Origin of the sequence: Flavobacterium tiangeerense, from assembly GCF_007830355.1 — a bacterium.
Taxonomy (GTDB): Bacteria; Bacteroidota; Bacteroidia; order Flavobacteriales; family Flavobacteriaceae; genus Flavobacterium; species Flavobacterium tiangeerense.
The window spans coordinates 115,343-230,685 of the sequence record NZ_VLKO01000004.1; the positions used below are offsets into that span (position 1 = coordinate 115,343).

Here is a 115,343-nt window from a genome sequence, read left to right on the forward strand (position 1 = left end):
TTGGGCAACTCAACCAATACACGGGAGACAATTCCGCTACCGCACCTATTACCATTAATTCCAATAAGAAAAGTGAAATTAAAAAAGGATTAATTGGTTCGATGTTGAATATTTTAGGAACAAAATATACACGGCAATACCAAGAATTAGCCATGCAATCCCGATTGAAAATCCCTTTACTTTTTGGTCAAGATGTGATTCATGGATACAAAACAACTTTTCCAATTCCGCTGGCCGAAGCGGCAAGTTGGGATTTAACTGCAATAGAACTTTCAGCCAGAATAGCGGCAACCGAAGCTGCTGCCTCAGGAATTCACTGGACATTTACGCCAATGGTGGATATTTCCCGTGACCCGCGCTGGGGCAGAGTGATGGAAGGTGCCGGTGAAGACACCTATTTGGGTTCAAAAATTGCCTATGCCAGAGTCAAAGGATTTCAAGGCAACTTGGGCGATGTGAATTCGGTTATGGCTTGTGTCAAACATTTTGCGGCCTATGGAGCAGCCATTGGCGGACGCGATTACAACTCGGTTGACATGAGCAACAGAATGCTTTGGGAAACCTATTTACCGCCTTTCAAAGCAGCTCTGGATGCGGGCGCTGCCACTTTCATGAATTCGTTTAATGACCTTAACGGAATACCGGCGAGTGGAAATACCTATCTGCTTAGGGATATCTTGAAAGGAAAATGGAATTTCCAAGGTTTTGTGGTTTCTGATTGGGGTTCGATAGGCGAAATGGTGAATCACGGTTACGTAAAAGACAACAAAGAAGCAGCTCTAGCCTCAATAACTGCCGGAAGCGATATGGATATGGAAAGTAATGCCTACCGTTATCATTTGGAACAATTGGTAAAAGAAAATAAAGTTTCTGTAGCTTTAATTGACGATGCTGTAAAAAGAATTTTGCGCAAGAAATTTGAATTGGGACTTTTTGATGATCCCTATAAATTTTGTAATCCAGAAAGGGAACAAAGAGAACTAAATAATCCGGAACATACCAAAGCGGCTAGAGAAATAGCTGCCAAAAGTATTGTTCTCTTGAAAAATGAAAGAGATATTTTGCCATTATCCAAAGGATTAAAAACGATCGCTTTTATTGGACCAATGGTAAAATCCAAAAGAGACAATCACGGATTTTGGGCTGTTGATTTAAAAGAGGTGGATTCGACTTATATCGTTTCACAATGGGAAGGCTTGGAGAATAAAGTAGGTAAAAGAACCAAAATTTTATATGCCAAAGGTTGCGGAGTAGAAAGCAAAAGCAAAGAAGGTTTTGCAGATGCTTTATTAGTTGCCAGCCAAGCCGAGGTGATTATTTTGAGTATTGGAGAAAATTTCAATAAAAGCGGGGAAGCCAAAAGCAAAAGCAACCTGCAATTACCCGGAGTTCAGGAAGATTTAATCAAAGAACTCCAAAAAACGGGGAAGCCAATAGTGATTTTGATAAATGCGGGAAGACCACTGGTTTTTGATTGGATTGCCGATAATATGCCGACAATGGTCTATACCTGGTGGCTAGGTTCTGAGGCAGGAAATGCCATTGCCGATGTTCTTTTTGGAGATTATAACCCTTCTGGAAAATTACCAATGTCATTCCCAAGAACCGAAGGACAAATTCCGATTTATTACAATCATTTCAATACTGGACGACCTTCTATTAATGAAGATAAAGTGTATAAATCGGCTTATATTGATTTGCCCAATTCCCCAAAATTCCCATTTGGATTCGGATTGAGTTATACGACTTTTGAATATTCGGATTTGAAATTGTCTAAAAAAACAATGAAGAATAGTGAATTCATTTCGGTTTCGGTAAACATAAAAAATGTGGGAAGCGTGAAAGGGGAAGAGGTGGTTCAGTTGTATTTGAGAGACAAAGTGGGTTCGGTAGTGCGCCCAATTATCGAGCTGAAAGATTTTCAAAAAATCAGTTTGAATCGAGGGGAAACCAAAACCATTCAGTTTACGATAGACAATCAAAAACTGTCTTTTTATAACAATGCATTGGAATTCGGTTCAGAACCGGGTGATTTCGATCTGATGATTGGGTCGTCTTCGGCAGATATCCGTTTGAGAGACAGTTTTGAATTGGTAAAATAATTTAAATAATTTATATGAAATATATTTTAATGTTTTTTCTAGTGCCTTATTTGCTTTTGGCACAAACCAAAAAAGATACCATCAGAGTATTTTATTTGGGAGGTCAGTCGAACATGCAAGGGTATGGGTATGTAAAAGAGCTACCCGATTCTTTAAATAAAAAAAATAAAAATGTTTTTATTTACCAAGGAAATCCTGTCGGAGATAATGATGCAACTGGAGGTTTAGGAAAGTGGGATGTGCTTCAGCCAGGGAACGGAACTGGTTTTGCTTCGGATGGAAAAAACAATACACTTTCGGATCGATTTGGTGTTGAGCTTTCGTTTGCAAAAAAACTACAAGAATTATATCCAAACCAAAAACTTGCGATTATAAAATATGCCAGAAATGGATCATCGATTGATAGTAGCGGGACTGCCTATTTTGGTGCTTGGGAGCCTGATTTTAGAGGAGGAAAAGGAATCAATCAATACGATTATTTTCTAAAAACAGTCAACAATGCTATGGCTGTACAAGACATAAATGGTGATGGAATTGAAGATGTTTTGATTCCAAGCGGTATTATTTGGATGCAAGGAGAAAGTGATGCCGATAAAACAGAACTGGTAGCCAATCAATATTATGCAAATTTGAAAAGGTTGATGGAACTTATGCGAGCGACTTTTAGAAACAATGATTTACCAATAGTCATTGGAAAAATATCCGATTCCGGTAATGATGTGGATGGAAAAGTTTGGGGTTTTGGAGAATTGGTGCAATATGGTCAAGAAAAATTTGCAGCAACTGAACCCAATGTAGCAATTGTAAGGAGTACTAGCGATTATAAATATTCAGATAAATACCATTATAAAAGTGACGGTTATATTGATTTGGGAAAAGAATTTGCAAAGGCAGTTTTTCTTCTGAATAAAAAGAAATCCCAATAAAACCAAAGGAGAATATTTGAATTGACGGCGTATCAAAAACATTAGATTTTAATTTTTAGAAAACATGCTTTAAGTTCTAAAAAAAGTAAAAATTAGGATTAACTGTTCGTTTGCAGTCCCTAATAATTCATAATTTTAAAAAATTAACTAGTACAAGCCGATAAATTTAAAAATTTATTGGCTTTTTCATTTTGGATAATTTGTAAAGCATTCATCGATAGCTACAAGCACGGGCAAGACACAACTTCGCTGAGCTTGAAAAATAGTATCAAAATCACTTCTTGTCTTAGTTTACTCTAAATACTAACGATTTAGTTAAAATATTAACCAATTAGTTTTGCTACTAATTAATTAGTAGTTATATTTGTTGAAATATTTTTATACTATGATAAAATTAGCTAAACGCGAGGAACAGATTATGCAAGTCTTTTGGGATTTGAAAAAAGGCTTTATTAGAGATATAATTCCATTGCTGCCAGACCCGAAACCGCATTACAATAGTGTAGCAACAATTGTCAAGATTCTCAAAGAAAAAGGATTTTTGAATCATGAAACAACAGGGAATATGCATTGTTTTTTTCCGATTATCAGCAGGGAAGCATATCAGCAGTTTGCACTTAAGGATGTTGTTAGCCAATATTTTGATAATTCGTATCCTAGAATGCTCGCTTTTTTTGCCAAAGAGCAAAAGCTTACTGAAAAGGAACTGGATGACATTGTAAACATCATTAAAAAAGACAACGTATGATACCATATATTTTGTACACAGCCCTAATTCTTTGTGCTTGCCTTTTGTTTTATAAATTGCTTTTACAGAAAGAAACTTTTTTTCAATTGAACAGATTTGTCTTGCTTGCTTGTATGGTTTTGGCTTTTATTGTGCCATTGCTTCCTATTCCGCAGCAATTATCCTTGCGAAAAGTTGCAGTACAAGCACACGTTCCTCTGGCGAAAGCGGCTGGTGACAAAAGTCAAATTATTGGGCTAAAAGGACCGGCAGTGAAGGAGGTTATTGTCGAACAAGCCAGACAGACTTTTGATGTAGGCTCATTGCTACAATGGCTGGTGTATTTGTATTGGTTTGGTGTACTGCTATTTGGTCTTAACTTTTTAATGCAGGCTTGTGTGTTGCTGTACAGAGCGTATTCTTCATCTTCAATTCAGGACGGGAAATTCCGAATTGTTGAAATCACTGGTGACAATGCACCTTGTTCGTTTGCCAATACTATTTTTATCAATCCCGAAAAGTACGAGTGGGAAACGTACAATCAGATTTTGCTACATGAAAAAATTCATATTGAGCAAAAACATACTATTGATTTATTACTTGCTGAAGCCGTTATTATTTTTCAGTGGTTTAATCCTTTTGCCTGGCAATGGCGAAAAGCATTAGAAAGTAATCTTGAATTTTTGACTGATAATAAAATGCTACAACAGGAAACTGTTGAAAAAGAGAGCTATCAGTTTAGCCTGCTTAAAGTGGCGGCGCCCCATTTTCCGTTGAGTCTTACAACTAACTATAATCAATCATTAATCAAAAAACGAATCATTATGATGAATTCAAAAAAATCAAACGTACACACAACTTGGAAATATTTTTTCCTCTTGCCTTTATTGGTTTTGTTTGCCTGCCTTTTTAATCAGCCTGTAGCGCAGGGTCAAACAACAAATTTAAATGAAATAACTAAAGTGCAATCAAACATTCAAAACGGGATGGATACCGAGGGCAGCTGGTTTGCCGTTATCAAAGGGAATACTGTAAATATTCAGTTTAGGAATGATGGTGGAGATACTTCTTCAAGTACTTTCCAGTTGAGCGAATTAACAGGACTTACAAAGGACATGAAAGGCGAGTTTACAATAACACGCGAGGCAGGAACCATGAAATTTGAAGGGAAATTTGAAGGTAACAATGGAATGGGAAGCTATAACTTTATAGCCAATAAAAATTTCAATACCGTAATCGCACAAGAGGGAGTTGCAGTTGCAGATGAAAGTGACCTCATGGCTTTTTTTATGGTAAACGTGAAAATTTCATATGTAAAAATGCTGAAGAAAAATGGATACAAGAACGTTGACAAAGATCAATTGATTCCGTTGGCTGCATTAGGTGCAAATGAGGAATATATCACCTCTATTAAACAGGCCGATATTCCTGATTTTGATTTAGAAGACTTAATTCCTTTTAAATCAATGGGGATTGATAAAGCGTTCATCGACGAAATTCGTCAGGCTGGCTATAAAAATATTTCTGCTGATAATATTATTGCTTTAAAATCTCAAGGTATTAATGGCAAATTCATTAGTGATTTTCATGCTTCAACTAACGGTAATGACGATGATGAAACTGGGGATGACGTTATTGCATTTAAATCAATGAATATCGATGCGGCATTTGTGGATTCTTTTAAAGCTGTTGGATATACTAATCTTTCTAACAATGACCTTATGGCTTTGAAATCTTTAAATATTACCCCAAATTACATCAGTGAGTTTGAAAAATTGGGTTACAAAAATATCAAAATAGATGATCTATTTGCTTTGAAATCACTTAATGTTACCTCAAAATACATCAGTGATTTTGGAAAAGCGGGTTTCAATAACATTAAGATAGACGATTTAGTTGCCATGAAATCACAAAATATAACTTCTGATTTAATCAAGGAATACAAAAATATAGGGTTCAACAACTTGAATATAGATGATGTTATTGGTGCTAAAGCTATGGGAGTTTCGCCATCTTTTATAAAATCGATGAAAGAAAAGGGACATAATTTTAAAACTCTTGAAAAATATATAGAATTTAAAGCTGTTGTTGGTGTCAATTAAATCTATTAAACAAGAGTTTCTTTGCTGCAACGGACTGGATATAAAAAATTAAGACAGCATTTTTAAGTTGTAAGACTACATTCAACTAGACCCAAACCGAAAGGAATGGGTCTTTTTTTTGTTTAGGTAATATTTTGAATATTTTATATGAGCAAACAAAATATCAAAGAAATGCCAATCTAAAACTTTACAGCTTATTTTTAAATAACTAAAGATTTGTCTACTATTGGAAAAATATTTAAATAATTTGGGAATCAGTTACAATACTCAATACATTTGAAGCATGAATAAGAAAAAGTGCTTACAAAATGCTTAATTATCGCTAGAGAATTCTGCTTGGTAAAGCATTATTCAATTCAGAAATAGTTTAATTGTAGACTCTAAATTAACCTAATAGAAACGGAGCCTTTCTTGTCATGGAAGGTTTTTTATATTGAAAAAACAAAAAATGATGCTTAAAAAATATGCTAGAAATGGATCATCGATTGATAGTAGCGGGACTGCCTATTTTGGTGCTTGGGAGCCTGATTTTAGAGCAGGAAAGGGAATCAATCAATACGATTATTTTCTGAAAACGGTCAACAATGCCATGGCTGTACAAGACATAAACGGAGATGGAGTTGAAGATGTTTTGATTCCAAGTGGTATTATTTGGATGCAAGGAGAGAGTGATGCCGATAAAACAGAACTGGTAGCCAATCAATATTATGCAAATTTGAAAAGGTTGATGGAACTTATGCGAGCGACTTTTAGAAACAATGATTTACCAATAGTCATTGGGAAAATATCAGATTCCGGTGATGATGTCGATGGAAAAGTTTGGGATTTTGGAGAATTGGTGCAGTATGGGCAAGAAAAATTTGCAGCAACCGAATCCAATGTAGCAATTGTAAGGAGTACTAACGGTTATAAATATTCAGATAAATACCATTATAAAAGTGACGGTTATATTGATTTGGGAAAAGAATTTGCAAAGGCAGTTTTTCTTTTGAATAAAAAGAAATCACAATAAAACTAGAGGCGAATCTTTTAATAGAATGTTTGATTATAGTCCCTGACATTTCAAAAGATAAACTCCATTAGAAATAATGGAGTTTTTTTATTTTTCATTTGGTTTTTTTTTAATTCCAATAAACTATAAAAATAGAAAGTCCTCACTGTACTAAAAAAACAAATCTATTTATCTGTTCAAACATCTTCCTCTTGGTTCATCACCCTCATGAAGCACAATTTCGGAATGCAAAAACTGCGCTGCAGCTGCAGAGTCATTTACTTTTGTAGCACTACGTTCTAACATTTCTAATTCAAACTCGGTTAATATACTTTCCCTTATTCCAACTTTTCTCCATTGCGATAATGGCCTGCATCCTCTTTTTATTACGCGAGCCAAATAAACTGCATCAAGCAAAGCTTGATTCGCACCTTGACCTTTAAATGGACTCATAGGATGAGCTGCATCTCCAATTAAGGTTACTGGTCCGGCTTTCGCCAAAAATTCCGACTTAAGTAATTCTCGGTCATAAACAGGATAGCCAGAAATCTGAGATTCTAGTGTTGCTAGTAAAATTTGAGGAATAGGATTATGCCACAGCGTTCTACGACACGCTTCTTCCTTTAATGCTTGAGCTCCTTGAGCACTCAAAGCCTTAGCTTCTTCTTCGGGAATTGGGAAACTCAATTGCCACATTACCGAGTCTGAATCATAAGGCATAACATAGATTCGTTCTTTGCCATTGGCAGTTTGAAATACAGTAGCCGAATCAAGTAGAGGACTATCGAGACCTTCAAGTGCTTTTAAAGGACAAATGCCTAAAATAACAATACAACCGAGATAGCGTAAAGTACTACTATCATCACCAATAAGTAACCTTCGTACCGAACTACGAATGCCATCGGCCCCAACGACAAGATCTGCTTTGTAGCTTTTTATCTTTCCATCCACTTGAAAGTTTAAATCAACACTTTCATCATTACATATTTTAAAATCTGTTAATTGGTGATCCCAATGTATTGCATCATTCCCGCCTAACTGCTCCAGAAGTGCTAAGCGCAAAGATTGCCGTGCAATATGAATGTTGGTGCGTTTTTGAAAAGTTTTAGCATCCGATTGTATCCATTTTCTAATTCCCCATTCGCCAATAACTGTTCCATCAATCGTGTGAACTACATGTCTTGTTGAAACTACTCCTTCATTCAATGAAATGATTCCCAAGCCTTCAATAGCTTTGCTGGCTTGTTGCAAAGTAAGCCCGTAACCTTGAGATCTTGCTTCAAAGTTGTTATCGCGTTCAAATATTGTAAAAGGAATTCCACGATGTAAACAAGCAACAGCAAGAGCAACTCCACCAATACCACCGCCAATAATAGCAACATGTGGGTAATTTTTTTTGTCTGCTTTTGGTGGATGTAACGTTTTAACTAAGCCAGATCCACTGCAGTGTGAGCAAGCATACAAGTGTCCTTTGGGTGGTGTTGGAGCTGGTTTAACTTGATTGTTTTTGTTAAAAACCTCTAGTTTAAGTAAATATTTATTTCGGACTTTCTTACTTAGCCCTTTACTTTTTTTACCACGTCCTTTACATTCGAGACAAAGAGTCCAATAAGTTTTTGTATTTTCCACTATTGTCGTTACTTTTTTTACTGAAACAAATTACACTTTTGATTTGACTAATTTTAAAGAATTACCAAAAAGATGTTCGTTTAATCTAATGTCAAAGCCCCTAGAATCTCCTCAGACATGAATGGGCCGCCAGGATATTTAGCTGTATAATCTAGGTTTAACCAAATTTGTCCGCGTTCATCAACATGATAATGTAATTTTTGATCTGTACTTTCCTTGGGGAAAAGAATATTTTTGATTAAAAAATTCACTTGCTCTAAGTCAGTTGCAGTACCTATTAAAATCTCAGGATAAATATGCCCGGTAGTATGAATCAATCTTGGGGTACCACCTATAGATTTGATACTGGCCGCCATTAAAATAGAGTGATCATCGCAATCCCCAGACAAATATAGCAAAGACTCTGAGGCTGAAGCAATATAATCTCGTGCTTTGGGATCACTTACGTAATTCCAACGGCTGTTGATTTCTTTAAAAACGGCAAAGCATTGAATGATTGTTCTATAATCCGAATAACCTTTTAATCCTTTAAAATGCTTATTCGTGGCCATTAAGGCAAAATTTCTAATTTTTGGATTTTGATATTCTATTGCGTTGACAATTTTTGATTTGTTTGGAAACGGAAGCAACTTAGCAATAATAATGTCTTGGGGATACGGATTGTCAGACATAGTGTACATCATGGAGTTGTAGTCTTCAAAAACGTTATTAAATCCATAATTTCCAATGGTTGATCCATAAATTAAAACAAGTACATATATAAAAATGCAAAGTATAATTATTGTTCTTAAAAGCCGCAATACAAGTTGTATCAGGACAATCATTACAATAAAAATAATCACTCTGTCAATATTCAAAAACCAATTGGGATTAATTAAGTTTTGATGTAAAATGATAAAAAGTGGAATAGCAATTAATACATTCAGTACAAAAATAATAACATCGTCCCAAGGTTTTTTGACCTGAAAACGATGCTTAATTCCCTGAAAATTAATTTCTTTTTTTTGTATCATAGTTACAATAAAAACAGTTTCCTATACTGTTTTTACAATGTCCTCAAAAGTACCTTTTTTATCAATAATTCCGAGTTCAAAAAGTTGATTTTGAACTTTGTTTAACATTTCAGGTTCTAATCCTTTTTGAGACCAACGCGTTAATCGTAACCACTCTTGAATATCTTCTATTTTTTGATAGTAGGCTTGAGCCAATGTTTTGTCAATGCTTGGTATATCTTTGAATTCTTGAGTGGTTTGATTGATGATCTCTAATACTTTCGCAACAGTTTCGGGTTGTTCTAGCAGTATTTCGTCGCGAACTGCAATTACAAAACATGGCCAAGGAGTAGGGCAATCTGTAACTCGTCTGAAAATGCCTTTGTCTACTAATGGTTTGGTCATAAAACGTTCCCACATAAAATAATCTGCGGTTCCTTTTGTTAAGGCTTCAACAGCTCCGTCGATGGTATTTACAATTTCAAATTGTAAATTAGTTGTATCCCAATTTTGATTATTTGCGTTTACGTAAGCCATCAATTGCGAACCAGAACCCAATCGGGAAATTGCAACTTTAGCGTTTTCTAAATCTACTAAGGTTTTAAAACGAGACTCCGCAGCCACGTGAATACCCCAAATTAAGGGACTTTCAACATATACTTGCACTATTTTACTGGGATTGCCAGCCGTGATGTCTTTAACAATTCCTTCTGTAAGGATAACTGCAATATCAGTTTCACCATCCCGAAGCATTTGACACATTTTTCCAGTTCCCTCAGGAACATCAGTCCATTGCAAATCGATATTTGCATTTTCAAAATCGCCGTTTTCAATGGCTAAATGCCAAGGCAAATTAAAGTGTTCTGGAACTCCTGCTATTTTTATAGTTTTCATTATAGATTGGGATTTTTTAATTCGTACCAATTCCAGGAAACGCCGTCTTCTAAATAGGTTTCTGTCATTTTCAGTCCGATTTTTTGCAATATTCTGTTTGAAGCGATATTATCGGAATGTGCAGCTGCTTCCATAACCGGAATTTTCATAGTTTTAAAACCATAGTCCAACCACGCAAAACTAGCTTCACTGGCGTACCCTTTACCCCAAAATTTTTCATCTAAGCGATACCCAATGTCGTAAAAATTGATTTTGTTATTGACCATTTCCGTATTGAATTTGAGTCCAGCCCAACCAATAAGTTCTTGACTCTCTTTTAAAATAATCACAAAGCGTCCGATATTATTCTGGATGTACTGCTTTTTAACAGATTCAATAGTTGCGTGTACTTCGCTAATATCTTTTACAGGTTTGTTCCAAAGGTATTGATGCACATTAGGATTTCGATCCATTTCGAACAACGCTTCAGCATCTGAAAGTTTCATTTCTCGCAAAACTAATCGGTCAGTTTCTAGAATTAAGTCCATGGTAAATTAATTTTAAATCTTTAGCACTGTTTGCCTTAGCCCTGATAGAAGCGGCATCCTCTTGTGGTAGCGCTAGCGAACACAAGAGATATAGCGGATAGCAGGAAACAGCTCCTTATTATTATAAAATTATTGTTTTGCTAGTTTATCAAGCGTGTAAGCAATTAGTTCATCTACAGCCTTATAAGGATCTTCACTAAAAGTTCCAGATGCACGATTGGCAATGATAGCGTTTAAAGACAATGCATTGTGTCCTAAAAGTGCCGAAAGGCCATAAATTGCAGCGGTTTCCATTTCTAAATTGGTAATTTGGTTGTCTCCATATTTAAAATTATCCATCTTTGAGTTCAGTGCTTCATCTTGAATGTTCAAACGTAGAACTCGCCCTTGCGGTCCGTAAAAACCTCCAGCAGTTGCTGTGATTCCTTTGTGCATTTTGTCACTTTCAATCACTTTTTCCAATTTTTCGGAACAAGCAATCACGTATGGTTTTCCTTTTTTTAAATCCCAGTTGGTGTGTTTCACAAAAGCATCTTCCATCTCCAGATTTGAAACTTCGTCAATTAAGTAGGAGCGGAGCATGTTGTCTAATCCCAAGCCAAATTTAGATAGCACAAAACTATCCACGGGAATATCAGCTTGCAAAGAACCTGAGGTTCCGATGCGAATGATGTTTAAGGAAGTTAAATTTTCTTTTGGCTTACGCGTTTCAAGATCGATGTTAACCAAAGCGTCAAGCTCGTTGATTACAATGTCAATATTATCCGGTCCAATACCGGTAGACATCACGGTAATACGCTTGCCTTTAAAAATTCCGGTTTGGGTTTTGAATTCTCTTTTTTGAGTTGAAAATTCAATACTATCGAAAAATTGAGTGATTTTCTCTACACGATTTTGATCTCCTACAAAGATGATATCGTGCGCAATATTTTCAGGTTTTAAATTCAAATGGTAAACGCTACCGTCCGGATTTAATATTAATTCTGATGATTGTATCATTATTTTTTTGTTTAAGGTTTAAGGTTTCAAGTTGCTCAACTGAATATTAAAATTGAGACTGTATACTGAGACTGCAAACTGCTCATTATCATCCGCCAACACGTTTTACTTTGAATCCTTTTAGTTTTAATATTTCCATTATTTTATCTCGGTAATCCCCTTGAATGATAATCGAATCGTCTTTGAAAGTACCGCCAACACTCAGTTTAGTTTTAATTTCTTTGGCTAAGATTTTAAAATCTTCATCCGTTCCTTCGTAACCTTCAATGATGGTGGTTGCTTTTCCTTTACGTTTTTCAAATTTACAGATCATCGGCTCTTTTTGAACGTATAATTCATGTGCTACAGCCTCCGTTTGCTCATCTGGCAAAGGTTCATGGTCAGGGAATAGGTTTTTTAATTGGTCTTGTAAGTCCATAACTTTATAATTATTGATTATTTAACTATTAAGAAATTTAAGTTTTACAGCTCCTAATTTCTTACTACTTAAAAACAAAAAGACATCAAGCGAACTCGATGTCTTTCTTGAACTGTATTAAGATATTTATTTTTTAATTAAACCTAAGTCTACCAAACGCTCGTATAAATAATCGCCAGCTGTAATGTCATCGAATTTTTTAGGATTTTCAGCATCAATACAATTTTCTAAACAATTTAGTGGCATATCGCTCACAGGGTGCATAAAGAATGGAACAGAATATCTTGAAGTTCCCCATAACTCTCGCGGTGGATTTACCACTTGGTGAATGGTTGATTTCAATTTATTATTTGTGTGACGTGATAACATATCACCCACATTAATAACTAATTCATCTGGTTCAGCAATTGCATCAATCCAATCTCCATTGTGGTTTTGCACTTGTAAGCCTTTTCCTTGAGCACCCATTAACAAGGTAATCAAGTTGATGTCACCATGAGCAGCAGCTCTGATAGCGTTTTCAGGCTCTGATGTAATTGGAGGGTAATGAATAGGTCTTAAGATAGAATTTCCATCTTTGGCATAATTGTCAAAATAAAATTCATCTAATCCTAATCGTAGAGCCAAAGCTCTTAACACAAAAACACCTGTTTTTTCTAACATTTGGTAGGCTTCTTTTCCTACTATATTAAAACGGGGTAATTCTTTTACTTCAACATTTTCAGGATATTCTGCAGCGTACTTTGAATTTGCAGACACATACTGTCCAAAATGCCAAAATTCTTTTAAATCTCCTTCTTTTCTGCCTTTGGCATGTTCTGTTCCAAAAGAAACATACCCTCTTTGTCCGCCAATTCCAGGGATTTCATAACCGCGCTTTGTTTCTAAGGGTAAAGTGAAAAAATTTCTAATTTCACCATACAATTCATCAACCAATTGGTCGTTTAAAAAATGCCCTTTGAGTGCTACGAAGCCAATATCTTCAAATGCACTTCCGATTTCATTTACAAATTTTTGTTTACGTGCCGGGTCATCCGACAGGAAATCACGCAAGTCAACACTAGGAATGTTTTGCATACTTTTAAATATTTTTTGATATTTTGCAAGATCAAAATCTTGCAGTTACAAATGTAAAGAATAATTTTATATTTGAATTTTAAATTTTAGAAACAACATGAAAAAATATAACAAAATAATACAAAACTGTTATATTTTTTTATCTTTGAACCATACATTAAAACCGCAACCATGATCTTCGACAGAAAAAATCTTACTGACACTCAATTATTAGATTTATATAAACGAATACTAAAACCACGACTAATAGAGGAAAAAATGTTAATCCTTATCCGTCAAGGTAAAGTCTCAAAATGGTTCTCAGGAATTGGTCAAGAGGCAATTTCTGTAGGGGTTACTGCAGTTTTAGATTCAGATGAATACATTTTGCCAATGCATAGAAATTTGGGAGTATTTACTGGAAGAGATATTCCGTTGTACCGCCTTTTTTCGCAATGGCAAGGTAAAGCCAATGGTTTTACAAAAGGTCGCGATCGTAGTTTTCATTTTGGAACGCAACAGTACAAAATTATTGGTATGATTTCACATTTGGGACCGCAATTGGGTGTGGCTGACGGAATTGCTTTGGCCAATAAACTCAAGAAAAATGGTAAAGTTACCGCTGTTTTTACTGGAGAAGGAGCAACAAGTGAAGGAGACTTTCATGAAGCCTTGAATATTGCTTCGGTATGGGAATTACCTGTTTTATTTGTAATTGAAAATAATGGATATGGACTTTCTACACCAACAAATGAGCAATATCGCTGTGAAAATTTAGCTGACAAAGGCATTGGTTACGGAATGGAAAGTCATGTTGTAGACGGAAATAATATATTGGAAGTATTTAATTTATTATCTGAATTAAAGGCTTCAATGAAAGATAATCCAAGACCTGTTTTATTGGAATTTAAAACCTTCCGAATGCGCGGGCACGAAGAGGCGAGTGGAACAAAATACGTTCCGCAGGAATTAATGGATATGTGGGCGATAAAAGACCCTGTTGAAAATTATCGTAATTTCTTAAGTGAAAATGGAATACTCACGGCTGAATTTGATACTTCTTTACGAACTGAAATTAAGAAAGAAATTGACGAAAGTTTGGCTCTAGCCAATGCAGAACCTGAAATAGAGGCTTCCTTAACCGAAGAACTAAATGATGTGTACAAACCATTTGTATATGAAGAAGTTAAACCTTCAACAGAAAAAGAAAACATCCGCTTTATAGATGCTATCTCTGCCAGTTTAAGACAATCAATGGAACGTCATGAGAACTCAGTTATCATGGGGCAAGACATTGCTGAGTACGGTGGAGCATTCAAAATTACAGATGGATTTGTAGCGCAATTTGGCAAAGAGCGCGTGATTAATACACCCATTTGCGAAAGTGCAGTAGTTTCAGCAGGAATGGGATTATCTATTAATGGTTACAAAGCGATTGTAGAAATGCAATTTGCCGATTTTGTTTCGACAGGATTTAATCCGATAGTTAATTTATTAGCGAAATCGCATTACCGTTGGTTAGAAAAAGCAGATGTTGTGGTGCGAATGCCATGCGGTGGCGGGACACAAGCTGGACCTTTTCATTCACAAACTAATGAGGCTTGGTTTACCAAAACACCCGGTTTAAAAGTAGTATATCCAGCCTTTCCGTATGATGCAAAAGGTTTGTTGAACGAATCTATAAACGATCCTAATCCAGTGTTGTTTTTTGAACATAAACAATTATACCGAAGCGTGTATCAGGATGTACCAAAAGATTATTATACTTTACCATTAGGGAAAGCAGCGCTGTTGAAAGAAGGAAATGATGTTACGATAATATCATTTGGTGCTGCGGTTCATTGGGCTTTAGAAACTCTATCAAAAAATCCTGATATTTCAGCAGATTTAATAGATTTAAGAACGCTTCAACCTTTAGACACCGAAGCTATTTTTGCTTCTGTAAAGAAAACGGGGAGAGCTATTATTTATCAGGAAGATTCCATGTTTGGCGGAATTGCTAGTGATTTATCAGCAATGATTATGGAGAATTGTTTCCAATATCTTGATGCACCAGTTCAGCGTGTTGCAAGTTTAGACACCCCAATTCCCTTTACTAAAGCATTAGAGGATCAATATTTACCTAAAGGCAGGTTTGAAAATGCACTTAATGCCTTGTTGGCGTATTAATATGGAAGTTATTTTAGGTTGTTTTTAGTATTTTAATTCTAAAAATAACCTAAAATCCAATAGATAATTATAAAAATTAGAATGGTGCCAAAGCAACCTCCACCTAGTTTTTTAGCTCCGTAGCCCGCTAGTATTGTTTTAAAGAATCCGTTCATAATTTTTTTAATAAAAGTAACCATTAGTTTTTACATTACAATCTATTTATAATTATCTATTTTTTTTTGAAAATAATTCATTTGTATTTGTAGCAACAAAATGATGTTTCTATTTTTGAAAAAAAATTAAAAAGTACTCATGAAGCCGCTTAACGAAAAATTATTAGTCAAAGATGCCACTATAAATAAAGTACAATTTGACAGAGAATGGTTTTACAAATTAGATGATATGGCTTTTTATTTGAAAGAAGATCTTTCAGAAGTTGAATTTATATTTTTGCCCATGCAAATTGATGGTGAACAAGAGTTTGTAAAATGTTCCAGTTTTGAAGATATAATGCGTGGTCGCAAAGAAATTGAATAGAAAAGGAGGCTTTAGCCTCCTTTTTGTTTTTTACCGATTGTTTAGTTTTGCTTTTTCCTTTATAATGATGCTAATCTTGCGATTTTCTATTTTACTTTCTAACCAGGAAATAATATCTAGATATAAAAAAGCACGCTTTTCATAGGTGTTTTGTTCTAATTCGACAAAACGAGTTCGCATTTTGATAAACTCTTTCTTGATATCTGTCGGATAAATAGAGTTTAAATTTTTCAGGAATTTGATAATTTCTTTTTGTACTTCATGCAAGTCGTTCATTTTGAGTAAAAACTTGTACGTATTTTTGAGTTGATTTTCTAAGTAGTAATCTTTCCCTAATTCGTAATGTGCAATCAAGCACAGCAAGCGCGCAAAACACATTAAATCCTCACGCATGGAAAGGTTTTTATTGTTGATGATTTTCTCTAAATAAAAAATACTTTCAGCATATTTTTCGTTACCAAAATAAATAGAAGCAAATTTGTAGTAAAACAACATCTCGTGATGCTCGTCAAGGTGATCCGTATGCATTTTTAATTTATGCAATACTTCAGGAATTAAATATTCACTTTCTGCAAAAGTACCTTCTAAAATATGTAAATTAAGTTTGTTGTTATACACATATAAAAAGGACAAACTCGCAATATTATCATTCACTGGAAAGCGGGAATCTTTTATGGTTTCTTCTAATAAATCTAAGTATTTTTTGAACTTGGTTTTGTACTTCAACATGTACAATGACTCCAGTAAGTAATGATTCCCTTTTAAGAAAAATACAGGATTCAAGTAAATCATATTGGGATTATCATAAAAAAGGGTCACCCATTTTAAAGCATATTTATAACATGATAAAAAATCCTGAACTAAAAAACTGCGCCACAAATTGGCATTATAAAACCAATATTTTTCTCGAAAACCAAACTTTTTTTCGTCGAATTTGGAGATATGTTTTTTAAAATAGTCATCAATATAAGTAAACTCTGCATCGGTTTTTACATAACCGGTTTTGAGCATGATACCATATAGCTGTAGTGATAAGTTAGATAATTTACTAGAAATGGTATTGCGGTAATTCAACTCTTTAGCTTGTACTACCAATTCATCTGCACGACCTTGAATACTGCGGGTTATGTATTGGGATTCAATGAGTTTCTCAAATTCTACAATTTCATAGGCCATTAATTTTTCATCATTTTCTAAGGCCAGTATTTTGGTTTTATCCAAGAGTTTTAAACTTTGCTTATACAAGCCTTTATTGTATAGAATTGCAGCAAAATCAATTTGTTCTCTAAGTTGATAACGCATGTTTTGACTCGGAATGTTCAATCGGATACTCACCAAAATTTGCTTGTACAAATACGATTTGAGGTTAGACAATTGCACTTTTTTGATACTGCCACTTTTCAAAATTAGCTTTTCATCATATGCATCTGATTTATCAAGTATGTTAAAGAGTTCAATAAATTTTGTATTGGAACTAGTCTCTAATCTACTTGCAAAAATTTTAAATTGTCTTTTCTCAGATTTAGAAAGGGACTTTATTAATACAAATAAAAAATCTTTTTGATGGTTAGCCATTGTAGAATAGTGTAACTTAATGTTTTGTTAATCAGTATTTTATAAAGTTTAAATACCCCTTATGAGCAGTATATTTCAGGAAATTGTGTTTTCTATCCAACTAATGAAAGATATTTTTGTTACAAGTTGTGCAAATTACATTAAATAAATTAAAATGAATAGAGAGAAAGTTCAAATTTTTGATACCACCTTACGTGATGGAGAGCAAGTCCCAGGATGTAAGTTAGACACCAACCAAAAATTAGTGATTGCAAATCGATTGGATGAAATGGGTGTAGACATTATTGAAGCTGGTTTCCCTGTTTCTAGTCCAGGTGATTTTTTATCTGTTTCAGAAATAAGTAAGGTTGTTAAAAATGCAGTAGTTTGCGGATTAACTCGCGCTGTAAAAAATGATATTGATGTAGCCGCACAAGCGCTTCAATATGCCAAAAGATCTAGAATTCATACGGGCATCGGAACTTCTGATTCGCATATTTTCCATAAATTAAATACTACAAAAGAAGATGTTATTTTACGTGCCAAAGCGGCCGTAGCTCACGCCAAATCCTACGTAGAAGATGTAGAGTTTTACGCTGAAGATGCAGGAAGGACCGATAATGAATTCTTAGCACGAGTCTGCGAAGAAGTTATTAAATCAGGAGCTACCGTATTGAATATTCCAGATACAACTGGGTATTGTTTGCCAGATGAATACGGTGCAAAAATTAAATATTTAAAGGAAAATGTTAAAGGGATTGATAACGTCATTTTGTCTTGTCATTGCCATAATGATTTAGGAATGGCAACTGCAAACTCAATTGCAGGGGCTATAAATGGAGCTAGACAAATAGAATGTACAATCAACGGAATAGGAGAGCGAGCAGGAAATACGGCACTTGAAGAAGTGGTAATGGTATTTAAACAGCATCCGTATTTAAATTTAGATACCAATATTAACACTCGTCAGCTTAATGAAATGAGTCGATTGGTTAGCGAAAGTATGGGAATGATTGTACAGCCCAACAAAGCAATTGTAGGGGCAAATGCCTTTGCCCATAGCTCAGGAATTCATCAAGATGGTGTTATAAAAAATAGAGCTACTTATGAAATCATGGATCCGCTTGAAGTGGGTGTAAATGAATCTTCGATTGTATTGACCGCCCGAAGTGGTAGAGCAGCATTGGCTTACAGAGCAAAAAAAGTAGGTTATGAATTGACTAAAATACAACTTGATGTGGTTTATATTGAATTCTTAAAATTTGCTGATATTAAAAAAGAAGTAGTAGATCAAGACATTCATCAAATAATTGAAGCTTGTAAAATCAATAAGGAGTTGGTTTTAAATTAAACAAAGCCCCTAAACTAAAATCAAATATTATGAACTTAAAAATAGCAGCACTTGCAGGAGATGGAATAGGACCAGAAGTAATTTTACAAGCCAAGAAAGCTTTGTATGCTATTGGTGTCGTTTTCGATCATGAATTTGTTTTCGAAGATGCCTTAATTGGGTCGATTGCAATAGAAAAGACAGGAAATCCATTACCGGAACAAACTTTAAATCTTTGTTTAAATACGGATGCCGTGCTATTTGGAGCCGTAGACGATACTGTTTCAAGTACTAAATTACGTCCTATTCAAGGTTTATTGAATCTGCGTCAAGCTCTCGGTTTATATGCAAACATTAGACCAGTAAAGCCTTATGCCGACTTACTTGATTTGTCTCCATTAAAAAGAAAAATAATTGAAAATACTGATTTCATCATCTTTAGAGAAATATCAGGAGGATCGTATTTCAGTGAGAAAAAAAGCAACGAAACAGGCACTTTTGCTTCAGACCTTTGCGAGTATTCCGAAGAAGAAATTATCCGTATCAGTCATTTAGCTTTTCGAACTGCTCAAAAAAGAAACAAAAAATTAACCTTAGTTGATAAAGCAAATATTTTAGAAACCTCACGTTTGTGGCGTAAGGTTGTTACTGAATTAGCTGAAGGCTACCCAGACGTTATCTTAGAATTTTTATTGGCAGATGCTGCAGCGATGCAAATTATAATCAATCCAAAACAATTTGATGTGATTCTAACAGAAAATTTATTTGGAGATATTTTATCTGATGAAGCCAGCGTGATTACAGGCGCAATTGGATTGTTACCATCTGCGTCATTAGGGAGTTCATCGGCACTTTTTGAACCAGTTCACGGTTCTTTTCCAGAAGGAAAAAATAAAAATATTGCCAATCCTATTGCTTCTATACTTTCTGCGGCCATGCTGTTGGAACATTTTGGTCTACATGCCGAATCCTTAAAAGTATTCGAAGCTGTGCAAAAAGCAATTGAACTAAATGTCGTAACCGCTGATTTGAATCCGTATTCAAAATTTGGAACTAATGAAGTGGGCGATTTTATAGCCAACTATATTTTAAGCAAAGACGATCTTTATTTTAAAAGTGATAATGTATACATCGGACAGTCTACAATTGTTTAATTATCAATACAATATTTCAACTATAACATAAAAAAATGGAATTAAATAAATACAGCAAAACGATTACACAAGATGAAACACAACCTGCAGCGCAAGCCATGTTGTACGGAATTGGTTTAACCGAAGCTGATTTGAATAAAGCTCAAGTAGGCATTGTAAGCATGGGTTACGAAGGAAATCCTTGTAACATGCATTTAAATGATTTAGCTAAAGACATTAAAACAGGGGTTTGGCAAGAAGATTTAGTGGGATTGATTTTTAATACAATCGGAGTAAGTGACGGAATGTCAAACGGTACGGATGGAATGCGATTTTCATTGGTATCACGAGATGTTATTGCTGATTCTATTGAAACAGTTGTTGGCGCACAATGGTACGATGCAGTAATTGCAATTCCAGGCTGTGATAAAAACATGCCAGGTTCTGTTATGGCAATGGGACGCCTTAATCGCCCTTCGATCATGGTCTATGGTGGTAGCATCCATTCTGGAAAATGGAAAGGAGAATCGCTAAATATTGTATCGGCTTTTGAAGCCCTTGGAAAAAAGTTTAACAATACGATTTCACCCGAAGATTTCAAAGGTGTGATTCAAAACTCTTGTCCTGGAGCAGGTGCGTGTGGTGGAATGTATACAGCAAACACCATGTCATCAGCCATCGAAGCTTTGGGGATGAGTTTACCCTACAGTTCTTCAAATCCAGCTTTAAGCCCAGAAAAAAAGCAAGAATGCCTTGATGCCGGAAAAGCCATCAAAATATTATTGGAAAAAGATATCAAACCTAAAGATATCATGACACGCGAAGCCTTTGAAAATGCCATTACGATGGTAGCAGTTTTAGGAGGATCAACCAATGCTGTCATGCACTTGATAGCGATGGCGCACTCGGTTGATATTGAAATAACTTTGAATGATTTTCAAAGAATTAGTGACAAAACGCCTTTGCTAGCCGACTTAAAACCAAGTGGGAAATACCTGATGGAGGATCTTCATGCTGTGGGCGGAGTTCCTGCAGTTATGAAATATTTATTAAAAGAAGGTCTATTACACGGAAATAGTTTGACGGTCACAGGTAAAACTTTGGCCGAAAACTTAGCTTCTGTACCAAACTTAAATGACGGTCAAGATGTAATTCATGAAATTCAAAAAGCATTAAAAAGTACAGGAAATATTCAAATTTTATACGGCAATTTGGCTTCTGAAGGCTGTGTCGCAAAAATAAGTGGTAACGAAGGCGAGTATTTTGAAGGAGATGCCATTGTATACGAAAATGAACATGATGTTATAAAAGGAGTCCGAAACGGCGAGGTTAAACCTGGAAATGTAGTCGTCATTAGGTATTGTGGACCTAAAGGTGGGCCAGGAATGCCTGAAATGCTAAAACCAACCTCTGCAATCATGGGTGCTGGTTTGGGCAAAAGTGTCGCTTTGATTACTGATGGTAGATTTTCTGGTGGTTCACATGGTTTCGTAGTTGGGCATGTTACTCCAGAGGCTTATGATGGTGGCGGTATCGCATTAGTTCAAAATGGCGATATCATAACGATTGATGCCATAAAAAACACCATCGATCTTAAAATTTCTGATGAAGAATTTGCAAGTCGAAAATCGAAATGGGTCCAACCAGAAACGCCAATAAAAAAAGGAGTGTTACTTAAATACATACGATCAGTTTCGAGCGCTTCTACAGGCTGCGTAACTGATAAATAAAAACCACTAGGAATTTCAAAAGGCAATATCAATAGCAAAAAAAAATTTGATTGTTATTACACCGAATTTTGAAATTGATATTGAAAGTGCTGTTGCCAAGGAATTTTAAAAAGGCAGTGGCTTAATAAAAATAAAAAATGGGAAATACAAAAATATCTGGCGCAGAAGCCGTTATCAAATGTTTATTAGAAGAAGGTGTGGATATCATTTACGGGTATCCGGGTGGTGCCATTATGCCAGTCTATGATGAACTTTACAAATTTAAAGACGAATTACACCACGTATTAGTGCGTCATGAGCAAGGAGCTACACATGCTGCGCAAGGATATGCCCGTGCAACCGGTAAAGTAGGAGTAGCAATAGCAACTTCAGGACCTGGAGCAACTAATTTAGTTACTGGAATTGCTGATGCTCAAATTGATTCAACACCAATGGTTTGTATCACAGGGCAGGTAGGAAAACATTTATTGGGTTCAGATGCTTTTCAAGAAACCGACATTATTGGAATTTCGACTCCGGTTACCAAATGGAATTACCAAATTACGGAAGCTTCTGAAATCCCAGAAATAATAGCGAAAGCATTTTACATCGCCAAATCGGGTCGTCCAGGGCCAGTTTTAATTGATATTACAAAAAATGCGCAATTTGATGAAATGGAGTTCAGTTACAAAAAATGTACAAGTATTCGAAGTTATCATCCAAAACCAATCCTTAATATCAATAAAGTACAATCAGCAGCAGCCTTAATTAACAATGCAAAGAAACCATTTATTATTTGGGGTCAAGGCGTAATTTTAAGTCAAGCTGAAGCCGAATTAAAAGAACTTATAGAAAAATCAGGTATTCCCGCAGCTTGGACTATTTTGGGTTTATCAGCATTACCAACTTCCCATCCACTTAACGTAGGAATGGTAGGAATGCATGGTAATTACGGACCCAATGTACTCACAAATGAATGTGATGTATTGATTGCTCTAGGAATGCGTTTTGATGACCGCGTAACTGGAAACCTTGCCACATATGCCAAACAAGCTAAAATAATACATTTTGAAATTGATCCAGCTGAAGTGGATAAAAACGTAAAAACAGATGTAGCCGTTTTAGCAGATTTGAAAGAATCTTTAACAGCCTTGCTAGCGCTTATTGAAAACAGCACACATGAATCTTGGCACAATGAATTTAAGGCTAAATATGAAATTGAATTAGAGGCCGTCATAAATGAGGAGTTACAACCTAAAAAAGAAGGAATTTCAATGGGTGAAACTATCGAAATGATTAACAAACACTCTAAAGGAGACGCTATTTTAGTTTCGGATGTGGGGCAACACCAGATGTTTGCTTGCCGTTACGGGAAATTCAATACTACCAAAAGTAATGTCACATCAGGTGGATTAGGAACTATGGGGTTTGCTTTGCCAGCAGCAATTGGAGCTAAAATGGGAATGCCAAATCGCGAAGTAGTAGCTATAATTGGTGATGGTGGTTTTCAAATGACAATTCAAGAATTAGGAACTATTTTCCAGACCAAAGTTCCAGTTAAAATTGTTGTTTTAAACAATGAATTTTTAGGAATGGTGCGTCAGTGGCAACAATTGTTTTTTGACAAAAGATACGCTTCTACCGAAATGATCAATCCAAATTTTATTGCTATTGCGGAAGGCTATTACATCAAAGCGAAAAAAGTAATAAAAAGGGAAGATTTAGATAGCGCAGTTGCAGAAATGTTAGCTTCTAAGGATTCTTATTTCCTAGAAGTGATGGTCGAAAAAGAAAATAATGTATTCCCAATGATCCCAACAGGAGCATCGGTATCGGACATTCGTTTGTCATAAAAACAGTTTAAAGTTTAAGGTATAAAGTTTTGGAACCTCAAAAGAATTTTATTCAACTTTTATACCTTAAACATAAAACTTTAAACATAAAAAAATGGAAAATAAAACATTTACCATCTCAGTATATTCAGAGAACAACGTGGGTTTATTGAATAGAATATCAGGTATATTCTTAAAACGCCACATCAATATTTTAAGTTTGAACGTATCCGAATCAGAAATTGAAAACGTTTCTCGATTTATAATTGTGGTGAATACCACAGAAAAATGGGTGCAAAATATCGTAGGACAAATCGAAAAACAAATCGAAGTGATTAAGGCGTTCTACCATGTAGACGAAGAAACGATTTTTCTAGAAAATGCTTTGTTTAAAATTGAATCGAGCTTACTCTTTGACGAAAAACAAATTCAAAACATCATCAAAGAAAGTCACTCTGAAATTGTTACTGTGGCAAGAGATTTCTTTGTGATCTCAAAATCAGGACGACGTGCAGAAATTCAAGAATTATACGAGAAATTAAGACCTTTTGGAATCATGCAATTCGTTCGATCCGGCCGAATTTCGGTATCAAAAGAAAAAATGCAAATTTCTGCGATGCTGGAGCAACTGTAGCAATAAACTAAAAAAAACGAACTAAAAACTAAATAATACCTTCCTTAAAAAATACAAAATGGCAAATTATTTCAACTCATTACCACTTCGATTACAATTAGAACAATTAGGCGTTTGCGAATTCATGGACCAATCTGAATTTTCAGAAGGCATTAGTGCATTGGCTGGTAAAAAGGTTGTAATTGTGGGTTGTGGAGCCCAAGGTTTAAACCAAGGATTGAACATGAGAGATTCAGGTTTAGACATATCGTATGCTCTAAGAGCGGAAGCAATTGCAGAGAAAAGAGCTTCTTTTAACAACGCTTTCGATCATGGTTTCACAATAGGAACGTACGAAGAATTAATTCCAACTGCTGATTTAGTTTGCAATCTTACCCCAGATAAACAACATACTGCTGTGGTAACAGCCATTATGCCTTTAATGAAAACTGGTGCTACATTAGCATATTCACACGGTTTTAATATTGTTGAGGAAGGCATGCAAATCCGTGAGGATATCACTGTTATTATGTGTGCTCCAAAATGCCCCGGATCAGAGGTTCGTGAAGAGTATAAACGTGGTTTTGGAGTTCCAACTCTAATTGCAGTTCATCCCGAAAATGATCCAAATAATGTAGGTTTGGCCCAAGCCAAAGCCTATGCAGTAGCTACCGGCGGTCATAGAGCAGGTGTGCTAAACTCGTCTTTTGTTGCCGAAGTAAAATCAGATTTAATGGGAGAACAAACCATCTTGTGTGGCATGTTACAAACGGGATCTATTTTGTGTTTTGATAAAATGGTTGAAGAAGGAATTGAACCAGCATATGCTTCAAAATTGATTCAATACGGTTGGGAAACTATTACTGAAGCTTTAAAACACGGTGGAATAACGAACATGATGGATCGCCTTTCGAATCCTGCTAAAATTGAAGCTTTTCGTTTGGCGGATGAATTAAAAGAAATTATGCGTCCGTTGTTTCAAAAACACATGGATGATATTCTTTCGGGCGAGTTTTCTAAAAATATGATGATTGATTGGGCTAACGACGATATCAATTTATTGACTTGGAGAGCAGCAACAGCTCAAACTAATTTTGAAAAAACAGCACCAACTACAGCTCCTATTTCTGAGCAAGAATATTTTGATCATGGAGTTTTATTAATAGCAATGGTGAAAGCGGGAGTTGAACTAGCGTTTGAAACCATGACCCAATCTGGAATTATAGAAGAATCAGCGTATTATGAATCTTTACATGAATTGCCTTTGATTGCTAATACTGTCGCTCGAAAAAAATTATACGAGATGAATCGCATTATTTCGGATACTGCTGAATACGGATGTTATTTATTTGATCATGCATGTAAACCTTTATTGGTTGATTTTATGAAAACGGTACAAACAAATGTAATTGGGAAACCATTTTCAACCTCAAACGGAGTAGAAAATAGCGTTTTGATTGCAGTTAACAAAACCATAAGACAACATCCTATTGAGGAAGTTGGAGAATGGCTGCGTGCTTCGATGACAGCGATGAAAAAATTAGATTAAAAATAAAATAAATTTCCACATACGAGAATGTGGCGGGATTGGCACTATATCATTTGATTTCATAATGTCTTGAGTTAGTTAAAAAGTGTTACAATGATCGACAGATATGGTTGCTTTTACATTCACTTAGCTTTGTTGATTACAAAGTTAAGTGAATTAATCCCATGCTGTTTTTACGTGACGAACGCTATTTTAGTCAAGTTTTAAAAAAGTAAAAATTCTAATTTTAAAATGGTCAATCCTGCCACGAGGATTAAAAATATTGTCCTTGAAAATGATTTTTAAAAGAATTATTTTAATTGTTTTTATATATTTTTGTTTGCAACAAAGGCGCAAAGAGACTCTCTTTAACGCCTTTTTGTATTTTACAGTTTTGCCGTAAAAACAATTAAAACTACTGTATTTGTAATAAAATCAATCAAAATTTTTTAGTTTAGCTTTTTTTTGGCAGTATTTATGGTTTAAATAATTTTCTCAATAGCTCTAGATTTAATACTTTTATAAAAAATTAAACTATGAGTTACTACAAAATTGATAATCTAGAACAATACTTCAAACATTACAATAAATCAGTACGCGAACCTAGAAAATTTTGGGGCAAAATAGCAGAAGAGAATTTTACTTGGTACCAGCAATGGGATAAGGTGGTCGAATTTAATATGGCCGAAGCCGATATTAAATGGTTTACCGAGGCTAAAGTGAATATTGTTAAAAATTGTATCGACAGACATTTGGCTAAAAGAGGGGACAAAACGGCTATAATTTTTGAACCAAACGATCCATCCGAGGAGGCTCTACATATTTCATATACCGAATTACACCAAAGAGTTTGTAAAATGGCAAATGTGTTGCGTGAACAAGGAATTAAAAAAGGGGATCGAGTTTGCATTTATTTACCCATGATTCCAGAATTAGCAGTTTCTGTATTGGCATGCGCCAGAATAGGAGCCATACATTCAGTTGTTTTTGCTGGATTTTCAGCATCGGCAGTAGCCAGTCGTATTAATGATAGTTCTTGCAAAATGGTGATTACGGCTGACGGTGGTTTTAGAGGAAACAAAACAATTGACTTGAAAAGTATTATTGATGAAGCACTAGAGAAGTGTACATCTGTCGAAAAAGTTTTAGTAGCCAAAAGAATTCACACTGAAATCAGCATGCAAGAGGGCCGTGACCAATGGTTACAACCTCTTTTAGATGAAGCTTCGGATAATAATGTTGCAGAAATAATGGATGCCGAAGATCCTTTATTCATTTTATACACATCGGGTTCTACGGGTAAGCCAAAAGGAATGGTGCATACCACAGCGGGTTATATGGTGTATACGGCATACACCTTTAAAAATGTTTTTAATTATGAAGAAAGTGATGTTTTTTGGTGCACGGCTGATATCGGTTGGATCACGGGTCATTCCTATATACTTTACGGACCATTATTGAACGGTGCAACGACCGTTATTTTTGAAGGAGTTCCGTCGTATCCAGATTTTAGTCGTTTTTGGGATGTCATCGAAAAACATAAAATTACACAGTTTTACACGGCGCCAACTGCAATTCGTGCTTTAGCAAAGGAAAAAATTGAATTTGTTCAAAAATATCCTTTAAAGTCCTTGAAGGTAATTGGATCTGTCGGAGAACCTATTAATGAAGAAGCTTGGCACTGGTACAACGATCATGTTGGCGACAAAAGATGTCCAGTTGTAGATACTTGGTGGCAAACAGAAACAGGAGGAATTATGATTGCTCCAATAGCTTTTGTTACTCCTACAAAACCAACCTACGCAACCTTGCCGCTACCAGGAGTGCAAGCGGTTTTGATGGATGACAAGCGCAACGAAATTGAAGGCAATCAAGTCGTAGGTAGTTTGTGTATCAAATTTCCTTGGCCAGGAATTGCCAGAACAATTTGGGGCGATCATCAAAGATATAAAGACACCTATTTCTCCGCATTTCCAGGTAAATTTTTTACAGGTGATGGTGCTTTACGAGATGAAGTTGGGTACTATCGAATTACAGGTCGCGTAGACGATGTAGTTATTGTTTCGGGTCATAATTTAGGAACAGCTCCTATTGAAGATGCTATCAATGAACATCCAGCTGTTGCTGAATCAGCTATTGTAGGGTTTCCTCATGATATCAAAGGGAATGCTTTGTACGGTTTTGTTATCCTAAAGGAAACAGGTGAAACCCGTAATAAGGAGAACTTAACTAAGGAAATCAACCAACATATTTCAGATCATATTGGACCTATTGCTAAGTTGGATAAAATTCAATTTGTTTCTGGTTTGCCAAAAACGCGTTCCGGAAAAATTATGAGGCGAATTTTAAGAAAAATTGCCGAAGGAGATTATTCTAACTTTGGTGATATTACAACCTTATTAAATCCTGAAATTGTTGAAGAAATTAAAGAAGGAAAAGTTTAAATATAAGAATAGCCGTTTTATTTTAAAGCGGCTTTTTTTTTTGCTCTATTTTTTTAGACCATAATTATGTAAGTTTTTTTAAGTTTTATATAGCAAATGGTATTAAACTTATCCATAAATTTACTTCAAGATGAAAGACAAAGAAGTACTTATTGTTGGTGGTGGTTTAGCAGGTTTGACTGCTGCAATTCATTTGTCTAAAATTGGACTTCAAGTAACGGTTATTGAAAAAAATAGTTTCCCAAAACATAAAGTTTGTGGAGAATACATTTCTAACGAAGTTTTACCTTATTTAAACTGGCTTGATGTAGACATATCTCATTTAAATCCTACACACATTACTCATCTTGAATTTTCAACATCAAGTGGAAAAACTATAGAAAGTAAGCTACCACTTGGAGGTTTTGGCATTAGTCGTTTTGCTTTGGATCATTATTTGTATCAAATAGCAATCAAAAATGGCTGTATCTTTTTACAAGATACTGTAGCAGAAATTGTCTTTGCAGACAATGAATTTAACGTTACCACAGCAAAAAATAGTATTTTAAAATCTGAAATTGTTATTGGTGCTTTTGGCAAACGTTCGAATATTGACCAAAAAATGAACCGGGATTTCATCACTAAAAAGTCTCATTGGCTAGCAGTTAAGGCTCATTACATGGGAGATTTTCCTAATGATTTAGTAGGGCTTCATAATTTCAAAGGTGGATATTGTGGCGTTTCTAAAGTGGAAAACGATAGTATTAATATTTGCTATCTAGCAGATTATGAAACATTTAAAAAATATAAAAATATTGAAGAGTTTCAAAGTAATGTTCTAGAGCAAAACCCTCATTTGAACGAAATTTTCAATAAAACGAAAATGCTTTATGAAAAACCTTTAACAATAAGCCAAGTATCGTTTGAAAAAAAACAAGCTGTTGAGAATCATATTTTAATGATTGGAGATACTGCGGGACTTATTCATCCTTTGTGCGGCAACGGAATGGCAATGGCAATTCATAGCGCTAAAATTATTTCAGAATTAGTTGATAAATACTATACCAGTGAAATTAAATCTCGAGAAAAATTAGAAGAAAAATACATAAAAGAATGGAATTTTAACTTTAAAGAAAGACTTAAAATGGGTCGGTTTTTATCAAATATTTTACAAAACCAAAAACTTTCGGGGATATTAATGCGTTTATTAAGTATATTTCCTTTTTTATTACCTAAAATTATTAAAAAAACACACGGAAAACCAATCCTTTTACAATCTTAAATGGCATTAAATACTAAGTACAGAACTGATAAACCAGAAATAATGGACGATTTTGCCTTAGAGGGCGAAATTTTACGAGATGCTTTAGACAAAATAGCAAAAATCAATCAGCTATTAGGTGGAAATCAGTTGACCTTAAGAGGAGTGCAAGAACTTATTCAACAATCTAAAAAAGAAGAAATTGTAATTGTTGACGTAGGCTGTGGCAATGGAGATATGCTACGAACTTTAGCTGATTTTGGTATCAATAATAAACTAAATTTTAAGTTAATAGGGATTGATGCTAATAATTTTACAATTTCTCATGCAATACAATTATCAGAAAAATATACGAATATCAGTTATCGGTGTGAAGATATTTTTAAGGATTCTTTTAAGGAATTAAAATACGGTATTGTCTTGTGTACATTAACATTACATCATTTCAAAAACCATGAAATTGAAGATTTATTAAAAGTTTTCCATACGAATTCATCGATAGGAATAGTAATTAATGATTTACATCGAAGTACAATTGCTTACCGCTTATTTCAAGCATTGTGTTTTGTATTTCAATTGAATGATATGTCTAGAGAGGATGGCCTGACCTCAATTTTAAGAGGTTTTAAAAAAGAAGAACTGATTCATTTTTCTAAAAAATTAAATTTTATAAACTATAAAATTCATTGGAAATGGGCTTTTCGCTACCAATGGATAATTTCGAAAATATGAGTGTAAAAATTAAAACAGTTGCTAAACAACTACCTAAATATTCCAGATCAACGGCTGAAATAATTCCTTTTTTAGACACTTGGTTGACAGGACAAGATGATCGATTTATCAGGAAAGTAAAGAAAATTTTTGAGGGAGCTGCTGTTGATAAGCGATACTCTATCATGGATCCAATTGAAGTGTTTACCAAAACTTCTTTTGAAGAAAGAAATGACATCTATGTACGTGAAGTGATTGATTTAGGCGAAAAAGTATTAGAAAAAGCGTTAGAGAAAGCCAATTGGAACCCTAAAAATTTAGATTACATTATCACAGTAAGTTGCACTGGAATTATGATTCCATCTCTAGATGCATATTTAATCAACAAGTTACAATTGCGTCAAGATATTGTGCGGCTTCCCGTTACAGAGATGGGTTGTGCTGCAGGAATTTCAGGAATTATTTATGCAAAAAACTTTTTGCAGGCCAATCCTGGAAAACGTGCTGCTGTAATTGCAGTTGAAAGTCCAACAGCCACATTTCAATTGGATGATTTTTCTATGGCCAATATTGTGAGTGCCGCCATTTTTGGTGACGGAGCAGCTTGCGTTTTATTATCTTCTCATGAAGACGATGAGGGACCGGAAATTCTAGCTGAAGAGATGTATCATTTTTATGACAACATACACATGATGGGCTTTAAATTGACGAATTCTGGATTACAAATGGTTTTGGATATTGAAGTTCCCGAAACGATTGCTTCGCATTTTCCTGATATTATTCATCCCTTTTTAGAAAAAAATAATTTTAAAATGGAAGATATCGATCATTTGATTTTTCATCCGGGAGGAAAGAAAATAGTACAAACGGTAGAAAGTTTGTTTTCAAGTTTGGGTAAAAATATAGACGATACCAAAGAGGTTTTACGATTGTACGGAAACATGTCTAGTGCAACGGTTTTATATGTTTTAGAACGAATAATGGACAATCAACCTAAAAAAGGAGAGAAGGGTTTAATGTTGAGTTTTGGTCCAGGATTTTCCGCCCAAAGAGTTTTGTTACAATTTTAATTCACGTTTAAAAGCAATGACAAACCAAGATATCCTATACAAATTACCGTATTCTAAACCGTTTCTCTTTGTCGATGAAATAATTTCAATTGATGAAAATGGAGTAGAAGGAACCTATACTTTTGATGAAAATCTTGACTTTTATAGCGGACATTTTAAAGACAATCCAGTGACACCAGGAGTAATCTTGACAGAGGTGATGTCACAAATTGGTCTAGTATGTTTAGGTATATTACTATTAAATGAAAGCTTAAATAAAAATATTGCAATTGCTTTAACATCAACAGATATTGAATTTTTAAAACCTGTTTTTCCTAAAGAAAAAGTGACCGTTTTTTCCGAGAAAATTTATTTTAGATTCGGAAAATTAAAATGTAAAGTCATCATGAAAAATGAAAAAGGTGAAGAGGTTTGTACAGGAATAATTGCAGGAATGATAATTTCTAAATAAATGAAAAAAAGAGTTGTTATTACGGGTCTAGGTGTTGTTGCTCCAAATGGGGTTGGACTTGAAGCGTTTACTCATGCCATCAAAAACGGAATTTCAGGAATCAAACATGATCCAGAATTGGAACGATTGCAGTTTTCATGTCAAATAGCTGGGAAACCTGAAGTTTCAACAGAATTAGCACTAAATTATTTTTCAGAACTAGAATTAAGAAATTTCAATTCTACTGGGATATTGTATGGCGTAATTGCAGGAATTGATGCTTGGAAAGATGCGGGATTATCTTTAGCTATCAATGAAAATCCAGATTGGGATAGCGGAACTATTTTTGGGACAGGAACCTCTGGAATTGATAAATTTCGTGAAAGCATCTATAAAATTGACGATTTTCAAACCAGAAGATTGGGTAGTACTGCCGTAGCGCAAACTATGAATAGTGGTGTAAGCGCATATTTAGGAGGTAAGTTAGGTTTGGGTAACCAAGTCACTACAAATTCTTCGGCCTGCACAACGGGTACAGAAAGCGTTTTGATGGCATATGACCGCATAAAATCAGGTCAAGCCAAACGTATTTTAGCAGGAAGTACTAGTGATTCAGGTCCGTATATATGGGGTGGTTTTGATGCTATGAAAGTGTGTACTTTTAAGCACAATCAAGATCCACAACACGGCTCAAGGCCAATGTCAGAAAGTGCTTCAGGATTTGTCCCTGGAAGTGGAGCAGGGGCTTTAGTTTTGGAGGATTTAGAAACGGCCATAGCTCGTGGCGCAACCATTTACGCCGAAGTTTTAGGTGGCCATGTTAATTCCGGCGGTCAGCGCGGACTTGGTACAATGACAGCACCCAATCCTGTTGCAGTACAAAAATGTATTACTACAGCATTAAAAAATGCCGAAATCACAGCAAAAGACATAGATGCAATCAACGGACATTTAACAGCTACATCAAAAGATAGTTTAGAAATTCAGAATTGGAGTGAAGCTTTAGATCGAAATGGTATAGATTTCCCATATATCAACTCCTTAAAATCTATGGTAGGTCATTGTTTATCAGGTGCCGGAAGCATCGAAAGTGTAGCATCCATCTTACAATTACATCACGGATTTATTTTTCCGAATACTAATTGTCCCGATTTACATCCAGAAATCAAAGCATTAATTGACCAAACAAGGATACCACAACAAGCTATTGAGATGGAATTAAATATAATTGCAAAAGCTAGTTTTGGTTTTGGAGATGTTAATGGATGTGTGATTTTCAAAAGATACAAACAGAACTAATTGCAGCAAAACAAAAAATCATTACATTTATTAAAATATTACTTATGAATAAAGAACAAACCATTGCAGAATTAAAGAATATCGTTAAACCATATATCGCAAATCAAGAAGCATTTGACACACTTACCGAAGACACCGATTTTATAAATGATTTAAAAATCAACTCCGCTAATTTAGTAGATGTTATTTTGGACATTGAAGAAAAATATGACATCATTATTGATAATGAAGCTATGGAACGCATGATCAACGTAAAAGCAGCTTTAGAAATTATTGAAACTAAATTATCTGAAAAGATGTAATCCGACCTCCAAAATGATAGGGAACGATATCGTCGATTTAGATTTGGCTTCAAAAGAAAGCAATTGGAAGCGAAAAGGTTTTTTAAAAAAAATATTTACAATAAACGAACAAAAATTAATAGCATCAACTGAATTTCCAGACGTAATGGTCTGGAATTTATGGTCTAGAAAAGAGGCAGCCTATAAAATTTATAATAGGGAAACAGGAATAAGAGGATTTTTTCCTTCACAACTAGAATGTGTTTACCAAAACGCCATTTTAGGAAGTGTTTTAATAAAGGGGCGATGCTATTTTACCCAAAGCACAATTAAAAATAATACAATTTACACTATTGCTGTTGCAAATAAGGAGCATTTTAGAAGGATCAAAAGTATTAATCCTAGTATTGAAATTTTAAAAAAGAATGGTATTCCCTTCATAATAGATTCTAATTCAATGCTAGAAAAACCCATTTCTATAACGCATCATGGTAAATATTGGAAAGGAATACAGTTAATTGACTAAAACTATTTAATTCCCAATCTAGATTTTAATTTTAAAAACAACAGCGCCGTTTTATAAGCATCGTTTGCTGCTGAATTACGGTCACTTATTGGAATTTTATAAAACTCACAAAGTTCATCCAACGCACTTTCTTTATCTGTAATATCTTGAAGCTTTCTATGCATGACATCAATATCTAATGCTTCATTTTTCAACCTTCCACAATCCATTCGTTCAAGGGATTCATTAATAATATCAACATCAAAATCAACATGATGTCCTACTAATACTGAGTTACCTATGTATTCCAAAAAAGACTTTAAAGCTTCGGGTTCACTTATTTTTTTTAATTTACTTTCAACCAAAAACTCATTTGTTAAACCATTGTCATGAAAGTATTTATACTGCGTTAATACAGCTTCAAAATTATCACCTATTACAATGGAATTATTAACTACAGAAAAAGAACCAATGGACAAAATCACATCGTTTTTAGGATTTAAACCCGTTGTTTCAGTAGAAAAAACTACAAATCTGGAGGACTTTTTCTCAAACTTAGCTGTATAAGCTTTCCAAAAATCAGGATATTCTTTATTTATATTTTTTAACCAATCTAACATACTATGAAAATTGTGTAAGTTGAAATTTACTTTTAATTAACTCTTCTAAATCTCGCATCGGAGCTAGAGCATTCTTTAATTTCTCTTTGTCATTTTTTGATAATTCCTCAAGATTAATATATTGACCATCATTATCGTTTTTCAGCCCTTCTAAAGTTCTAAATTTTGATAATGTAAGGAAAGCTTCTGCACAGTTTAAATAGATTTCAGCATGTTTAGGATCTGTAATAGATAATTGCTTGAATCTTTGAAAAGTATTATTAATGCCCTTTACTTCAAAGGACAAACAAAACAATCTGGCTCCATCAATTAATGGCATAAGAGCACGTATTTTAATATCAAATTTATCTTTATGTTCACCTTCTTCTTCAACATGAAATTTTTTAAAGAACGTTAATGGTGAATTATTCCTCAGTGCATCATTACCTAAGAAATCAAAGAAAAGTGTACTCTTCATAACATTTTTAAAAATGACATCGGTAATTGCATCCTCTATTTTTTGCTCGCCAAAAATGATTTCATAATCAAAAAATATACTACTTAAGTCTGAACTGTTTTCACCTGGAGTATTCATCCAGTTGTCGTATTGTTTAATCCAATCAGTCAATGACTTACACCATTGCATATTACTTCCCATATGACCATTAGGACAGGATGAAAATCCTATTTTTTCAAGTGTAGCAGTTGTCTTTTTTCCTAATTTCAAAAAATAATCTTTTACATCACGATACTTTTCTGCAGCAACATCTTCAAATATTAAAATACTGTCTTGATCTGTAAATAATAATTGTTCTTTTCTACCTTGACTACCTATGCTTAACCAGGCGAAACGAGCAGGAGGGGAGCCTAAATCTAATATTGACAATTCAACAGTGCGTTTTAATAATGCCAAATTAATTTCGCTTGTAATATTAAAAACATGAGATAAAGGAACGTTTTTAGAAATGGATGTTTGTATCAAATCTGCGACTCTATCTCTAATTTGTTTGAGTTCTTTTGCAGTTTGGCTGCGTTTAATTTCTTTAACAAGTACTCCAGGGCTATTGGCTTGTGCAACAATCAAGTCGTACTCACTTATAATTCCTTTAACTAGTGATTTATCCGTTCCATCTAATGTTACACATAGGTGCGTTACATTGTTTTTAAGCATTAATAATTGCGCCTCGGCTAATGAAACATTTTCAAGAACAGTAACTACGGGTGAGGACATGATTTTATCAACAGTTACTGTAATGGGAAATCTTCCAGTAGCAATCTTTGTTCTCATATCAGTATCAGTAACAATACCGACTGGAAAATCATTTTCACAAATTAATATATTGTTTGTTAAAGAAGCAGTCATTTGCTGTGCTACATCTTGAACACTAGAATACAATGTTGTCTTTAAGGGATTTAAATTATAGGTTAAGGACTGAAAATACTGCATCTCAGACTGCTGATCAGAATAAAAAACATTGTCAGATATTAACTTTCCTATTAAATTTTCCTTGTCTTTTGGATTTCTAGTATTTACTGCAAAACTTTCCAATAAAAAATTCAATACATCCGGATTGTTAGCTACAAAAGGCCTAAACGAAGCAATAGGAATAGCATAAACAATAGTTTCTTCTCGAGACTTAGCCGTCATCATATAATTATTCTTGGCAAAAAAAGGTCTTAAACCAAAAATATCACCTGCAGCACATTTGTTCAATAAAGTCTCCTCAGAATCAGAGATCACAGACAAATTAATTATACCTGATGATACTACATAAAAACTGTCATGAAGGACATCATTTATTTGAAATAAAGTTTGATTTTTTTCTAAAACAACAACTTTTACATCACTAGCTATTTGTGAAAGTTCTTCAAACGCTAAATAATTAAAAGGCGCGTAATCACTCAAAAAGTCTGCAATTTGCTCAGCAATAGAATTCATAATATTTGTTTTTCTAGTGTAAAAATAGCAAATAATAGACAGATACAATAGCTTTGTAAATGGTTTACCATTAAATTATACATTCCTTAATTTTTTCATAAAATAAGACTTTATTTATATGTTTGTTGCACAGTTTATTTAATTTTATACAGTAACTAATAAATAAAAATTATGAAATCAATTATCAAGACCGGTTTTGCAATAATTGCATTACTGCTAGTAAATGTTATGGGAGCTCAAAGTAAGCCTACGAGTAGTAAAGAAACAATCACGGGTAAAATTAAAGACGCCACAATAACTGTTGACTACGGAAGTCCATCTGTTAATGGAAGAAAAATATGGGGCGAATTGGTACCATTTGACAAAATTTGGCGCGCTGGTGCAAATGATGCCACCACATTTGAAACAGATAAAGATCTTACTGTAGAAGGATCTAAATTACCAGCCGGAAAATATTCTTTTTTTATTATTCCAAATGGCAATGAGTGTACAATCATATTTAATAAAGTAGCCAAACAATGGGGAGCTTATAAATACAAGCAAGAAGATGATCAATTGAGAGTTGTTGTAAAACCAGAAGTACTTAGATCTGCATATGAAAAATTGACTTATGAAATTAACTCAAATACATTTAGTTTAAAATGGGATAATTGGTCAATTCCAGTTCAAATTAAATAAACATAAATCATACTTAATAGATTTAAACTTTAAAAAGCTAATTAAAAAAACATTGCAAAGAGCAATGTTTTTTTAATTCTATATTTTCTATTTTACATAATATAAATTATAGGTCAAATATAAATACATATAATTGTTTTGAAAATTGGTTAATTAAAGATCTTCTTTAAGATTGGATAAAATTAAATGTGTAGTTGGCTCACCGTAAACCAATAATCGATCAATATATTTTTGTAAATGCAACTGATTATTTAAAATCACTTTCATAAAAATATTATGCGTTCCTGTAATTCTGTGAATTTCAAAAATCTCTGGAAATTGATCTAAATTTTCACAAAAAACATTCAATTTGCCACTGTACAATTTAAACATGATGAAAACTTCAAGTCCGAATCCTAGTTTTGTATTGTCTAATCTTACTCGATATCCTTTAATAACCTCCAAATCTTCTAGTTTTTGGATTCGCTCTCTAACTGCAGATGGCGAAAGTTCTACTTGCTTGCCAATTTCTACAAATGAATATCGTGCATTTTCTTTTAGACATTCAATAATTTTTAAATCCAATGCGTCAACCATAAAAAAGTTTTTAAATGACAAAATTACGATTTAAAAATGTGTTTTTTAACTTTTTTACCATTGAAAACATTTTTTATACTGTTATTCATCCTTTAATTTTGCAAAATGGATACAATGATGATTTTACTTTCACTTGGGATTTTTACAGGCTTTTTTGTTCAAACAATTACTGGATTTGCTGGCGCTCTAATTGCATTGCCTTTTTTATTATTTGCCATGCCATTGCCAGACGCTGTGGGATATTTATCTATTTTTTACATGATTTCTACTCCAATTCATGTTTATAAAGAGTGGCACAACATTAATTTAGATTTATTAAAAAAATTAGCTGTTTCCTCTTTTTTTGGTTTGCTTGTAGGCATTATTGTTTTAGCCTACGGACAACCGATAATATTAAAAAAAGCTTTAGGAATTTTCATTATTTTGTTTGTCTTAAATAGTTTGCGTAGTGCTAAAGAAATCAAATTGTTTTCTAAAATGAAGTTTCTCTTTGGCTTTTTAGGAGGTTTTTTTTCAGGACTTTTCTCAACTGGTGGGCCATTATACTTGATCATTGTTAAAAATGAAACTTCGGATGTGAAGATTATGAGAGCAACAATGTTTGGGGTTCTTGGTTTAATTACGTTATTTAGAATTCCTGTTCTTGCTTTTGAAGGAATATTAACGTGGCAACAACTGTATAACTCTCTTTATGTATTGCCTTTTTTCATTTTGGCTTTAGTATTGGGAAAAAAGGTATATCTTTTTTTGAATGATACTATGTTAAAAAAAATCATGCTTTCGCTCTTATTTGTATCTGGATTTGTTTTGCTTTTAAAAAAATAAACAACCGTAGCATCCCATTTATATTGGCTACTTTTGCAAAAAATAAAATATGAAGGTACAAAATGTAATGTCACGTTCACAATACATCAAATTAATACTTATTCTAGGATCTCTAACTGCCCTTGGTCCTTTTTCAATAGACATGTACTTACCCGGATTTGCGGGTATTGCAAAAGATTTGAATACCACCGTGGCCAATGTTTCCTTGACATTATCCAGTTATTTTATAGGAATATCAGCAGGTCAACTATTATATGGGCCATTATTAGACCGTTTTGGTCGAAAAAAGCCTTTATTCATAGGAATGTCAGTTTATATTTTGGCTTCATTAGGCTGCGTATTTGTTACAGATATTGATACTTTTATTGGTTTACGATTTATTCAAGCCATAGGTAGTTGTGCTGCAACGGTGGCGTCTGTATCTATGGTAAGGGATTTGTTTCCAGTTAAAGATATTCCTAAAGTGTTTTCGCTATTAATGTTAGTGGTAGGGCTTTCGCCAATGCTAGCTCCTACTATAGGCGGTTATATCACAGAAGATTTTGGATGGCATACCGTATTTTTTATTTTGATGTGTATGGGGATTTTAATTTTACTAGCTGCACAAATAGGTTTACCTAATACTTATGTACCTGACACTTCAATTTCCTTAAAACCTAAACCAATTGTTAGCGGATTTATCTCAATACTTAAGGTACCACAATTTTATACCTATGCGTTTGCAGGAGCAATTGCTTTCTCTGGGTTGTTTACTTATGTGGCTGCCTCTCCTATTATTTTTATGGACATTTATAAGGTAGATGCAAAAACGTACGGTTGGATATTTGCTTTTATGTCTTTAAGCTTTATTAGTGCAAGTCAGTTAAATTCTTTATTGTTAAGAAAATTTAGAAGTGAACAAATGATTGTAGGTGCATTAATAATACAATCCATTATTAGTATAGTCTTTTTAATATTGGCTGTAAATAATTTGCTAGGATTGTATGAAACCATAGCCATGCTTTTTGTATTCTTGGCCTGTTTAGGAATCTCTAATCCAAATACTGCGGGACTCACTCTTGCTCCTTTTGAAAAAAATGCTGGCAGTGCCTCTGCATTAATGGGCGCCATTCAGTTAGGTTTGGGTGCGGTGGCATCGTTTGCGGTAGGTTTATTTGTTAAGAATTCCATTTTGCCTATGGTTTTTATCTTAACCGCTTCTACCATAATTGCATTAATAATCTTGATTTTAGGCAAAAAAAGAATAAAAAAAACTAGTACACCCTCTATTTAAATTGAGGGTGTACTAGTTGTATCTTTTTTTGTAGAAAACCTACTTTTTTAGTTTTTTGATAGGTTTTTCTAATTTTTGTTGTGCTTCATTTTTAGTTTGTAGCACTTGATTTGCTATTAATTTTTCAATCAGTTCGTCCTTCGTTAAATGATGGAAAACCGTTTTTATTTTTTCTTTTAATTCAGCTGCAACCTCGTGATTGGGTTTGGTCTTAAAAATTTGCTTGGCCCACAAGAACGTATTGTTTTCTTCAATACTTGCTTTGTTCGGTTTAGCAAAAGGAAAAAATTTGATGCCCAATTCTTTTTCAAAATCAGCAATTTCAACAACTTCTTCTTGTTGTAGCACAGTTAAGGCTAGACCCTTTGCTCCTGCTCTTGCTGTTCTACCGCTTCTGTGTACATAAGCTTCGTATACATCAGGTAAATGATAATTTACAACATATAAAATTTCTTTTACATCTATTCCTCTAGCTGCAAGATCTGTTGCGACTAAAATATTAATGTGGCCTTCACGAAACTGCTCCATAATTCGATCTCGAATACCTTGAGACAAACTGCCGTGCAAGGCACCTGATGAAAATCTATTTATAGCTAAGTTTTTGGCCAATTTGTTTACGGCTGCTTTTGTTTTACAAAAAATGATTCCACGTTCACCCTCTTTCGAGTTCAAGAAATGCATTAAAACATCAAGCTTTTCGATAGGATCTACTACAATGTATTGATGATCTATCCCTTGATTTCCTATTGTTTCCATGTTAGCGCTTACTTGCACAACATTCTTATTCAAATAGTTTTGAATCAATTGCTTAATTGTACCCGGCATAGTTGCCGAAAACAAAAATGTTTTATGTGAACTAGGTAATTGTGCCACAATTTCATCAAGACTTTCTTTTAGAATCGTGACCATTTCATCCGCTTCATCGAGTACTAAGAATCTCGTTTCTTTTAGGTTAATGGCATTACGTTGTATCAAATCGATTAGTCGTCCTGGTGTTGCTACAACAATGTGTGTAGGCAAAGTAAGTCTTTCTATTTGCGGTTTTATGGGTATTCCTCCACAAGTTGCAGCTATAGAAACTTGAGGTATGTATTTTGCAAAATCTTCTAAATTTTTAAAGATTTGGTGCCCCAATTCTCTAGTTGGCACTAAAATTACGGCTTGAATGGCTGCTACACTAGTATCTATCAATTGTAAAATAGGAAGTCCAAATGCAGCTGTTTTTCCGGTACCGGTTTTTGCAATACCTACCAAGTCGTGTTTATTTGCGAGTAGCAATGGAATGGTTTGTACTTGAATTTCAGTAGGAATAACAATTTTCAATTCGGTTATTGCTTTAAGTACGGGTGTTGCTAATCCTAAATCTGAGAATTGTTTTTGCATTTGTTTTTGGATTTTGTATTTTAATAATAATAGTTCTTTGGTAACGAAATTTTAGCCCTGATGGGAACGGCATCCTTTTGTGGTCTCTTTTTTGAGACCACAAAAGATACAGTGTACAGCAGGATTAGCTCCTAAAGAAAAAATTAATCTTCATCAGGTTCATTCATGATCTTTTCTCGGTATTTTTTACCTGTTAAAAGAACCAATTTAAGTTTGTAATCATCTACAAGCCATTCTCTATAATTTTTACTGCACTGACTCAAACATTTTGCATAGCGCTTGATACGGCATTCAATATCATCGTCTAATAATTTACCTAAAGCTTTTGCTTCTTGTAACGTTTCGGAATTGTCAACACACATAGCTGCATGTTGATCTAATGATTTATCCAAAACCTCCTTTGAACGTAAGTTTAGTTTTATAATAAGTTTATGTTCCTCTTCTACATCAAAAGTTACAACTTCGGTTTTACTGAATTTAGCTCGCACATCTAGTGGCATCGTGTATTTAAAATACATTTCGATTTCAGTGTCGTCTCTTAAGTTTTCTAGATAAAACTCAGGAGATTTAAAGATATGTTGCCAGTTTACAGGTTCACTCCACAGTCCAAAACGGGCTGCATTATTACCTAAATCTATTACATTAAAACTGTCCTTGCCAGGTAATTTTCTAGATCCACGGCCTATCATTTGATAGTATAAAGTTAAAGATTTAGTAGCTCTATTTAAGATAATGGTTTCAACAGTAGGCTCATCAAAACCTGTTGTAAGAATCCCTACTGAGGTTAAAATAGCATCCGGAGTATATTTGAACCAATGTAATATGTCTTTTCGTTCCTCATTACTGCTGGTATTATCTAAATGTCTTATGGCATAACCAGCTTCTCTAAAGGTTTCATATACATAAAGTGATGTATTAATACCATTATTGAAAATCAAGGTTTTTTTGCCCAATGATTTTTCGGTGTAAGCATGCAATAATTTTTCTTGCATAGCCATATTGGTATACAAATCATCCGAAGATTTTACGGTATAATCTCCATTTATACCTACTTTAAGAGAAGTCAAACCTACATCATAACTATACGTAATTGCTTTTGCAAGAAAACCATTTTCTATTAATGAACTTATAGTATCACCTACTATCAATTCATCATAGCTCTCGTGCATAGGTAATTTTATGTTAGAACTCAATGGAGTTGCGGTTACTCCTAGTATAAAAGCATTCTTGAAAGAACTTAATAATTTTCTAAAAGAGTTGTAATGTGCCTCATCAATAATAACTAAACCTACGTTATCTAGGTGTAATTTATCATCATTGATACGGTTTTTTAAAGTCTCTACCATGGCAACAAAACAAGAATAATCATTTTGATCTGGTAGCTCTTTTACTTTACTGTTGATGATTTTATTTTTTACATCAAAACCTTTCAACATTTTTGAAGTTTGCTTACACAACTCAATTCTATGAGTTAGGACTACAACTTTCTTATCATGTTGAGATAAATAACGGCGAACAATCTCTGAGAAAACAACTGTTTTTCCACCACCAGTAGGCAACTGATATAATAAATGGTGTTGTGGAGGTGCATTATCTATACGCTCAAAAATGGCATCAATATCGCCTTGTTGGTATGCGTAGAGTTGTTTTTTGTCTTCTATTTCTATTTCTAAGGTGTTTTGGGACATTGCTAATTATTGGATTTTTGCAAAAATACACCTAAAAAACAGTTTAATTGTCAATTTTATTTAAAAAAAACCGTAGCTGATTAATTAATTTAAATTAAGGAAAGTTTTTAATACTCTAATCGGTCCATAATAGCATCAAATTCAGAGATATTGTACCATTTTTGATCTATAACAGCAAGCTGTATTTGGTTGAGTCTCGCCTTAAAATCAGCTAAAATGGCATTTGCTATTAAATAAACTACGACTTGCTCAAAGGAATTGAACATACTTTTATAAAAAAGATCTTGTTTGATTGCATTTTCTGAAGCAAAAGTTTGTGCAATTTCAATATTATACAGCATTAAATCAGCTATTACAAAAGGATCAACCCCTAAGGATATAAAGTGCTTTATGTATTTTTGAGCAACAGAACGTCTCATTTTAGGTCGGCTTCGCCTACCTGATTTTTTTACTGGAAAATATTCATAAGCAATTTTTACTTTAGCTTCTTTTGATAGCTGGTCTTCTTTTGGATTAAAAACGAAATCATAATAGACTTTTACGGGACTAAATTTCTCGTACAACTCTATGATTTGCTCTTCGAGTTGTTCTTTAGTCAATTGTGCCACGTATTTTTTTAAATCTCGCTTGCTCATTATCAAAGTTTATGCATACAAAAGTAATTTAGTTTTGTGATTTTAGCATCTAAAATCAATGTTTATACTTAATTTTGTGTTCAAAATAAAAAAATACAAATGCTTAAAATTTTTAAAATCACAGCTATCGTTGAAGGAATTTCTGCTTTATTGCTGTTTTTCTTTGCCATGCCAATGAAATATATATTTAATGATCCTATTTATGTAAAACACATAGGAATGGCTCATGGCGTATTATTTACTGCTTATATAGTTTTAGCTACTGTTTTAAAATTTACTGAAAAATGGGATTTTAAAAAATATTTTATCATTTGCATAGCCTCTATTCCTCCTTTTGGTACTTTTTACATAGAAAGAAAATACCTGAAAAATGTTTAAATACATCGAGAAAATTTTCACTTTTATTTATCCTCTCCTAAGAAAAATAGGTTTGGGAAGTAGCGCTGCATCTTATTTAAGCTTGCTGCTTAATATTATTGTACTTTGTGTACTTTCTTATGTTATTTACCTTATTTTTAGACTACTACTAGTAACTATTCTAGCTATAATTGCTCAAAAAACTAAAACAAAATTTGACGATTTACTGGTTTCAAATAAAACGGCAAAATACATTGCGCATTTAATACCGCTTTTATTTATTTACAAATCGGTACCCGTAATTTTAGACCGATTTGAATATTGGGAAGGGATTTTTGCAAAAATAGTTGGGATTTATATTATTGTCCTCGTATTGTGGATTATCAGAACTATTTTTAATGCTTTACGAGATTATTTAAAACTAAAACCTCGCTACAGTGACAAACCGATAGATAGTTTTATTCAGGTAATCATGATTTTATTGTGGGTCATCGGTACTACATTAATTATATCCAAGCTATTTGATATTGACAAAGGCGAACTTTTAACTATTTTGGGAGCCGTGTCTGCGGTGATCATTTTGATTTTTAGAGACACAATCTTAGGTTTTGTGTCGAGTGTGCAAGTCTCTATAAATGATATGGTTCGAATTGGGGATTGGATTACGATGGATAAATTTGGCGCAGACGGAGATGTAATTGAAATCAATTTAGCTACCGTTAAGGTTCGAAATTTTGACAATACTACCACTACAATTCCTACCTATAGTTTGAGTTCAGATTCTTTTCAAAACTGGCGTGGAATGCTCAACTCAGATGGACGAAGAATTAAACGACACATCTTAATTACAACAAGTAGCATTCGCTTTCTTGAAGAAGCAGAGCTGGTTGATTTAAAAAAAATACACTTGATTAGCCACTACATTGACGAAAGAAAAAATGAAATTGAAAGATTCAATCTTGAAAATAAAATAGATAAATCACTAGCTATAAATGGTCGTAATTTGACCAATCTAGGCTTGTTTAGAAAATACATTACCGAATATTTATTCAATTATCCTGGACTTAACAAAGATATGCTCATGCTTTGTAGACAATTGCAATCTACAGAGCATGGTGTTCCTCTAGAAGTATATGCATTCTCTTATGACAAACGTTTTGAAAACTATGAATACATCATGTCTGATATTTTTGATCACATCATAGCTGCTGTTGGTTATTTTGATTTAGAAATTTTCGAATCTAAAATTGAATTGAACAATTAAAATACAGATTCTACAACCTGTCTTTTACAAACTCAATTGAAGTTTTTCCGTGGGGTTTAGGTTTTCCATGCTCATCAACATTAACCATTGTGGTTTGATCAATAGAAATAATGGTTTCTCGAGTCATCATATTACGAGCTTCACATTTTAAAGTAATTGATGTGGTTCCAAACTTGATAACATCTATACCTATTTCTATGATATCCCCTTGTTTTGCTGAACTTCTAAAATTTATTTCAGACATATATTTGGTTACAATTCTTGCATTTTCTAGCTGCACAATAGTGTACAAAGCTAATTCTTCGTCAATCCAAGCAAGCAGTTTTCCACCAAACAAAGTACCATTGGGATTTAAATCTTCGGGTTTTACCCATTTCCTAGTGTGAAATCTCATCGTTTAAAATTTACTTGTAAAAATAAACCTTTTTTACTTTTATATTTTTTAATTTTAAAGAAAAAAATGGATACAAGAGATCAATTTATAGCTGAATTTAGAGGAAAAACATTAGGCGTTATAACTAGTCAATCCACAACCGAAGAATCCTTTCAGAATGAGGTTTTGAGACCTATTTTAAAATTGCAAAACGAAATAATATGTGCTTCATTCTCTAATTATTTGAAAAAAAATAAAATAGATTTTAGTAATTTTTCTTTAGACAAGAAAATGAAAACTATAGATAATGCTGTTCAAAAAGATATTAAATTTAGAAATGCGCTCAAAGGAATGATATCAGGATTATTTACCATTTCTGAATATGAAATCTACACCAATAATAGCTCTAATTTAAATAAACGAATGATGAGCATGCTGGTTGAAAGGTTAAAAAGTCAAGTACAACTGTTTGAAAATCCAGTTTTAAAATAGAGTATTCAACTTAACAAAAGAATACACAAAATATCAATATTAGATATTGATTATAAGATATTACGAATAAAAAAAGGGATACTTTATGCATCCCTTTTTTTATCAGTAATGTGTTTTTAATTAATTTTTAACATAAAAATTAGTAACATAAAAGTTTGGATCTACTAGTAGTTTTAGGTTGTCACTAGTTACTGGAATAGTTTTCCACTCTGTTTCTGGATGAAGCAATTCTTCTTTACCATTTAGAGTTACTTTTACTGGCATATTAAAACCTGTGACACTATTTGTCCAGCGATATGCTAACTGGTTATTCTTTACTGTATATTCTAATTTTGGTATTCGAGTATCTCTTAAATACTGATTAAAAACCATCGACAAATCAATACCTGCTTGCTTGCTTAAATAATCCTCAATTTGCTTGGTAGTTACCGTTTGGTGATAAAAAGTACTGTTCAAACCTCTTAGTATTCCTCTCCATTTTTCATCGTTATTCACTAATTGACGTATAGTATGCAACATGTTTGCTCCTTTAGGATACATATCCCCTGAACCTTCATTGTTTACATCGTATTTACCAATGATAGGTTTATCATTTTCAATAATATTTCTAAGACCTCTAACATAAGTATATCCAGCTTCCTTTCCATAGTAATATTCTAAAAAGAGACTCTCAGAATAGTTCGTAAAACTTTCGTGAATCCACATGTCTGCAATATCTTTATAGGTGATATTATTGGCAAACCACTCGTGACCAGACTCGTGTATGATTATAAAATCAAACTTTAATCCCCAGCCAGTTCCGCTTAAATCTCTACCACGGTACCCATTTTGATAACCATTTCCGTACGTAACACTGCTTTGATGTTCCATTCCAAGGTATGGAGCTTCAACTAATTTATAACTATCTTCATAAAACGGATAAGGTCCAAACCAATGTTCAAACGCTTTTAACATTTTAGGAACGTCTTGAAATTGTTTTTTAGCTTTCGCCAAATTGTCTCTCAAAACAAAATACGTACAATCTAAATTTCCTTTTTCACCTTTGAATTTTTCAGAAAAAGTAACATAATCCCCAATATTGATGTTTACACCATAATTATTTATAGGATTAGCTACAAACCAATTATAGGTTTTAGTTCCATCTTTCAAGGTTTTTACACTTTGCAAGCGCCCGTTAGAAACATTTGTTAAATTAGCAGGAACATTAACACTAATAAGCATATTGTCTACTTCATCATACATGTGATCTTTATTAGGCCACCAAACACTTGCTCCCAAACCCTGACATGATGAGGCTATAAATGGATTGCCATTTTTATCTTTTTTCCAAGTAATTCCTCCATCCCACGGCGGATTTACAGCAACTTTAGGTTTTCCTCCATAAAAAACAGTAAGTTCTTTAATGCTTCCTTTTACTTGAGGTTCCTGTAATGCAATAAAAAAAGCATTGCCTTCTCTTTTGAACTCCAAGTTTTTCCCATTTTGGGTAACCTTGTAGATGTTCATTGGATTTTGCAAATCAATTTGCATGCTGTTGTATTCCTGAACAACCTGATACTTTATGGTGTTTGAGCCTGTTATCGTGCTGTCTTTAAGATTTACTTTAATATCAAGATGATACCTTTTTACATCCCACCAAGCTCTTTCCTTAGTAATACTCCCTCGAAGGGTATCTTGTCTAGTAAATAAAGATGTTTTTGGATCTAATAAACCTTGAGCATTGACCGAATTACAAAGTAAAAAGGATATAAAAATAGAACCTAAATATTTTTTCATAGTGCAATTATTTAATACAAAAATAGACTTTAGAAACAAAAAACGAGCTACTTTTTCTTAATTTTCTGAATAGGTTTGCGTATAAGATTGTAGTACTTTATTCTCTTTTCCGCGGATTTCCATTTGTACTTTATGATTTGCAAAGTCAAATTTTAATAAACCAAAATTAATCTCTTTTACAACTTCTCCTTGTACATAAGGATTTTCTTCACCAGAGAATGCAGTATAGGTGTGAGTTAATCCGCTTGCAGTAAAATCTACAAGAGGATAGGACAAACCCGCTACATTTTTTGATGAAAAGGTTGCAATGTGTCTATCTCCTGATATAATAAAAGCTCCTTTGGCTTTTGAGGAAACCAGTAATTGTTCTAGTTTTTCAACTTCATGTGGAAAATTCCCCCATGTTTCAAAGCCGTGCTTGTTTGATAAAAATTGAATACTGCTCACAATAACATGGAATTGCGCATCTGAATTATATAGCTCTTTTGATAACCATTCCCACTGCGCTTGTCCAAGTATAGTTCCTTCGCCAAATTTATTAGGCTTAAAACGCTTTTTTGAATTAGGATCTTTGGTTAACGCTATTCGGAAATAACGGGTGTCTAATACGATAATTTTAATTTTATTCCCATCAACTTCAATGGTTTTTGAACTGTAAACTCCTTCTCTACTTCGTTCTGGAGCATCTTTTGGAGTATCTAAAAAATCTAAAAACAATTGCTGACTTTCTTTTTTGTGTGCATATTCTTCTCCAGCATCATTTGCACCGTAATCATGATCATCCCAAGTTCCAAGAATAATTTTGCCCTCAATAAATTTTAGATATTCAAGATCTTGTTTCTGAATAGTGTAATTGCTTTTGAGAAATTCCATGTCATTGGTATCTGAGTACACATTATCACCACCCCAAATCCAAACCGACGGATTGTTTTTATTTATCTCAGGCCAAAGTTCATTTTTAATTTTTTGATTGTTACAAGAACCAAAAGCAATGGTATAGCTAGTATTTTCATTAGTTTTTAATGGCTGACTTGCTATTGAAGGAAGTTGCGAATTACAACTTAACAATCCTAAAAAACTAAAAATGCAAACAAATTTTTTCATAAAAAGAGGTATCTAACGATTAACGTTATTCAATTAATGTGCACGAAGATATAAAAACATTTTTGACAGAAACTTAAAAGCAATGTTGCTTAAATGTTATTTAACAAAATTATTAAAAAGGTCAACATACCGTTTCTCTATCTCTTTTAATAAGACAGGTGCAAATGAAAACTACTTTAAAAAAATAACCCAATAGATTGAAATTCTCTATTGGGTTACAATTTATTTTTTTGTCAGATTATTTCTGACGACTTTTCAATACATCTACTACATCATTTAATTTGAATCCTTTGGCTTGAAGCAAAATCAAATAATGAAACAATAAATCAGCACTTTCACTCAAGAATAAATCATCATTATCGTCTTTGGCTTCAATCACAACTTCTATTGCTTCTTCACCTACTTTTTGGGCTATTTTATTAATTCCTAATTGAAATAATGAAGCAACATAACTCTTTTCAGAGTCAGCTTTTTCTCTACGGGTTTCGATAGTTTGCTCTAATTGTGAAATAAACCCATAATCAGCTTTATTCACCGTTTGCCAACACGTATCAGCACCAGTGTGACATGTTGGGCCAACTGGTTTTGCTTGTATTAATAAAGTATCACCATCGCAGTCATTTTTTATATCAACTAAGTTTAAAAAGTGACCACTCTCCTCACCTTTTGTCCAAAGTCTTTGCTTAGAACGGCTAAAAAAGGTTACTTTTTGTGTGTCAATAGTTTTACGATATGCTTCTTCGTTCATGTACCCTAACATCAAAACGGCTTTCGTCTCGCTGTCTTGTATAATGGCTGGAATTAATCCGTCTGTATTTTTTGAGAAATCTATGTTCATTTTTTTAATTTAAAGATTGAAAGATTAAAAATTGAAAGATTATCTAGTACGATTCTCTTTTCTCTTTATTCTAGTATCTGTTTCTATATTCTAACTTCAATATTATTGTTTTTAAGAGCCTCTTTTAATGTTTTGATTTCAATTTCTTTAAAGTGAAATACACTTGCTGCTAAGGCTGCATCGGCTTTTCCTTCTAGGAATGAATCTACAAAATGCTGGATGCTACCTGCACCTCCAGAAGCAATAATTGGAATATTAACTAGTTGCGAAAGTTTGGCTAAAGCTTCATTAGCAAAACCATTTTTAGTTCCGTCATTATCCATCGAGGTGAATAGTATTTCACCTGCGCCACGTTGCTCCACTTCTTTTGCCCAATCAAATAAATTCAATTCCGTAGGTACTTTTCCACCCACTAAATGCACAATCCACTGACCGTCAATTTGCTTAGCGTCAATGGCTACTACAACACATTGGCTTCCAAATTTTTGCGCCAAATCATTAATTAATTGCGGATTTTTTACTGCGGATGAGTTGATCGAAACCTTATCAGCTCCATTTTGCAATAAAACATCAACGTCCTTGACAGAGGAAATTCCGCCACCAACTGTAAATGGAATGTTAATAGTTGCAGCTACTTTCCGAACCAAATCAATTAATGTTTTTCTTCTTTCTTCCGTTGCCGAAATGTCTAGAAAAACCAATTCATCAGCTCCTTCATCCGAATAGATTTTGGCCAATTCAACCGGATCGCCAGCATCACGTAAGTCTACAAAGTTGACACCTTTTACGGTTCTTCCGTTTTTTATGTCAAGACAAGGGATTATTCTTTTTGTAAGCATAATTTTTGTTTTTACACAGAGATTCACGAAGAAAGCAAAGAGACACACAAAATTTTTAGTGGATCTTTGCGTTTTCTTTGTGTTACTTTGCGAAATAATCTATTTGTTTAATATGTATTGTTCCAATTGTTTCAATGAAATACGTCCTTCGTAAATAGCTTTGCCAATAATAGTACCTTCACAACCCAGTTCCGCTAGTATTGGTAATTCATCAAAAGTAGAAATTCCACCAGAAGCAATCAATTTTATACCATTGGCTTCCGCCAAAATCTTCGCATACAAATCAAATGATGGTCCTTCAAGCATACCGTCTTTAGCAATATCGGTACAAATTACATATTGAATTCTTTTACTTTGATAGTCTTGAATAAAGGGAATCAAATTTTCATTTGAATCCTCTAACCAGCCTGAAACAGCTACTTTTTCATTATTAGCATCTGCTCCCAAAATAATTTTATCCGCACCATACTCTGCAATCCATTTTCCGAATAGTTCTCTATTCTTCACAGCAATACTTCCACCAGTAATTTGATTGGCACCACTTTCAAATGCAATTTTCAAATCGGAATCTGCTTTCAAACCACCTCCAAAATCAATTTTTAGACTTGTTTGTGTTGCAATTTGTTCCAATATTTTATAATTCACGATTTGACTTGATTTTGCTCCGTCTAAATCCACCAAATGTAAATATTCAATTCCGTGCGCTTCAAATTCTTTAGCAACTTCTAGCGGGTTTTCGTTGTAAATAATTTTGGTATTGTAATCTCCTTTGGACAAACGTACACATTTCCCGTCGATGATGTCTATTGCTGGTATTATTCTCATGATAATTAGTCTTAAAGTTTGAAAGTCGAAAGTCAAAAAGACTCAACTTAAAGTTTTAAAAAATTTGCTAAAATTTCTTCGCCAACATCACCGCTTTTTTCGGGGTGAAATTGTGTACCGTAAAAATTATTTTTCTTTAATGCTGAGGCATATTCTACTTCATAATTTGTAGTAGCAATCGAATCGGGGCAATTTGGCGCATAAAAACTATGTACCAAATACATGTACTCCTTTTCAGCAATTCCTTTGAACAGATCTGATTTCAAATTATAAATTTGATTCCAGCCCATCTGCGGCACTTTTACTTTTGAAGTAAATTTGACCACATCTACATCAAAAATTTCCAAACCAGCAGTGTTTCCCTCTTCGGATTTGTTACACATCAATTGCATACCCAAACAAATCCCTAAAACAGGTTGTTTCAAGGTTGGAATTAATACATCTAGACCGCTATCTACAAGCATTTTCATCGCAGAACTTGCCTCACCAACTCCTGGAAAAATCACTTTATCTGCAGCTTTTATTTCCTTCCAATCGTTACTAAGCGCAGCTGTAAAACCCAAACGTTCTATAGCAAACATAATGCTTTGTATATTTCCGGCTCCGTAGTTTATAATTACTATTTTCATTTATTTAGTCTTAAAATCGAAAGTCGAAAGTCCTAAAGTCATTTGCAAAATCCTTTTAAGGGACTTTTGACTTTTAGACCTTTGACTTTATGACTTATTAAAGCATCCCTTTCGTACTTGGTAAAATCATTTTTTCTGTATCGCGTTTCACAGCTACTTTTATCGCTTTTGCAAAAGCTTTAAATATCGCTTCTATTTTGTGGTGCTCATTGGTACCTTCAGCCTTAATGTTGATATTGGCTTTGGCACCATCTGAAAATGATTTAAAGAAGTGAAAGAACATTTCGGTTGGCATTTTACCTACCATTTCTCGTTTGAATTCGGTTTCCCAAACCAGCCAATTTCTACCACCAAAATCAATAGCCACTTGTGCTAAACAGTCGTCCATTGGCAAGCAAAAACCATAACGCTCAATTCCTAATTTGTTACCCAATGCCTTTGCAAAAACTTCTCCAAGCGCTATCGCAGTATCTTCAATTGTATGGTGTTCATCAACTTCTAAATCACCTTTTACAAGGATTTCCAAGTCCATTTGACCATGACGTGCAATTTGGTCTAGCATGTGATCAAAAAACGCAATTCCGGTTTCAATTTTACTCTTCCCAGTTCCATCTAGATTTAAATTGATGTAAATATCAGTTTCATTCGTCTTTCTTGAAATGGTTGCTGAACGTTCCTCGAGTTTTAAAAACTCATAAATCGTTTTCCAATCTGTAGTTTGTAAGGCAATAACCGAATCCAATTCTTCTCTTTTTGAAGCAATTTCGTCACTCCCTAATGCTTCATCTGTATTGATGAAAATCCCTTTTGCACCCAAGTTTTTCGCTAATTCCACATCTGTAATTCGGTCACCAATTACAAATGAGTTTACCAAATCATAGTCTGAACTATTGATATATTTAGTTAGTAAACCCGTTGCAGGCTTGCGTGTAGGAGCATTTTCATGTGGGAACGTTTTATCAATTAAAACGTCACTAAAAACAACACCTTCGTTTTCAAAAGCTTTCATCACCAAATTATGCACGGGCCAAAAATTCTCTTCGGGATGAGAAGCGGTACCTAAACCATCTTGATTGGTAACCATAACCAATTCAAAATCCAATTCTTTGGCAATTTTTCCCAAATATTGAAAAGCATTTGGGTAAAATTCTAATTTCTCAAAACTATCCAACTGGTAGTCATGCGGTTCCAAAACCATCGTTCCATCACGATCTATAAAAAGCACTTTTTTCATGGTATTCCTACTAATAAACGCATTGGCATGTGCGGTTGCGTTCTGTTATTTTAATTTAATATTTCAAGTTTTGGGCGTGACCCTCCAAAAAAAGTCGGGTCGGGCTATTCGTTCCCGCTTTTGTACTGCCCAGCTTCGCGGCACTACAAAGAGCTCCACTACTATCCCTCACGCGGAAACAAAGTTCCTAACTAGGTTCCAATAGCTTTCAAAGCTACTATTAATTTTTTATTTTCTTCTTCAGTTCCTACTGTCAAACGCAATGTATTTTCACAAAGTGCTTGTGTAGTTCTATTTCGAATTACAATTCCTTTTGCAATTAATTCAGCATATCTTTTATTGGCATCATCCACTTTAACCAAAACAAAATTGGCTTCTGTAGGATAAATTTTTTCCACATAACTCACTTCTGATAAAGCTTCAATTAAAAGTTCTCTTTGTGCTATAATTGACTCAATTTCAGCAGAAATAACTTGCTGATCTTCAAGTCTTTCTACCGCTCTATTTTGCGACAATTCGTTTACATTGTATGGAGGCTTTATGCGGTTTAATATGGTAGTAACCGCGCTAGAAGCATAACAAATCCCTAAACGAATTCCAGCTAAACCATATGCTTTTGAAAGCGTTTGCGTAATGATCAAATTAGGATATTCATCTAATTCATTGATCCAACTGTCCTTTTTAGAAAAATCAATATAGGCTTCATCAATAACCACTAACCCTTTAAAGTTTTGCAAAAGATACGCTACACTCTCGTCAGAAAACGAATTCCCCGTTGGGTTGTTTGGCGAACATAAAAATATCATTTTGGTATTGGCGTCAACCGCTTCCATGATTTTTTCAATCTCTGGCTGAAAATCTTCGGTTAAAAGTACTTCTCTATTTTCTACTGCGTTCAAATTGGCCAAAACACCATACATTCCATACGTTGGTGGCAATGTAATTATGTTGTCTATTTTTGGTTCACAAAAAGCTCTAAAAAGTAAATCAAGTACTTCATCGCTTCCGTTTCCTAATAAAATCTGATTTGATTTGACAACTTTTTGCTTTGCCAAAACCTCTTTTACATTCGCTTGCTGTGGATCTGGATATCTATTTACTCCATTTTCAAACGGATTTTCATTGGCATCCAAAAATATCATTTCGGCAGTATCAAAGTCTTCAAACTCATCGCGAGCAGATGAATACGGTTTCATGTTTTTTACATTCTCCCGAATCAAAATATTTATATCAAAATTATTTTCCATTTTCTATTGCATTTAATCGTAATGTAACTGCGTTTTTGTGAGCTTGTAAACCTTCGGCATCGGCCATGATTTCAATAGCTTTACCTATATTTTGAATTCCTTTTTCAGAAATTTTTTGGAACGTCATTGCTTTTGTAAAACTATCTAGATTTACACCACTATAGTTTTTTGCATATCCGTTTGTAGGTAAGGTATGATTAGTACCCGATGCGTAATCGCCTGCGCTCTCTGGTGTATAATTTCCTATAAAAATAGAACCCGCATTTTCTATTTCGTCAATGTAAAAATCATCGTTGGCAGTGCATACAATAAAGTGCTCCGGTCCGTATTCGTTTATTAAATCCAAAGCGATTTTATCATTCTCGACAAAAATCAATTTGGAATTGGCGATTGCTTTTTCGGCAATCTCTTTACGTGGTAATAGCTCTATTTGAAGCTGAATTTCATCTTCAACGGCATCAATCAGTTTTTTAGATGTTGAAACTAAAATAACCTGACTGTCTGCTCCATGTTCTGCTTGCGATAATAAATCAGATGCTACGAAAGCCGGAACCGCTGAGTCATCGGCAACAATCAATAATTCTGAGGGGCCTGCTGGCATATCGATTGCTACGCCAAATTGTGTAGCCAACTGTTTTGCAACGGTTACAAATTGATTTCCAGGCCCAAAGATTTTATATACTTTAGGAATCGTTTCTGTACCAAATGTTAATCCTGCAATAGCCTGAATGCCTCCTACTTTTAAAATTTTTGTAACTCCGCACAAATGTGCTGCAAATAAGATGGCAGGATTAATTTGCCCATTTTTATCAGGTGGAGAGCATAAAACAATTTCTTTACAACCTGCAATTTTAGCAGGAACAGCAAGCATCAACACTGTTGAAAACAAGGGCGCTGTTCCTCCCGGAATATACAAACCTACTTTTTGAATAGGTCGTTTTTCTTGCCAGCAGCTTACTCCTTCAATAGTTTCTACTGCTACTCGGTTTGTTTTTTGAGCTGTGTGAAATTTGGTTATATTTTCTTTAGCTAAAGCAATTGCTGCTTTTAATTCATCTGAAACACTCGCAACAGCCGCATCAATTTCAGTTTTTGAAACTTCGATTGTATCAACTGTAACTCCATCAAAAAGCGACGTATATTTGGCGACAGCCTCATCCTCTTTTTTCTGTACTTCTTTGAAAATTTCTTTTACAGTAGCCTCAATATCATCTACCGTTTTTGTAGGTCGTTCTAAAATACTGGACCACGTTTCTGGTTTTGGATTGTATATTTTGTTCATTTTTAATTTTATTCAAAATTTAAAAAATAGAATTATTCAGTTCTTAAACTCATAATTCATAACTTATAATTCAAAATTGTTATAGTACCATTTTCTCAATTGGGCATACCAAAATTCCTTCGGCTCCAGCCTCTTTCAACTGATCAATCACATCCCAGAAAGTATCTTTGTCAATTACCGAGTGTACACTGCTCCAACCTTCTTGTGCCAATGGTAAAACGGTTAAACTACGTAATACCGGTAAAATTTTACCAACTGCTTCAATCTTATCATTAGGAACGTTCATCAAAATGTATTTTGACTTTCTAGCTCTCAAAACCGACTCGATTCTGAATTTCAACGTGTCGATAATTTTTTGAGATTCTGGACTTACTTTTGGAGAAACAGCTAAAACTGCTTCACTTTTAAATATAACTTCAACTTCTTTTAAATTATTTTTAAACAATGTACTTCCGCTGGATACAATATCTACAATAGCATCAGCAAGACCAATGTTTGGAGCAATTTCAACCGAACCTGAAATTTGGTGAATGTCAACCGTAACACCTTTAGAATTAAAGAAATCCAATACCGTTTTAGGATACGATGTAGCAATGCGCATTCCGTCAAGATCTTTTACAGATTTGTATTGAAAAGATTTAGGCACAGCAACAGATACTTTGCATTTTGAAAACCCTAATTTTTGAATAACTTCAATATTTCCGCCTTTTTCAACCAATAAATTATCCCCAACAATGGCGATATCTACTACGCCATCCATTAAATATTGTGGAATATCTGAATTTCTTAAGTAAAGAACTTCAAGAGGAAAGTTAGAGGCTTCGGCTTTTAATTGGTCGATTCCGTTATCAATGGAGATACCAGCATCTTTTAGAATTTGAATGCTGTCCTCGTTTAAACGACCTGATTTTTGAATTGCAATTTTTAATGTACTCATTTTTTTGTTTTTTTTTTTTTTAGAATGATAATGTTTGAGTACAATTTGAGGTAATAAAAAACCCGTTTGATGTACTCAAACGGGTTTTTAAATATGATGATTTACATGCATATCATTAACACATCGCTTGAGAGCAATAATGAAAATGATGATGATGTAATTGTATTGTAAACATGTGTTTTATTTTTCTTTGCAAAGATAAAGTCTTTTTTAATTAAAAAGCAATTAATACTTTAACTTAATATTGTTTTTTTGTTAAAATACTTTTTTTATTCCTTTTCCTCCTCAATAGCAGGGGTTATTTTCTCTATGTTATTGTCTACAGCGGCACTATCGGTTCTAATTTCAGTATGACGAACTTCACCTCCTGTTGTACCCGTTTGCTGCGCAAAAAACACGGCAATGATTGCAACTACTGTAGCAATATATGAAACTAGCTTCGCTTTTGGTTTGTTTTTCAAATTAGAATAGAGACCAAACAATGATGTAATTGCCAGTGCATACAAAACAATTGCTAATTTTTCAGCCATTTCCTCGTGTTCATGAATAATTGCTTTTCCAATTCCAGCGAAATCTTCCACCATTTCCTCTGCTCCTTCGCCGGTAGACATGCTAAAAAAGCCAAAAACAGCTGAAATAACAAATAATACATAAGCTGTATTTTGAACGGATTTGTTATTAAGCACTATTCCAGCGATTAAAATTCCGAGTCCAAGGATTGTTCCAATAATAGGAAAGTGGTTTACAACTAGGTGTAAGTGTGCATCATTCATAATTTTATAGTTTTAGTTAGTATTTGTTAATAATATGTAATTTAAAAAATGTTATCCTGCTAACGAAACTCCTATCAAAGAGCCAATTCCATAAGTGATTGCTGCAGCTAACAAACCGAAAGCCACTTGCCTGAATCCCGAAAATAAAATGCTTTTTCCTGTCAATAAAGTGATAGCTGCTCCTATCCCAAAAAGACCAATAACACTGCTTCCTACACTTAATAAAATAGCATTTTTTCCGTCTAAAAACATAAAAGGATATAATGGAATAATCGCTCCGATAGCAAAAAGTACAAACGACGCAGTGGCTGCTTCCCAGGCTGATCCTCCTAACTCTTCTTTGTCAATTCCTAATTCCTCCGTGATAATGGCATCAATCGCAGTTTGTGGATTTTCAAAAGCTTTGTCAGCCAATTTTTGTGCTTCGACCGCATTCATCCCTTTGGCTTGATACAATAAAACCAATTCTTTTTTTTCTTCTTCGGGAGAAGCTTCTAATTCTTCGGTTTCCAAATCAATTTGGCGTTGGTTTAATTCTCTGGAACTTTGTACCGAAAGCCATTCGCCCAACGCCATTGATATCGCACCAGCCAAAAGTCCTGCAATTCCGGTTAACAATATCGTATCATTAGAAACGGCTGCTCCGGCAACTCCCATGACCAAACTCATATTAGAAACCAATCCATCATTAGAACCTAAAACTGCCGCTCGTAAGGCATTTCCTCCTACGGATTTATGCCTGCTTTCAAATTTAGACAGCAGCCCCCCAGAAACATTTAGAGCAGCATTATTATTTACAGCTTCAATGATATTTAGGTGATTGTGCTCAAACCCGGTTGGTTTTTCACCAGTTTTAATTTTATTTCGAACCGAATTTTCGGCAAACTGTTTTTCTATTGAAGATAAGGAGCTAATTATCGAACTGTATCCAAAAATTTTACCCAACTTCAATTGAAATTTGGCTCTACCTGATGGCATAGGCATGTTGAAATTGGGTTCTATGGTACGAACTTTATCTAACATGTGTTTTGCATGTCCTTTCTCGATTTCGCCTAAGCTTAGTAAAACTCTCGAAAGATTTTCATCAGACTGAATGGCAGCAATACTATCGTACAAAAAGGCGGTATCAACCTCTGTTTGCAATTGATCTTTAAGTTTATTCAAGTCCATTATTTCATTTTTTATTAATTAACCAAATCAAAAACTCCTTTTGTTAATAGCCTTGAAGAAGCAGATATTTCAGCATTTGGAAGTATTTCGACAAACTTTTCAGACTTCGATCCTACTATAACACTTACTTTCTGGAACGAATATCCGTTTTTTTCATTCTTGACTAAAAGTACGAAATTTTTATTGTTTTCTGTCACCAATGCTTCAGCAGGAATCGCTAATCCTTTTTTAGAATCGATAATTATTTCAGCCTCTACAAACATTCCTGTTAAGAGTTTTTGCTTTATGGCATCGTCTAAATGTCCATGAATATTAATCGTTCTGTCGTTTCCTTCAATTGATTTTCCTACCAAATGTACTTCGGCATTAAAAACATCTTTGGATGCTTCGGAAACTTTAAAATGTATTTTTTGTCCAATTTTCACATTCAAAATATCTTTTTCAAAAACAGCTAATTCTAAATGCAAGTGATCCGTATCTACAATTTCTAAAATCACATCCGAAGGCGCTACATACATGCCTACATTGGCATTCATGATCACAATATCGCCTGTTATTGGAGAAAAAATAGTAATTGTTGAAGTCAAAATTCCTCTTTCTACATTTCTAGGATTAATGTTCAAAAGCACCAATTTGGCTCTTAAACTTTGATGCATAGCTTTGGCTCTTTTATAGTCGCTTTCAGATTTTAAGTAATTTTTTTGCGAAGTAATTTTCTCATCGTACAAGGTTTTTTGGCGATCGTATTCTGATTTCAAGAAATTTAGCTGCTCCGCTACTTCCATATACTCTTTTTGAATATCCAGAAATTCAGTGTTTTGTAAAGTCAATAAAGCTTGTCCTTTTGTGACTCTATTTCCAACCAAAAGCGTTGTCGATTTCACATAACCACCCATAAAAGTGTTCACTTTGGCTCGGTTTTGTGGCGGCACATCAATTTTCCCAGATGCTTTTACTGTTACATCAAAATCCTGTTCTGTTGGACTCCCAATCTCCATTCCTGAGGTTTTGAATTGGGTTGCAGATACTGTGATTAAACCATTATCTTTTGGTTCTGATTCTTCCGTTTTCGCTTCTTTGCAAGAAAATAAAAAAAGTGAAATAGTGATTATATAGAGTGCGTTTTTCATTGGTAAAATATTAAAAATTGAGGTATTGTATATCTAATTGGATTTGGTTGAATTGCAAAATAGTATCTAAGTAATCCACTTGAATGGTTGTGGCATTTTCTAAACTTTGTATGTATTGGAAAAAATCAATCTCACCATGTTTGTAGCTGTTATTTCCCACCTTTATAATCTCATCCGATAATTTTTTTCCGTATTGATTGTAGTAGTTTATTGCCTCCTGATGTTTTGCTAATTCATTCTTTTTTTGAGTGATGTACTTCTCTATTTTTGTGGCTTCATTTTGCTTTTGTTGTTCCCAACTTTGCAATTCAAGTTGTACTACTTTACTTTTTGCTACTTGTCCTGAGAATAAAATGGGTACAGCAACTCCAACTTGAAAACCATACAACGACTGCGATAATCCGTTATTCTTTCCTTGAAAATAATCCAGGTTAATATCCGGTAGCCAATGTTGTTTTTGCAACATAATTTGGCTTTTGTAATTAGATGTAATACTTTCTAAATAAGTAGAATATAGTGTTTTACTAGTTTCATCCATAGAAGATGCTAGGGGTAAAATTTTATTGTTTTTTACAATTATGGTTTCATCGGTTTGAAGTAAGGATTGCAACAGTTCGTACTGTGCTTTTTTATCATTTTCAATCTGCGAAAGCTTGGTTCTTATTTGTCTGAACTTGGCTTGAGCCGTAATTTTTTCCAGATAATTTGTTTCTCCTAATTCAAAACGTCTGTCGCTGGCTTTCGAGAAATTTTGGTACAAACTATCTAAATACTGATACAGTTTTTCTTGATGTTGCAAATAAACAATGTGCTGATGGGATTTGGCTACAGCCAAAGAAAGTTTGTTTTTTTGAATTTCAAAATTGGCTTTCTCCTTTTCGAATTCAGAAGAAAAAACTTTTTTCTGCGCCCCATAAACCGTTGGGAAAGCAAATCGTTGTTGCACACCAAAAACACGCAATGGCTGATTATTCAGCGCTAAATTATTTTGATCGTAGCTGTAATAAATATTAGTTTTATCAAAAGTATTGGCCGTTTTGATATTGGCTTTAGTCTTGTCCACTTGCAATTGAGCTGCTTTTATGCCTTTGTTATTTTGCATTGCTTTAAATATCAAACTATCCAATTCTGGATTAGTATTTTGTGAAAAAGCAAATGAAGAACTCAGCAGTAACATAATGACAAAAGTTGCATTTTGAGTTTTCTTTAGTTTCGCTTTTTTGAAAGACTGATTCTCAAAAACTTTGTATAAAATAGGCAATACAATCATCGTTAAAATAGTTGCCGTAAACAAACCGCCAATGACAACCGTTGCTAAGGGCCGCTGCACTTCGGCTCCTGCAGAAGATGAAATTGCCATAGGTAAAAATCCTAATGCTGCAGCAGAAGCGGTTAATAAAACCGGACGTAATCTATCGGTAGTTCCTTTTAAAATTAATGCATCGATATCTTTCATTCCTTGATGTTTGAGTTCTTTAAAATGTTCGATTAGTACAATTCCGTTTAATACTGCGATCCCGAAAAGTGCAATAAAACCAACGCCTGCTGAAATACTGAACGGGAGATCGCGTATCCATAAAAACAAGACTCCACCCACTGCTGACAACGGAATTGCTGAATAGACCATTAACGCCTCTTTCACGGATCCAAATGCAAAATACAAAAGGATAAAAATCAAAAATAAAGCGATAGGAACTGCTATCATCAATCGGGCTTTGGCACTTTGTAAATTCTCAAATTGCCCGCCGTATTTTACGTAATAACCTGCTGGTAATTTGATTTTGTTTTCAACAATTTGCTGAATATCGGTAACTACACTCTGTAAATCACGATTCCGAACGTTGATTCCCACTACAATTCTTCTATTGGTATTATCTCTAGAAATTTTCGCAGGACCTTCAGTATATTCAATAGAAGCCAACTCGCGCAAGGGAATTTGTTCGCCGTTTGGAGTTGGAACGTATAAATTACGTAAATCCTCAATATCTCGTCGGTTTGTTTGATCCAAACGCACAACCATATCAAAACGTTTTTCGCCTTCAAAAACAGTTCCAACGGTTTTTCCGGCAAAGCCAAGCGCAATCATTTCGTTCAAATCGGCAATATTCAACCCATAACGGGCAATTTTAGAACGATCATAAACGACGGACATTTGCGGTAAACCTTCCGTTTTTTCGATGATAATATCCGAAGCACCTTCTACTTTTGCAATTGCATTTTTAATTTCCTCAGCCTTTTCAGCCAAAATAGTTAGGTCTTCGCCAAAAACTTTAACAGCAACATCAGAACGCGTTCCCGAAATTAATTCGTTGAAACGCATTTCAATCGGCTGCGTAAATTCGATTTCCATATTTGGAATTTGATTTTCTAAAGCTTCTTTTATTTTATCTGCCAATTCATCTTTGGTAGCAGCCGAAGTCCATTCTGATTTGGGTTTTAATTTCACAATGACATCGCTTTCTTCCATAGACATGGGATCTGTAGGCACTTCAGCAGCACCAATTCTACTCACAACCTGAGTAACTTCTGGAAAGTTTTTAAGGATTATTTTTTCAATTTTTGTAGTTATTGCAATCGTCTTAGTCAATGAAGTTCCTGTTTTTAAAACGGGCTGAATTACAAAATCCCCTTCGTCTAATGTTGGAATAAATTCTCCTCCCATGGTTGCAAATAAGCCTGCAGCCAGCAATAATAAACCAAGAGCACCATATAAAACCTTTTTGGTATTGGCTATAGCCCAAGTAATAATAGGCAAATACCATGAGTTCAACTTACGGATTAACCTGCTGGATAAGGAGTTTGGATTTTCCTCTTTTGGTTTCAAAAACAAAGAAGAAACGACAGGAACGTAAGTAAAACAAAAAATCATAGCACCCAATAATGCAAAACTAAAGGTTAATGCCATTGGTTTGAACATTTTACCTTCGATTCCGGATAAGGATAAAATTGGAATAAAAACAATTAGAATAATCAATTGGCCAAAAATAGCCGAATTCATCATTTTAGAAGCGCTTTTATAGGTGATTTGATCAATCTCTAGCTGTCGATCTTCCCTGCTAAGATTAACTAAATGAGCTGATTTACTAGCTATTTGAAAGGCAATAAATTCGACAATAATTACAGCACCATCGATGATAATTCCAAAATCTATTGCACCCAAACTCATTAAATTGGCATCGATACCAAATATATTCATGAACGAAATGGCAAACAACAAACACAACGGAATTACAGAGGACACTACCAAGCCAGAACGCCAGTTTCCTAGCAATAGCACCACAACAAAAATAACGATTAAGCATCCTAAAATCAAGTTTTCGGCAACGGTAAAAGTTGTTTTTCCTACTAATTCACTTCGTTCTAAAAATCCGTTTATGTAAACCCCTTCAGGCAGTGATTTTTGGATTTCGGCAACTCTGTTCTTAACATCATCAATAACTTGTTTAGAGTTTCCGCCTTTGAGCATCATTACTTGTCCCAAAACTTTTTCACCTTCGCCATTGCCAGTGATGGCACCAAAACGGTTGGCATGACCGTAACTAATTTGCGCTACATTCTTGATGTAAACGGGCAACCCATTAACATTTGTTACCACAATATTGCCAATATCTTCCAGTGAATTTACTTTTCCTTCACCTCTAATAAAATAACTTTGATTCACTTTTTCGATGTAGGCACCACCAGCAATACTGTTGTTTTTTTCGAGAGCGGTGAAAACATCAGCGGTCGAAATATTCATAGCTTTTAGGCTTGACGGACTAATAGCAATTTCATATTGTTTTAAAAATCCACCCCAAGTATTGATTTCTACCACCCCTTTGATTCCTGATAACTGACGTTTTACCACCCAATCCTGTATGGTGCGCAAATCAGTTACCGAATAACTGTCTTTGAATTCTGGTTTTACTTCTAAAGTGTATTGGTAGATTTCGCCAAGTCCTGTAGTAATTGGACCCATTTCTGGTGTTCCAAAACCTTGCGGAATTTTTTCGGAGGCTGTTTTAATTTTCTCTGCGATAAGTTGTCTTGGAAGATACGTTCCTAGATTTTCATCAAAAACAATGGTAACAACAGATAAACCAAATTTCGAAATCGATCGAATTTCCTTTACTCCAGGCAAATTAGCCATTTCAATTTCAACCGGATAAGTGATAAATTGTTCAATGTCTTGTGTAGAAAGGTTACGTGAAGTTGTAATTACCTGTACTTGGTTATTGGTCACATCTGGAACAGCACCGATTGAAATTTGGAAAACAGAAAAGAGACCAAATCCAAAAATTCCGAGTGTGAATAGTAAAACAATGAGTTTGTTTTTTAAACTGAAAGCAATTATTTTTTCAAGCATTTTAATCTTTTTTATACCCCAAAAGTAAGGTTGAAAGATAACAATTTCCTTAAGAACTACTTAAGTTATGCTTCAAATAATCTTAAAATAATTGTGGTTCCTTTGTTTTCTTGACTGCTAATTGCAATATCAATGTTGAGTAAAGTACATAGTCTTTTTACAATAGAAAGTCCTAAACCAGTCCCTTTAATTTCGGGATGACTACTGGATTGAGATCTGTAAAATTGATTAAAAATTTTATCAACATCTTCGGCAGGAATTCCTATTCCTGTATCACTAATATGACATTCTATTTTTGAATCAATTTCTTTCAACACAATTAATAGGTTTCCGTATTGATGCGAATATTTTAAAGCATTCGATATTAAATTGTTTATTACTATCGAAAACAAATACCCATCTGTTTCTGTGTAATATTCAGCAGCAAAATTGGTGCTAACATTGATTTTCTTGCTTTGAATGATCGATGAAAATCGAGAAATAGTATCTAAAAATAAGGCATTTAAGTATACTTTTTCTGTTTTTATCGTCTGCTTTTGATTTTCAAATCGTGCCAGCAATAACAATTGATCTACTAAATTATTCAAGCGGTTTACTTCATTAACACAAAAGTTTATTTTCTCAGTATATTCAGCATGCTCTCTAGGTTTTCTTATCAACACTTCAAGTGTTCCTTTAATCACAGTTAACGGTGTTCTGAGTTCGTGCGATGCATCAGAAGTGAATTGTTTTTCTCGTTCTACAGCGGTTTCAATGCGGTCCAACAAATTATTGATTGTTTGTGATAAAACATACAATTCATCCTGCTGTGGAGGTAGCGATATACGCGATGATAGATTGTCTTTTGTTATATCATTGGAGGTTGTTATAATAGAACTGATGGGCTTTATAAATCGACCAGCAATAAAACGAGCTAGAAAAAAAAGTACAATTAAAATTATGGGATAAGTAATAATCAATACTTCAGATATATTTTCGAGTACCATTGTTGAATCCTCAAGAGACATAGCAACGATTAAATATCCAATAATTTTAGATTTATTGTAAATAGGAACTTGTATTTGCCTGATGGCACTATTGGCTAAAGTGGTGTCAAAAAGTACATTTGCACCATACTTTGAATTAAAAGACAAAGTAATTTTTTTAAGATTCGGTGATTTTTCTATTAATTTTCCATTTTGATCTATAAATTGAATAAAAACGGGATTCACATCAAGTGTATTGTGTTCGCGCTCCTTCCACTCCTCTTTGTGAATCAAATGAAATGAATTACCAACGATTTCAATTTCACTTATATGTTTGTCCGCTTCGCTATTAATATCAGTATTGACATGACTGTACACACTAAATCTTACAATAGAATATATTATACAAAACACCACAAAAATCAATAAAGCAGTGGTGACAATATAATTGAAAGCAATTCTATTTTTAAATGAAAGTTGTTGCATTTTTATTTAATCATTAGCAATATAGCCTACTCCTCGGACAGTTTTTATATTGTCTTGTTCATTTTTTAAATTCAATTTTTTACGAATAGCATTCATGAAAACATCAATAACACCAGTATCATATTCAAAATGAATGTCCCAAACATCCTCAATAATTTGGCTTCTTGTACATACTTTACCTTTATTTTTAATTAAGTAAGTCAAAAGCTCAAATTCACGTTGTGTAAAGGCAACCTCCGCATCGTTTACTAAAACCCTATGCTGCGCTAAGTCAATTGTTATACTTCCCAAAGTAAGTTTTAAAACTTCACCTTGATTCCTAAAATGGATCTTAATTCGTTCTAATAATTCGTCAAAACTAAATGGTTTTTTAATATAATCATTGGCTCCTGCTTTCAAACCTTCAATGGTTTCTTGAACAGTATCTCTAGCTGTCAAAAAAATAATAGGTGTAGTATTGTTTTTTAACCGAATGGCTTTGCACAGCTCTAAACCTGTCATTTTGGGCAGCATCCAATCTAATAAAATAAGGTCAAAATTTTGCTTTTGGATTTTCTCAAATGCAAGACTCCCATCAGCAGCGCTGCTAACAGTATACCCTTCCTCTTCTAATCCTTGTTGCAAAAACTGAACAATTCCTGCCTCATCCTCAACAATTAATAAGTGCATGTTTCTTTTTTTTGTAAAATTAAGCTTTATTGCATTATAAATTTAAATGCAACGGTTGCAATATCAGCTGTTAGATTATCACTTCGTTTATAATGATTGAATCTAAAATCAATATTTTTTAGTCCAAATTTCCAAACTTTTGCAGTTGTAAAAATATCTGTATAATTCACTCCAAAACCATATTGATTGGCATCAAAAGTAGCTAAATCAGCATCTGAGGTATAAAATTTTTCAGTTGACAAATGGGTTTCGTAAGGAGCATAATACTTAGACTGAGTTTGTGTATAGTACCTGTACATTGGGAATACCGTAAACTTCTCCGTCAGTTTTACTGGAACTTCAATACTCGCGGTATGAGATTGAATGTCCCAATTATCTGAATAATAACGGTAATAGGTTCGCAAAGCAACACGTTCATTTACATAATAATTCAATCGTGCTCCAACTGGAAGTTTAAAACGAGTATCAGGCAATCGCTCTATATCATCGGCTAATTGATACGCTCCTTTATTGTTTTCATTGGTATAATTAGCAATAAATTGCGGCTGCCCTACATAAAAGTTCGCTTTATCAGCAAAATACATTCTATGATACGGTGAGGATAAAAGTCCTTGTTGTTGCAACACATCAAAGAAAAACGAAACTTGTAATTTCTTGGTTAAAACCTGTGAAAATCCAAATGAAGCCGAAAATGAATTTCTATTAACTGCCGTAACTGGCTTAAAGGCACTTGGTAAATAAGCCGTCGATGCTTGTCCGTTTTGATTCCAAATAGTTCTTCCATTAAAAATACCTTGGTTTAAAAAACCATTTCCATTACCATCAAAATCAGATAATTCTTTTGGGTAAATAGGTCTCCATTGGTCCAAATAGGCATTCACTTTTACGCTAAGTTCTGTATTTTTTTCATTGAACAAACGTGCTACTCCACCACCTACTCCAATAGAAGTGTAATCATACTCATTAGAAAAAGACACATCTCCGTTCCAAATAACATCTCGTGAGTCACTACTATGGCTGTAATTAGCTACGACAGATGTAAGTTGATCACTTTGTGACGCACCTGAGGAAGCTTGCCAAGGCGTGCCGTTTGCAGTATCGTACGGATTGATATTACTAGAAGACGCTGACGAATAAGCCGAAATACCCAAATCAATAGTCAAAACATCGTCATCGTTTAATGGCATTGCCACTATAATATTTGAAGCTACATCAGAAAGTTTTTCAGAACCCAGCCCACCAGAAACAGCAGATCTTGAACCATCTTGGGCATAGTAACTTGCCAAAAAATCAACTTCGGTAGTTTCTAATACGCGTTTTTTAAATACTGGTTCCTTGGTTGTATCTTGTGCAAATGCAGTTGCCGTTCCAATTAGCAAAAGTGCTACAATTTTTATCTTCATTTTTAATTGAATTGATATTAAAGTAAAATATTTGCAATTTTAATTGCAACCACAACCACCACCTGATTTACCGCCATTGGCTCCAGCTGAAGCTTCCCGGTAGATTTGAAAAGAAGTTTCGTAACGCTCTGCCATTCTCGCTGATAGTTTCATATCAGGATCGTTAATTTTTTCTTTTTCATATTCCTTTACAGCACTACAAGATTGCAAAACAAACAAGCCTACGAGTATTAATCCTAATTTCTTTATCATTGAACTACTTTTTAATTGATTGTATTTTTTGCATCTATTCCTTTTGATGAATGAATTTTACCTTTATCATCTACAATAATGCATTCTATTCCTTTGATTTGATTGACTAAATCCAAACCTACATCTACTCCCAAAACAAAAATTCCTGTAGCTAAGGCATCTGCAATTTCTGTTTGTTTTGCAAAGACAGAAACACTAACAATTCCAGTGGCAGGATAACCCGTTCTTGGATCGATAATGTGTGAATATCTTTTACCATTAAAAACAACAAATTTCTCATAACTTCCGGACGTTTCAACTGCGCTATCGGTAAGTGGAAAAGTAGCGAAAATTTTATTTTTATTTACGGGGTTTACAATTCCTACGGTCCATGGTTTCCCGTCAGGTTGCTTTCCCCATGCATTAATATCTCCCGAAACATTTATAATTCCTGACAAACATCCTTTAGAAAATAATAAACTTTTTATTTTGTCGGCAATGTATCCTTGTCCTATTCCTCCTAAACCCAATTTCATTCCTTCAAATTTCAGAAAAATAGTCTGCTCCTTAGGGTTTAATATGATGTTTTGATACCCAATTTTCGATACTGATTGTTTGATTGCTTCTTCTGTTGGCATTACTTTCATCGACCCATCAAACTTCCAGATTTTATCCATAGAGGCATAGGAAATATCAAAAGCTCCATTAGTTAACTTCGAAATTTTTATAGCTCTTTCGACCAATTCAAAAACTTCAGCATCGACTTTAACGGGTTTTATGCCCGCATTCTTATTGACTTGAGAAATTTGGGTGGTGGGAATCCAATCTGAGATTAAATTCTCAATTCGTTTTGACTCGGCTATAGCCAAATCTATGTAAACGTTTGCGGCAATAGTATCTTTTGCAACAGCAGTAACCTCAAATGGGCTCCCTAACATAAACAACTTGCGTTTGTGAATGATTTGTGACTGTGCCGAAAGACTACAAATAACTACTATTAAGAAGACTATTTTTTTCATTTTTGTTCGAAAGAATGAATCAATTGAATATACTCTTGTGGACTCACGTTCTTATAACCACTAATTCCTAATACTGAACCTGCAGGATTTAATAAAAGTACTAGCGGAAAATTCCCTGCTTTGTTGTATTGATCAGCTAACTTTTTATTGCTTTCCGTTAACTCTGCTGGTAATAAATTGGCTTTTTTCTTTGGAAAATCAGCTTTGTAAATCACCCATTTTTGAGCAGATTCTCTTTTAAACTCTTCCGATTGCCAAATGGTTTTGTCTAATTTTATACAAGGAGCACACCAATCCGATCCTGAGAAAACTAAAAGTATGTTTTTATTTTCAGCGGCTGCTTGAGCTTTTGCTTCTGTAAAAGATGTTTTCCAGCTTTGCGAAAAACCTATTGTTCCTATCATAAGGAATAAAAAAATACTGTATTTTTTCATTTGAACTTGAATTTGAATTCTTTGTAAAATTATTTAATTTATTGGTTACTAATTTGTCCAACAGACATTCTTAAGTTAATATTAATCTTATTGCTAACATTAAGCAAATCTTAAAATAACACTATCTTAATAACAGTTACTTTTACGATAAAAATAAAATATGAAGCTTTTTAAGATAACGTCACCTTTCAACTATTTAGTATTGTTTTTTGTAAGTATTAGCTTTATGGTCCGGTTGATATTATTTTTTCATCCTATTACTCAAAGCTCCTTTACTGTTATTGAAACTTTCTCAATATTCATTTTAGGATTTCTATCGGATGCATTAATTTTTGTGCCCTTAAGTTTATTTTTATGGCTTTACCTTATATTTATATCAAATGCGAAATACTATTCCCCATACGGATATGTAATTTTGGGATTCTTTGTGGCGCTACTTTGTTACGTAGCTTTTGGAAATACTATTTTGAACGAATATGGTAGCGCGTTACCAAAAATTGCAATTGGTTTTCTTTCTATCAAAACGCTCCTTTTTGGCCTTTTACTTTTTCTACCGAAATATCGCAATACTATTCGGTTTTGGTTGTTCTCTTTTGTTATTTTACTATATGTTCTGTTGATTTTGCAAAATGGTATCAGTGAATATTTCTTTTGGAATGAATTTGGTGTTCGCTACAATTTTATTGCAGTCAATTATTTAATTTATACTAATGAAGTAATAGGAAACATAATGGAATCTTATCCCATTATTCCATTGTTTTCAGCTTTGTTTGCATTAGCAGGTATCATTACTTATTTCATTGTCCAGAAAACAAAAAGTTATATAAAAAACATTCCCACTTTTGCACAAAAAATTAAAATATCAGGATTCTATCTCTTCCTTTTTGGTGTTGCATTGCTTGCTTTGCCTTATTTATCGACGAAAGAAAATTCAAGAAATGTATTTGCGAATGAGCTACAAGCCAACGGCATTTATAAATTTTATTTTGCTTTCGTACATAGCGAATTGGATTACTTCAAATTTTATAAAACGATACCAACTCAAGAAGCATTTTCTCAGCTAAAGCAACAAATTCCAAATATTACAGACAATAGCTCTTTACGAGACATTCAAAATGTAGCTGCTGAACAACATAAAAATGTTGTTTTAATCACGATTGAAAGTTACAGTGCTGAATTTATGAAAATGTATGGTAACGAAAATGGTATTACTCCCTTTTTAGATAGTTTGGCGACAAAAAGTTTGTTTTTCACCAATCTTTATGCGGCTGGAAATAGAACCGTAAGAGGCCTTGAAGCCGTAACCCTATGCTTTCCTCCTACTGCAGGCGAAAGTGTTGTGAAGCGCGAAGACAATAAAAATAAATTTTCAACAGGGAGCATTTTCAAGCAAAAGGGATATGCAGTTAAATTCATGTATGGAGGTGATGCTTTTTTTGATAATATGGAGGATTTTTTCACAGGCAATGGCTATGATATTGTAGATAAAAAAACATTTGAACCTAAGGAAATCACTTTTGCCAATATTTGGGGTGTTTGTGACGAAGATATGTATCACAAGGCTATTAAAATAATGAATCAGGAAGCAAAAACAGGGAAACCGTTTTTCAATCACATCATGACTGTTAGCAATCACAGGCCATTTACGTATCCGAATGGTAAAATTGACATTCCTGGCGATGCTAAATCTCGTGATGGCGGCGTGAAGTATACGGATTATGCTATGCGCAAATTTTTTGCAATGGCACAAAAACAGCCATGGTTTAGCAACACCGTTTTTGTGATTGTAGCTGATCATTGTGCATCAAGTGCAGGAAAAACAGAATTACCGGTTGATAAATACCGTATTCCAGCTATGATTTACAGTCCTGGTTTTATTGCACCAACTCAATACACTAACCTAATGTCACAAATAGATGTTATGCCTACCGTTTTTGGTCTTCTCAATTTTGATTACCAAAGTAAATTTTATGGACAAGACATACTAAAAGCAGACTATAAACCAAGAGCTTTGATTGCAACGTATCAAGATTTAGGCCTAATTAAGGATAACGTTCTAACCATTATTTCTCCAAAACAGAAGGTTAAACAATTTGAGTTGCATTTAAAAACAGACCAAAAAGTAGCGCCAATTTTTCAAATTTATTACGACCAACTTCCAATAAAGAAAGAGAGAACCGATCTTGTTAAAGAAACAATTTCCTATTACCAATCGGCATCAGATATACTAAAGAATAAAAAATACCAAAAAATAAATTAGCATAAAAAAGCGGATGAACCTTAAGTATCACCCGCTTTTTTTTAAATTAATATAGCTTATTCTTTATCACTTGTTAAACCAAAAAGATTCCCTTTTAAGTACGTCTTCACGTCTTTTTTTAGCAATTTACTGTTTCTTTTAGTCAATTCTGGAGTATCTAAATTGCTCAAATCTGGTTTACCAGCATTAACCCAAGCCGTGTACCAAAAACTTGCCGTAACGGTGATGGCTTTTCGCATTTGCTTTTCAACCATTCCGTTCATATCAGCATGCAATTGTTTAGCATATTCATCGGAATAGAGGGTTCCTCCGTATTTATTTTTTACTATTTCACCAGCAGCATCAGTGACAAAAATTTTGTTTTCGGGTGTGGCTGTTCGTAGTTTTTTATCAATCGCTAATAACGGCTCTACTAAACTGTGCGTATCAAAAATCAAATCCCAAGTTGCTTTCTCCACATTTTCTAAATACACGCCTTGTGGAACGTTGAACTTATAATCCTTAGCAAACAACTCTGGCAAACGACTTTCCCACAAAGAGTGAATTCCTTTTTGGTTTGTATTTTGACCGTCATGATTGTCAGATGTATGCAAAGGCATGTGACCATCTGCTATGTAATGCCCTAAATCACCTGCAATAAAAAGGATTTCGTTTTTTCTCTTTTCTTTGAAAGCCTTTGTTAATTTGACCATCAAATCTTGAATATGCCAAGGTAAGATACCATTTTTGGTTAAAAACTTTTCGTCATATTTTGCTTTAGCTTCTTCCATTGTTTTAGGAAAAGCAGCCACATCACCAAAGTTTTCCATATCAAAATAATGACGTGGTGGTTCCATTTTATCATTCAAAACATTACGTCTTAAATCTGGAACTGTTGATTCCTGAGTAATAAAATCAATATGATTGTAAAAGAAAGTCTGTAGTGGTTTAGGCAATGCCATTACAGCTGCTCGGTTGATGCGTTCATGACCGATAACGCCCCATGAAATTAAAAAAAACGCAAGTCCAACTGTCGATAATGCAATAAATGTAGATTTAAATTTAAAATTTTTCATTAAATGTTATTTTTTTAGAAAAGCAAATGTATTTCATTAATTTGTGATAATAAAGAAAAACATTTTGAGATTATGTTAAATCCTTTCTAAATAATTTTTGAATGAACTATAATAATTAGCTAAATGTTTATTTTAAAATTTAAAACAAAACAATCCATATAAAAGTTAAACTCGCAATACAAACCCAAAGCGCTATTCCTTGAACAAGGGGTCTAAATCCAACCGATTTTAAAACCTTTCTATTTAAACCTGCTCCAATCAAAAATAAAGTAATCGTTAGTCCTATTTTAGAAACGGAAACCAATTGTGGTGCAAAAGTTTGTACCTCTGGGAGATAAGTATTAGCAACTAATGCTAAAATAAAGAATCCTATAAAGTATGGAATTTTAACTTTACCCGATTTGTTTTTAAATACAAAAGCGGTGAATAAAGCAACTGGAATAATCCACAATGCCCGAGCTAACTTTACGGTTGTCGCTATTTGTAGAGCCTCTGGACCGTATTTACTAGCTGCGCCAATTACAGAACTGGTATCATGTATTGCGATGGCACACCACATTCCAAAATCACTTTGAGACACATTAAAATAATGTCCAACAGCTGGAAATAGAAATAAAGCAACCGAATTTAATATGAATATGACTCCTAAAGCTACTGAGGTTTGTTTTTCGTTAGATTTAATAACGGGTGCAATTGCTGCTATAGCACTTCCACCACAAATTGCTGTTCCACAAGAAATCAAATGCGATGTTTTACTTTCAACTTTAAACCATTTACCCAACAAAGTTCCTAAAATCAATGTGCTTACAATTGAAATAATAGTAAATAAAAAGCCTTCCTTTCCTGCAGCCATTGCGCTTTGAACATTCATACCAAATCCTAAACCAACAACTGAAAATTGCAATAAGTAATTGGTAGCTTTTTGATTCCATGCTAAAAAAGGATGCCCAAATACATTAGCCACAATCAATCCTAATCCTAAACCAATTGGAGGCGAAACAAAAACGGTGGTACAAAATAAAAGCGTCCCAACAAAAAACAGTTGTTGTACAAGTATACTTTCGCTAAAAAATAAATAGGATTGTTTATGAATATCTTTATGAGGAGTTTCCAATGTAAAGTTGTTGAATTAGTACTTTACAAAGGTGCGTACATTAATCTAAAAGCACCAATTGCAAATTATAATCTACTATAACTTTAAATTATAATGGTTCGAAATATTTTGAATAAACAATTCAGACAAAGAATCTGTTTTTCCTTGTAATGTAATGATATAAAAATAACGTTCGATTACTAAGTCTTTAATGTCTAGAATAGCCAATTCATTGTTTTTAAGCTCTTTTTGCACCGCATGAATTGACATAAAAACAACACAGTCAGAGTTCAATAAATACGATTTAATACTTTCAGTACTTCCCAATTGCATTTCTACTTGCAAATCAGAACCTTTAATTTCAAAAGGTTTTAAAGCATGCTCAATTACTTCAAGTGTTCCTGAACCTTGTTCACGTATTAAAAATTGCATTTTTTTAAGGTCAGTTAGCTCAATCTCATCTTGTTGCACCAGCGGATTGGAGCTATTACAAACTAAAACCAATTCATCTTTTAAAAAAGGGGTGTATTTTATCAATTTATTTTTAGACTGCCCTTCTACAATGCCCATTTCAATTTCTTGCTGCACCAGTGCATGCTCAATTTGTTCCGTATTGCCGTTTAACAAACTTACTTTGACGTCCTGTAGTTTTAAATGAAATTTAGCTAATAAAGGCGGAATAATATATTGTGAAATTGTTGTACTCGCTCCTAACCGTAGTAATCCTGAGCGCTGGTTAATCAGCGTACTCATGTCAAAATCTATCTCGCGATACATTTCAAAAATATTTTTGGCATGTTTTAACAATACAGTTCCGGCGTGTGTCAATGCTATTTTAGAACCGTTTCTATCAAATAATTTAATTCCGTATTGTTCTTCTAATTCTTGTATGTGCTTTGAAATGGCAGGTTGAGTGATAAACAATTCAGCTGCGGCTTTGGTAAAACTCAATCGATTGGCAACGGTATAAAAAACTTTTAGTCTAAAATCCATAATAAATCTGAATTATAGTAAACCATTGTATTTACGGACAAACCATTCTGTAGCAAGTGAAATAGCAATAATTATGAGTAACCAAATCCAGTCAATTAATGGTGTTTTAACACTATTGCTTTTTTGAATGGCTTTGTATTCTTGACTATCGAGTAGGGTTTTTATTAATTGTTCTTCTTGATTTGCAAAAAATACTTTTCCACTAGTATGAGTTGCTAATTGGCTTAGTTTTTCAACATCTGAATTTACAAATTGCTTTTCAATATCAAAATCTAAAATTTCAAAACTACCCGTGTAAGATGTTTTGGAATTCAACTCTTGAACTGTAAAATCATAAGATCCCGCCTTTAAACCATCAAGATTGACTTTAAAAGTATTATTCCCTTTAACTAAATCGTAATTTTTAGTTTGCTTATTGCCTTTATTTTTTAAAGAAATAGATAGTCGAGCTTTTTCATCAAATTCATAATTTTTATTAAAAAACTGAGCTGTTATCTCAATAGGTTCTCCTGAGTTGTAAAAACGTTCATGCTCTACCACTAAAGATTTTTTGGAATTGTTTGAAGCTAGAAACTGAATAATTTTATCAAGGAATACATCGTACTTTTCAAAAGATTTGTTAGTCACATGAGACTGTAAACGCCATTTCCAGCTATTCTCTCCCATTAAAAAAGCATTTCTACCGAATTGACTTTCTGCAAAAACAAGTAAAGGCATTTGCGTATCAATTACTCTAATTCTTGACGACAACAATACGGTAACACCAGCATTTGTAGTTATGGTGCCAAATGGATTTTGGAGGGGAGGAAAATTTTCAAAGCCAATATTTTCAGCATCAAACAATTTAAATTGAGTGTTAAAAACTGGTAAATAATCCTCTTTTTGTCCACTCATTTTAAAATTAAGTGACGTTTGCTGATTGTTCAAAAAATTAAAATCAGTGCTATTACCAGTGATAATAAAGCTGTTAATTCTCAATTTTGTATTGGCATCAAAAACTGATTTAAACTCTGAATTTGGCTGATACAATATCAAAACCGAATATGGTGTTAAATCCTTAATATCGTTTGGTTTAACAACAGTAACTTTACGCTGTACATTAGCTTCTATTGCTCGTTTTAAAGCTCCTAAATCCGGATGATTTATTGCTGAGACTATTGCAATATTTGTTTTTTGATCAATAACATCAACCGCGAAATTTTTTACATTATTAAAGGTGTTTTTTTCTTTTACTTTTGAAGAAATTGTCGCTTTATAAAGTTGAAGTCCAATTTTATCCGCAGGTAAAAACAACGTTAGGGATTGTGTTCGTTTTGAAGGAGAAAAACGCATGCTTTGCTTATTCAAAATAGTTTTCCCTTGAGACAATGAAAAATCAGCTTCCATAGTTTTGGAACCTGAATACTGTAAAAATACTTCTACTGGAAATTTATTTTTATGAAAAGCATACTTATTAACATTCAACTGATTGATTTTAAAATCAAGATAAGTAGCAGTATCTCCTACTACAAAAGGAAATACCCTATTTGATGGATCAAAACTATAAACATAGTCGTTACCTAATGTTTGATTTCCATCAGTAAGCAATACCGTTGGAAAAATTGTATTTTTAAATATACTTTTTAGATTGTTCGCTACAAGATCAATATTGGTTTGACTGCCTCTAAAATCAATATTTGACAAAGGACTAAAATCCTCAGAAAATTGAAAAACTTGAACGTCAAATTTATCATTCAAAGCCGTATTGCTCTGAATATTTTGGAGAATTGCCTTAGTTTTATTTTCATTTTTAAGAAAAGCTATAGAACTTGAATTATCAACCACAATAGCAAGAGGGGTCTTTGTAATGACTAAATTATCACGAGATATTATCGGATTTAGTAATAATAAAAAAAGACAAAAAATAGAGGTAAAACGAAAAAAAGCTAAAAACAAACTCAATTTTGGCTTGTTTTTAGCTTTGTATAAATATTGAAAATATGACAATATGCCCGCTATTAATAATGATAAAACTAATAGTAGCAAGGTAGATGTTGTCATGTAGTGTTTATTAAAATATTTTAAATTTGAAAACTTAAATGTAATCTAGAATTCAATAAAAGTGTAGAATGAATTAAATACTCATTTCGCAAACCTAGGTAAGCATTCCTCCACAAACATTCAATACTTGCCCTGTAACATAAGCACTCATATCCGAAGCAAAGAAAAGACACGCGTTAGCCACATCCTCTGTAGAGCCACCTCTTTTTAACGGAATTCCATCTCTCCATCCTTTTACTACATCTTCGTTTAACTTCGCAGTCATTTCAGTTTCAATAAATCCAGGGGCGATTACGTTACAACGAATATTACGAGATCCTAATTCCAGTGCTACAGACTTTGAAAAACCAATAACTCCAGCCTTAGATGCTGCATAATTAGTTTGTCCTGCATTACCTTTTACCCCTACCACTGAACTCATATTAATAATCGATCCGGCACGTTGCTTTAAAAAAGTACGTTGAATCGCTTTTGTCATATTAAAAACCGATTTCAAATTCACATCCATCACGTTGTCAAAATCTTCTTCGGACATACGCATCAATAAATTATCTTTTGTAATTCCAGCGTTATTAATCAACACGTCAACCGTTCCAAAATCAGCCAAAACAGCATCTACAAATGTTTGCGCTTCGTTAAAATCAGCTGCATTTGATTGATATCCTTTTGCTTTAATACCTAAAGCGTTTAACTCATTTTCTAAAGCCATCGCAGATTCTACTGATGAACTATATGTAAAAGCAACATTGGCTCCATGTTTAGCAAAAACCTCTGCAATCCCTTTTCCAATTCCGCGACTTGCGCCTGTGATAATGGCAACTTTTCCTTCTAGTAATTTCATATTCAAAAATTAGTTTATTTTTTATTTGAAGCTATTCCTGCTATTCACTGCAATCTTTTAGGTCCGCTGTCGCGTACCCAAAAGGATTTCCGTTGCTATCAGGGCTAAAAACGACTTGCCAAATATATACTATTTCCTTTTTTAAAAAAAATTTAGCTTTGATTATGAACAATAATTTTTACAATTAAACCTTCAAAAAACGATATGCTAGTTTATCCCAAAAAGCAGCATAAATAGCAATCAATGTAAATACTAGCAAAAACAAATGATACCATGCATTACTTAAAATATCTATAAAATTTAATTTACCATTTGCATAGTTTAATATCAACAATATCTGAGCTCCATATGGCAATATCCCTTGTATTACACATGAAAAAATATCTAAAATGGTAGCCGATTTTTTAGCACTCAACCCATATTCATCATTAATTTCCTTTGCTATGGGCCCCGTAATAACAATAGAAACCGTATTATTTGCAATAGCTAAATTTGCAAAACCTACTAAAACACCAATTCCTGTTTGTGCTGATTTTTTACTTTTAATTCTTTTCTTTATCTGATTCAAAACCCATGTAATACCTCCAGCCTTGTCCACCATAGCTGCTAATCCACCTGTAAACATTGAAAGTAGAAAAATATCGGTCATGCTCGTAAATCCTTCATAAATTTTCTGAGTAAACTCCATTACTGTAAAAGAATCATTATAAAAACCAATAAAACCCGCAATTATGGTACCTAATAGTAAGGTGTAAAAAACGTTGACACCTACAACTGCTAAAATTATCACTAAAACATAAGGCAAGATAGCCCATAATGAATAATCACTTTTTGCAATATCCACAGAAATAACATCTGAATTAAATCCCAAATAAAAGAAAATTAAAATAGTAACAATTGCCGCCGGAAGTGCGATAAACAAATTGATCTTAAACTTATCTTTTAAATCACAACCTAGGGATTGAGTGGCAGCTATAGTAGTATCTGATATCATTGATAAATTATCTCCTAGCATAGAGCCACCAAGTAAAGCGCCTGCTATCAATGGCATAGAAGCACCACTTTTATCAGCAAGTGATATTGCAATAGGTCCTATTGCAACTATAGCTCCAACAGATGTACCTGTAGCAGTTGATAAAAACGAGGCTATTAAGAAAATTCCCAATGGAAAATACGCTACATCAATGGTATTAATACCTAGGTTCACAACTGCATCAACTCCACCCATGGCTTTACTCACCACAGCAAAAGCGCCTGCAAATAAATAAATCAAACACATGGTTATAATTTTACTATCACCACAACCAGCAATTAAAGTATCAACTTTATCTTCTGTACTGTTTTTAAATAAAATAAAAGCAGCAACAATACCTACCAAAACAGCAACAGGAGAAGGAAAAGCATAAAAATCATTAAGCAAAATACCTGCTCCTAAAAAAGTAAAAATAAAAATAAATAGCGGAATCAATGCAAAAGGATTTCCAGATTCCTTAGTAAAATTTGTCATAAAAATAATTTTAAATTAAGTGTTATGACGAAAAACAAAGCTGGTATTGGGAATGTAAACAACATTTTTTCCAAAAGATTTGGCTTATCGTTTTAGCACCTTGCTTGTTGTTGCAGGTTGCTATCCTATTGAAGGATTCGTGATAACGGGTGCAAAAGTAATTAATATTTTATAACAAATTAAACAAACACTTTAAAATTTAGAATATTATGCAATATTTAACAAACAGAACTTTATTTAAAAATAAAAATCTCATAAAATAAAGTATTATTAAATTAAAAATTATCATAAATTAAACTATCTTTAATAAATATAGTCTAATGAATATCAAAATAAATGATACAATTCATATAATATTAACATTAATAGAATTATTATGAAAAAACACCTGTCATCAATCTGCTTTATTTTAGTTCTAAGTTGTAGTAAAAATGATGACGCAAATGAATATGTTGCTATTGATCCGTATCCTAATATTACAACAACATTTAGCGGCAAAATAAATGTTAACAAACTGGATAATTATGCTAACCAAACGATTCCTAGCTATATCACAAAAGATAATACAGCTGGGAATACTATAACAGACAAAGGCGCTACTTTAGGTCGGGTCTTATTTTATGATAAGAATTTGTCATCAAAAAACACCATCTCATGCTCCTCTTGTCACATTCAAGCAAATGCTTTTGGAGATGTTGCAGCAGCTAGTACAGGAGTAAACGGGACAACTAGTAAACACTCTATGAGATTAATAAATACCAGATTTTCAAATGAAAATAAATTCTTTTGGGATGAGAGAGCGGCAACTTTAGAAAATCAGGTAACCCAACCTATTCAAGATCACGTAGAAATGGGTTTTAGTGGTACACTAGGCGATGGCAACTTTACTGCATTAATTACTAAACTACAAAACATAGGGTATTATAAAGAATTGTTCAAGTTTGTATATGGATCAGAAGATATTACCGAAAATAAAATTCAATTAGCATTATCACAATTTGTAAGAAGCATTCAATCATTCGATGCAAAATACGATGCTGGTCGAGCACTTGTTACAAATGACAACCAACAGTTTCCTAATTTTACTAATCAAGAAAACCAGGGTAAAAACTTATTCTTGGCTCCTCCAGTATTTGACGCAACGGGAAACAGAACAGCAGGAGGTGTAGGTTGCGCAGGTTGTCATCAAGCTCCTGAATTTAGTATTGACCCAAACAGTAGAAATAATGGAATAATCGGGATTCTAAATGAAAATGGAATTGACATCACAAATACTAAATCACCATCACTTAGAGACTTGGTAAAAGCTGATGGGAGTAGCAATGGCGCTTTCATGCATACTGCTAATTTGAATACACTTCAAAATGTAATAGGCCATTACGGCACAATAAACCTAGCACCTGGAAATACAAATCTTGACCCTAGGTTAAGGCCAAATGGTTTTGGTCAAAAATTGAATTTAACAGCCACAGAAGTAGATGCTTTAATCGCCTTTGTAAAAACCTTAACTGGAACAAATGTCTATGTAGATACAAAATGGTCAACACCTTTTAAATAACAAAAAAGTCCCCAAATCTACATTTGGGGACTTTTAATTTTTAATCAAAATGAACTTAAAAAGCTACATTCCATCTTGGTAATCTTCCATTTTCATCAAAGAAATTTTGTAAAATCACACCTTCAACTGCAGTTGGAATTCCTTTTGAGTCTGTATTAAAAGTTTCATACCAAACTACTTCAAGCGCGGTAATGTCTTCAATTTTCATTTGTGCAGGCCAAGAATATTTTCTTCCCGTTTTAGCAAATTGATGCCCCTCTACAATCTTGTCATAAAGCCCGCCATTTTTTGCTTTTAAAGCACCATTATTTTGAACAGTTCCTGTAGAACCTACCATAATCAACTCTTTTGAATCACCTACGGCATACACTAAAAACACCCCTGATCCATCCGAAGCATTGCAAACTTCAGCAAGACTATCTTCAATAGTGAAAGAAAATTGATTGGTAACTTTGAATTTTTCTAATTCTTTGTACATATATATTTTTTATTAGGAACTAGCCATGAACATCACTTTACGAGTAGTAAAATAAACCATAACAAGTTCATTTGCATTTTATTGATTTTGATATAAAATCAGATTTTCAATAAAGTGCAAAGGTATTTTTTTTAATTCTATTTATCATAAAAAAGCCTCACAAATTGTGAGGCTTTACTATTATTTAGAAAAAGCTTAGATTATCCTAAAACTTCTTTTACTTTTTTACCAATTTCAGCTGGTGAATCCACAACGTAAATACCACATTCTCTCATGATTTGTTTTTTAGCCTCAGCTGTATCGTCAGATCCACCAACAATTGCACCTGCATGACCCATTGTACGCCCTGCTGGAGCAGTAACTCCCGCAATGAAACCTACAACTGGCTTACGGTTTCCATCCGCTTTGATCCATTTTGCAGCATCAGCTTCAAGTTGACCGCCAATTTCACCTATCATTACGATACATTCAGTCTCTGGATCATTCATTAACAATTCAACAGCTTCTTTTGTAGTAGTTCCAATGATTGGATCTCCACCAATACCAATTGCAGTAGTAATTCCTAAACCTTGTTTAACTACTTGATCTGCTGCCTCATAAGTTAAAGTTCCTGATTTAGACACAATACCTACAGTTCCTTTTTTGAATACAAAACCTGGCATAATCCCTACTTTAGCTTCACCTGGAGTAATAATTCCAGGACAGTTAGGTCCTATCAATCTTGCATTTCTTTCTTTTACATAACTGTTTGCTTTTATCATATCAGCAACAGGAATTCCTTCGGTAATTGCTATGATTACTTTAATTCCAGCATCAGCAGCTTCCATAATAGCATCAGCAGCAAAAGCTGGTGGTACAAAAATGATAGTTGTGTCAGCTCCCGCTTGGTCAACAGCATCTTTTACAGTATTAAATACAGGTCTGTCTAAGTGACTTGTTCCTCCTTTACCAGGAGTTACACCACCTACAACATTGGTACCATACTCAATCATTTGAGAAGCATGGAAAGTCCCTTCACTTCCTGTAAAACCTTGAACTATTATTTTGGAATCTTTGTTAACTAAAACACTCATGATATATTATTTATGTAGTTTTTAAAATCGTTATGCAAAAGTATAAAATACTAATCAGTAATTGGTATTCAAAAATATTTTTTTTTGACACTAAATATTATGATAATTGGCTCATTTGAAAACCTCGATAGAGTTTATCGTCTTTAATTTGCCAAATCACAATAAAATGTGCCAAAAGCATCTCTTCTCTAGGGTTTTCAATTGTTTTTACAAAATGCGAATAACGCACAGATACTAAATCATTTTCAGCAACAACATGATTTATTCGAACTTTTGATCGTACATAGGCTTTACTTAATTCATCCGAAAGTAACAGTAAAGACGCAAAATTGTGTTCTACAAATCCTTTGCTACTATTCCACTCTAAAACAATTTCTGGATGCAAAAAATCTTTTAAAACTGTACTATCAATAAAAGCATCTGATTTGTAAAAATTCTGAACAATTTCTTTAGCAGACATATTATTTAATTTTATTTAAAATTTCGGGAATTTTTTTAATGTTGGCCAACTGCTTTAATTTCTCTCTTGATTCTTCAATTGGAGTCCCAAAATATGACTTTCCTCCTTCAACAGATTTTGTTACTCCAGTTTGACCCATTATTACTGCCTTTGTACCAATTGTGATTCCACTTGTAGTTCCTACTTGTCCCCACATGGTTACTTCATCCTCAATAATTACACAACCTGCAATACCAGTTTGAGATGCAATTAAACATTTTTTACCAATAACGGTATCATGCCCTACATGCACTTGGTTGTCAATTTTTGTTCCTTCACCAATAGTTGTATCTCCAGTCACTCCTTTATCAATGGTGCAAAGGGCACCTATCCCAACATTGTCTTCAATAACAACTCTACCGCCAGAAACCAATTGATCATAACCCTCTGGACGTTTTTTATAATAAAAAGCATCAGCCCCTAAAACAGTACCAGCGTGTATTATAACATTATTACCTATTACAGTATGGTCATAAATAGCAACATTAGAATGTATTAAACAATTATTTCCAATGACAACATGATTTCCAATAAAAGTATTGGGTTGAATAACTGTTCCTTCACCAATTACAGCAGTGCTAGAAATAGCAACATTAGAAAATTGAAAGGGTTTAAAATGCCTTGTTAAAATATTAAAATCTCGAAACGGATCATCAGATAATAACAATGCTTTACCTTCAGGACAAGCAACCTCTTTATTGATTAATATTATGGTTGCCGCAGATTGTAATGCTTTATCATAATATTTAGGATGGTCAACAAAAACGATATCTCCTGGTACTACAACATGAATTTCATTCATACCGTAAACAGGAAAATCAGCATCACCAATGTATTTACAATTGATGATGCTTGCTATTTCTTGTAAAGCATGTCTTTTTTGGAACTTCATTAACTATTTTTTATTAAAATCAAAATATTTTGAAAAATAGAACAACTAATAACTTATTCTTTCACGCGCTCCATGTAAGAACCACTTGCTGTATCAATTTTAATTTTGTCACCTTCATTGATAAATAAAGGTACATTCACACTAGCACCTGTTTCTACCGTAGCAGATTTAGTAGCATTGGTTGCAGTATTTCCTTTTATTCCCGGCTCAGCGTACGTAACTACAAGAATAACAGAAGCTGGCATATCTACAGATAATGGCAAATCAGTTTCAGTGTTAATACTTACCATTACATTTTCACCTTCTTTTAATAAATCAGGAGAATCCAAAATATTTTTGTTCAATGTAATTTGTTCAAAAGTCTCCGTGTTCATAAAGTGAAACTCGTCACCCTCAGGATACAAAAATTGAAATTTATGATTTTCTACACGAACTTCGTCAATTTTATGACCTGCCGAAAAAGTATTGTCTAATACTTTACCATTTGTTAAACTTCTTAATTTTGTTCTTACAAATGCTGGTCCTTTTCCTGGTTTAACATGTAAGAATTCAATAATTTTATAAATATCGTTGTTGTACTTGATACACAATCCGTTTTTAATATCTGAAGTAGATGCCATTTTATCATTTATTTATTTTTTCCATTTCAAGTACTCTACTATTAAGTACAAAAGTCAAAATGAAAACTTGTTAATTATTTGTATTTAATTCTCTTAAAAATCTATGCACAATCATTGCTATTCTCATTATTCTTCTATCAGAAGCATATTGCAACAGCATTAATAATTTCCTGAATATCCTTTCATAACTCCTCGAGAAGAGTTCCTAATAAAATCAATTATTTCATCTCTTTCTGGAGTTGCTTCCATTTCGGCTTCAATAATTCCTAAAGCTTGGGTAACATTATAATTTTTTTGATATAAAATTCTATAAATATCTTGAATTTCTCTAATTTTATCAGAAGAAAAACCTCGTCTTCTTAAACCAACAGAATTAATACCCACATAGGAAAGCGGTTCTTTGGCAGCTTTAGTGTAAGGTGGTACATCTTTTCTTAATAAAGAACCTCCAGAAATCATAGCATGATCTCCTACACTAATAAACTGATGTATCGCTGACAATCCGCCTATAATGGCATAATTCCCAATGGTAACATGTCCACCTAGTAAAACACCATTAACAATTATGGCGTTATTCCCTACGTGACAATCATGTGCAATGTGTGCAGTTGCCATGATAAGACAATTGTCACCAATCACTGTTTGTCCAGATGCAATTGTTCCTCTATTTATAGTTACGCCTTCTCTTATAGTACAATTATCTCCTATGATTACTAATGAATCTTCTCCTCCAAATTTTAAGTCTTGTGGAACTGCAGATATTACTGCACCAGGAAATATATTACAATTTTTTCCAATTCTTGCACCTTCCATTATGGTAACATTTGAACCTATCCAAGTTCCATCCCCAATAACAACGTTATTATGAATGGTTGTAAAAGGTTCTATTACAACATTTTTGGCAATTTTAGCACCGGGATGAACATAGGCTAGTGGTTGATTCATCAGCTTTTTTATTTATTTTAAATTATTGCAATTGAAGGTTTCATGTTTTAAAACATGTCAATCCAATTTTACTGTTTTTTTGCAATCTGCGCCATAAGTTCAGCCTCGGCTACAAGCTTACCATTTGCGTAAGCATTTGCTTGCATATGACAAATCCCTCTTCGAATAGGCGTAATTAAATCACACTTAAATATTAAAGTATCACCTGGTAATACTTTGTGCTTGAACTTGACATTATCAATTTTCATAAAATAAGTCAAATAATTTTCAGGATCTGGCACCGTACTTAATACAAGTATTCCTCCGGTTTGTGCCATTGCTTCAACAATTAAAACACCTGGCATTACTGGAGCCTCTGGAAAATGTCCTACAAAGAAATTTTCATTCATTGTAACATTTTTCATACCTACAACATGACTTTCAGACATTTCTATAATTCTATCAATCAATAAAAATGGAGGTCTATGAGGTAACACCGCCATAATTTTATGGATATCCATCAAAGGTTCTTGATTCAAATCATAAACAGGAACATAATTTCTTTGTTCAATTTTAATGATTTTGGCCATTTTTTTTGCAAATTGTGTATTCACATAATGTCCTGGCTTATTTGCAATTACTTTCCCTTGAATTCGAGTACCTATTAAAGCTAAATCACCTACTACATCTAATAATTTGTGTCTTGCAGCCTCATTAGGATAATGTAAAGTTAGGTTGTCTAGAATTCCATTTGGTTTAACCGAAATTTCATCTTTACCAAATGCAACCTTTAAATTTTCCATAGTAGATGCTGAAATTTCCTTATCAACATATACAATTGCATTGTTTAAATCGCCTCCTTTAATCAAACCATTTTCTAATAATGACTCTAATTCATGAAGGAAACTAAATGTTCTCGAATCAGCAATTTCATTTTTAAAATCGGCAATGCTTTTTAGATTTGCATTTTGAGTACCCAAGATTTTAGTTCCAAAATCAACCATTGTTGTTACGCAGTATTGATCACTAGGCATTACTAAAATTTCACTTCCTGATGCTTCGTCAAGATAAGAAATTACTTCTTTTACAACATATACTTTACGCTTAGCGTTTTGCTCTTCAAAACCTGCATTTTCAAGTGCTTCTACAAAATATTTTGAAGAACCATCCATAATTGGTAGTTCTGAGGCATTTAGTTCTATGATGATATTATCAAGATCACAACCTATTAGTGCTGCTAAAACATGCTCAGGAGTTTGGATCTTTACACCTAGTTTTTCTAAGTTTGTCCCTCTTTGCGTGTTTACTACATAATTTGCATCAGCTTCAATAACTGGTTGTCCTTCTAAATCAACTCTTACAAAAGTAAAACCATTATTCACGGGAGCTGGTTTGAAAGTCATTTTAACTTCTTTTCCGGTATGTAAGCCCACTCCTGTAAGTGAAATTTCTGTTTTGATGGTTTTCTGTTCAACCATTGTTTCCATTTTTTTGGTTTAAAATTTTCTTTTTTAATTCTTGTATTTCGGCAACAATTTTAGGTAAATTTTTAAAATGCACGTAGGACTTACTAAAATCATTATACCCAAATGAAGGACTTCCTTGTAAAACTTCATTGTCTTTTACGTTACGTCCCACGCCTGATTGCGCTTGAATGCGAACATTGTTACCTATTGTTAAATGGCCAGATATCCCAACCTGACCTCCTATCATGCAGCTTCGGCCAATTTTTGTAGAACCAGCTACACCAGTTTGAGCTGCAATAACGGTGTTCTCTCCTATCTCAACATTATGAGCAATCTGAATTTGATTATCAAGCTTTACACCTTTCCTAATGATGGTAGATCCCAAGGTAGCTCTATCAACAGTAGTGCAAGAACCTATATCAACATTATCTTCAATAATTACATTGCCTATTTGAGGTATTTTTGTGTACGTTCCGTCTGGATTTGGAGCAAAACCAAAACCATCAGATCCAATGATGGCACCAGAGTGAATGGTACAGTTTTTTCCAACAATCGTTTCAGAATACACTTTTGCACCAGCAAAAAGAGTTGTATTATCTCCTAAAACTACATTATCACCAATAAAACAATTGGGATAAATTTTTACATTATCACCCAAAACTACGTTTTCGCCCACATAACTGAAGCTTCCTAAGTATAAATTAGCACCTACTTTTACACTTTTCGAGATAAATGAAGGTTGCTCAACTCCTGCTTTATTTTGTTTAACTTGGTCATAAAACTCTAACAATTTTGTAAACGATGCGTAAGCATCATCAACTTTTATCATGGTTGTATAAACCGTATTATCAGGCACAAAACTTTGATTTACAATAGTTATAGATGCTTTAGTTGAATATATATGATTGTTATATTTTGGATTTGAAAGAAAAGTTAGAGACCCCTCTGTCCCCTCTTCAATTTTTGATAATGTAGAAACTTCAGCCATAGGATTGCCTACAACCTCTCCCTCCAGAATCTCCGCTATTTGTGCTGCTGTAAATTTCATTGCGACAAAAATATAAAAAAATAGATTTTAAATGCTGTTTTTATAACAGTTGTTTTGGGAAACATAAATAATACTTGGTAACCAACTTTGATAATGATTTCAAATTTAGCTGATCAGATGACTCAATTACATCCTCAATTGTACTATCTTTTTTAAGAATTCGTATCGGATCCGCTTCTTTACTGTAGGCTTGATTCTTGATTTTTCCTTTAAAAATAAAATAATTTGTATCTGATAATGAAATAGATTTGAGAGCCGCAAATCGCTCTTGCAAGGGTTGCAAATCCTCTTGGGTTACCTTTTCAGTTGTTAACTTTATTTTCAACAAATCACGGTTTATTATCATTTTACTCAAGTTAGACAATATAAAATCATCATTTTTTTGCCAACTTTTTAAAGCACCTATAATATCAAAATCATCTAATTGCGCAAATAAATCTAACGTACTGTCATCAAATGTATCTATGGTAACTTTATTTTGCATAAAATATAAAAGTGGGTCACTGCAAGGAAGCTCAATGCCTTTTAAAGTTAATTCTTTAGCTCGCTTTAAGATTTTCATTAAAATTAACTCAGCCACAAGACTTGTTTTATGCAAATAGGCTTGCCAATACATTAATCTTCTAGACATTAAGAATTTTTCCACAGAATAAATACCTTTTTCCTCAATGACAAGATAATCATCTACCACATTCATCATTTGGATTAAACGCTCCGAATTTACATTACCCTCAGCAACACCAGAGTAAAAACTATCTCGTTTTAAATAATCCATTCGATCCATATCTAGCTGACTAGAAATCAATTGTAACATGAATTTTCGGTTGTATTCTCCTTTAAAAACCTGGATTGCTAAACTGAGTTGCCCATTAAATTCAATATTTAATTTATTCATAAAAAGCAATGAAATAGCTTCATGGTGCACATCCTCTACAATACTTTTTTCCATAGCATGTGAAAAAGGACCGTGCCCAATATCATGTAATAAAATGGCAATATAAAGTGCATTTTCTTCTTCTAGCGATATCTCTACTCCTTTAAAGCGTAGCACATCAACTGCTTTTTGCATCAAATGCATGCACCCTAACGCATGATGAAAACGAGTATGATTGGCACCAGGATATACTAAATATGACAATCCCATTTGAGAAATTCTTCGCAAACGCTGAAAATACGGATGCTGAATCAAATCATATATTAAAGCGTTTGGTATGGTAATGAATCCATAAATGGGGTCATTAAATATTTTGAGTTTATTAATTTGAGTCACTTTTTACGTAAAATTTAGTCAACAAATATATGTAAAATTGATGTTGAAATTTCAATTTATAAAAAACCAATTAAATTCTAGTACCTTCATGTGCGCTAGCAAGAACCTGAAAAAAATGTTTCTTAAATCTAATTCGTTAAAAACTATTTACGGTTAAAAACAAGAAACCTTTATAAAAATAAAGGTTTCTTGTTTTTATAAGCACATAAATTATACGTTGAGTTTACTGTTTTTTCGACTAAAACCAAAATAAACTACAAGTCCGATTAGCAACCAAACTCCAAAATAAATCCAGTTCCATACACTTAATTCAGCCATCATGTACAGGCAGCAAATTAAACCCAGTAAAGGTATTAATGATAAATTTGCTTTGTAAGACCAAACTGTAAGTCCAAGTAGTGTAATAATAAAAATCCACATTGGAATTTTATGTTTAAACAAGCTAAAACCACTTTCGTATTTAATAGAGTCGTCAACAGGAAGTCCAGAGATGATTTTTGAATACTGCACATCATCACCTTGATATTGACTCAATAATTGTTCTAGATCTGGTGTTTCAACCGTACTATTTTTTGGATCAACAGTTACTAAATATTGATACACTTTTTGAGTTTCTTCTTTATTTAGAGCAGTAATTATAGAAGATGGACTATTGAGTTGAGTTTCATTGGTAATGAAATCCATTGTTGCTTTTTTATTATATCCAAATGTAGCAGCAATTCCTACAAGTAATAAAACAGGCATTATAAATTTTGAATTCACATATGGTGTTTTAAACTTACCACGAGGAATATCTTTTTTATTTTGCAAAACCAAGACACCCGCACACACTAGCACAAAAGCAAACAAAGTTCCAATACTACATAAATCTGTTACCAATGTTAAGTTTAAAAACAAAGCCGGAATAGCAACCACAAAACCAGTAACGATGGTAGCGTACGAAGGAGTTTGATATTTAGGATGCACTTTAGAAAAACGTTTTGGCAACAAGCCATCACGACTCATACTCATCCAAATACGAGGTTGTCCCATTTGAAAAACCAATAAAACACTTGCCATTGCTACTACTGCACTTACCGCAATAATACCAGACATCCATTTTAAATCTAGTTTTTCAAAAACAAAAGCAAGCGGATCACCTACATTAAGAAGGTCATAGCTTACCATACCTGTAAGTACAAGTGCAATTGCAATATACAATAGTGTACATATAATTATAGCCCACATCATTCCTCGAGGTAAATCACGTTGAGGATCTTTACACTCCTCTGCAGTTGTTGAAATAGCATCAAAACCAATATAAGCAAAAAATACGGCTGAAACTCCTTTTAAAACTCCCGAAACTCCATTTGGAGCAAACGGATGCCAATTAGCAGTATCTACATAAAAAACACCCACGGCTATTACTAAAAGAACGATACATAATTTTACAACAACCATTATATTACTTGCATTTCGCGACTCTTTCATACCGCGGTAAATCAAGGCAGTAATCAAAACAATAATCAATAAAGCAGGTAAATCAGCTACGAAATGAAAAGAACCAATTACTGGAGATGTATTCCAAGCAGTATAAGCATCCTGAAGTGCAGGACTTAAATCTGCATAGCTTTTTCCTGCTTGCATGAGAGCTGTGGCTTCATCAAATCCTCGAGATGCCGATAAGAAATCCATTTGGATCCATTGGGGCAAATGAATGCCTCCACTAGAGAGTAAACTGGTAAAATAATCACTCCAAGATATGGCCACTGTAATATTCCCGACGGAATACTCCATGATCAAAGCCCAACCTATAATCCATGCTATAATTTCACCAAAAGCAACATAAGAATACGTATAAGCACTTCCAGAAACAGGAACCATAGAGGCAAATTCAGCATAAGCAAAAGCAGCAAAACTACAGGCAATTGCCGTAAATAGAAACAAGAAAATTACTGCTGGTCCACCATCAGCACTTGCTTTACCAATGGTACTAAAAATACCAGCTCCTACAATTGCAGCAATCCCAAAAGCTGTTAAATCCCTAGCTGTTAAATGTTTTCCTAATGCATTGTGACCTTCTGCATTATTTTTTTCAACTTGATTTAATATATCTTGAACTGTTTTTTTTCTAAACAAACCCTTTAATGACATGTTGACTATTTTAATTGATACTATTCATGCAAAACTTCTATGTAAAATGTTCCTAAAAGTTGCTTGCGGATTCAAAAGTATAAAACTAATTGAATTAATACGGTTTTATACACGTATTTTTTAAATATTTTTTAATTTAAATGACTTGAATTATGAAAATAAAAGTCAAATAAATTATTTAATATTCTATAAAAAATTAAATTCACTTAATTTTAACTTATTTGATGTTATTTCAATAATTTAGATTAAGAAACTTTTCAGAATTGTGATAGGATGTTCTGCTTTTTTTCCTGTTCCGTCAAAAATTTGATGTCTACAGCTTGTACCTGCTGCAACTAGAACTATTTCAGGATCAGCGGTTCTAATTTTTGGAAATAAAGTATCCTCTCCCATTTGCATACTAACTTCATAATGTTCTTTCTCATAACCAAAAGAACCTGCCATACCACAACAACCCGAATTGAAGATAGTAACCGTGCTATTCTCAGGAAGATTTAGCATGGCAAATGTAGCTTGTGTAGTACTTAATGCTTTTTGATGACAATGCCCATGTATTTTTATGGTTTGTTTTTTATTTGAAAAATGAGCTTTTGTAATTTTACCTTTTGTGATCTCATTTTTAAAGAATTCCTCAATAGTGTAAACATTTTCAGCCAACTCTTTCGCTTTTAATTTATCATCTGCTAGGCGAAGGTATTCATCCCTAAAAGTCAAAATTGCTGATGGTTCGATACCAATTAACGGCGAGTCTTCAGAAATATATTCAGAAAAAACAGAAACATTGTAATTTGCAATTGCTTTGGCCTGTTCCAAAAAACCCTTTGATATAAACGCACGTCCGCTTTCTTCATGATCCAAAAGAATTACTTGGTACCCTAATTTTGTTAATACTTGATAAGCGTCTATACCAACTGAAACATCATAATAATTTGTAAACTCATCACAAAACAAGAATACTTTTCCGTTTTCAAAAACACGAGTAATTTCGTTTTCACTATTTTTCTCATACCACTTTCTAAAAGTTTGTTTAGCTAATAATGGTACTTCTCTTTTGGGTGCAATTCCCATGCTTTTTTTTACAAATGGCAAATTAACCATGTAATTAGTAAGTCTGGGAAAAAGACTTCCCAACCCATTAAGTTTAGCATTGTAAGCAAAAACTTTATTTCTCCAAGAATAGCCATTCGTTTCTTGATATTGATATAAAAACTCCGATTTCAATGCAGCAACATCTACATTACTTGGACATTCGCTCGCACATGCTTTACAACTTACACACAAATCAAAAACTTCATATAATTCTTTATGGTCAAATTTATTGTCTTGTTGTGATTGTGTTAAAAATTCACGCAATGCATTAGCCCTTGCTCGGGTAGTATCTTTCTCATTTCTGGTTGCTCTATAACTGGGACACATGGTTCCTCCTGCCGAAGGTAGTTTTCTACAATCACCAGAGCCATTGCATTTTTCGGCAGCTCTAAGCACTCCCATACTATCCGAAAAATCTTGAATCGTTTTGATTTCAGGTTCTAATCTTCCAGCTTCAAACCGTAAATTTTCATCCATTTTAAAAGCATTCACAATTTTACCCTCATTCATAATACAATGAGGATCAAAAGCAAATTTGATTCTTTTAAGCAATTCGTAATTTTTTTGCCCAATCATAAATGGCAAAAACTCACCTCGCACAATACCATCACCATGCTCCCCACTTAAAGAACCTCTATATTTTTTGACCAATATTGCAACTTCTGTAGCAATATTTCTGAATTGGTGAATGCCTTCTTTGGTCTTTAAATTCAATACTGGCCTAAGATGCAATTCACCAGCACCGGCATGAGCATAGTAAATAGCACTTTGGCCATGACGTTCCATCATACTTGAAAAATCAGCAATGTATTGCGGTAAATCACTTAATTCAACCGCTGTGTCTTCAATAGAATCAGCAGCTTTATCATCACCCACAATGCTTCCCAAAAGTCCTAAACCTGCCTTTCGCAAATCATTAATCTTATCAATATCAGTCCCATAAATTTTAGGCAAGGCATAGCCAAAATTGTTTTTTTCTAAATCCGCTATCAATAGATCTGCTTGATTTTCTGCATCTTCCATACTTTCATAGGAGGCTACTTCAAGCATGATCACTGCTTTGGGTTCACCCTGAATAAAAAACCTATTTTTGGCCTGTTCTCTATTGCTTTTTGTGCAGTCAAGTATGGTATCATCCATCATTTCACAAGTGTACAAATGATGCTTCATAGCAGTAACTACGGCCTCAAGACTTTCTTGAATAGAATGAAAATGAGCTACAACCATTACATTATTGGTAGGCGGAAGTACGTCTACTTTTAATGTAATTTCAGTAATAAAAGCAAGAGTTCCTTCGCTTCCGCAAATCAGCTTGGCTACATTTATAGTTTTTTGGTTTCCACCAAAAAGTTCTGACTGCAAAAGCAAATCAACTGCATAGCCAGTATTTCTTCGATGAATTTCAGGTTTTGGAAATTCATCGATAATTTCTTTTTGATTTTCAACATTTGAAAGTTCCTCATATAAAGAGCTGTAAATAGCACTTTCAAGTGTATTTCCTTTTGTTTTTTCGATAAATGCATCAGAAGTAATTTCGTTAAAAACAACTTTCGAGCCATCACTTAAAATGGCATGAATCTCCTGAACCTTGTCTCTTGTTACTCCATAGCGTATGGAAGTGGTGCCAGAGGAATTGTTACCTACCATTCCTCCTATCATACATCGGTTTGAAGTAGACGTATTGGGACCAAAAAACAAACCGTATTCTTTTAAAAACAAATTAAGTTCATCCCGAATCACTCCTGGCTGTACCGTTACGCTTTTATTTGTAGCATCAAATGAAATTATCTTTGTAAAATGTTTAGAAACATCTACAATGATTCCGTTTCCTACCGTTTGCCCAGCTAGTGATGTACCAGCGGTTCTTGGTGTGATTGAAATTTTATTTTGAGCAGCAAACTGTATGATTTTGATAATGTCATTTTCGGTTTTGGGTATAGCTACAAGAAGGGGTTTAATACGATAAGCAGATGCATCTGTGGCATACAAAGTTTTATGTAATTCATCTTGTAAAAGAGCTCCCTCAAATGACTGGGATAATTGTTCCAATTGAAGCGATATTGACATCTATATGTGCTAAATTTGTTAATTTACAAATATAAAAATATCACTTGGTTTTAAACCAAAAAATAGAGAAGATAAAAGAACAATTTAGAATCTTAATTTGAAAGATAGCGAATGGAGCTCTAATTTTGGTCTACAAATTGCAATGTTGTTTTAGTGAATATTTAAAAATTTGGCGTTCTATTTCACTAAAAAAACTATTTTTGAAAATTAAAACGATTTGACTTTAATGAAGACTCATAAAAACCCTATATTTCTCACTATTCTTTTACTCCTTTTTTTCACAAACGGCATAGCGCAGTCACCAACTCTTCATCCAAAAAATGAATTTAGAGCTGTATGGATAGCAACTGTAGTAAATATTGACTGGCCTAAAAAAGGAACCGATAGCGTAAGCAAACAAAAAGCGGATTATCTAGAACTCCTTGATACTTATAAAAAACTAAATTACAATGCTGTAATTGTGCAAATAAGAAGCGTGGGCGATGCATTTTACCCAACACAACTTGCGCCATGGTCACGTTTTTTAACAGGAAAAGAGGGAAAAGCTCCAGATCCTTACTACGATGCACTTCAATGGATGATTACTGAAGCACACACTAGAGGTTTTGAATTTCATGCGTGGTTAAATCCGTACAGAGCAACTATGGACTACAACACCCAAATTTTAAGTTCTGAGCACGATTATTTCAAACACCCTGAGTGGATGATAAAATATGGTGGTAAAATCTATTATAACCCTGCTTTGCCAGAAGTACAAGCACATTTATTGAATGTGGTAAATGAAGTAGTAACAAATTACGATATTGATGCCATCCATTTTGATGATTATTTCTATCCTTACCGAATTCCTGGAGAAGCCTTTAATGATAGTGCTTCTTATTCGAAGTATGGAAACGGAATGAAACTTGAGGACTGGAGACGCTCTAACGTGAACACTTTTGTAAAAGATGTAGCTGTTGCTATCAAGAAAAATAAGCCTTGGGTTCAATTTGGCATAAGTCCTTTTGGCGTATGGCGCAACAAATCAGTTGATCCAAAAGGTTCTGATACCGAAGCGGGTCAAACCAATTATGATGATTTATTTGCCGATCCACTGGCTTGGATGGATCAAAAATGGATTGATTACATTATTCCGCAGTTGTATTGGAGCATTGATCATCCTAAAGCATCGTATGCAAAACTGTTACGCTGGTGGTCTGAGAATTCAAAAAACACAGCCATTTACATCGGAAATAGCAGTTATAAAGTCAACACAGATTCTGATAAAAAATGGAACAATCCCAATGAAATACCCAATCAAATTGACTTAACCAGAACCTATAAAAATGTGCAAGGAAATGCTTTTTTCAGCGCCAAGTCATTTGTAAATAAAAATCAAAGTGTTACAACTCTACTAGCACAAAACCAATATAAATACCCAGCCTTAACTACTGTGGTTCCAGCTGCTATTAAAAAAAATGAAGTTGTACCAGTAGTTCAAGCGGCTTTTAGTAATGAAATTGCGTCCGGATTTCAAATTGTATATCCCACGGGCTCAAAAATGCGCTATGCAGTAATTTACGGCTCTGCGGCCAATGCTAAAATCGATGTTAATGACTCAAGTCACATTATTGATAAAGTAGCTTTAATTGAAAATTTAGAAACCCTTCAAATATTTGTTCCAACTTATAAATTACATAAAAACAAAACCTGTGCAGTAACTTTTATAGACTATTATGGAAATGAAAGCGACCCAACATTTATAAACGTAGCAGAACACTAATTTTCTAAGATTTATGGCAACAGATAATAGACCTTGGTATTGGATACCGCTTTTAAACTTTGCATCGGGATTTCCTTATGTAATTATCATTTCCGTTTCTGTATTGATGTACAAAAACCTAGGTATCAGTAATGAGGATATTGGCCTCTACACAAGCTTACTGTATCTCCCATGGGTAATTAAACCATTGTGGAGCCCTTTTATAGACTTGCATGGAACCAAAAGAAAATGGTTTTTAAGCATGCAATTGTTTATCTCCATTGCATTTTTACTTGTTGGCTTTATTATCCCTACAAGTCAGTTTTTCTTGTTGAGTTTATCCATTTTTTGGGTAGCAGCATTTGCATCAGCTTCTAATGATGTGGCAAGTGATGGATTTTACATGCTAGCATTGAGCAAAGATCAGCAGTCTTTTTTCCTAGGAATTAGAAGTACATTTTACAGAGCTTCCATGCTTACAGGAAATGGATTGATTATTTTGCTTGCAGGTTACCTAGAACAACACTATGCTAATACACAAAAAGCATGGTCCTATACAATGATTTTCGTTGGTTTAGTAATGATTTTCTTAACGATTTATAATTATTTTTCTACTCCAAAAAAAGAATTAACATTAGAAACCGTTGTAAAAGAAGAAAAGAATTTCAGCACCGTTTTTGCTAGTTTTTTCAAAAAGAAACAAATCGGTTTAATTCTGGCTTTTATTTTGCTTTTTAGGCTGGGAGAATCTCAACTTCTTAAAATGCTGACTCCTTTTTTAGTAGATAAAAAAACAGTAGGTGGACTCGAATTAACCACCGAAAATGTGGGACTTATTTACGGAACTTTTGGGTTAATTGCGTTAACTATTGGCGGTATTTTAGGCGGTATTGCTATTTCAAAAAAAGGATTGGGCTATTGTATGCTACCTATGATTTTGATCATGCATTTGCCCATTATTGGATTTGTATTGTTAGCTCATTTTCAACCAACTACACTAATTAACCTTTATTTAGACTTGAATCTTTTTACTATCGATTGGTCTTTTAATCCATATATCACTGCAGTAGTTATTATTGAACAACTAGGCTACGGTATAGGTTTTGCAGCGTTTATGATGTATTTAATTTATGTAGCCGAAGGAGAATCAAAAACATCACATTATTCTATAGCTACAGGTTTTATGGCACTTGGAATGATGTTACCTGGCATGTTGAGCGGATACATTCAAGAATATTTAGGGTACGGCAATTTCTTTATTTGGGTGTTTTTAGCAACCATTCCAGGAATCATTTTGTCCAGATATTTAACTTTTCCAAAGGATTTTGGTAAGAAATCAGAACAAGAAAAAACAAACTAGCTATTTTTTAACATATAAGTCATATAAGTTCTTTTAAGTGGGTAAGACTTTCTTAAAATGACTGTTTTTATACAATCCGTTTTTATATAATTAATTATTCTATATGATTTAATTTATATGACTTATATGTTTAGAATTAGCGACATATTCCTTTCAAAATGACATTAGAACAAAAAGTAGGTCAATTTTTCTTTCCAGCTGTTTTTATCAATGACAGCGAAGAGCACATTCAGCAAATGGAGTCTCTCATAAAAAAATACAACATTGGTGGACTGACTTTTTTTCACAGTCGTGCTAGTGCTGCAACAAATTACGAATCGAATAAAAAAATAGAATTCAATGATGATAGCGCCATTCGATTACAAGAATTGATTGTCCGCTATCAAAAATGTGCCTCTACTCCACTTTTAATGAGCATAGATGCCGAATGGGGTTTGGCCATGCGCGTAGAAAAAACACCTCAATATCCATATGCCATTACACTGGGCGCTTTACCACAGAGTGAAATTGATTTGGTTTATCAAGTTGGAAAACAAATAGGATTAGATTTAAAATCAGTGGGAATTCATTACAATTTAGCACCTTTGGCTGATATTAATAATAATCCCAACAATCCAGTAATTGGATATAGATCTTTTGGCGAAGACAAAATTAAAGTAGCTAATTTTGCTATAGCTTATTTACAAGGCTTAAATGACGCCGGAGTTTTAGGCTGTCTTAAACATTTTCCTGGACACGGAAATACTAGCGTAGATTCACATTTAGGATTACCGGTGCTTCAAGAATCACGAGAAGAATTGATGGAAAATGAATTAGTACCTTTTATAGAAGGAATTAAAAATAACGTCGATTCTATAATGATTGGTCATTTAGCGGTACCGTCTTGGAACGAAAACCAAAATACTTCTGCTACTTTATCAAAAAACATAATCGAAACCCTTTTGCGAAAGCAACTGGGTTACCAAGGCCTTATTATATCTGATGCCTTAAACATGCACAGTGTTTCTAAATTATATGAGAAAAAAGGACAACTAGAATGGGAAGCTTTTCACGCTGGAAATGATGTATTGTGTTTTGCTGAAAACGTAGCCGAAGGAATAGATGAAATTGTAAAAAATGCATCTCTTGAAAGAATCAATGCAAGTTTTGAGCGCATCATGCAGTGCAAAGAAAAAGTTGGGATTCTTGCTATTGACAATCAAATAGATATCAATAAAAAAGTCGATTTTGATTTTAATAAAACATTCGACTTAAATTATAAAATTGCTCAACAGAGCGTAACTACTTTAATAGATTCGGACAATACAAATTCCATTTTCGAGTCGCATAAAAGAAACAATTTAGCCAAGGTTAGTTTTTATAAAGAGGCAAACAATTATTTTTTTGATGCTCTTGCATCTGAACTGCCTTCTTCGAGTTTTAGCTATACGATACAAGATGGTAATTTGGAAACTTTAAAAAATCAGTTGGATGCATTTGAAACGGTTTTGGTCGCTCTTTTTGTACCGAAAGCAAAACCTTTGCATAATTTTGAAATCGAAGATTCGGTTCTGCATTTTTTAAGTGAATTGGTACAAAATAAAAACTGTTTTGTGTACACTTTTGGAAATCCTTATGCTTTACAGATTATACCCAACTTAAAAAAAGCAAAAGGTTTAGTACACACCTACCAAGATTTTAAAGAATTTCAGGAAATTACTGCTGAGCAGCTTTTAAATAATGACAAGAGTAAAGGTACACTTCCCGTAAAAATTAACTTGTTATAATTTTAAATTTAATGTCATAAGAAATCCTTATCAATCAATAAACATTTATAATCATTGAGCGTTTTATTTATAATAAAGTATAACTACTTTTGCACCATCAAATAAAACAACTTAAAAGTAAATAAAATGTCATTAGTAGGTAAAAAATTTCCAAGTATTGCAGTAGACGCCATCTCTGAAATGGGTGATAATTTAAAAATAAATATTTTTGAAGAGGCTACAAACAACAACAAAAAAGTATTGTTGTTTTGGTATCCAAAAGATTTTACTTTTGTTTGTCCAACTGAATTACACGCTTTTCAAGCAGCATTACCTGAATTTGAAAAAAGAAATACAATTGTAATTGGTGCATCTTGCGATACTAACGAAGTGCATTTTGCATGGTTGAACACACCAAAAAACAACGGTGGAATTGAAGGTGTTACTTACCCAATTCTTGCTGATACAAACAGAAACCTTTCTAACATTTTAGGTATTTTAGATATAGAATCAACTGGATACAGCGAAGAAACAGATTCAATCATCATTGAAGGATCAAATGTTACTTACAGAGCTACTTATTTAATTGACGAGACTGGTAAAATTTTTCACGAAAGTGTTAACGATATGCCACTTGGTCGTAACGTAAACGAATACTTACGTATGGTAGACGCTTATACACACATCCAAGAAAAAGGTGAAGTATGTCCTGCTAACTGGGAAGCTGGTAAAGAAGCAATGAGTGCTGATAGAATTAGTACTGCTGAATACTTGAGTTTAAACTAATATCAATACAATATCAATTGCAATTTCGAATTTCATTTAAAAAAAATTGAAATTTGAAATTGCAATTGAATTTTAAATAAAAAAATATGTTAATCGAATTAACCGATGATACGCTTAAAGATTTAATTGCAAAAGAGGAAAAAGTGGTAGTTCAATTTTCTGCTTCTTGGTGTGGAAACTGTCGTATCATGAAACCAAAGTTTAAGAAATTAGCTTCGGAAAATGAAACGATAACTTTCGCTCTTGTTGATGCTGAAAATTTTCCAGAATCAAGAAAACTAGCTAACGTGAGCAATTTACCAACATTTGCAACATTTGTAAACGGACAATTGGTAAACGAAACTCAGACCAATAAAGCCGAAGTTTTAAACGAATTGGTAAAAGAAATAGTGTAATTATTTTTTTTAGTTTAAAATTTAAAATTTCCATGCATTATCTATAAGTCTAATGCCAATGTAATTTAGAATATTATACTTTAAAATCAGACACTTAAAATTTATAAAAAATGAAACTACCCGTTATAAAACATTTAACTCAATTTATTGAAGAAAATGACGAAGACTTTTTAATTGAAACCATTGACGTTCTTGAATCTATGACTGAGATTTCGTCCTTAAAAGATGAAGAGCTAGATGTTATAGGAGAGTTAATTTCAAATATGTATGGTGCTTTAGAAGTCCACAAACTTGTTAAAAATGGCACTGATAAAAAAGAAGCTTTAAACTCCTTCATGAAACGAGTTTTAGGCTCTATTGATAAATAATCAGTACTAAAATAAGAATATAACGCACACTTTTTAGGGTGCGTTTTTTTTTGGTTAAACCAAAAAAAATACAAGATTAATTATAAAAAAACATCAATTTTAGAACTGTCAATGCATCATTATTCTTAAATAAATTTCATACTTTTGAACTTCATAAAAAAACAATAAACATGGCTACAATAACATTAGGGGGAAATCCAATACACACTTCGGGCGAATTACCAACTATAGGAAGTAAAATCGCTGATTTCAAATTAGTTAAAACTGATTTATCAGTTGCTTCATTACAAGATTTTACAGGTAAAAAATTAGTTTTAAACATTTTTCCAAGTATAGATACAGGAACTTGTGCAGCATCTGTTAGAAAATTTAATGAAAGTGCAAGTGCCCTTGAAAACACAACTGTATTATGTATTTCAAGAGATTTACCATTTGCACAAAAACGTTTTTGTGGTGCTGAAGGATTAGAGAATGTAGTAAATTTATCTGATTTTACCGAAGGTAGTTTTGGTAAAACAAACGGTTTAGAAATTACTGATGGTCCACTTGCTGGCTTACACTCAAGAGTGATCATTGTTGTTGATGAAAATGGAGTGATTACACATACAGAACAAGTAGCTGAAATAGCTGACGAACCTAATTATGAAGCAGCTTTAAGCGTTCTATAAAACTTACTTAATGGAGTTCAAAAAAGACAATACTTTTTTTACAGGGAGATTAAAAAGTTTTCGTTTTGCTTTTAATGGCGCAACCAAATTAATACGAACAGAACACAGCATTATGGTACAATGTTTCCTTGGAGTCATTGTAACCATAGCTGGTTTTTATTTTGGTATTTCAAAAACGGAATGGTTAATACAAACCCTAGCTATAGGTATGGTAATAAGCATAGAAGGGTTAAATACTGCGGTAGAAAAGATTGCTGATTTTATACATCCTAATTTTCATGAAAAAATTGGGTTTATCAAAGATATTGCTGCTGGTGCTGTTTTCTTTGCCGCAATCACAGCATTTGTTATTGGGCTAATTATTTACATCCCGTTTCTTTTCTAGGTAATTTATAAATACATCAATGGCAAAAACAGTAAAAGCACCTATCAATAAAAAGAAGGAAACTACTTCTACGAGCACCCAAAAAATCCAAATTTCTAAACAACAGAAAATAGTTTTTGGCACCATGCTAGTACTATTCTCTGTGGCCTTGTTATTGGCCTTTATTTCATTTTTCATTTACGGACAGCAAGATCAAAGTGCAGTTCAAGAAATAACTAATAGAGAAGAACTTGTTCAAAACTGGCTTGGTAAATTTGGAGCATTATTAGCAGACACTTTTGTTTATAAAGGCTTTGGTGTTGCTTCTTTTATATTTGTTCGCTTATTTTTCTTATCAGGTATGTATCTTATTGTGGGAATTCCCGTTAAGAGATTAAAGAATATTTGGTTTTGGGACTTATTTGCAATTATTGTGCTATCAATTCTTTTTGGCTTTTTTGCTACTTCACTACCAGAATTAGGAGGTATTATTGGGTATGAACTCAATTTATTCTTACAAGATTATTTGGGTAAAACAGGAACCTTGCTTACCTTAATTTTCGGATTAGTGATTTATATCATTTTCAAAATGAAACTTTCGCCGGAAACCATTCAATCCTTTTTTGATAAATCTAAAGAGAGTACAATAGACTCAATAAATTCTTCAACAAAAAATGAATCCAATAGTAATTACAACTTGGAGGAATTTGCTGTTGACGAAGAAGAAAAAGATGATATTCATTTAAAAACGAATGGAAATCAGTTTGAAATTAATAAAGAAGCGCTTAAACCTACTATCAACAATGCATCTGATCTGATAAGGGAACCTGTAACAAAACCACTATCAATGGTTGTTTCGCCTCAAAGGGAACCTGAAATCATTAAAAATACCGAAGATACTTTTGTTATTGAAAAAGCTGCTGAAGAAGATATCATTGAAGAGAATCTTGCTTCAAGACTTGTGGCTGATTTTGGATTATTTGATCCAACTCTTGATTTATCAAATTATAAATTTCCTGTAATTGATTTACTAAAAGAATATTCAACAGGAGGAATTACAATCAACCAGGAAGAACTGGAAGAAAATAAAAACAGAATTGTAGATACCTTGCGCAATTACAAAATAGAAATTGCACAAATAAAAGCTACCGTAGGCCCATCGGTTACATTATATGAAATTGTACCTGAGGCTGGAATTAGAATATCAAAAATCAAAAGTCTTGAAGACGATATCGCCTTGTCTTTATCCGCTTTAGGAATACGTATTATTGCTCCTATCCCAGGAAAAGGAACTATTGGTATTGAAGTACCCAATAAGAATCCTACTATGGTTTCTATGAAAAGTGTCATTGGCTCAGCCAAATTTCAAGAGGCTGAAATGGAATTGCCTATCGCACTAGGAAAAACTATTTCTAATGAAACTTTTGTTGTGGATTTAGCCAAAATGCCGCACTTATTGATGGCAGGTGCTACTGGACAAGGAAAATCAGTTGGGTTAAATGCGGTTTTAACATCATTATTGTACAAAAAACATCCAGCAGAAGTAAAATTTGTATTGGTTGATCCAAAAAAAGTAGAACTTACTCTTTTTAATAAAATAGAAAGACATTATTTAGCTAAACTCCCTGATATGGATGATGCTATTATAACAGATAATGCTAAAGTTGTAAATACTTTAAACTCTCTCTGTGTAGAAATGGATAATCGGTATTCCTTATTGAAGGATGCGATGGTAAGAAATATCAAAGAGTACAACGACAAATTTAAGGCGAGAAAATTGAATCCAGAAAATGGACACCGATTTTTACCCTACATTGTTCTTGTTGTAGATGAATTTGCCGATTTGATCATGACTGCAGGTAAAGAAGTTGAAGTCCCTATTGCACGACTGGCTCAATTAGCCCGAGCTATTGGAATACATTTAATCATAGCAACTCAGCGTCCATCGGTAAATGTAATTACGGGTTTAATAAAAGCCAATTTCCCTGCGAGAATTGCATTTAGAGTAACTTCAAAAATTGATTCAAGAACAATTCTGGATACACAAGGAGCTGATCAGTTGATTGGACGTGGAGATATGTTATACACAAATGGTAATGATGTAGTTCGTGTACAATGTGCATTTATTGACACGCCAGAAGTTGAAAAAATAACAGAATTTATTGGAGCTCAAAAAGCCTATGCTACTGCGTATTTGCTCCCAGAGTTTATTGGAGAAGAAAGTGGCATTAATCTTGATATAGATATTTCTGAAAGAGATACGCTTTTCAGGGAAGCTGCAGAGATTATTGTCAATGCACAACAAGGTTCGGCTTCACTACTCCAACGAAAATTAAAATTAGGATACAACAGAGCCGGTAGACTTATTGATCAATTAGAAGCTGCTGGTATAGTTGGACCATTTGAAGGAAGTAAAGCAAGAAGCGTAAACATACTTGATATGAGTTCTCTAGATCAATTTTTCAACAATGAACAAAATAATTAAAACATGAAATTAAACGCTTTGAAAACAAAAAAGATTGAGATGAAAACTTTTAGTTCAAAAATCATCACTTTTTGTATACTTTTTTTACTTACTATTTCAGTTTCTGCTCAGGATAAAAAAGCTAAAGATTTACTTGATCAAGTAACAACAAAAGTTAAAAGTTACAATAACATCACTATCGATTTTAAATATTCCCTTAACAACTCTAAGGAAAATATTAACCAAGATAGCAAGGGAAATGTTACGATGAAAGGAAATCAATATGTATTGAATTTCATGGGAGTTACTAAAGTTTTTGATGGAAAAAAAACATATACCATAGTACCCGAGGATGAAGAAATTACAATTTCAACTGTAAATGAAAAAGATGACAATGCCATAACACCATCAAAAATGTTAACCTTTTTTAATTCAGGTTATAAATACACGATGGATATTGTTCAAAATGTTAAGGGTAGAAAAATTCAATATATAAAATTAGTACCTGTAAGTACAAAAGATCAAAGAAAAGAGGTTTTATTGGGTATTGATATTCAAACGAAACACATTTATAATCTTATTGAAATAGGTAAAAAAGGAACAAAAACCACATTAACCGTTAATTCTTTTAAAACCAATCAACCTTTGTCAAAAAATCAATTTACCTTTGCGGCAAGTAAATATCCAAATTACTACATCAACAAATTAGATTAATGCACTAGGTGAAAATTCTTGACAAATACTTATTAAAAACGTTCCTGACTACATTTACAACTGTATTTGTAATCTTATTTTTTATTTTTATTTTACAAACCGTTTGGTTATTTATATCAGAATTAGCGGGTAAAGATTTAGACCTAGTAATGGTTATTAAATTTTTAGCCTTTGCGATGCCTCGTATAGTTCCGCTCGTATTACCATTATCTATTTTACTAGCTTCAATAATGACGTTTGGGAATCTTGCTGAAAATTATGAATTTGCAGCCATGAAATCCTCTGGAATATCACTACAAAGAGCCATGAGAATGCTAACAATTTTTATCATATTGTTGAGCATCATGGCTTTCTTTTTTGCCAACAATGTTATTCCATATGCTGAATATAAGTTTATTAATTTCCGTAAAAATATAGCTCAAGTAAAACCAGCACTTGCTATTGCTGAAGGACAATTTAATGATGTAGGGTTTTACAACATTAAAGTCAACAAAAAATCAGGAAAAGAAGGCAATGAGCTTACAGGAATAACCATTCACAAAAAATCTAAAATTGGTGATGGGAGTAAAACAGTAATAAAAGCCAAAAATGGTTCGTTAATAAGTAGTGAAGAATCTAGTATTCTCCAATTAGTTTTAAACGATGGGTATTATTATGAAGATATTGTTCCAAAAAACTATGAAGATAGAAGCAAAATGCCTTTTGCTAAAAGTTCATTTAAAAAACAAATTATAAATATTGATTTATCAGAGTTGAATAAAACTGACGTCAACGATGCATCGGTAACCAATACCAATACGATGTTAACGATAAATGAACTGTCATATACCCTTGATTCTCTAAACAAAAATATTAAAACGGAAGTTAAAAATTTTACAGAAAATCCAACTGCAAGAATAAATTATCCTGCTCCAAAAGTTTTCCCAAAAACAAAAGTCAAAAAAGAGCTACCTACTGATATTTTGAGTTTGTATACCAATCAGCAAAAATCAGATATTTTAAAAATAGCAAGTAGCAACATTACCAACACCTCCTACTCTATTGAAACAATTAGAAGTGAAATTTTGAACAAACAAAAAAACATCAACAAACACCTAATTGCATTTTACGACAAATTTGTAATTGTATTTGCCTGTTTTTTAATGTTTTTTATTGGTGCACCCCTTGGAGCAATAATTAGAAAAGGTGGTTTAGGATTGCCAATTGTTTTTGCTGTTCTTATTTTTATAACCTACCATTTCATCAATACATTTGGAAAAAGACTTGCACAAGAAGATGGAATGACTCCTTTTTTAGGAGCTTGGCTATCCTCTATTATACTAACACCTTTCGCTATATTACTAACCTATCGTGCAACTAACGACATAGGACTTATTAATATGGATGTAATTCTTTTGCCTTTTCAAAAGTTATTTAAAAAATTATTCCCAACAACACAAAACTAACACACAATGAGCTCAAATACAATTCAACTTAACACTATTGAAGAAGCAATAGAAGACATCAGACAAGGTAAAATAATCATAGTGGTTGATGATGAAGATCGTGAAAACGAAGGTGATTTTTTGGCAGCAGCCGAAATGGTAACACCTGAAATGATTAATTTTATGGCTACACACGGACGTGGATTAATTTGTGCGCCATTGACAGAAAACCGTTGTAAAGAATTAGGACTACATGTAATGGTAAGTAATAATACAGATCCTATGGAAACTGCATTTACTGTTTCGGTAGATTTAAGAGGAAATGGAGTTACTACGGGAATATCAGCATCTGATAGAGCTAAAACAATTCTTTCATTAGTAGATCAAAATACAAAACCACACGACTTAGCTAGACCTGGACATATTTTTCCGCTTATAGCAAAACAAGGTGGTGTATTAAGAAGAACAGGTCATACTGAGGCTGCAATTGATTTTGCAAGACTTGCTGGGTTTAAACCTGCCGGTGTCATTGTTGAAATAATGAATGAAGATGGAACTATGGCTCGTCTTCCACAATTAGTAGAAGTTGCCAAGAAATTCAATTTAAAATTAGTCTCAATTGAAGCCCTAGTAGCGTATAGAATGCAACATGATAGTTTAATTGTAAAAAAAGAAGATTTCAATATAGAAACCCGTTTTGGCACTTTTAGATTAAGAGCTTACCAACAAACAACAAACAAGCAAATTCATATTGCCTTAACCAAAGGAACTTGGAACTTAGGTGATTCCATACTCACCCGAATTAACTCATCACTTGTGAATAATGATTTATTGGGGACATTAACTAATAATGCCGACCAACAATTAGATGATATGTTTAAGGTGATTAATGAAGAAGGAAAAGGGGCATTAATTTTCATAAATCAAGACGTACAATCTTTAAACTTTTTAAATAGATTGAGTGAGTTAAAAGTTTTGCAGCAAAATGGAACACTGAAAGCACCAAAAATCATTATTGATAGCAAAGATTTTGGTATCGGTGCTCAAATACTACATGATATTGACATTTCAAAAATAAGATTAGTAACCAATACGGAAGGCACAAAACGCGTTGGAATGATTGGTTATGGATTAGAAATAACAGAATACGTAAGGTATTAGTTTGTTTTGAAAAAAAAGTAAAAAATAAATTTATTTGTAACCATAAGATTATGAATATTTTATAAAATAAATCAAAATTATCTTTATTTTTTTTCAGTTATACACTTGCATAACCCAAAAAGAGCCTTAAATTTGCAGTCGAAATCATCTAATGAGATCGACATACTGGAGAAATGGCAGAGCGGTCGAATGCGGCAGTCTTGAAAACTGTTGACTGTAACAGGTCCGGGGGTTCGAATCCCTCTTTCTCCGCATAATGCGGGAAGTCTCTTAAAATAAGGATTTCCCGTTTTTTTTTATTTAAAAGTGAACAAAAAGTGAACAGAAATGTTCTCTAGATTGATTTAATGTCCCCGCAAGCATTTTAATTTTAAAACAAATTAAAATGAAATCAATTTACACAATTCCTAAGGTTGTCAAATATGATGACCTGTCAAAACCTTGGTTTGTTTATTTCAGATATAACAAGGTACTTTTCCGTTATAAATACGGTATCAATTACATTGACAACTACAAAAAAAGAGAGATCGAAGCTAATTTACTTCGAGATGCTTTGTATCAAAAACTAAGAGAGGGTTGGAATCCACAAATACCTGATCCAATTCAACAACAAAGCAATCTAACCTTTATTGAAGCACTTGATTTTGCTTTAGAAAAGAAAACTCCTAATATTGGAAAAAAGACAATTTCGGGCTACCAAGGCACAATCAACTTCATTAAAGTATCGACTGTACTCGTTGGCTTGAACAAACTTCCTATTGTAGAAACCAAAAGAGCTCATATCAAGTTAATCATGGAAAAAGCAAAAGAGGAGCGCAATTGGACTAACAATGCCTTCAATAAACATCTAAATCATTTGAAGGCAATTCTAAGTGAGTTAATTCAATGGGATATTATAGAAAGTAATCCAGCACATAAAATTAATAATTTAGAGGTTTCTGAAAGTAATGCTAATAGCCCTGCCTCAGTTCAAGAAATTGAAATAATAAAAACAGAACTTGAAAATAAGCATTTTGAGTTCTATATTTTTTTGATAACTATTTTTCACACGGGAATTAGACCTGAAGAAATTTTAAATATTAAACTAGAAATGGTTAATTTGAAAAAATCAGAAATCATTCTTACTGCTGAAATCACAAAAACAAAAAGAAAGCGAATTGTACCAATAAATCAGTTCTTAATGGTACATTATAAAAAAATGAATTTTGAACGTTTACCAAAAGATTATTATTTATTTGGAAGCTTTAGAAAACCTGGTAAAGGAAATATTGGAAAACATAAAGATTTCATCCCCGGTCCTACTCACATAAATAGAGATACAGCAACAAAACGATGGGAAAAAATTGTAAAGAAAGGTTTAGGAATTCAAATGAATATATACGCCCTAAAACATCATGGTGCAAATATGAAGATTTTAGCCGGCTTAGAGTTAGATAGTTTAAGAGAGTTATATGGTCATACGTCAAAACTAATGACAGAAAAATATGCAAAAGTGATAAAAGAAGTACATCGAAAAAACATTCTAGAAAATTCACCTGAATTTTAATTATAAGACTAATTTAGAGATATTAGATAAATTTCAATTTCGATACTTCTTAAAATTCTCTGCTTGCTCAAATATCTCTTTGTAAATTTCGTCTCTGTCTACAGGTGGATAGTCGTTTTCGGCTAAAAGTATTATTAAATCGACCTTAAGTTCGGCCTTGATATCGTCTCGTTTGCTCCAATCTGTGTATTTTGCTTTGTCATCAACAACCGTTTTTACCTTTTGAGCTAAGGCTATTAATTTATCATTTGGGTAGCTAAAATCATACTTAACAGCCAATGCTTTCAGTATGTCATAAAACGCTTTTTCTTCAAAATCAATTCCTAGATCTTTGAAAGAGTCTTTTTCTTTTTTCAAGGCATAATACAAATCGATGATTTCATCTGTAAAATCCTCAAGTACTTCGCTTCGAAGAACATCACTCTCTTTGCGTTCATTATATTTATCAACGATGAATTGTAAACGCTTTGAAAAATCTATTCCCGTAATTTTATTTATTTTTTTCACATCATCTATTGCTTTTGCTAAAAGCTTTTGCAATAGTTTAATTTTAGTATTGGGTAACTTAATTTTATCAATTTTAGCCACGTAGTCATCAGAAAAGATATCAATCTCAGTTTGATTTTCATCTCCTAGCTTAAAGATCTCTTCAATTCCATCACTTTCGATAGCATCTTGAAGCATTTGTTTTACACGATTATTCATCTGCGCAGTATCTGGCGCTACTCCTTTGGTTAATTTGAATATTATCGCGCGGACCGCTAAATAAAAATGAATTTCATCTCTTTGTACCTCTGTAAATGCACCGCTTCCTGAGCAAATATCGTAAGCTGATTTTAATCGTTTTACAATATACATGAATCTTTTCTCCAGCTCTTGTGTTAGTTGTACAAACTCAGCTGCTTGATTTAATGTTTTTAATTGTTGTAATGGAACGCCTGATAAGTATCCAGATTTGTCAAACTTGTGAAATAATTTCCCAAGCAAATCCAGTTGATCCTTGACCACTACAATAGATTGCTCGATATCTTCAATGTTTTGGTTATCGGCATTGTTGTAATGTGCTAATGCTAAATTCATTTGCTTTTTAATACCAATGTAATCCACGACTAATCCTTTCTCTTTTCCTTCAAATTTTCGGTTTACTCTAGAAATAGTTTGAATTAGGTTGTGGCGTTGAATCGGTTTTTCAAAGAAATTAATGAAGTTTGCGAAATTGAAAAAGAACTAACTTTTCACATTGCTAGACATACATATGCAACTACTGTAACCCTTCTTAATCGCGTTCCATTTGAAAGTGTTAGTAAAATTCTTGGTCAAATAAACTGGAGAACTACTCAACATTATGGAAAAGTATTGGATTACAAAGTTAGTAAGTATATGCAATTGCTAAAAACAAAATTAAGGATTTTAAATCGTATGCATAAAAGTAAATCTTCGTAGACAGATATCTAACTAGAAATAATTAATTTGATTTTTATAACTTTGCAAAATGAAAAAGATAGAAATAAACAGCTTTAAAGATTTAAACCCTGAATTAAAACTTAAAGGTTTTGCAGCTTACAGCTTTGAAAGCTCAAGTTATGTTGTTCGTACTTATAGTAGAAAAGACTTTTATAAAATTTGTCTCAATAGAGGTAAAAATATCATTCACTATGCTGACCGCACATTTGAAACTAATGACACTATTCTTTTCTTTGGTAATCCTAATATTCCATATGCGTGGGAAACAATATCTCCGACATTTAGCGGTTGTGCGTGCCTTTTCTCTGAAGATTTTTTTCAAATTAGCAACCGTTTAGATTCACTTTTACAATCATCTCTATTTAAGATAGATGGTACGCCAATTCTTGTGTTAAATGAGGAACAAGATAAAATTATCACCACGCTTTTTGCAAAAATGATTGAAGAACAAGAATCTACATACAATCATAAAGATGATATGATTAGAAACTACTTGCAGTTAATCATACATGAAGCATTAAAAATGCAACCCTCTGAAAATTACTCTAATAGTTCAAATGCAAATTCTCGTATTGCATCGGTTTTTCTTGAATTATTAGAAAGACAGTTTCCAATAGAAACAATTGATAGAACTTTAAAACTAAAAACCCCACAAGATTTTGCTTCTGCACTATCCATTCATGTTAATTATCTCAACAGAGCGGTGAAAAATACAACAGGAAAATCAACTTCAACACACATTTCAGAACGTATAATTAGTGAAGCAAAAGCATTATTACAGCACACAGATTGGAATATAGCTGACATTGCTTATGCTCTCGGTTTTGAATACCCTTCCTACTTTAATAACTATTTTAAAAAAGCAACAAATACTAATCCTAAAAATTTCCGTTCAACCGAAGTTTGATTTTCTTAACTATCGGTTTGATTGTTGTTATTGTCTTAATTAACAATAGCAGTAATTTTGTATTTGATAAAAATCAAGGTTCTTTAAAAAAGTCTTAGAAATTACTTTACTTTTTTATGTAAATGTTCTGGATAATACTATCGCTGACACAATACCAACTAAAATATAAAATTTAATAATTTAAAAGATGAAATATCTAAAATTAATTGCTTTTGCAACTATAGTATTGATTACTTATTCCTGCAGCCAAAGTTCAAAAAAAGATAAAATGGAAACAAAAAAGATTAATGATAGTTTGACTTTCACACTAAGTAGTGAAGTGACAAAAGAAAGTGTAACTTTTAAAAATCGATACGGAATTACGATTGCAGCACATTTGTATATGCCAAAAAATATCGACAAATCTAAAAAATATGCATCATTAGTATTAAGCGGACCATTTGGCGCTGTCAAAGAACAATCATCAGGTTTATACGCAAATGAGATGGCAAAAAGAGGTTTTGTTGCCTTGGCATTTGACCCGTCTTTTACTGGTGAAAGTGGTGGTGAAGTTCGCAATGTTGCTTCACCTGATATTTTTACAGAAGATTTTAGTGCTGCAGTAGATTATTTAGGATTGCAGAAATATGTTGACCGAAATAAAATTGGAGCATTAGCTATATGTGGATTAAGCGGAATGGCTATTACAGCAGCAGCAAGTGATACAAGAATTAAAGCGGTTGCAACTGTTTCAATGTATGATATGTCTCGGAGTATTAGTAAAAGTTATGCAGATAGCTACACCAGCGACCAACGAAGTAAAGTTATAGATTATTTAAGTCAGCAACGATGGGTTGATGCTGAAAAAGGGGCTTATACCCTGGGTTATCACGAAGTTCCGTTTGACGATAAAAATAATATTGTGAAGGGAACAAAGCTTTTACCAGATACCTTACCAAAAAATCCAAATCCAGTTTTGGCTGATTTTTATTCGTATTACAAAACTAAACGTGGTTATCATCCAAGATCTATAAACTCAAATTCAGCTTGGACTGCTACTACGCCAATTTCTTTTTTTAATTTTCCAATGCATTCAAATCTTGATTTGCTTTCGCCAAGACCAATTATGCTTATCGCTGGAGCAAAGGCTCACTCACGGTACTATTCTGAAGATGTTTACAAAATGGTAGCAGGACCAAAAGAATTGATAATTGTGACAGGAGCTACGCACTGTGATTTATATGACAAAGTTGACATGATACCGTTTAAAACATTAGAACAATTCTTTAATAAAAATTTAAAATAAAGATATGAAAAATCTATTTTTTACACTTTCAATTGTTTTTAGCGTTTTAGTTTTGGGTAGTTGTTCTAAAAATAATGATGATGACAATACCACAAATCCAACTACTTCGCAACCTGTAGAAACTAATGCTGCTAATACAAATTATCCTCCAGCCTTTCTAGGTCAGACTAGGATAGGGTCTGTGCAGACTACTTCTGCCTATCAAGCGGTTATACTGACAACTGCACTTATTAGTCCATGGGGTATAACTGCATTGCCTGATGGCAGATTATTAGTTACCCAAAAAGCAGGAAGCATGTGTATCGTTTCCAACACAGGAATCGTTAGCAATCCTATTGGTGGAATTCCCGTAGTAAATGCTATTGGACAGGGAGGACTACTAGGCCTTTGTATTGATCCTCAATTCACTAGCAATAGGATGGTATATTGGATTTTTTCAGAAGTAATTTCTGGAGGTAATATTGCCTCAGTAGCCAAAGGCAGATTATCCAATGATGAAACTACTATAGAATCGGCTACAGTAATTTACAGAGCGAATCCTGCACGTTCAAGTAGTGCACATTATGGTGGACGAATCCTTTTTGATCGAACAGGTAACTTAATGGTAAGTATAGGTGAAGGTTCAGATATTTCAACACGACCACTTGCACAATCCGTTACTGCCGCATTAGGTAAAATAATTAGAATTAATACAAATTGACAACCCGCAACTGGAAATCCTACATTCTCACAACCAAATGCACTTCCAGAATTATTTAGTATTGGACACAGAAATCCACAAGGACTTGCTATACATCCTATAACAGGTGATTTTTGGCAAAGCGAGCATGGTCCAAGAGGTGGCGATGAACTCAATCGCCTCACAGCAGCACAAAATTTTGGATGGCCTATTATTTCCTACGGAATTGAATATGGAGGTCAACCTATAGGAACCGGAATTCAACAACAAGTGGGATTACAACAACCCGTTTATTATTGGGATCCTGTAATATCGCCAAGTGGAATGACATTTTATAGTGGCAACCGAATTCCAGAATGGCAAAATAACTTGTTTATTGGAGCACTTAGCGGCATGCACATCGCACGCCTCGTCATTGAGAACAATGTAGTAACTGGTGAGGAACGTTTATTAGTAGATCAAAACCAACGATTCAGAGACATAGCGCAAGGTACCGACGGAGCTCTTTATACAATTACAGATCAAGGCAGGTTGTACCGAATAGACCGTCAATAGCAACTTTCAAAACAATAAATGAAAATGATTGCCAACAATGACGAATTTGCAATTGCAGAAATAGTAAAAGAACCATTATGGAATGCAGTATTTTCACTTGCTTTAGCAGTAGCAGCATTGATTACTGCAGAATTCCTTCCAGTAAGTTTACTTACACCAATGGCAAGAGATTTAGGAATAACTGAAGGTGCTGCAGGTCAAACAATTTCTATAACGGCAGTAGCAGCTATGATTACCAGTTTATTAGTAACGGTACTTACGCAAGGTTTTGACAGACGATGGGTTTTGCTTTCCTTTTGCCTTCTTCAAATCAGTTCAAATGTATTGGTAGTCTTTGCTCCTAGTTTCACTATACTCCTTTTAGGCAGAGTTTTATTAGGAATCGGACTTGGAGGTTTCTGGGCAATGTCAGCAGCAACTGCCATGCGACTAGTGCCTCAAAGAATGGTTCCAAAAGCTTTATCCATCATTTTTGGAGCGCTGTCAATTGCTACAGTTATTGCTGCTCCAATGGGTAGTTTCCTCGGTGGACTTATTGGATGGCGTAATGTATTTTTAGTTGCCGCAGCCGTTGGTGTTATCGCACTTATTTGGCAAGCTGTTTCTTTACCTTCGATGCGTACTGAAAAACCTGTGAAATTAAATACACTATTTCATGTTCTCCAACGTTATAAAATTAAAGAAGGATTGTTGGCGACAATGCTAATTTTCATTGGATACGCGACATTCTTTACCTATTTACGTCCGTTTCTTGAACAAATAACTGGTGTTAATCAATCCAGCCTTACGGCAATCCTATTTGGTTTTGGCATTTCAAATTTCTTTGGGACCACTCTAGCTAGAATTGTACTAGAAAAAAGTTTAAAATGGTCTTTAATCATCGTTCCAATCATTATGAGTATGATAGTAGCGGCTTTAATACTCTTTGGGCAAGCAATGGCAGCAGCAGCAATACTTATAGCTCTTTGGGGACTTACTTTTGGAATAATACAAGTAGCCTGGCCAACTTGGCTTACCAGAACTATTCCAGATCAGGCAGAAAGTGCAGGTGGTATACAAGTGGCAGCCATACAACTTGCGATTACTTTGGGAGCCGCCATTGGAGGACTTATTTTCGATTATATAGGAATAATAGGGGTTTATATAGGCAGTAGCGTGATAACTTGTATGGCAGGAATTGCCTCCATTTTTGCATTAAAAATTGTAAAGGAAAATGAAATATAGTGAAGAATGAATCACTCAGTACAACATAAAGTTAAGATTACCATTCAAGGAAAAATAGTAACGGCAACTCTAGATAATAGTAAAACTTCTAAGGATTTTATTTCATTGTTGCCATTACAACTTATACTTGAAGATTATGCTAAAACTGAAAAAATAAGCAATCTTCCAAAAAAATTAACAACCGAAGATGCTCCTATTGGAAGCAAACCTTTAGTCGGTGACATTGCTTTATATGCTCCTTGGGGAAATTTGGCTATTTTCTACAAAGATTTTCATTATGCGAATGGTTTGATCGTTTTTGGGAAGATTGACACTGGAATTGAAATATTCAAAGTACCTGCATCAATGAAAGCAATATTTGAACTACTTGAATAAATAACAAATGAGAAAATAGGAGTATTAATTACAATTCCTTTCTTATTGAACAGTTGCGACAACA

The 115,343-nt window shown here is 33.6% G+C and carries 99 protein-coding genes, 1 tRNA gene, 1 pseudogene and 1 riboswitch (1 of these 102 cut by a window edge); of the genes and pseudogenes, 48 read left to right on the forward strand and 53 right to left on the reverse strand.

Annotation, left to right across the window (positions count from 1 at the left end; genetic code table 11):
- The 5 genes from bglX to IQ05_RS05320 all read left to right on the forward strand — a co-directional run.
- Positions 1-2,102, forward strand: partial view of a beta-glucosidase BglX gene (gene bglX / locus IQ05_RS05300; protein WP_144890760.1) — the 3' portion only. The gene continues 118 nt to the left of window position 1, outside the view; only the last 2,102 of its 2,220 coding nucleotides appear in the window; the start codon falls outside the window, past its left edge; its stop codon occupies positions 2,100-2,102.
- Between the two features lie 14 nt (positions 2,103-2,116).
- On the forward strand, positions 2,117-3,028 hold the full coding sequence (locus tag IQ05_RS05305) for a sialate O-acetylesterase (protein ID WP_144890762.1): 912 nt from the start codon (positions 2,117-2,119) through the stop codon (positions 3,026-3,028).
- A gap of 385 nt (positions 3,029-3,413) precedes the next feature.
- The gene (locus IQ05_RS05310; protein WP_144890764.1) at positions 3,414-3,776 is read left to right on the forward strand and encodes a BlaI/MecI/CopY family transcriptional regulator; all 363 of its coding nucleotides are present in this window, start codon (positions 3,414-3,416) and stop codon (positions 3,774-3,776) included.
- Positions 3,773-5,857, forward strand: a complete 2,085-nt coding sequence (locus IQ05_RS05315) for a M56 family metallopeptidase (RefSeq protein WP_144890766.1) — start codon at positions 3,773-3,775, stop codon at positions 5,855-5,857. Before IQ05_RS05310 ends, IQ05_RS05315 begins: the two co-directional genes overlap by 4 nt.
- A gap of 448 nt (positions 5,858-6,305) precedes the next feature.
- Positions 6,306-6,869: a sialate O-acetylesterase gene (locus IQ05_RS05320; protein WP_144890768.1), complete on the forward strand. Its 564-nt coding sequence runs from the start codon at positions 6,306-6,308 to the stop codon at positions 6,867-6,869.
- Positions 6,870-7,037: 168 nt separating this feature from the next.
- Here IQ05_RS05320 and IQ05_RS05325 read toward each other — a convergent pair whose 3' ends face one another.
- The 7 genes from IQ05_RS05325 to IQ05_RS05355 form a co-directional block, all read right to left on the reverse strand.
- Positions 7,038-8,477 carry an FAD-dependent oxidoreductase gene (locus IQ05_RS05325; RefSeq protein ID WP_144890770.1) on the reverse strand — a complete coding sequence of 480 codons (1,440 nt, stop codon included), beginning with the start codon at positions 8,475-8,477 and terminating at the stop codon, positions 7,038-7,040.
- Between the two features lie 80 nt (positions 8,478-8,557).
- The gene (locus IQ05_RS05330; protein ID WP_144890772.1) at positions 8,558-9,490 is read right to left on the reverse strand and encodes a transglutaminase; all 933 of its coding nucleotides are present in this window, start codon (positions 9,488-9,490) and stop codon (positions 8,558-8,560) included.
- A gap of 21 nt (positions 9,491-9,511) precedes the next feature.
- Entirely contained in the window at positions 9,512-10,363 is an 852-nt protein-coding gene (locus tag IQ05_RS05335) for a substrate-binding domain-containing protein (RefSeq protein WP_144890774.1), read from the reverse strand.
- A complete protein-coding gene (locus tag IQ05_RS05340; protein WP_144890776.1) occupies positions 10,363-10,890 on the reverse strand; it encodes a GNAT family N-acetyltransferase in 528 nt (175 codons plus the stop codon). Before IQ05_RS05340 ends, IQ05_RS05335 begins: the two co-directional genes overlap by 1 nt.
- 129 nt (positions 10,891-11,019) lie before the next feature.
- Complete coding sequence (locus IQ05_RS05345; protein ID WP_144890778.1) at positions 11,020-11,889, reverse strand: nucleoside phosphorylase; 870 nt, start codon at positions 11,887-11,889, stop codon at positions 11,020-11,022.
- Between the two features lie 88 nt (positions 11,890-11,977).
- Positions 11,978-12,307, reverse strand: a complete 330-nt coding sequence (locus tag IQ05_RS05350; protein ID WP_144890780.1) for a translation initiation factor — start codon at positions 12,305-12,307, stop codon at positions 11,978-11,980.
- Between the two features lie 126 nt (positions 12,308-12,433).
- Positions 12,434-13,384, reverse strand: coding sequence for an isopenicillin N synthase family dioxygenase (locus IQ05_RS05355; RefSeq protein WP_144890782.1), 951 nt, complete (start codon positions 13,382-13,384; stop codon positions 12,434-12,436).
- A gap of 171 nt (positions 13,385-13,555) precedes the next feature.
- On the opposite strand from IQ05_RS05355, the gene IQ05_RS05360 reads away from it, so the two are divergent.
- Complete coding sequence (locus IQ05_RS05360) at positions 13,556-15,532, forward strand: alpha-ketoacid dehydrogenase subunit alpha/beta (RefSeq protein ID WP_144890784.1); 1,977 nt, start codon at positions 13,556-13,558, stop codon at positions 15,530-15,532.
- 294 nt (positions 15,533-15,826) lie between these two features.
- Complete coding sequence (locus IQ05_RS05365; protein ID WP_144890786.1) at positions 15,827-16,051, forward strand: hypothetical protein; 225 nt, start codon at positions 15,827-15,829, stop codon at positions 16,049-16,051.
- A 30-nt stretch (positions 16,052-16,081) separates the two neighbouring features.
- On the opposite strand, the gene IQ05_RS05370 is transcribed toward IQ05_RS05365, so the two are convergent.
- The gene (locus IQ05_RS05370; protein ID WP_144890788.1) at positions 16,082-17,626 is read right to left on the reverse strand and encodes a hypothetical protein; all 1,545 of its coding nucleotides are present in this window, start codon (positions 17,624-17,626) and stop codon (positions 16,082-16,084) included.
- A gap of 154 nt (positions 17,627-17,780) precedes the next feature.
- Between IQ05_RS05370 and IQ05_RS05375 the strand changes: the two genes are divergently transcribed.
- From IQ05_RS05375 to IQ05_RS05440, 14 genes are all read left to right on the forward strand, one after another.
- Positions 17,781-18,956, forward strand: coding sequence for a 2-isopropylmalate synthase (locus tag IQ05_RS05375; RefSeq protein ID WP_144890790.1), 1,176 nt, complete (start codon positions 17,781-17,783; stop codon positions 18,954-18,956).
- A 29-nt stretch (positions 18,957-18,985) separates the two neighbouring features.
- Complete coding sequence (gene leuB / locus IQ05_RS05380; protein ID WP_144890792.1) at positions 18,986-20,089, forward strand: 3-isopropylmalate dehydrogenase; 1,104 nt, start codon at positions 18,986-18,988, stop codon at positions 20,087-20,089.
- Positions 20,090-20,124: 35 nt separating this feature from the next.
- Positions 20,125-21,798, forward strand: coding sequence for a dihydroxy-acid dehydratase (gene ilvD, locus IQ05_RS05385; RefSeq protein ID WP_144890794.1), 1,674 nt, complete (start codon positions 20,125-20,127; stop codon positions 21,796-21,798).
- 137 nt (positions 21,799-21,935) lie between these two features.
- Positions 21,936-23,630: a biosynthetic-type acetolactate synthase large subunit gene (gene ilvB / locus IQ05_RS05390; RefSeq protein WP_144890796.1), complete on the forward strand. Its 1,695-nt coding sequence runs from the start codon at positions 21,936-21,938 to the stop codon at positions 23,628-23,630.
- A gap of 94 nt (positions 23,631-23,724) precedes the next feature.
- Entirely contained in the window at positions 23,725-24,243 is a 519-nt protein-coding gene (ilvN, locus tag IQ05_RS05395; protein ID WP_144890798.1) for an acetolactate synthase small subunit, read from the forward strand.
- 58 nt (positions 24,244-24,301) lie between these two features.
- Positions 24,302-25,771: a ketol-acid reductoisomerase gene (gene ilvC / locus IQ05_RS05400; RefSeq protein WP_144890800.1), complete on the forward strand. Its 1,470-nt coding sequence runs from the start codon at positions 24,302-24,304 to the stop codon at positions 25,769-25,771.
- Between the two features lie 515 nt (positions 25,772-26,286).
- On the forward strand, positions 26,287-28,194 hold the full coding sequence (gene acs, locus IQ05_RS05405; RefSeq protein ID WP_144890802.1) for an acetate--CoA ligase: 1,908 nt from the start codon (positions 26,287-26,289) through the stop codon (positions 28,192-28,194).
- Between the two features lie 130 nt (positions 28,195-28,324).
- Positions 28,325-29,455 carry an NAD(P)/FAD-dependent oxidoreductase gene (locus IQ05_RS05410; protein ID WP_144890804.1) on the forward strand — a complete coding sequence of 377 codons (1,131 nt, stop codon included), beginning with the start codon at positions 28,325-28,327 and terminating at the stop codon, positions 29,453-29,455.
- Positions 29,456-30,166, forward strand: coding sequence for a methyltransferase domain-containing protein (locus tag IQ05_RS05415; RefSeq protein ID WP_144890806.1), 711 nt, complete (start codon positions 29,456-29,458; stop codon positions 30,164-30,166).
- Positions 30,163-31,215, forward strand: a complete 1,053-nt coding sequence (locus tag IQ05_RS05420; protein WP_144891120.1) for a type III polyketide synthase — start codon at positions 30,163-30,165, stop codon at positions 31,213-31,215. The genes IQ05_RS05415 and IQ05_RS05420 overlap by 4 nt, the downstream gene beginning before the upstream one ends.
- Positions 31,216-31,231: 16 nt before the next feature.
- Complete coding sequence (locus IQ05_RS05425) at positions 31,232-31,666, forward strand: 3-hydroxyacyl-ACP dehydratase FabZ family protein (protein ID WP_144890808.1); 435 nt, start codon at positions 31,232-31,234, stop codon at positions 31,664-31,666.
- Entirely contained in the window at positions 31,667-32,944 is a 1,278-nt protein-coding gene (locus IQ05_RS05430) for a beta-ketoacyl-[acyl-carrier-protein] synthase family protein (RefSeq protein ID WP_144890810.1), read from the forward strand.
- A gap of 44 nt (positions 32,945-32,988) precedes the next feature.
- Positions 32,989-33,246, forward strand: a complete 258-nt coding sequence (locus IQ05_RS05435) for an acyl carrier protein (RefSeq protein WP_144890812.1) — start codon at positions 32,989-32,991, stop codon at positions 33,244-33,246.
- Between the two features lie 13 nt (positions 33,247-33,259).
- Positions 33,260-33,751 (forward strand): 4'-phosphopantetheinyl transferase family protein, encoded by a 492-nt coding sequence (locus tag IQ05_RS05440; protein WP_144890814.1) that lies wholly within the window; start codon positions 33,260-33,262, stop codon positions 33,749-33,751.
- A gap of 2 nt (positions 33,752-33,753) precedes the next feature.
- Here IQ05_RS05440 and IQ05_RS05445 read toward each other — a convergent pair whose 3' ends face one another.
- Both IQ05_RS05445 and IQ05_RS05450 read right to left on the reverse strand, forming a co-directional pair.
- A complete protein-coding gene (locus tag IQ05_RS05445; protein WP_144890816.1) occupies positions 33,754-34,350 on the reverse strand; it encodes a 3'-5' exonuclease in 597 nt (198 codons plus the stop codon).
- Between the two features lies 1 nt (position 34,351).
- Positions 34,352-36,268 carry a DUF294 nucleotidyltransferase-like domain-containing protein gene (locus tag IQ05_RS05450; RefSeq protein ID WP_144890818.1) on the reverse strand — a complete coding sequence of 639 codons (1,917 nt, stop codon included), beginning with the start codon at positions 36,266-36,268 and terminating at the stop codon, positions 34,352-34,354.
- A gap of 171 nt (positions 36,269-36,439) precedes the next feature.
- Between IQ05_RS05450 and IQ05_RS05455 the strand changes: the two genes are divergently transcribed.
- The gene (locus IQ05_RS05455; protein ID WP_144890820.1) at positions 36,440-36,946 is read left to right on the forward strand and encodes a DUF2911 domain-containing protein; all 507 of its coding nucleotides are present in this window, start codon (positions 36,440-36,442) and stop codon (positions 36,944-36,946) included.
- A gap of 153 nt (positions 36,947-37,099) precedes the next feature.
- Here the strand turns inward: IQ05_RS05455 and IQ05_RS05460 are convergent, their stop codons facing one another.
- Positions 37,100-37,522 carry an Lrp/AsnC family transcriptional regulator gene (locus tag IQ05_RS05460; RefSeq protein WP_144890822.1) on the reverse strand — a complete coding sequence of 141 codons (423 nt, stop codon included), beginning with the start codon at positions 37,520-37,522 and terminating at the stop codon, positions 37,100-37,102.
- Between the two features lie 105 nt (positions 37,523-37,627).
- Between IQ05_RS05460 and IQ05_RS05465 the strand changes: the two genes are divergently transcribed.
- Positions 37,628-38,347 (forward strand): sulfite exporter TauE/SafE family protein, encoded by a 720-nt coding sequence (locus IQ05_RS05465; RefSeq protein WP_144890825.1) that lies wholly within the window; start codon positions 37,628-37,630, stop codon positions 38,345-38,347.
- A 49-nt stretch (positions 38,348-38,396) separates the two neighbouring features.
- Entirely contained in the window at positions 38,397-39,620 is a 1,224-nt protein-coding gene (locus IQ05_RS05470; RefSeq protein WP_394345193.1) for a multidrug effflux MFS transporter, read from the forward strand.
- Between the two features lie 39 nt (positions 39,621-39,659).
- Here IQ05_RS05470 and IQ05_RS05475 read toward each other — a convergent pair whose 3' ends face one another.
- From IQ05_RS05475 to IQ05_RS05485, 3 genes are all read right to left on the reverse strand, one after another.
- Positions 39,660-41,003 carry a DEAD/DEAH box helicase gene (locus IQ05_RS05475; protein ID WP_144890827.1) on the reverse strand — a complete coding sequence of 448 codons (1,344 nt, stop codon included), beginning with the start codon at positions 41,001-41,003 and terminating at the stop codon, positions 39,660-39,662.
- 143 nt (positions 41,004-41,146) lie between these two features.
- Positions 41,147-42,691, reverse strand: coding sequence for a DEAD/DEAH box helicase (locus IQ05_RS05480; protein ID WP_144890829.1), 1,545 nt, complete (start codon positions 42,689-42,691; stop codon positions 41,147-41,149).
- A gap of 107 nt (positions 42,692-42,798) precedes the next feature.
- Positions 42,799-43,326: a DUF6155 family protein gene (locus IQ05_RS05485; RefSeq protein ID WP_144890831.1), complete on the reverse strand. Its 528-nt coding sequence runs from the start codon at positions 43,324-43,326 to the stop codon at positions 42,799-42,801.
- A 99-nt stretch (positions 43,327-43,425) separates the two neighbouring features.
- Here IQ05_RS05485 and IQ05_RS05490 point away from each other — a divergent pair, with 99 nt between their 5' ends.
- Together IQ05_RS05490 and IQ05_RS05495 are read left to right on the forward strand one after the other, a co-directional pair.
- Complete coding sequence (locus IQ05_RS05490) at positions 43,426-43,704, forward strand: DUF3817 domain-containing protein (RefSeq protein ID WP_144890833.1); 279 nt, start codon at positions 43,426-43,428, stop codon at positions 43,702-43,704.
- Positions 43,697-44,947, forward strand: coding sequence for a mechanosensitive ion channel family protein (locus tag IQ05_RS05495; RefSeq protein WP_144890835.1), 1,251 nt, complete (start codon positions 43,697-43,699; stop codon positions 44,945-44,947). Before IQ05_RS05490 ends, IQ05_RS05495 begins: the two co-directional genes overlap by 8 nt.
- A gap of 10 nt (positions 44,948-44,957) precedes the next feature.
- Here IQ05_RS05495 and IQ05_RS05500 read toward each other — a convergent pair whose 3' ends face one another.
- A complete protein-coding gene (locus IQ05_RS05500) occupies positions 44,958-45,341 on the reverse strand; it encodes an acyl-CoA thioesterase (protein ID WP_144890837.1) in 384 nt (127 codons plus the stop codon).
- Positions 45,342-45,407: 66 nt separating this feature from the next.
- Here IQ05_RS05500 and IQ05_RS05505 point away from each other — a divergent pair, with 66 nt between their 5' ends.
- Positions 45,408-45,812: a glyoxalase gene (locus IQ05_RS05505; protein ID WP_144890839.1), complete on the forward strand. Its 405-nt coding sequence runs from the start codon at positions 45,408-45,410 to the stop codon at positions 45,810-45,812.
- 120 nt (positions 45,813-45,932) lie between these two features.
- Here the strand turns inward: IQ05_RS05505 and IQ05_RS05510 are convergent, their stop codons facing one another.
- The 20 genes from IQ05_RS05510 to IQ05_RS05605 all read right to left on the reverse strand — a co-directional run bounded on the left by IQ05_RS05510 (position 45,933) and on the right by IQ05_RS05605 (position 69,148).
- The gene (locus IQ05_RS05510; protein ID WP_144890841.1) at positions 45,933-47,588 is read right to left on the reverse strand and encodes a M1 family metallopeptidase; all 1,656 of its coding nucleotides are present in this window, start codon (positions 47,586-47,588) and stop codon (positions 45,933-45,935) included.
- A gap of 57 nt (positions 47,589-47,645) precedes the next feature.
- A complete protein-coding gene (locus IQ05_RS05515; RefSeq protein ID WP_144890843.1) occupies positions 47,646-48,692 on the reverse strand; it encodes an alkaline phosphatase D family protein in 1,047 nt (348 codons plus the stop codon).
- Between the two features lie 238 nt (positions 48,693-48,930).
- Entirely contained in the window at positions 48,931-49,530 is a 600-nt protein-coding gene (hisIE, locus tag IQ05_RS05520; protein ID WP_144890845.1) for a bifunctional phosphoribosyl-AMP cyclohydrolase/phosphoribosyl-ATP diphosphatase HisIE, read from the reverse strand.
- A gap of 83 nt (positions 49,531-49,613) precedes the next feature.
- Positions 49,614-50,369 carry an imidazole glycerol phosphate synthase subunit HisF gene (hisF, locus tag IQ05_RS05525; protein WP_144890848.1) on the reverse strand — a complete coding sequence of 252 codons (756 nt, stop codon included), beginning with the start codon at positions 50,367-50,369 and terminating at the stop codon, positions 49,614-49,616.
- A gap of 99 nt (positions 50,370-50,468) precedes the next feature.
- Positions 50,469-51,194, reverse strand: a complete 726-nt coding sequence (hisA, locus tag IQ05_RS05530) for a 1-(5-phosphoribosyl)-5-[(5-phosphoribosylamino)methylideneamino]imidazole-4-carboxamide isomerase (protein WP_144890850.1) — start codon at positions 51,192-51,194, stop codon at positions 50,469-50,471.
- Positions 51,195-51,241: 47 nt separating this feature from the next.
- Positions 51,242-51,823, reverse strand: coding sequence for an imidazole glycerol phosphate synthase subunit HisH (gene hisH, locus IQ05_RS05535; RefSeq protein ID WP_144890852.1), 582 nt, complete (start codon positions 51,821-51,823; stop codon positions 51,242-51,244).
- 97 nt (positions 51,824-51,920) lie between these two features.
- Positions 51,921-53,057, reverse strand: a complete 1,137-nt coding sequence (hisB, locus tag IQ05_RS05540; protein ID WP_144890854.1) for a bifunctional histidinol-phosphatase/imidazoleglycerol-phosphate dehydratase HisB — start codon at positions 53,055-53,057, stop codon at positions 51,921-51,923.
- A 191-nt stretch (positions 53,058-53,248) separates the two neighbouring features.
- Entirely contained in the window at positions 53,249-54,304 is a 1,056-nt protein-coding gene (hisC, locus tag IQ05_RS05545) for a histidinol-phosphate transaminase (RefSeq protein WP_144890856.1), read from the reverse strand.
- Positions 54,294-55,586, reverse strand: coding sequence for a histidinol dehydrogenase (hisD, locus tag IQ05_RS05550; protein WP_144890858.1), 1,293 nt, complete (start codon positions 55,584-55,586; stop codon positions 54,294-54,296). The genes hisC and hisD overlap by 11 nt, the downstream gene beginning before the upstream one ends.
- A 79-nt stretch (positions 55,587-55,665) precedes the next feature.
- Positions 55,666-56,523: an ATP phosphoribosyltransferase gene (hisG, locus tag IQ05_RS05555; RefSeq protein WP_144890860.1), complete on the reverse strand. Its 858-nt coding sequence runs from the start codon at positions 56,521-56,523 to the stop codon at positions 55,666-55,668.
- A 269-nt stretch (positions 56,524-56,792) separates the two neighbouring features.
- Entirely contained in the window at positions 56,793-57,296 is a 504-nt protein-coding gene (locus IQ05_RS05560) for a DUF2339 domain-containing protein (RefSeq protein WP_144890862.1), read from the reverse strand.
- A gap of 51 nt (positions 57,297-57,347) precedes the next feature.
- Positions 57,348-58,466, reverse strand: a complete 1,119-nt coding sequence (locus IQ05_RS05565; protein WP_144890864.1) for a VIT1/CCC1 transporter family protein — start codon at positions 58,464-58,466, stop codon at positions 57,348-57,350.
- A 14-nt stretch (positions 58,467-58,480) separates the two neighbouring features.
- Positions 58,481-59,596 carry an efflux RND transporter periplasmic adaptor subunit gene (locus IQ05_RS05570; RefSeq protein ID WP_144890866.1) on the reverse strand — a complete coding sequence of 372 codons (1,116 nt, stop codon included), beginning with the start codon at positions 59,594-59,596 and terminating at the stop codon, positions 58,481-58,483.
- A 10-nt stretch (positions 59,597-59,606) separates the two neighbouring features.
- A complete protein-coding gene (locus IQ05_RS05575; RefSeq protein WP_144890868.1) occupies positions 59,607-63,941 on the reverse strand; it encodes a CusA/CzcA family heavy metal efflux RND transporter in 4,335 nt (1,444 codons plus the stop codon).
- Between the two features lie 65 nt (positions 63,942-64,006).
- Positions 64,007-65,392 (reverse strand): sensor histidine kinase, encoded by a 1,386-nt coding sequence (locus IQ05_RS05580; RefSeq protein WP_144890871.1) that lies wholly within the window; start codon positions 65,390-65,392, stop codon positions 64,007-64,009.
- Positions 65,393-65,398: 6 nt separating this feature from the next.
- On the reverse strand, positions 65,399-66,061 hold the full coding sequence (locus IQ05_RS05585) for a response regulator transcription factor (protein WP_144890873.1): 663 nt from the start codon (positions 66,059-66,061) through the stop codon (positions 65,399-65,401).
- A gap of 26 nt (positions 66,062-66,087) precedes the next feature.
- On the reverse strand, positions 66,088-67,464 hold the full coding sequence (locus IQ05_RS05590) for a DUF3570 domain-containing protein (protein WP_144890875.1): 1,377 nt from the start codon (positions 67,462-67,464) through the stop codon (positions 66,088-66,090).
- Positions 67,465-67,503: 39 nt separating this feature from the next.
- Positions 67,504-67,716 carry a DUF4266 domain-containing protein gene (locus tag IQ05_RS05595; protein ID WP_144890877.1) on the reverse strand — a complete coding sequence of 71 codons (213 nt, stop codon included), beginning with the start codon at positions 67,714-67,716 and terminating at the stop codon, positions 67,504-67,506.
- An 11-nt stretch (positions 67,717-67,727) separates the two neighbouring features.
- A complete protein-coding gene (locus tag IQ05_RS05600) occupies positions 67,728-68,714 on the reverse strand; it encodes an FAD:protein FMN transferase (RefSeq protein WP_144890879.1) in 987 nt (328 codons plus the stop codon).
- A complete protein-coding gene (locus tag IQ05_RS05605) occupies positions 68,711-69,148 on the reverse strand; it encodes a thioredoxin family protein (protein WP_144890881.1) in 438 nt (145 codons plus the stop codon). Before IQ05_RS05605 ends, IQ05_RS05600 begins: the two co-directional genes overlap by 4 nt.
- Before the next feature lie 160 nt (positions 69,149-69,308).
- Between IQ05_RS05605 and IQ05_RS05610 the strand changes: the two genes are divergently transcribed.
- A complete protein-coding gene (locus IQ05_RS05610) occupies positions 69,309-71,408 on the forward strand; it encodes an LTA synthase family protein (protein WP_144890883.1) in 2,100 nt (699 codons plus the stop codon).
- 56 nt (positions 71,409-71,464) lie between these two features.
- Here IQ05_RS05610 and IQ05_RS05615 read toward each other — a convergent pair whose 3' ends face one another.
- From IQ05_RS05615 to IQ05_RS05640, 6 genes are all read right to left on the reverse strand, one after another.
- The gene (locus tag IQ05_RS05615; protein WP_144890885.1) at positions 71,465-72,463 is read right to left on the reverse strand and encodes a zinc dependent phospholipase C family protein; all 999 of its coding nucleotides are present in this window, start codon (positions 72,461-72,463) and stop codon (positions 71,465-71,467) included.
- A gap of 139 nt (positions 72,464-72,602) precedes the next feature.
- Positions 72,603-73,556, reverse strand: a complete 954-nt coding sequence (locus tag IQ05_RS05620) for a YeiH family protein (protein ID WP_144891124.1) — start codon at positions 73,554-73,556, stop codon at positions 72,603-72,605.
- A 96-nt stretch (positions 73,557-73,652) separates the two neighbouring features.
- Entirely contained in the window at positions 73,653-74,549 is an 897-nt protein-coding gene (locus tag IQ05_RS05625) for a LysR family transcriptional regulator (RefSeq protein ID WP_144890887.1), read from the reverse strand.
- A 12-nt stretch (positions 74,550-74,561) separates the two neighbouring features.
- The gene (locus IQ05_RS05630) at positions 74,562-76,589 is read right to left on the reverse strand and encodes a hypothetical protein (protein ID WP_144890889.1); all 2,028 of its coding nucleotides are present in this window, start codon (positions 76,587-76,589) and stop codon (positions 74,562-74,564) included.
- 94 nt (positions 76,590-76,683) lie between these two features.
- Complete coding sequence (gene fabG, locus IQ05_RS05635; RefSeq protein ID WP_144890891.1) at positions 76,684-77,430, reverse strand: 3-oxoacyl-[acyl-carrier-protein] reductase; 747 nt, start codon at positions 77,428-77,430, stop codon at positions 76,684-76,686.
- Between the two features lie 184 nt (positions 77,431-77,614).
- Complete coding sequence (locus IQ05_RS05640) at positions 77,615-78,937, reverse strand: Na+/H+ antiporter NhaC family protein (protein ID WP_144890893.1); 1,323 nt, start codon at positions 78,935-78,937, stop codon at positions 77,615-77,617.
- A 54-nt stretch (positions 78,938-78,991) separates the two neighbouring features.
- Positions 78,992-79,088, reverse strand: a riboswitch (SAM-I-IV-variant riboswitch).
- Between the two features lie 225 nt (positions 79,089-79,313).
- On the opposite strand from IQ05_RS05640, the gene IQ05_RS05645 reads away from it, so the two are divergent.
- Complete coding sequence (locus tag IQ05_RS05645) at positions 79,314-80,495, forward strand: cytochrome-c peroxidase (RefSeq protein WP_144890895.1); 1,182 nt, start codon at positions 79,314-79,316, stop codon at positions 80,493-80,495.
- A gap of 55 nt (positions 80,496-80,550) precedes the next feature.
- Here IQ05_RS05645 and IQ05_RS05650 read toward each other — a convergent pair whose 3' ends face one another.
- The 11 genes from IQ05_RS05650 to IQ05_RS05700 all read right to left on the reverse strand — a co-directional run bounded on the left by IQ05_RS05650 (position 80,551) and on the right by IQ05_RS05700 (position 94,054).
- Entirely contained in the window at positions 80,551-80,973 is a 423-nt protein-coding gene (locus IQ05_RS05650) for a hypothetical protein (protein ID WP_144890897.1), read from the reverse strand.
- Between the two features lie 200 nt (positions 80,974-81,173).
- Positions 81,174-82,046 carry a succinate--CoA ligase subunit alpha gene (sucD, locus tag IQ05_RS05655; protein ID WP_144890899.1) on the reverse strand — a complete coding sequence of 291 codons (873 nt, stop codon included), beginning with the start codon at positions 82,044-82,046 and terminating at the stop codon, positions 81,174-81,176.
- A 97-nt stretch (positions 82,047-82,143) separates the two neighbouring features.
- Complete coding sequence (locus IQ05_RS05660) at positions 82,144-82,506, reverse strand: nuclear transport factor 2 family protein (protein WP_144890901.1); 363 nt, start codon at positions 82,504-82,506, stop codon at positions 82,144-82,146.
- A gap of 1 nt (position 82,507) precedes the next feature.
- Positions 82,508-83,437, reverse strand: a complete 930-nt coding sequence (locus IQ05_RS05665) for a UDP-3-O-(3-hydroxymyristoyl)glucosamine N-acyltransferase (protein ID WP_144890903.1) — start codon at positions 83,435-83,437, stop codon at positions 82,508-82,510.
- Between the two features lie 53 nt (positions 83,438-83,490).
- Positions 83,491-84,057 carry an elongation factor P gene (gene efp, locus IQ05_RS05670; protein WP_144890905.1) on the reverse strand — a complete coding sequence of 189 codons (567 nt, stop codon included), beginning with the start codon at positions 84,055-84,057 and terminating at the stop codon, positions 83,491-83,493.
- Between the two features lie 159 nt (positions 84,058-84,216).
- The gene (gene lpxA, locus IQ05_RS05675) at positions 84,217-85,002 is read right to left on the reverse strand and encodes an acyl-ACP--UDP-N-acetylglucosamine O-acyltransferase (RefSeq protein ID WP_144890907.1); all 786 of its coding nucleotides are present in this window, start codon (positions 85,000-85,002) and stop codon (positions 84,217-84,219) included.
- A gap of 68 nt (positions 85,003-85,070) precedes the next feature.
- A complete protein-coding gene (locus IQ05_RS05680; RefSeq protein ID WP_144891126.1) occupies positions 85,071-86,459 on the reverse strand; it encodes a bifunctional UDP-3-O-[3-hydroxymyristoyl] N-acetylglucosamine deacetylase/3-hydroxyacyl-ACP dehydratase in 1,389 nt (462 codons plus the stop codon).
- Complete coding sequence (gene lpxD, locus IQ05_RS05685) at positions 86,452-87,495, reverse strand: UDP-3-O-(3-hydroxymyristoyl)glucosamine N-acyltransferase (protein WP_144890909.1); 1,044 nt, start codon at positions 87,493-87,495, stop codon at positions 86,452-86,454. Before lpxD ends, IQ05_RS05680 begins: the two co-directional genes overlap by 8 nt.
- Positions 87,496-87,535: 40 nt before the next feature.
- Entirely contained in the window at positions 87,536-88,765 is a 1,230-nt protein-coding gene (locus IQ05_RS05690) for an HD domain-containing protein (RefSeq protein WP_144890911.1), read from the reverse strand.
- 210 nt (positions 88,766-88,975) lie between these two features.
- The gene (locus tag IQ05_RS05695) at positions 88,976-90,898 is read right to left on the reverse strand and encodes an amino acid permease (RefSeq protein ID WP_144890913.1); all 1,923 of its coding nucleotides are present in this window, start codon (positions 90,896-90,898) and stop codon (positions 88,976-88,978) included.
- 240 nt (positions 90,899-91,138) lie between these two features.
- On the reverse strand, positions 91,139-94,054 hold the full coding sequence (locus IQ05_RS05700) for an FAD-binding and (Fe-S)-binding domain-containing protein (RefSeq protein WP_144890915.1): 2,916 nt from the start codon (positions 94,052-94,054) through the stop codon (positions 91,139-91,141).
- 226 nt (positions 94,055-94,280) lie between these two features.
- On the opposite strand from IQ05_RS05700, the gene IQ05_RS05705 reads away from it, so the two are divergent.
- The 14 genes from IQ05_RS05705 (at position 94,281) to IQ05_RS05770 (ending at position 108,790) form a co-directional block, all read left to right on the forward strand.
- Positions 94,281-95,816 (forward strand): glycoside hydrolase family 10 protein, encoded by a 1,536-nt coding sequence (locus IQ05_RS05705; protein ID WP_144890917.1) that lies wholly within the window; start codon positions 94,281-94,283, stop codon positions 95,814-95,816.
- A gap of 13 nt (positions 95,817-95,829) precedes the next feature.
- On the forward strand, positions 95,830-97,155 hold the full coding sequence (locus IQ05_RS05710) for an MFS transporter (RefSeq protein WP_144890919.1): 1,326 nt from the start codon (positions 95,830-95,832) through the stop codon (positions 97,153-97,155).
- A gap of 158 nt (positions 97,156-97,313) precedes the next feature.
- The gene (locus tag IQ05_RS05715; protein ID WP_144890921.1) at positions 97,314-98,921 is read left to right on the forward strand and encodes a glycoside hydrolase family 3 protein; all 1,608 of its coding nucleotides are present in this window, start codon (positions 97,314-97,316) and stop codon (positions 98,919-98,921) included.
- Positions 98,922-99,047: 126 nt separating this feature from the next.
- On the forward strand, positions 99,048-99,686 hold the full coding sequence (locus tag IQ05_RS05720; RefSeq protein ID WP_086453956.1) for a peroxiredoxin: 639 nt from the start codon (positions 99,048-99,050) through the stop codon (positions 99,684-99,686).
- Between the two features lie 86 nt (positions 99,687-99,772).
- Entirely contained in the window at positions 99,773-100,081 is a 309-nt protein-coding gene (locus tag IQ05_RS05725) for a thioredoxin family protein (protein ID WP_144890923.1), read from the forward strand.
- 110 nt (positions 100,082-100,191) lie between these two features.
- Positions 100,192-100,449 carry a DUF6952 family protein gene (locus IQ05_RS05730; RefSeq protein WP_086453945.1) on the forward strand — a complete coding sequence of 86 codons (258 nt, stop codon included), beginning with the start codon at positions 100,192-100,194 and terminating at the stop codon, positions 100,447-100,449.
- A 170-nt stretch (positions 100,450-100,619) separates the two neighbouring features.
- On the forward strand, positions 100,620-101,117 hold the full coding sequence (tpx, locus tag IQ05_RS05735; RefSeq protein ID WP_144890925.1) for a thiol peroxidase: 498 nt from the start codon (positions 100,620-100,622) through the stop codon (positions 101,115-101,117).
- A 10-nt stretch (positions 101,118-101,127) separates the two neighbouring features.
- Positions 101,128-101,502, forward strand: a complete 375-nt coding sequence (locus IQ05_RS05740) for a diacylglycerol kinase family protein (RefSeq protein WP_144890927.1) — start codon at positions 101,128-101,130, stop codon at positions 101,500-101,502.
- 19 nt (positions 101,503-101,521) lie between these two features.
- On the forward strand, positions 101,522-103,966 hold the full coding sequence (locus IQ05_RS05745) for a DNA translocase FtsK (RefSeq protein ID WP_144890929.1): 2,445 nt from the start codon (positions 101,522-101,524) through the stop codon (positions 103,964-103,966).
- 39 nt (positions 103,967-104,005) lie between these two features.
- On the forward strand, positions 104,006-104,659 hold the full coding sequence (locus IQ05_RS05750) for a LolA family protein (RefSeq protein WP_144891128.1): 654 nt from the start codon (positions 104,006-104,008) through the stop codon (positions 104,657-104,659).
- 8 nt (positions 104,660-104,667) lie between these two features.
- Entirely contained in the window at positions 104,668-106,104 is a 1,437-nt protein-coding gene (locus IQ05_RS05755; RefSeq protein WP_144890931.1) for an LptF/LptG family permease, read from the forward strand.
- Positions 106,105-106,110: 6 nt separating this feature from the next.
- The gene (gene ribB / locus IQ05_RS05760) at positions 106,111-107,244 is read left to right on the forward strand and encodes a 3,4-dihydroxy-2-butanone-4-phosphate synthase (RefSeq protein ID WP_144890933.1); all 1,134 of its coding nucleotides are present in this window, start codon (positions 106,111-106,113) and stop codon (positions 107,242-107,244) included.
- Positions 107,245-107,411: 167 nt separating this feature from the next.
- A tRNA-Ser gene (locus tag IQ05_RS05765) sits at positions 107,412-107,496 on the forward strand.
- A 133-nt stretch (positions 107,497-107,629) separates the two neighbouring features.
- Positions 107,630-108,790, forward strand: a complete 1,161-nt coding sequence (locus IQ05_RS05770) for a tyrosine-type recombinase/integrase (protein WP_144890935.1) — start codon at positions 107,630-107,632, stop codon at positions 108,788-108,790.
- A gap of 33 nt (positions 108,791-108,823) precedes the next feature.
- On the opposite strand, the gene IQ05_RS05775 is transcribed toward IQ05_RS05770, so the two are convergent.
- Positions 108,824-109,870: a DUF3387 domain-containing protein gene (locus IQ05_RS05775; protein ID WP_244289527.1), complete on the reverse strand. Its 1,047-nt coding sequence runs from the start codon at positions 109,868-109,870 to the stop codon at positions 108,824-108,826.
- A gap of 412 nt (positions 109,871-110,282) precedes the next feature.
- On the opposite strand from IQ05_RS05775, the gene IQ05_RS05785 reads away from it, so the two are divergent.
- The 5 genes and pseudogenes from IQ05_RS05785 (at position 110,283) to IQ05_RS05805 (ending at position 115,279) form a co-directional block, all read left to right on the forward strand.
- Complete coding sequence (locus tag IQ05_RS05785) at positions 110,283-111,161, forward strand: helix-turn-helix domain-containing protein (RefSeq protein WP_144890941.1); 879 nt, start codon at positions 110,283-110,285, stop codon at positions 111,159-111,161.
- A 187-nt stretch (positions 111,162-111,348) separates the two neighbouring features.
- Positions 111,349-112,446, forward strand: a complete 1,098-nt coding sequence (locus IQ05_RS05790; protein WP_144890943.1) for an alpha/beta hydrolase — start codon at positions 111,349-111,351, stop codon at positions 112,444-112,446.
- Positions 112,447-112,450: 4 nt separating this feature from the next.
- Positions 112,451-113,680, forward strand: a pseudogene (locus IQ05_RS05795) (PQQ-dependent sugar dehydrogenase).
- Positions 113,681-113,698: 18 nt separating this feature from the next.
- Positions 113,699-114,904 carry an MFS transporter gene (locus tag IQ05_RS05800; protein ID WP_244289529.1) on the forward strand — a complete coding sequence of 402 codons (1,206 nt, stop codon included), beginning with the start codon at positions 113,699-113,701 and terminating at the stop codon, positions 114,902-114,904.
- 6 nt (positions 114,905-114,910) lie between these two features.
- The gene (locus tag IQ05_RS05805) at positions 114,911-115,279 is read left to right on the forward strand and encodes a cyclophilin-like fold protein (RefSeq protein ID WP_144890945.1); all 369 of its coding nucleotides are present in this window, start codon (positions 114,911-114,913) and stop codon (positions 115,277-115,279) included.
- Positions 115,280-115,343 lie beyond the last annotated feature (64 nt).

Bases quoted from the DNA above. Each gene is read 5' to 3' on its own strand.
- IQ05_RS05490 (WP_144890833.1), top strand. From the start codon at position 43,426: ATGCTTAAAATTTTTAAAATCACAGCTATCGTTGAAGGAATTTCTGCT.
- IQ05_RS05350 (WP_144890780.1), bottom strand. From the start codon at position 12,307: ATGGACTTACAAGACCAATTAAAAAACCTATTCCCTGACCATGAACCT.
- IQ05_RS05335 (WP_144890774.1), bottom strand. From the start codon at position 10,363: ATGAAAACTATAAAAATAGCAGGAGTTCCAGAACACTTTAATTTGCCT.
- IQ05_RS05725 (WP_144890923.1), top strand. From the start codon at position 99,773: ATGTTAATCGAATTAACCGATGATACGCTTAAAGATTTAATTGCAAAA.
- lpxD (WP_144890909.1), bottom strand. From the start codon at position 87,495: ATGAAATTTACAGCAGCACAAATAGCGGAGATTCTGGAGGGAGAGGTT.
- IQ05_RS05465 (WP_144890825.1), top strand. From the start codon at position 37,628: ATGGATACAATGATGATTTTACTTTCACTTGGGATTTTTACAGGCTTT.
- IQ05_RS05370 (WP_144890788.1), bottom strand. From the start codon at position 17,626: ATGGCTAACCATCAAAAAGATTTTTTATTTGTATTAATAAAGTCCCTT.
- IQ05_RS05365 (WP_144890786.1), top strand. From the start codon at position 15,827: ATGAAGCCGCTTAACGAAAAATTATTAGTCAAAGATGCCACTATAAAT.
- IQ05_RS05745 (WP_144890929.1), top strand. From the start codon at position 101,522: ATGGCAAAAACAGTAAAAGCACCTATCAATAAAAAGAAGGAAACTACT.
- IQ05_RS05440 (WP_144890814.1), top strand. From the start codon at position 33,260: ATGATAGGGAACGATATCGTCGATTTAGATTTGGCTTCAAAAGAAAGC.
- IQ05_RS05590 (WP_144890875.1), bottom strand. From the start codon at position 67,464: ATGAAGATAAAAATTGTAGCACTTTTGCTAATTGGAACGGCAACTGCA.
- IQ05_RS05355 (WP_144890782.1), bottom strand. From the start codon at position 13,384: ATGCAAAACATTCCTAGTGTTGACTTGCGTGATTTCCTGTCGGATGAC.
- sucD (WP_144890899.1), bottom strand. From the start codon at position 82,046: ATGAGTGTTTTAGTTAACAAAGATTCCAAAATAATAGTTCAAGGTTTT.
- ilvC (WP_144890800.1), top strand. From the start codon at position 24,302: ATGGCAAATTATTTCAACTCATTACCACTTCGATTACAATTAGAACAA.
- IQ05_RS05375 (WP_144890790.1), top strand. From the start codon at position 17,781: ATGAATAGAGAGAAAGTTCAAATTTTTGATACCACCTTACGTGATGGA.
- IQ05_RS05625 (WP_144890887.1), bottom strand. From the start codon at position 74,549: ATGGATTTTAGACTAAAAGTTTTTTATACCGTTGCCAATCGATTGAGT.
- IQ05_RS05500 (WP_144890837.1), bottom strand. From the start codon at position 45,341: ATGAGATTTCACACTAGGAAATGGGTAAAACCCGAAGATTTAAATCCC.
- IQ05_RS05710 (WP_144890919.1), top strand. From the start codon at position 95,830: ATGGCAACAGATAATAGACCTTGGTATTGGATACCGCTTTTAAACTTT.
- IQ05_RS05315 (WP_144890766.1), top strand. From the start codon at position 3,773: ATGATACCATATATTTTGTACACAGCCCTAATTCTTTGTGCTTGCCTT.
- ilvB (WP_144890796.1), top strand. From the start codon at position 21,936: ATGGGAAATACAAAAATATCTGGCGCAGAAGCCGTTATCAAATGTTTA.
- ilvN (WP_144890798.1), top strand. From the start codon at position 23,725: ATGGAAAATAAAACATTTACCATCTCAGTATATTCAGAGAACAACGTG.
- IQ05_RS05800 (WP_244289529.1), top strand. From the start codon at position 113,699: ATGAAAATGATTGCCAACAATGACGAATTTGCAATTGCAGAAATAGTA.
- IQ05_RS05435 (WP_144890812.1), top strand. From the start codon at position 32,989: ATGAATAAAGAACAAACCATTGCAGAATTAAAGAATATCGTTAAACCA.
- IQ05_RS05415 (WP_144890806.1), top strand. From the start codon at position 29,456: ATGGCATTAAATACTAAGTACAGAACTGATAAACCAGAAATAATGGAC.
- IQ05_RS05785 (WP_144890941.1), top strand. From the start codon at position 110,283: ATGAAAAAGATAGAAATAAACAGCTTTAAAGATTTAAACCCTGAATTA.
- acs (WP_144890802.1), top strand. From the start codon at position 26,287: ATGAGTTACTACAAAATTGATAATCTAGAACAATACTTCAAACATTAC.
- IQ05_RS05715 (WP_144890921.1), top strand. From the start codon at position 97,314: ATGACATTAGAACAAAAAGTAGGTCAATTTTTCTTTCCAGCTGTTTTT.
- efp (WP_144890905.1), bottom strand. From the start codon at position 84,057: ATGGCATCTACTTCAGATATTAAAAACGGATTGTGTATCAAGTACAAC.
- IQ05_RS05340 (WP_144890776.1), bottom strand. From the start codon at position 10,890: ATGGACTTAATTCTAGAAACTGACCGATTAGTTTTGCGAGAAATGAAA.
- IQ05_RS05600 (WP_144890879.1), bottom strand. From the start codon at position 68,714: ATGAAAAAAATAGTCTTCTTAATAGTAGTTATTTGTAGTCTTTCGGCA.
- IQ05_RS05425 (WP_144890808.1), top strand. From the start codon at position 31,232: ATGACAAACCAAGATATCCTATACAAATTACCGTATTCTAAACCGTTT.
- leuB (WP_144890792.1), top strand. From the start codon at position 18,986: ATGAACTTAAAAATAGCAGCACTTGCAGGAGATGGAATAGGACCAGAA.
- IQ05_RS05565 (WP_144890864.1), bottom strand. From the start codon at position 58,466: ATGGACTTGAATAAACTTAAAGATCAATTGCAAACAGAGGTTGATACC.
- hisA (WP_144890850.1), bottom strand. From the start codon at position 51,194: ATGAGAATAATACCAGCAATAGACATCATCGACGGGAAATGTGTACGT.
- IQ05_RS05330 (WP_144890772.1), bottom strand. From the start codon at position 9,490: ATGATACAAAAAAAAGAAATTAATTTTCAGGGAATTAAGCATCGTTTT.
- IQ05_RS05345 (WP_144890778.1), bottom strand. From the start codon at position 11,889: ATGATACAATCATCAGAATTAATATTAAATCCGGACGGTAGCGTTTAC.
- IQ05_RS05495 (WP_144890835.1), top strand. From the start codon at position 43,697: ATGTTTAAATACATCGAGAAAATTTTCACTTTTATTTATCCTCTCCTA.
- hisIE (WP_144890845.1), bottom strand. From the start codon at position 49,530: ATGAACATAGATTTCTCAAAAAATACAGACGGATTAATTCCAGCCATT.
- IQ05_RS05805 (WP_144890945.1), top strand. From the start codon at position 114,911: ATGAATCACTCAGTACAACATAAAGTTAAGATTACCATTCAAGGAAAA.
- IQ05_RS05610 (WP_144890883.1), top strand. From the start codon at position 69,309: ATGAAGCTTTTTAAGATAACGTCACCTTTCAACTATTTAGTATTGTTT.
- IQ05_RS05430 (WP_144890810.1), top strand. From the start codon at position 31,667: ATGAAAAAAAGAGTTGTTATTACGGGTCTAGGTGTTGTTGCTCCAAAT.
- hisF (WP_144890848.1), bottom strand. From the start codon at position 50,369: ATGCTTACAAAAAGAATAATCCCTTGTCTTGACATAAAAAACGGAAGA.
- IQ05_RS05305 (WP_144890762.1), top strand. From the start codon at position 2,117: ATGAAATATATTTTAATGTTTTTTCTAGTGCCTTATTTGCTTTTGGCA.
- IQ05_RS05320 (WP_144890768.1), top strand. From the start codon at position 6,306: ATGATGCTTAAAAAATATGCTAGAAATGGATCATCGATTGATAGTAGC.
- IQ05_RS05595 (WP_144890877.1), bottom strand. From the start codon at position 67,716: ATGATAAAGAAATTAGGATTAATACTCGTAGGCTTGTTTGTTTTGCAA.
- IQ05_RS05470 (WP_394345193.1), top strand. From the start codon at position 38,397: ATGAAGGTACAAAATGTAATGTCACGTTCACAATACATCAAATTAATA.
- lpxA (WP_144890907.1), bottom strand. From the start codon at position 85,002: ATGAATCAACCACTAGCCTATGTTCATCCCGGTGCTAAAATTGCCAAA.
- hisG (WP_144890860.1), bottom strand. From the start codon at position 56,523: ATGAGTACATTAAAAATTGCAATTCAAAAATCAGGTCGTTTAAACGAG.
- hisC (WP_144890856.1), bottom strand. From the start codon at position 54,304: ATGGAAAATAATTTTGATATAAATATTTTGATTCGGGAGAATGTAAAA.
- IQ05_RS05505 (WP_144890839.1), top strand. From the start codon at position 45,408: ATGGATACAAGAGATCAATTTATAGCTGAATTTAGAGGAAAAACATTA.
- IQ05_RS05560 (WP_144890862.1), bottom strand. From the start codon at position 57,296: ATGAATGATGCACACTTACACCTAGTTGTAAACCACTTTCCTATTATT.
- IQ05_RS05720 (WP_086453956.1), top strand. From the start codon at position 99,048: ATGTCATTAGTAGGTAAAAAATTTCCAAGTATTGCAGTAGACGCCATC.
- IQ05_RS05695 (WP_144890913.1), bottom strand. From the start codon at position 90,898: ATGTCATTAAAGGGTTTGTTTAGAAAAAAAACAGTTCAAGATATATTA.
- IQ05_RS05580 (WP_144890871.1), bottom strand. From the start codon at position 65,392: ATGCAACAACTTTCATTTAAAAATAGAATTGCTTTCAATTATATTGTC.
- tpx (WP_144890925.1), top strand. From the start codon at position 100,620: ATGGCTACAATAACATTAGGGGGAAATCCAATACACACTTCGGGCGAA.
- IQ05_RS05585 (WP_144890873.1), bottom strand. From the start codon at position 66,061: ATGCACTTATTAATTGTTGAGGATGAGGCAGGAATTGTTCAGTTTTTG.
- IQ05_RS05730 (WP_086453945.1), top strand. From the start codon at position 100,192: ATGAAACTACCCGTTATAAAACATTTAACTCAATTTATTGAAGAAAAT.
- IQ05_RS05660 (WP_144890901.1), bottom strand. From the start codon at position 82,506: ATGTCTGCTAAAGAAATTGTTCAGAATTTTTACAAATCAGATGCTTTT.
- IQ05_RS05650 (WP_144890897.1), bottom strand. From the start codon at position 80,973: ATGTACAAAGAATTAGAAAAATTCAAAGTTACCAATCAATTTTCTTTC.
- fabG (WP_144890891.1), bottom strand. From the start codon at position 77,430: ATGAAATTACTAGAAGGAAAAGTTGCCATTATCACAGGCGCAAGTCGC.
- IQ05_RS05775 (WP_244289527.1), bottom strand. From the start codon at position 109,870: ATGAATTTAGCATTAGCACATTACAACAATGCCGATAACCAAAACATT.
- hisD (WP_144890858.1), bottom strand. From the start codon at position 55,586: ATGAACAAAATATACAATCCAAAACCAGAAACGTGGTCCAGTATTTTA.
- IQ05_RS05615 (WP_144890885.1), bottom strand. From the start codon at position 72,463: ATGAAAAATTTTAAATTTAAATCTACATTTATTGCATTATCGACAGTT.
- IQ05_RS05480 (WP_144890829.1), bottom strand. From the start codon at position 42,691: ATGTCCCAAAACACCTTAGAAATAGAAATAGAAGACAAAAAACAACTC.
- IQ05_RS05420 (WP_144891120.1), top strand. From the start codon at position 30,163: ATGAGTGTAAAAATTAAAACAGTTGCTAAACAACTACCTAAATATTCC.
- IQ05_RS05570 (WP_144890866.1), bottom strand. From the start codon at position 59,596: ATGAAAAACGCACTCTATATAATCACTATTTCACTTTTTTTATTTTCT.
- ribB (WP_144890933.1), top strand. From the start codon at position 106,111: ATGAGCTCAAATACAATTCAACTTAACACTATTGAAGAAGCAATAGAA.
- IQ05_RS05455 (WP_144890820.1), top strand. From the start codon at position 36,440: ATGAAATCAATTATCAAGACCGGTTTTGCAATAATTGCATTACTGCTA.
- IQ05_RS05700 (WP_144890915.1), bottom strand. From the start codon at position 94,054: ATGTCAATATCGCTTCAATTGGAACAATTATCCCAGTCATTTGAGGGA.
- hisB (WP_144890854.1), bottom strand. From the start codon at position 53,057: ATGAAAAAAGTGCTTTTTATAGATCGTGATGGAACGATGGTTTTGGAA.
- IQ05_RS05680 (WP_144891126.1), bottom strand. From the start codon at position 86,459: ATGGTTGAACAGAAAACCATCAAAACAGAAATTTCACTTACAGGAGTG.
- ilvD (WP_144890794.1), top strand. From the start codon at position 20,125: ATGGAATTAAATAAATACAGCAAAACGATTACACAAGATGAAACACAA.
- IQ05_RS05460 (WP_144890822.1), bottom strand. From the start codon at position 37,522: ATGGTTGACGCATTGGATTTAAAAATTATTGAATGTCTAAAAGAAAAT.
- IQ05_RS05310 (WP_144890764.1), top strand. From the start codon at position 3,414: ATGATAAAATTAGCTAAACGCGAGGAACAGATTATGCAAGTCTTTTGG.
- IQ05_RS05770 (WP_144890935.1), top strand. From the start codon at position 107,630: ATGAAATCAATTTACACAATTCCTAAGGTTGTCAAATATGATGACCTG.
- IQ05_RS05665 (WP_144890903.1), bottom strand. From the start codon at position 83,437: ATGAAGTTCCAAAAAAGACATGCTTTACAAGAAATAGCAAGCATCATC.
- IQ05_RS05640 (WP_144890893.1), bottom strand. From the start codon at position 78,937: ATGACAAATTTTACTAAGGAATCTGGAAATCCTTTTGCATTGATTCCG.
- hisH (WP_144890852.1), bottom strand. From the start codon at position 51,823: ATGAAAATAGTAATTATAAACTACGGAGCCGGAAATATACAAAGCATT.
- IQ05_RS05475 (WP_144890827.1), bottom strand. From the start codon at position 41,003: ATGCAAAAACAATTCTCAGATTTAGGATTAGCAACACCCGTACTTAAA.
- IQ05_RS05750 (WP_144891128.1), top strand. From the start codon at position 104,006: ATGAAAACTTTTAGTTCAAAAATCATCACTTTTTGTATACTTTTTTTA.
- IQ05_RS05515 (WP_144890843.1), bottom strand. From the start codon at position 48,692: ATGAAAAAATTTGTTTGCATTTTTAGTTTTTTAGGATTGTTAAGTTGT.
- IQ05_RS05575 (WP_144890868.1), bottom strand. From the start codon at position 63,941: ATGCTTGAAAAAATAATTGCTTTCAGTTTAAAAAACAAACTCATTGTT.
- IQ05_RS05630 (WP_144890889.1), bottom strand. From the start codon at position 76,589: ATGACAACATCTACCTTGCTACTATTAGTTTTATCATTATTAATAGCG.
- IQ05_RS05360 (WP_144890784.1), top strand. From the start codon at position 13,556: ATGATCTTCGACAGAAAAAATCTTACTGACACTCAATTATTAGATTTA.
- IQ05_RS05605 (WP_144890881.1), bottom strand. From the start codon at position 69,148: ATGAAAAAATACAGTATTTTTTTATTCCTTATGATAGGAACAATAGGT.
- IQ05_RS05410 (WP_144890804.1), top strand. From the start codon at position 28,325: ATGAAAGACAAAGAAGTACTTATTGTTGGTGGTGGTTTAGCAGGTTTG.
- IQ05_RS05790 (WP_144890943.1), top strand. From the start codon at position 111,349: ATGAAATATCTAAAATTAATTGCTTTTGCAACTATAGTATTGATTACT.
- IQ05_RS05450 (WP_144890818.1), bottom strand. From the start codon at position 36,268: ATGAATTCTATTGCTGAGCAAATTGCAGACTTTTTGAGTGATTACGCG.
- IQ05_RS05485 (WP_144890831.1), bottom strand. From the start codon at position 43,326: ATGAGCAAGCGAGATTTAAAAAAATACGTGGCACAATTGACTAAAGAA.
- IQ05_RS05740 (WP_144890927.1), top strand. From the start codon at position 101,128: ATGGAGTTCAAAAAAGACAATACTTTTTTTACAGGGAGATTAAAAAGT.
- IQ05_RS05645 (WP_144890895.1), top strand. From the start codon at position 79,314: ATGAAAAAACACCTGTCATCAATCTGCTTTATTTTAGTTCTAAGTTGT.
- IQ05_RS05510 (WP_144890841.1), bottom strand. From the start codon at position 47,588: ATGAAAAAATATTTAGGTTCTATTTTTATATCCTTTTTACTTTGTAAT.
- IQ05_RS05705 (WP_144890917.1), top strand. From the start codon at position 94,281: ATGAAGACTCATAAAAACCCTATATTTCTCACTATTCTTTTACTCCTT.
- IQ05_RS05445 (WP_144890816.1), bottom strand. From the start codon at position 34,350: ATGTTAGATTGGTTAAAAAATATAAATAAAGAATATCCTGATTTTTGG.